This is a genomic window from Pannonibacter phragmitetus DSM 14782 (assembly GCF_000382365.1).
Taxonomy (GTDB): domain Bacteria; phylum Pseudomonadota; class Alphaproteobacteria; order Rhizobiales; family Stappiaceae; genus Pannonibacter; species Pannonibacter phragmitetus.
This window is the reverse complement of sequence record NZ_KB908224.1, coordinates 56,607-145,946: the sequence shown is the minus strand read 5'-3', so window position 1 is coordinate 145,946 and position 89,340 is coordinate 56,607. Positions and strand designations below refer to the sequence as shown.

At 63.5% G+C, this 89,340-nt stretch carries 85 protein-coding genes, 3 tRNA genes and 1 other RNA gene (1 of these 89 cut by a window edge); 50 read left to right on the top strand and 39 right to left on the bottom strand.

All coding sequences use genetic code 11. From position 1 onward, the window contains the following. Together H163_RS0114960 and H163_RS0114955 are read right to left on the bottom strand one after the other, a co-directional pair. On the bottom strand, positions 1–202 hold a 202-nt coding region (locus H163_RS0114960), incomplete at its 3' end, for a transposase (protein ID WP_019965412.1). Positions 203–453: 251 nt separating this feature from the next. After that, a complete protein-coding gene (locus H163_RS0114955; RefSeq protein ID WP_019965411.1) occupies positions 454–1,674 on the bottom strand; it encodes an argininosuccinate synthase in 1,221 nt (406 codons plus the stop codon). Between the two features lie 284 nt (positions 1,675–1,958). On the opposite strand from H163_RS0114955, the gene H163_RS0114950 reads away from it, so the two are divergent. After that, a complete protein-coding gene (locus H163_RS0114950; RefSeq protein WP_019965410.1) occupies positions 1,959–3,515 on the top strand; it encodes an OpgD/OpgG family glucan biosynthesis protein in 1,557 nt (518 codons plus the stop codon). Between the two features lie 195 nt (positions 3,516–3,710). On the opposite strand, the gene H163_RS0114945 is transcribed toward H163_RS0114950, so the two are convergent. Beyond that, the gene (locus H163_RS0114945; RefSeq protein ID WP_040679023.1) at positions 3,711–4,331 is read right to left on the bottom strand and encodes a TetR/AcrR family transcriptional regulator; all 621 of its coding nucleotides are present in this window, start codon (positions 4,329–4,331) and stop codon (positions 3,711–3,713) included. A gap of 124 nt (positions 4,332–4,455) precedes the next feature. Here H163_RS0114945 and H163_RS0114940 point away from each other — a divergent pair, with 124 nt between their 5' ends. Next, positions 4,456–4,917, top strand: coding sequence for a (2Fe-2S)-binding protein (locus H163_RS0114940; protein ID WP_019965408.1), 462 nt, complete (start codon positions 4,456–4,458; stop codon positions 4,915–4,917). Positions 4,918–4,921: 4 nt separating this feature from the next. Then, positions 4,922–7,117 (top strand): xanthine dehydrogenase family protein molybdopterin-binding subunit, encoded by a 2,196-nt coding sequence (locus H163_RS0114935; RefSeq protein ID WP_019965407.1) that lies wholly within the window; start codon positions 4,922–4,924, stop codon positions 7,115–7,117. 170 nt (positions 7,118–7,287) lie between these two features. Here the strand turns inward: H163_RS0114935 and rlmN are convergent, their stop codons facing one another. Both rlmN and H163_RS0114925 read right to left on the bottom strand, forming a co-directional pair. After that, a complete protein-coding gene (gene rlmN, locus H163_RS0114930; RefSeq protein WP_019965406.1) occupies positions 7,288–8,526 on the bottom strand; it encodes a dual-specificity RNA methyltransferase RlmN in 1,239 nt (412 codons plus the stop codon). A gap of 283 nt (positions 8,527–8,809) precedes the next feature. Then, entirely contained in the window at positions 8,810–9,316 is a 507-nt protein-coding gene (locus tag H163_RS0114925) for an invasion associated locus B family protein (RefSeq protein WP_026355891.1), read from the bottom strand. A gap of 229 nt (positions 9,317–9,545) precedes the next feature. Between H163_RS0114925 and H163_RS0114920 the strand changes: the two genes are divergently transcribed. Next, entirely contained in the window at positions 9,546–10,154 is a 609-nt protein-coding gene (locus H163_RS0114920; RefSeq protein WP_051105400.1) for a sigma-70 family RNA polymerase sigma factor, read from the top strand. 3 nt (positions 10,155–10,157) lie between these two features. On the opposite strand, the gene H163_RS0114915 is transcribed toward H163_RS0114920, so the two are convergent. Next, positions 10,158–10,709, bottom strand: coding sequence for an RNA methyltransferase (locus tag H163_RS0114915; RefSeq protein WP_019965403.1), 552 nt, complete (start codon positions 10,707–10,709; stop codon positions 10,158–10,160). A gap of 194 nt (positions 10,710–10,903) precedes the next feature. Here H163_RS0114915 and H163_RS0114910 point away from each other — a divergent pair, with 194 nt between their 5' ends. Further along, the gene (locus H163_RS0114910) at positions 10,904–11,878 is read left to right on the top strand and encodes an NADPH:quinone oxidoreductase family protein (RefSeq protein ID WP_026355889.1); all 975 of its coding nucleotides are present in this window, start codon (positions 10,904–10,906) and stop codon (positions 11,876–11,878) included. A 94-nt stretch (positions 11,879–11,972) separates the two neighbouring features. Here the strand turns inward: H163_RS0114910 and H163_RS0114905 are convergent, their stop codons facing one another. After that, complete coding sequence (locus H163_RS0114905) at positions 11,973–14,186, bottom strand: esterase-like activity of phytase family protein (RefSeq protein WP_019965401.1); 2,214 nt, start codon at positions 14,184–14,186, stop codon at positions 11,973–11,975. 285 nt (positions 14,187–14,471) lie between these two features. On the opposite strand from H163_RS0114905, the gene H163_RS0114900 reads away from it, so the two are divergent. The 4 genes from H163_RS0114900 to H163_RS0114880 all read left to right on the top strand — a co-directional run bounded on the left by H163_RS0114900 (position 14,472) and on the right by H163_RS0114880 (position 18,794). Then, complete coding sequence (locus H163_RS0114900; protein ID WP_019965400.1) at positions 14,472–15,671, top strand: multidrug effflux MFS transporter; 1,200 nt, start codon at positions 14,472–14,474, stop codon at positions 15,669–15,671. A 333-nt stretch (positions 15,672–16,004) separates the two neighbouring features. Further along, positions 16,005–17,039, top strand: a complete 1,035-nt coding sequence (locus H163_RS0114890) for an aspartate-semialdehyde dehydrogenase (RefSeq protein ID WP_019965398.1) — start codon at positions 16,005–16,007, stop codon at positions 17,037–17,039. A gap of 136 nt (positions 17,040–17,175) precedes the next feature. Then, the gene (locus H163_RS0114885; protein ID WP_019965397.1) at positions 17,176–17,889 is read left to right on the top strand and encodes a TenA family protein; all 714 of its coding nucleotides are present in this window, start codon (positions 17,176–17,178) and stop codon (positions 17,887–17,889) included. A gap of 11 nt (positions 17,890–17,900) precedes the next feature. After that, a complete protein-coding gene (locus H163_RS0114880; protein ID WP_019965396.1) occupies positions 17,901–18,794 on the top strand; it encodes a DMT family transporter in 894 nt (297 codons plus the stop codon). Positions 18,795–18,799: 5 nt separating this feature from the next. Here H163_RS0114880 and H163_RS0114875 read toward each other — a convergent pair whose 3' ends face one another. Continuing rightward, positions 18,800–20,806, bottom strand: a complete 2,007-nt coding sequence (locus H163_RS0114875; RefSeq protein WP_174234538.1) for a protein meaA — start codon at positions 20,804–20,806, stop codon at positions 18,800–18,802. 373 nt (positions 20,807–21,179) lie between these two features. Between H163_RS0114875 and H163_RS0114870 the strand changes: the two genes are divergently transcribed. From H163_RS0114870 to ccrA, 5 genes are all read left to right on the top strand, one after another. Continuing rightward, positions 21,180–23,132 (top strand): methyl-accepting chemotaxis protein, encoded by a 1,953-nt coding sequence (locus tag H163_RS0114870; RefSeq protein ID WP_019965394.1) that lies wholly within the window; start codon positions 21,180–21,182, stop codon positions 23,130–23,132. Positions 23,133–23,311: 179 nt separating this feature from the next. Next, entirely contained in the window at positions 23,312–23,743 is a 432-nt protein-coding gene (locus tag H163_RS0114865) for a hypothetical protein (RefSeq protein ID WP_026355886.1), read from the top strand. 152 nt (positions 23,744–23,895) lie between these two features. Further along, entirely contained in the window at positions 23,896–26,439 is a 2,544-nt protein-coding gene (gene secD, locus H163_RS0114860) for a protein translocase subunit SecD (RefSeq protein ID WP_026355885.1), read from the top strand. Between the two features lie 101 nt (positions 26,440–26,540). Then, complete coding sequence (gene ybaL / locus H163_RS0114855; RefSeq protein WP_019965391.1) at positions 26,541–28,256, top strand: YbaL family putative K(+) efflux transporter; 1,716 nt, start codon at positions 26,541–26,543, stop codon at positions 28,254–28,256. Between the two features lie 232 nt (positions 28,257–28,488). Continuing rightward, on the top strand, positions 28,489–29,808 hold the full coding sequence (ccrA, locus tag H163_RS0114850; protein WP_019965390.1) for a crotonyl-CoA carboxylase/reductase: 1,320 nt from the start codon (positions 28,489–28,491) through the stop codon (positions 29,806–29,808). 41 nt (positions 29,809–29,849) lie between these two features. Here ccrA and H163_RS0114845 read toward each other — a convergent pair whose 3' ends face one another. Further along, positions 29,850–30,650 (bottom strand): response regulator, encoded by an 801-nt coding sequence (locus H163_RS0114845; RefSeq protein ID WP_040679022.1) that lies wholly within the window; start codon positions 30,648–30,650, stop codon positions 29,850–29,852. 285 nt (positions 30,651–30,935) lie between these two features. Between H163_RS0114845 and H163_RS0114840 the strand changes: the two genes are divergently transcribed. Continuing rightward, positions 30,936–31,481: a CAP domain-containing protein gene (locus H163_RS0114840; RefSeq protein WP_019965388.1), complete on the top strand. Its 546-nt coding sequence runs from the start codon at positions 30,936–30,938 to the stop codon at positions 31,479–31,481. Positions 31,482–31,559: 78 nt separating this feature from the next. On the opposite strand, the gene H163_RS22930 is transcribed toward H163_RS0114840, so the two are convergent. Beyond that, positions 31,560–32,240, bottom strand: coding sequence for a carbonic anhydrase (locus H163_RS22930; RefSeq protein ID WP_040678993.1), 681 nt, complete (start codon positions 32,238–32,240; stop codon positions 31,560–31,562). Positions 32,241–32,449: 209 nt separating this feature from the next. Here H163_RS22930 and H163_RS0114830 point away from each other — a divergent pair, with 209 nt between their 5' ends. Beyond that, positions 32,450–33,502 (top strand): MaoC family dehydratase, encoded by a 1,053-nt coding sequence (locus H163_RS0114830; RefSeq protein WP_019965386.1) that lies wholly within the window; start codon positions 32,450–32,452, stop codon positions 33,500–33,502. A 9-nt stretch (positions 33,503–33,511) separates the two neighbouring features. Here the strand turns inward: H163_RS0114830 and H163_RS0114825 are convergent, their stop codons facing one another. Next, entirely contained in the window at positions 33,512–34,453 is a 942-nt protein-coding gene (locus H163_RS0114825) for a site-specific tyrosine recombinase XerD (RefSeq protein ID WP_019965385.1), read from the bottom strand. A 26-nt stretch (positions 34,454–34,479) separates the two neighbouring features. After that, complete coding sequence (locus H163_RS24585) at positions 34,480–34,623, bottom strand: hypothetical protein (RefSeq protein ID WP_019965384.1); 144 nt, start codon at positions 34,621–34,623, stop codon at positions 34,480–34,482. Positions 34,624–34,767: 144 nt separating this feature from the next. On the opposite strand from H163_RS24585, the gene H163_RS0114815 reads away from it, so the two are divergent. The 3 genes from H163_RS0114815 to H163_RS0114805 are packed head-to-tail and all read left to right on the top strand — an operon-like array spanning position 34,768 to position 37,851. Further along, entirely contained in the window at positions 34,768–35,391 is a 624-nt protein-coding gene (locus tag H163_RS0114815; RefSeq protein ID WP_244296168.1) for a shikimate kinase, read from the top strand. After that, entirely contained in the window at positions 35,384–36,520 is a 1,137-nt protein-coding gene (gene aroB / locus H163_RS0114810) for a 3-dehydroquinate synthase (RefSeq protein ID WP_019965382.1), read from the top strand. The genes H163_RS0114815 and aroB overlap by 8 nt, the downstream gene beginning before the upstream one ends. Beyond that, a complete protein-coding gene (locus H163_RS0114805; protein WP_019965381.1) occupies positions 36,517–37,851 on the top strand; it encodes an HlyC/CorC family transporter in 1,335 nt (444 codons plus the stop codon). The genes aroB and H163_RS0114805 overlap by 4 nt, the downstream gene beginning before the upstream one ends. A 3-nt stretch (positions 37,852–37,854) precedes the next feature. Here the strand turns inward: H163_RS0114805 and H163_RS22925 are convergent, their stop codons facing one another. After that, the gene (locus H163_RS22925) at positions 37,855–38,160 is read right to left on the bottom strand and encodes a BolA family protein (RefSeq protein WP_019965380.1); all 306 of its coding nucleotides are present in this window, start codon (positions 38,158–38,160) and stop codon (positions 37,855–37,857) included. Between the two features lie 144 nt (positions 38,161–38,304). On the opposite strand from H163_RS22925, the gene H163_RS0114795 reads away from it, so the two are divergent. The 4 genes from H163_RS0114795 to H163_RS0114780 all read left to right on the top strand — a co-directional run bounded on the left by H163_RS0114795 (position 38,305) and on the right by H163_RS0114780 (position 42,891). Further along, on the top strand, positions 38,305–38,895 hold the full coding sequence (locus tag H163_RS0114795) for a J domain-containing protein (protein ID WP_019965379.1): 591 nt from the start codon (positions 38,305–38,307) through the stop codon (positions 38,893–38,895). 66 nt (positions 38,896–38,961) lie between these two features. Next, complete coding sequence (gene cobS / locus H163_RS0114790; RefSeq protein WP_019965378.1) at positions 38,962–39,948, top strand: cobaltochelatase subunit CobS; 987 nt, start codon at positions 38,962–38,964, stop codon at positions 39,946–39,948. Between the two features lie 4 nt (positions 39,949–39,952). Next, positions 39,953–41,854 carry a cobaltochelatase subunit CobT gene (gene cobT, locus H163_RS0114785; RefSeq protein WP_019965377.1) on the top strand — a complete coding sequence of 634 codons (1,902 nt, stop codon included), beginning with the start codon at positions 39,953–39,955 and terminating at the stop codon, positions 41,852–41,854. Continuing rightward, the gene (locus H163_RS0114780; protein WP_019965376.1) at positions 41,851–42,891 is read left to right on the top strand and encodes an esterase-like activity of phytase family protein; all 1,041 of its coding nucleotides are present in this window, start codon (positions 41,851–41,853) and stop codon (positions 42,889–42,891) included. The genes cobT and H163_RS0114780 overlap by 4 nt, the downstream gene beginning before the upstream one ends. A gap of 9 nt (positions 42,892–42,900) precedes the next feature. Here the strand turns inward: H163_RS0114780 and H163_RS0114775 are convergent, their stop codons facing one another. Beyond that, entirely contained in the window at positions 42,901–43,566 is a 666-nt protein-coding gene (locus H163_RS0114775; RefSeq protein WP_019965375.1) for a VUT family protein, read from the bottom strand. Between the two features lie 16 nt (positions 43,567–43,582). Further along, positions 43,583–43,879, bottom strand: a complete 297-nt coding sequence (gene rpmB / locus H163_RS0114770; protein WP_019965374.1) for a 50S ribosomal protein L28 — start codon at positions 43,877–43,879, stop codon at positions 43,583–43,585. 376 nt (positions 43,880–44,255) lie between these two features. On the opposite strand from rpmB, the gene H163_RS0114765 reads away from it, so the two are divergent. From H163_RS0114765 to H163_RS22920, 3 genes are all read left to right on the top strand, one after another. Next, positions 44,256–45,122 (top strand): DUF3108 domain-containing protein, encoded by an 867-nt coding sequence (locus H163_RS0114765; RefSeq protein WP_208975404.1) that lies wholly within the window; start codon positions 44,256–44,258, stop codon positions 45,120–45,122. Positions 45,123–45,331: 209 nt separating this feature from the next. Then, entirely contained in the window at positions 45,332–46,285 is a 954-nt protein-coding gene (locus H163_RS0114760; RefSeq protein ID WP_019965372.1) for an acetyl-CoA carboxylase carboxyltransferase subunit alpha, read from the top strand. A gap of 236 nt (positions 46,286–46,521) precedes the next feature. Beyond that, positions 46,522–47,868, top strand: a complete 1,347-nt coding sequence (locus H163_RS22920) for a L,D-transpeptidase family protein (protein ID WP_147290462.1) — start codon at positions 46,522–46,524, stop codon at positions 47,866–47,868. Between the two features lie 12 nt (positions 47,869–47,880). Here H163_RS22920 and H163_RS0114750 read toward each other — a convergent pair whose 3' ends face one another. The 3 genes from H163_RS0114750 to ispG are packed head-to-tail and all read right to left on the bottom strand — an operon-like array spanning position 47,881 to position 50,822. Next, a complete protein-coding gene (locus H163_RS0114750) occupies positions 47,881–48,612 on the bottom strand; it encodes a DUF429 domain-containing protein (protein WP_026355881.1) in 732 nt (243 codons plus the stop codon). A gap of 14 nt (positions 48,613–48,626) precedes the next feature. Then, positions 48,627–49,511, bottom strand: a complete 885-nt coding sequence (gene pdxY / locus H163_RS0114745) for a pyridoxal kinase (RefSeq protein WP_019965369.1) — start codon at positions 49,509–49,511, stop codon at positions 48,627–48,629. A 42-nt stretch (positions 49,512–49,553) separates the two neighbouring features. Continuing rightward, positions 49,554–50,822 carry a flavodoxin-dependent (E)-4-hydroxy-3-methylbut-2-enyl-diphosphate synthase gene (ispG, locus tag H163_RS0114740; protein ID WP_026355879.1) on the bottom strand — a complete coding sequence of 423 codons (1,269 nt, stop codon included), beginning with the start codon at positions 50,820–50,822 and terminating at the stop codon, positions 49,554–49,556. 237 nt (positions 50,823–51,059) lie between these two features. On the opposite strand from ispG, the gene H163_RS0114735 reads away from it, so the two are divergent. The 4 genes from H163_RS0114735 to H163_RS0114720 all read left to right on the top strand — a co-directional run bounded on the left by H163_RS0114735 (position 51,060) and on the right by H163_RS0114720 (position 55,015). Next, complete coding sequence (locus H163_RS0114735; RefSeq protein WP_019965367.1) at positions 51,060–51,830, top strand: hypothetical protein; 771 nt, start codon at positions 51,060–51,062, stop codon at positions 51,828–51,830. Positions 51,831–51,985: 155 nt separating this feature from the next. Then, on the top strand, positions 51,986–52,768 hold the full coding sequence (locus H163_RS0114730) for a 3-hydroxybutyrate dehydrogenase (protein WP_019965366.1): 783 nt from the start codon (positions 51,986–51,988) through the stop codon (positions 52,766–52,768). Further along, positions 52,768–53,823 carry a patatin-like phospholipase family protein gene (locus H163_RS0114725; RefSeq protein ID WP_019965365.1) on the top strand — a complete coding sequence of 352 codons (1,056 nt, stop codon included), beginning with the start codon at positions 52,768–52,770 and terminating at the stop codon, positions 53,821–53,823. The genes H163_RS0114730 and H163_RS0114725 overlap by 1 nt, the downstream gene beginning before the upstream one ends. 352 nt (positions 53,824–54,175) lie before the next feature. Next, complete coding sequence (locus H163_RS0114720; protein WP_026355877.1) at positions 54,176–55,015, top strand: pentapeptide repeat-containing protein; 840 nt, start codon at positions 54,176–54,178, stop codon at positions 55,013–55,015. A gap of 71 nt (positions 55,016–55,086) precedes the next feature. On the opposite strand, the gene H163_RS0114715 is transcribed toward H163_RS0114720, so the two are convergent. The 3 genes from H163_RS0114715 to H163_RS0114705 all read right to left on the bottom strand — a co-directional run bounded on the left by H163_RS0114715 (position 55,087) and on the right by H163_RS0114705 (position 56,281). Further along, a complete protein-coding gene (locus H163_RS0114715) occupies positions 55,087–55,890 on the bottom strand; it encodes a MipA/OmpV family protein (protein WP_019965363.1) in 804 nt (267 codons plus the stop codon). Positions 55,891–56,065: 175 nt separating this feature from the next. Continuing rightward, positions 56,066–56,140 (bottom strand) — tRNA-Gly (locus H163_RS0114710). A gap of 66 nt (positions 56,141–56,206) precedes the next feature. Then, positions 56,207–56,281, bottom strand: a tRNA-Gly gene (locus tag H163_RS0114705). A 259-nt stretch (positions 56,282–56,540) separates the two neighbouring features. On the opposite strand from H163_RS0114705, the gene H163_RS0114700 reads away from it, so the two are divergent. The 4 genes from H163_RS0114700 (at position 56,541) to H163_RS0114685 (ending at position 59,118) form a co-directional block, all read left to right on the top strand. Then, positions 56,541–57,062, top strand: a complete 522-nt coding sequence (locus H163_RS0114700) for a prolyl-tRNA synthetase associated domain-containing protein (protein ID WP_019965362.1) — start codon at positions 56,541–56,543, stop codon at positions 57,060–57,062. Positions 57,063–57,160: 98 nt separating this feature from the next. Continuing rightward, entirely contained in the window at positions 57,161–58,153 is a 993-nt protein-coding gene (gene trxA, locus H163_RS0114695) for a thioredoxin (protein ID WP_019965361.1), read from the top strand. A gap of 59 nt (positions 58,154–58,212) precedes the next feature. Beyond that, complete coding sequence (locus H163_RS0114690) at positions 58,213–58,890, top strand: LON peptidase substrate-binding domain-containing protein (RefSeq protein WP_019965360.1); 678 nt, start codon at positions 58,213–58,215, stop codon at positions 58,888–58,890. A 24-nt stretch (positions 58,891–58,914) separates the two neighbouring features. Further along, the gene (locus H163_RS0114685) at positions 58,915–59,118 is read left to right on the top strand and encodes a Trm112 family protein (protein ID WP_019965359.1); all 204 of its coding nucleotides are present in this window, start codon (positions 58,915–58,917) and stop codon (positions 59,116–59,118) included. 21 nt (positions 59,119–59,139) lie between these two features. Here H163_RS0114685 and H163_RS0114680 read toward each other — a convergent pair whose 3' ends face one another. Further along, positions 59,140–59,463, bottom strand: coding sequence for a DUF167 family protein (locus H163_RS0114680; RefSeq protein ID WP_019965358.1), 324 nt, complete (start codon positions 59,461–59,463; stop codon positions 59,140–59,142). After that, entirely contained in the window at positions 59,463–59,753 is a 291-nt protein-coding gene (locus H163_RS0114675) for a YggT family protein (protein ID WP_019965357.1), read from the bottom strand. Before H163_RS0114675 ends, H163_RS0114680 begins: the two co-directional genes overlap by 1 nt. 243 nt (positions 59,754–59,996) lie before the next feature. On the opposite strand from H163_RS0114675, the gene H163_RS0114670 reads away from it, so the two are divergent. The 6 genes from H163_RS0114670 to H163_RS0114645 all read left to right on the top strand — a co-directional run bounded on the left by H163_RS0114670 (position 59,997) and on the right by H163_RS0114645 (position 64,239). Further along, positions 59,997–60,072 (top strand) — tRNA-Ala (locus H163_RS0114670). A gap of 236 nt (positions 60,073–60,308) precedes the next feature. Further along, entirely contained in the window at positions 60,309–60,776 is a 468-nt protein-coding gene (locus tag H163_RS0114665; protein WP_040679011.1) for a mobile mystery protein A, read from the top strand. Between the two features lie 156 nt (positions 60,777–60,932). Then, positions 60,933–61,433, top strand: coding sequence for a hypothetical protein (locus H163_RS0114660; protein ID WP_026355876.1), 501 nt, complete (start codon positions 60,933–60,935; stop codon positions 61,431–61,433). A 119-nt stretch (positions 61,434–61,552) separates the two neighbouring features. Continuing rightward, positions 61,553–61,957 (top strand): YchJ family protein, encoded by a 405-nt coding sequence (locus H163_RS0114655; protein ID WP_019965354.1) that lies wholly within the window; start codon positions 61,553–61,555, stop codon positions 61,955–61,957. A 91-nt stretch (positions 61,958–62,048) separates the two neighbouring features. Further along, positions 62,049–62,510 carry a TspO/MBR family protein gene (locus H163_RS0114650; protein WP_019965353.1) on the top strand — a complete coding sequence of 154 codons (462 nt, stop codon included), beginning with the start codon at positions 62,049–62,051 and terminating at the stop codon, positions 62,508–62,510. Between the two features lie 100 nt (positions 62,511–62,610). Then, positions 62,611–64,239, top strand: a complete 1,629-nt coding sequence (locus tag H163_RS0114645) for an AMP-binding protein (RefSeq protein ID WP_019965352.1) — start codon at positions 62,611–62,613, stop codon at positions 64,237–64,239. A 3-nt stretch (positions 64,240–64,242) separates the two neighbouring features. On the opposite strand, the gene H163_RS22915 is transcribed toward H163_RS0114645, so the two are convergent. From H163_RS22915 to xth, 3 genes are read right to left on the bottom strand one after another with little or no spacing between them, the layout of a single operon-like run. Next, complete coding sequence (locus H163_RS22915) at positions 64,243–65,352, bottom strand: GNAT family N-acetyltransferase (protein WP_019965351.1); 1,110 nt, start codon at positions 65,350–65,352, stop codon at positions 64,243–64,245. Continuing rightward, on the bottom strand, positions 65,345–66,775 hold the full coding sequence (locus H163_RS0114635; RefSeq protein WP_208975403.1) for a lipopolysaccharide biosynthesis protein: 1,431 nt from the start codon (positions 66,773–66,775) through the stop codon (positions 65,345–65,347). Before H163_RS0114635 ends, H163_RS22915 begins: the two co-directional genes overlap by 8 nt. A gap of 59 nt (positions 66,776–66,834) precedes the next feature. Then, entirely contained in the window at positions 66,835–67,644 is an 810-nt protein-coding gene (gene xth / locus H163_RS0114630; RefSeq protein WP_019965349.1) for an exodeoxyribonuclease III, read from the bottom strand. A gap of 235 nt (positions 67,645–67,879) precedes the next feature. Here xth and H163_RS0114625 point away from each other — a divergent pair, with 235 nt between their 5' ends. From H163_RS0114625 to H163_RS0114615, 3 genes are read left to right on the top strand one after another with little or no spacing between them, the layout of a single operon-like run. Then, positions 67,880–68,614: a glycoside hydrolase family 25 protein gene (locus H163_RS0114625; protein WP_019965348.1), complete on the top strand. Its 735-nt coding sequence runs from the start codon at positions 67,880–67,882 to the stop codon at positions 68,612–68,614. 54 nt (positions 68,615–68,668) lie between these two features. After that, positions 68,669–68,953, top strand: coding sequence for a type II toxin-antitoxin system RelE/ParE family toxin (locus H163_RS0114620; RefSeq protein ID WP_019965347.1), 285 nt, complete (start codon positions 68,669–68,671; stop codon positions 68,951–68,953). Continuing rightward, positions 68,925–69,239 carry a HigA family addiction module antitoxin gene (locus H163_RS0114615; RefSeq protein WP_026355875.1) on the top strand — a complete coding sequence of 105 codons (315 nt, stop codon included), beginning with the start codon at positions 68,925–68,927 and terminating at the stop codon, positions 69,237–69,239. Before H163_RS0114620 ends, H163_RS0114615 begins: the two co-directional genes overlap by 29 nt. A gap of 2 nt (positions 69,240–69,241) precedes the next feature. On the opposite strand, the gene folK is transcribed toward H163_RS0114615, so the two are convergent. From folK to H163_RS0114595, 4 genes are all read right to left on the bottom strand, one after another. After that, positions 69,242–69,745, bottom strand: coding sequence for a 2-amino-4-hydroxy-6-hydroxymethyldihydropteridine diphosphokinase (gene folK, locus H163_RS0114610; RefSeq protein WP_019965345.1), 504 nt, complete (start codon positions 69,743–69,745; stop codon positions 69,242–69,244). Further along, the gene (folP, locus tag H163_RS22910; RefSeq protein WP_019965344.1) at positions 69,746–70,567 is read right to left on the bottom strand and encodes a dihydropteroate synthase; all 822 of its coding nucleotides are present in this window, start codon (positions 70,565–70,567) and stop codon (positions 69,746–69,748) included. It abuts the gene before it with no gap. 101 nt (positions 70,568–70,668) lie between these two features. Further along, positions 70,669–71,865 carry a multidrug effflux MFS transporter gene (locus H163_RS0114600; RefSeq protein ID WP_244296170.1) on the bottom strand — a complete coding sequence of 399 codons (1,197 nt, stop codon included), beginning with the start codon at positions 71,863–71,865 and terminating at the stop codon, positions 70,669–70,671. A 107-nt stretch (positions 71,866–71,972) separates the two neighbouring features. Continuing rightward, entirely contained in the window at positions 71,973–72,413 is a 441-nt protein-coding gene (locus tag H163_RS0114595; protein WP_019965342.1) for a MarR family winged helix-turn-helix transcriptional regulator, read from the bottom strand. Between the two features lie 221 nt (positions 72,414–72,634). Between H163_RS0114595 and typA the strand changes: the two genes are divergently transcribed. Beyond that, positions 72,635–74,455 carry a translational GTPase TypA gene (gene typA / locus H163_RS0114590; protein ID WP_019965341.1) on the top strand — a complete coding sequence of 607 codons (1,821 nt, stop codon included), beginning with the start codon at positions 72,635–72,637 and terminating at the stop codon, positions 74,453–74,455. A gap of 82 nt (positions 74,456–74,537) precedes the next feature. Here the strand turns inward: typA and H163_RS0114585 are convergent, their stop codons facing one another. The 5 genes from H163_RS0114585 to H163_RS0114570 form a co-directional block, all read right to left on the bottom strand. After that, positions 74,538–75,086, bottom strand: coding sequence for a YbhB/YbcL family Raf kinase inhibitor-like protein (locus H163_RS0114585; RefSeq protein WP_019965340.1), 549 nt, complete (start codon positions 75,084–75,086; stop codon positions 74,538–74,540). A gap of 99 nt (positions 75,087–75,185) precedes the next feature. Continuing rightward, a complete protein-coding gene (locus H163_RS0114580; protein WP_019965339.1) occupies positions 75,186–76,022 on the bottom strand; it encodes a helix-turn-helix transcriptional regulator in 837 nt (278 codons plus the stop codon). Next, positions 76,019–77,926, bottom strand: a complete 1,908-nt coding sequence (locus tag H163_RS0114575) for a DNA polymerase III subunit gamma/tau (RefSeq protein WP_115336643.1) — start codon at positions 77,924–77,926, stop codon at positions 76,019–76,021. Before H163_RS0114575 ends, H163_RS0114580 begins: the two co-directional genes overlap by 4 nt. A 205-nt stretch (positions 77,927–78,131) precedes the next feature. Next, positions 78,132–78,229: signal recognition particle sRNA small type (gene ffs, locus H163_RS24005), an RNA gene on the bottom strand. A gap of 121 nt (positions 78,230–78,350) precedes the next feature. Then, a complete protein-coding gene (locus H163_RS0114570; protein ID WP_019965337.1) occupies positions 78,351–79,541 on the bottom strand; it encodes a pyridoxal-phosphate-dependent aminotransferase family protein in 1,191 nt (396 codons plus the stop codon). A 286-nt stretch (positions 79,542–79,827) separates the two neighbouring features. Here H163_RS0114570 and H163_RS0114565 point away from each other — a divergent pair, with 286 nt between their 5' ends. Further along, positions 79,828–80,673 (top strand): N-formylglutamate amidohydrolase, encoded by an 846-nt coding sequence (locus H163_RS0114565; RefSeq protein WP_019965335.1) that lies wholly within the window; start codon positions 79,828–79,830, stop codon positions 80,671–80,673. Positions 80,674–80,828: 155 nt separating this feature from the next. Here the strand turns inward: H163_RS0114565 and H163_RS0114560 are convergent, their stop codons facing one another. Further along, entirely contained in the window at positions 80,829–82,037 is a 1,209-nt protein-coding gene (locus tag H163_RS0114560) for an acyl-CoA dehydrogenase (protein ID WP_019965334.1), read from the bottom strand. A 135-nt stretch (positions 82,038–82,172) separates the two neighbouring features. Here H163_RS0114560 and H163_RS0114555 point away from each other — a divergent pair, with 135 nt between their 5' ends. Continuing rightward, positions 82,173–83,108: a LysR substrate-binding domain-containing protein gene (locus H163_RS0114555; RefSeq protein WP_019965333.1), complete on the top strand. Its 936-nt coding sequence runs from the start codon at positions 82,173–82,175 to the stop codon at positions 83,106–83,108. Between the two features lie 3 nt (positions 83,109–83,111). On the opposite strand, the gene H163_RS0114550 is transcribed toward H163_RS0114555, so the two are convergent. Both H163_RS0114550 and H163_RS0114545 read right to left on the bottom strand, forming a co-directional pair. Further along, positions 83,112–84,017, bottom strand: a complete 906-nt coding sequence (locus tag H163_RS0114550) for a DMT family transporter (protein ID WP_019965332.1) — start codon at positions 84,015–84,017, stop codon at positions 83,112–83,114. Between the two features lie 16 nt (positions 84,018–84,033). Next, positions 84,034–84,660 carry a nitroreductase family protein gene (locus tag H163_RS0114545; RefSeq protein WP_019965331.1) on the bottom strand — a complete coding sequence of 209 codons (627 nt, stop codon included), beginning with the start codon at positions 84,658–84,660 and terminating at the stop codon, positions 84,034–84,036. A 126-nt stretch (positions 84,661–84,786) separates the two neighbouring features. Here H163_RS0114545 and H163_RS0114540 point away from each other — a divergent pair, with 126 nt between their 5' ends. The 4 genes from H163_RS0114540 to recQ all read left to right on the top strand — a co-directional run bounded on the left by H163_RS0114540 (position 84,787) and on the right by recQ (position 89,256). After that, positions 84,787–85,752 carry a LysR family transcriptional regulator gene (locus H163_RS0114540; RefSeq protein WP_019965330.1) on the top strand — a complete coding sequence of 322 codons (966 nt, stop codon included), beginning with the start codon at positions 84,787–84,789 and terminating at the stop codon, positions 85,750–85,752. 65 nt (positions 85,753–85,817) lie between these two features. After that, positions 85,818–86,195 (top strand): MAPEG family protein, encoded by a 378-nt coding sequence (locus tag H163_RS0114535; protein ID WP_019965329.1) that lies wholly within the window; start codon positions 85,818–85,820, stop codon positions 86,193–86,195. Between the two features lie 166 nt (positions 86,196–86,361). Then, the gene (locus H163_RS0114530) at positions 86,362–87,258 is read left to right on the top strand and encodes a GNAT family N-acetyltransferase (protein ID WP_019965328.1); all 897 of its coding nucleotides are present in this window, start codon (positions 86,362–86,364) and stop codon (positions 87,256–87,258) included. A 111-nt stretch (positions 87,259–87,369) separates the two neighbouring features. After that, a complete protein-coding gene (gene recQ / locus H163_RS22905; RefSeq protein ID WP_081626032.1) occupies positions 87,370–89,256 on the top strand; it encodes a DNA helicase RecQ in 1,887 nt (628 codons plus the stop codon). Positions 89,257–89,283: 27 nt separating this feature from the next. On the opposite strand, the gene H163_RS0114520 is transcribed toward recQ, so the two are convergent. After that, positions 89,284–89,340, bottom strand: partial view of a cupin domain-containing protein gene (locus tag H163_RS0114520; protein ID WP_019965326.1) — the 3' portion only. 381 nt of this gene lie beyond the right edge of the window; 57 of the gene's 438 nt are visible here — the last part of the coding sequence; its start codon lies beyond the right edge, outside the window; its stop codon occupies positions 89,284–89,286.

The window sequence follows — 89,340 nt, the reverse complement described above, 5'->3', positions numbered from 1 at the left end:
CCAGCGTGCGGCTGTAATGGCCCGAGCGATAGCCCAGACGCTCCGGCGTCCGCTCGCTCTTCGCCGCTCCCAGCGCCTCGTCCATCTCTGCTTCCAGAACCTCCTGCATGACGGCGCGGATCACATCGCGCAGGCCGTCTGGGTGCGAAAGCAGAATCTCTTTGACGCTGGCGCTGGCGGTCTTAACTTCGGTCTTGGTCATGGCGGCGTTCCTTCCACGGGAAACGGTGAACTTGAACAACACCAGTCTGCCATGACCGCCATCTCTCAGCGAATTTGCAGAACTCTCAGCACACTACCTGATAACGGCGGGTCCCGTGACAACGGAGGGTCCAGTGATAACGGCGCCTGCTGGTGCTGGCTGCAGGGGCCCTTCCCCGCCTGTCTGCACAAAAACATTCGGGGCGCCGATTGCGCGGCGCCCCGGTCTGAACTTATCGCCCTGAGAAATGCTCAGCGGCTCTGGTTGCGCTTGGCGAGGGTGCGCAGGCGCAGGGCGTTGAGCTTGATGAAGCCGGCAGCGTCCTTCTGGTCGTAGGCGCCCTGGTCGTCCTCGAAGGTAACCAGCTTGTCGGAATAGAGCGACTTCGGGCTTTCACGGCCGGTTACCATGACGTTGCCCTTGTAGAGTTTCAGCGTCACTTCGCCTTCCACATGCTCCTGGCTCTTGTCGATCAGGGCCTGCAGCATTTCGCGCTCGGGCGAGAACCAGAAGCCGTAATAGATCAGCTCGGCATAGCGCGGCATGATCTCGTCCTTCAGGTGCGCCGCGCCGCGGTCCAGCGTGATGGATTCCATCGCGCGGTGTGCGGTGAGCAGGATGGTGCCGCCCGGCGTTTCGTAGACGCCGCGGCTCTTCATGCCGACGAAGCGGTTCTCGACGAGGTCCAGACGGCCGATGCCGTTGTCGCGGCCATAGTCGTTGAGCTTGGCCAGCAGGGTTGCCGGGGAAAGGCGCTCGCCGTTGATGGAGACCGCGTCACCACGCTCGAAGCCGATCTTGATGACGGTCGGGGTGTCGGGCGCCGATTCCGGGGAAATGGTGCGCATATGCACATATTCGGGAGCCTCGACCGCCGGGTCTTCCAGCACCTTGCCCTCGGAGGAAGAGTGCAGCAGGTTGGCATCCACGGAGAACGGAGCCTCGCCCTTCTTGTCCTTGGCAACCGGGATCTGGTGCTTCTCGGCGAACTCCAAGAGGTCGGTGCGGCTCTTGAAGGTCCAGTCACGCCAGGGGGCGATGATCTTGATGTCCGGGTTCAGCGCATAGGCGGACAGCTCGAAGCGGACCTGGTCGTTGCCCTTGCCGGTGGCGCCATGGGCAATGGCGTCAGCGCCGGTCTTCTTCGCAATCTCGATGAGGTGCTTGGAGATCAGCGGACGGGCGATGGAGGTGCCCAGCAGATAGACGCCTTCGTAGACGGCATTGGCGCGGAACATCGGGAAGACGAAATCGCGGACGAATTCCTCGCGCACGTCTTCGATGAAGATTTCCTTGATGCCCAGCATCTCGGCCTTCTTGCGGGCCGGCTCCAGCTCCTCGCCCTGGCCGAGGTCAGCGGTGAAGGTCACCACTTCGGCGCCCAGTTCGGTCTGGAGCCACTTCAGGATGATGGAGGTGTCGAGGCCGCCGGAATAGGCAAGCACGACCTTCTTGATGTCGCCATGGGCCATGGAGATATGTCCGTTCGCTGTTCTTTTTTGACGTCACGTTTGGCGTGTAAGGCACCCCGGCTGCGCCGCCGGAGGCCTTGGAAAACCGCGCGCACTCTAGTTGCGGCAAAGCTGACTGCAAAGCCTTTTTCTGCGCCATGCGCCTGCAGGCCCAAAAGGCCGCAAGCCAAGCAAATACGCCGCTTGCAGGTATTACGCTGCAGATGTATTTTCCGCCGCCGCCCTGAAATGGGCAGAATTGCCGGGCCTGTTCCCAGCTGGCGGTTTTTGATCAGGGATGACTCATGCGTTTCTTCGCTTCCTGTCTGCTTCTTCTCGGACTGATTTCGGCATCTGCCGGTTCAGCGCTCGCCGGCGACCTGTCGGCCCGGCGCGGCCCGGCGGCCCCCTTCAGCTTCGACACAGTGATTGGCCAGGCCAAGGCTCTTGCGGCCAAACCCTATGCAGAGCCCAAGACCCGCTCTGCCGACACGCTCGAAAAGATTGATTTCGACGCTCACTGGAAGATCCGGTTCGACCCGAAGGAAACGGTGTCTATCAGCCCGGATGCACCGGTCCAGTTTTTCCATCTCGGCCGCTATTTCAAGAACCCGGTTAAGATCTATCAGGTCGAAAGCGGCATCAGCCGGGAAATCCTCTACGATCCGGCCTATTTCGACAGCCCGGATGACAGCCCGGCACGCAAGCTGCCCGCAGACATCGGCTTCGCCGGTTTCCGCATCATGCGCCCGGACCTGAAGACCGACTGGATCTCCTTCCTCGGCGCGTCCTATTTCCGCACCGATGGCCAGTCGCATCAGTATGGCCAGTCGGCCCGCGGTCTTGCGATCAATTCGGGCATGTCCGAACCGGAAGAGTTCCCGCGCTTCACGTCCTTCTGGCTGGCAAAGGGTGAGGCCGAGGGCGAGACGATGGTGCTCTATGCGCTGATGGACAGCCCCAGCGTTGCCGGCGCCTACAAGATGACCATGCGCAACAAGGATGGCGCGGGCCAGACCATCGACGTGGAAAGCCGCCTGTTCTTCCGCAAGCCGGTGGAGCGCCTCGGCATCGCGCCGCTGACCAGCATGTACTGGTATTCGGAGACGAACCGCTCCACGGGCCTCGACTGGCGCCCGGAAGTGCATGACACGGACGGCCTCGCCATCGTCATGGAAAACGGCGAGCAGATCTGGCGTCCGCTGAACAACCCGAAGAGCGTGCGCACCTCCACCTTCCAGACCGCCAACCTGAAGGGCTTCGGCCTTGCCCAGCGTGACCGCGCCTACACCAACTATGAAGATGACGGCGTGTTCTATGAAAAACGCCCGTCCGTCTGGCTGGAGCCGCTGGCGCCCTTCGGTGAAGGCGCGGTGCAGCTGATCGAAATCCCGACCGATGACGAGATCTACGACAACATCGTCGCCTATTTCATCCCCAGCAATCTGCCGGCCGCCGGCGAGGAGCGCAGCTTCTCTTACCGGATGCACTGGAAGGACGCCCATCCGCTGCCCGGCGTTGGCGCCCGCACCGTGGCAACCCGCGCCGGTCAGGGCGGCGTCCCCGGCCAGCCCCGCCCGGCTGACCAGATCAAGCTGTCCATCGACTTCGAAGGCCCGGCCCTCAAGGGTCTCGGCCAGCAGGATGGTGTGACGGCCGTGGTGGAACTGTCGCGCGGCGAGCCGATCAACCCTTACATCCTGCCGGTCGTCGGCACGGACCGCTGGCGCCTGATCTTCGACGCCAAGGTGGAGGATCACGACCCGATCGAGGCTCGCGCCTTCCTCAAGCACGGCGATGACGTGGTGACCGAAACCTGGCTCGGCCAGATCAGCCACGAACTGGTCGCCCGCCCGCAGTAATACCAATGCTCGATGAGCTTGACTCATCGAGCATTGGTTAAGCCCGTGCGGCGTTTGAGCATTTTCAAGGCGTGATGCGTCAGCATCGAAAGCCTTGGTATAAGGCACGGTGATTCCAACAGAAAAGGCCCGGACGGCATCCCCGTCCGGGCCTTTTTTCGCTCTTGCATGGCCAGCCGTGTATCAGGCAGCCTTTCAGGCACCGGGAACCGGGCCATAGGCCCGCAATATCAAGTCCACGGTCTCGGAGATGATCGCGCCCATTGCCTCGCGGCCGACCGCGCTGCCCGAGAAGAAATAGGGATAGAAACCGCGCGACTTCAGCAGCCCGAGGAACTGGGCGGCAGCCACCTCCGGCGCTCCCCTTTGCAGGGCACCTGCTGCGAAAGCATCCTGCATGAAGCTTTCAAAAACACGGAACTTGTCCATGCGCGCGGCAACTTCGGCAGACAGGGCCGGATCACGGAACGCCTCACCGAAGATCATGCGTGCCATCCTCAGGAAGCAGGGATTGACCAGAAGCTCGCCCTCGGCCCAGCCAAGGGCTTCAAGCTGCGCGGCAACCGGCAGCTCCGGACGGAAGGTCACATTGAGAGCGGCGGTCATCCAGGAAACGAGGCAATCCGTGATGGCACGGAACAGCGCTTCCTTGCTGTCGAAGTGGTTATAGACCGTACGTTTGGAAACACCTGCGCGGCCGGAGATGCGGTCCATGCTGGCACCGGCAAATCCGCGCTCCTGAAACTCGGCCACGGCGGCTTCGATGATCTGTTTGCGCTTCTGCTCGCTGAGCGAAAGCTCTCTGTCGTCGGTCATGGCCCTTTCTTTCCAGAAACCGGCTCCCATGTAAACTCGGGAGTTTACATAACGCCGCTCCTGAATGTAAACTGCACCGTGTAGTTTACCCCTAGCCAACACAAGCTAGCCACGGGAGCCCTTCATGCCAGTTACCCTGATACTCAACGGCAAGGAACAGGTGATCGACGCCGACCCGGACACGCCGCTGCTCTGGGTCCTTCGCGACACGCTCGGCCTCACGGGCACCAAGTTCGGTTGCGGCGTTGCCCAGTGCGGCGCCTGCACGGTGCATCTGGACGGCACCCCGGTCCGCTCCTGCCAGACCTATCTGAGTGATGTGGAAGGAACCAGCATCACCACGATCGAAGGGCTTGAAAGCCCGGCCGCCAAGGCCATTCAGGCGGCCTGGACGGAACTTGACGTGCCGCAGTGCGGCTATTGCCAGTCCGGGCAGATCATGGCCGCAACGGCCCTGCTGATGGAAACACCGAAACCCACCGGCGCCGATATCGAGGCGGCCATGGATGGCAACGTCTGCCGCTGTGCCACCTATGCCCGCATCAAGACAGCCATTCATGCGGCTGCAGACAAGCTGGAGGGCTGACAGAATGCTGCACAGGATCGTCTCTCCCCTCACCGCTGCAGCGCCCAGCAGGCGCGGCTTCCTCAAGCTTTCCGCAGGCGCTGCCGGCGGGCTGCTGATCGGCCTCACCCTGCCGGGCAGCACAAGAACTGCGGCTGCCACGGCGTCTGAAGGCATGTTCCAGCCCTTCGTGCATGTGCTGCCGGACAACACCATCGTTGTCCTGTCCAAGCATCTCGACAAGGGACAGGGCGTTGCCACGGGTCTTGCGACACTGGTTGCAGACGAAATGGACGCAGACTGGGCTCAGGTCCGCGCCGATTTCGCTCCGGCCGATGCCGCGCTCTACAAGAACCTGTTCTTCGGCGCACAGGGCACGGGCGGTTCCACAGCCATTGCCAATTCCTTCATGCAATACCGCACGGCCGGTGCTGCCGCGCGCAGCATGCTGGTTCAGGCGGCCGCAAAGGCCTGGTCGGTTCCCGCAGCTGAGGTCACGGTCAGCGCCGGCCGGATTTCTCATCCTTCCGGCAAATCAGCGAGCTTCGGCGAGATGGCAGGGCTTGCGGCGGCAGAGGCTGTTCCGGCCGAGCCACGGCTGAAAACTCCGCAGGAATGGGTCTATATCGGCAAGTCGTTCAAGCGGGTCGACACGGCGCGCAAATCCGCCGGGGCTGCCGGCGTCTATGGCATGGACCAGCGGTTCGACAACATGCTGACCGCCGTTCTCGCCCGCCCTCCGCGCTTCGGCAGCACGGTTGCCAGCGTCGATGACAGCGCCGCCCGGGCCATTGCGGGCGTGGTGGATGTGATCACCGTGCCCAGTGGTGTTGCGGTTCTGGCAAGCGGCACCTGGCAGGCCATGCAGGGGCGCGATGCCCTCTCCGTCACCTGGGACGACAGCGCCGCCGAAATGCGCTCGACTGCGGAGATGGAAGCCGAGCTGAGAGACCTCACCGGCACACCGGGCGCAGCGGCGGAAGGCAATGCCGATGCAGAGCCGCTGCTGGCCGGGGCGTCGCGGGTCATCGAAGCGGATTACATGTTCCCCTTCCTCGCGCATGCACCGATGGAGCCGCTGGACATCACCGTGCTTTACGACGGCAGCAGCGCCACCTTCTGGACCGGCTCGCAATTCCAGACGACGGATCAGGCCGTCAGCGCCGCCATCCTTGGGCTGACGCCGGACAAGGTGGCAATCAACACGCTCTGGGCCGGCGGCTCCTTCGGCCGGCGCGCCCAGCCCGACAGCCACTATTTCGCCGAAGCGGCACTGATCGCCAAGGCACGGCATGAGGCAGGCCATGCCCCCCAGCCGCTGAAGATTGTCTGGACCCGTGAGGACGACATTCGCGGCGGCTATTACCGCCCCATGACAGCCCACAAGGTGAAGGTGGGACTGGACGAGGCAGGCCGGATCACCGGCTGGCTGCATCGCATCGCGGGCAAGTCCATCATGAAGGGCACGGGGTTCGAAGCCTTCATGATCAAGAACGGCATCGATGACACCATGGTGGAAGGCGTGCATGGCACGACCTACGGCATCCCCGGTTTCCAGCTGGAAGCGCACATGACCGAGACGCCAGTGCCGGTGCTGTGGTGGCGGTCGGTCGGGCACACCCACACGGCCTATGTGATGGAGACCATGATCGACCGCATCGCCCGGGAGACCGGCGCCGATCCGGTGGCCTTCCGTGAAAGCCTGATCAAGGAAGATCCGCGCAAGCTGGGCGTTCTGCGGCTGGCCGCTGAAAAGGCAGGCTGGGATACCCCGCTTCCCGAGGGCCGTTACCGCGGCGTTGCGGTTCACACCTCCTTCAGCAGTTATGTGGCCGAAGTTGCGGAAATCTCCTTCCGCGAAGACGGCACGGTGAAGGTGGAAAAGGTCGTCTGCGCCGTGGACTGCGGCATCCCGGTCAATCCGGACAATATCCGGGCTCAGGTCGAAGGTGCCATTGGCTATGGGCTCGGCGCCGTGCTGCGCAACGAAATCACGTTCACGGACGGCGAGGTGGACCAGTCGAACTTCGACACCTACCTGCCCCTGCGCATGTCCGACATGCCGGTCATCGAGGTGCATATCGTCCCATCGGAAGAAGCACCGACCGGCATCGGCGAGCCCGGTACGCCGCCGATCGGACCGGCAGTGGCCAATGCGATTGCTGCGGCACGGGGCGACTATGTGACGGTGCTGCCCTTCAGCAAGCACGGACTGGCCTGATTCCAAAGGCCGGCGCAGCGGCCAGTCACAGGCTCGCCTGACAGACATATGACTGTATCAGGGGCCCGGATGGACAACCCGTTCGGGCCCTTTTTCCTTGACTGAACGGAGCTGGCACCGGCCCTCAAGCTCCGCGCAGGCAACACGCCTGTGCGGACCATTCTAAGGTGTCAGGCTGCGCCTTCCAGCGCGTCCCGGTCCTTCTTGCGCATGCGCTCGGAGGCGGACTTGAGCTGGCCGCAGGCGGCGAAGATGTCGCGGCCGCGCGGGGTGCGGATCGGCGAGGCATAGCCGGCGCGGTTGACGATATCGGCGAATTCCTCGATCCGCTCCCAGTCGGAGCACTCGTACTCCGAGCCCGGCCAGGGATTGAACGGGATGAGATTGATCTTCGCCGGGATGCCCGCGAGCAGGCGCACCAGCTCGCGCGCATCCGCATCGCTGTCGTTCACGCCCTTCAGCATCACATATTCAAAGGTGATGCGCTTGGCATTGGACAGGCCCGGATAGCGGCGGCAGGCCTCCAGAAGCTCCTCGATCGGCCACTTCTTGTTGATCGGCACCAGCACGTCGCGCAGATCATCGCGCACCGCATGCAGCGAAATCGCCAGCATGCAGCCGATCTCGTCGCCCGTGCGGGCGATTTCCGGTACCACGCCGGAGGTGGACAGGGTGATGCGGCGCTTGGACAGCGACAGGCCGTCGCCATCGGAGGCAATCAGCAGCGCCTGCTTCACATTGTCGAAATTGTAGAGCGGCTCGCCCATGCCCATCATCACCACATTGGTGACGAGGCGGCCTTCGGACGGCACGATGGCACCCTGCGGGGTAGCGGCGTCAGGAAAATCGCCCAGCCGGTCGCGCGCGATCAGGATCTGGGAGAGAATTTCCTCCGAGGTGAGGTTGCGCACCATCTTCTGAGTGCCGGTGTGGCAGAAGGTGCAGGTCAGCGTGCAGCCCACCTGCGAGGAAACGCAAAGCGTGCCGCGCCCTTCTTCCGGGATATAAACGGTCTCGATTTCCACCGGACGCCCTGCCCCGCGCGGCGGGAAGCGGAACAGCCACTTGCGCGTGCCGTCGACGGAGATCTGCTCCGAGACGATTTCAGGCCGGGCAATGGAGAAATGATCCTGCAGGGTGTAGCGCAAATCCTTGGCGATGTTGCTCATCTGGCCAAAGTCAGACACGCCGCGCACATAGAGCCAGTGCCACAGCTGCTGGGCGCGCATCTTGCGCTGGCGCTCGGGGATATCGATAGAGGCCATGGCTTCGGCGAGCCCGGCCCTGTCGAGGCCGATCAGCGTGGGCTTTTCCGCCGCAGCAACAAGCGCCGGGGCCGGAGCGGCCGGCTGTGCAGCTGCAGGTGTCTGCGCGGCGGAACGATGCGCAAGGTCAAGCGAGATCGCCATGGCGTCCAGTATCCAGATCCGAGGGTCAAAACCCGAAGGTTGAGAGGCCGCAAAGGCCATGCGCCGGAACGGACCAGTCCGCTGCTTCAGCGCCTTGAAAACAGAAAAGGCGCAGTCTCCCTCAGGAGCCGCGTCCATTGGCGCCAGAAAAACCACAGGAGCGCCGGAAAATCAACTGCCGATGCATGAAAGCGCCGCAGAGAGAGGCGCGGCCTGACGGCCGCACCCTCCCGGATTGCGTATCCCGCAGGCTCCCCAGGGGCACCTGCGCAGCCGGCCCGCCTTACTTGCAGGCCTGATTGGCCGTATCTATGGCCGCTGTCACGCCAGCAAGCGAAAAGCTGTAGGACGTTTCAGTGCCGCGGCCGGAAACAGCTTTCACATTCATCTTGCTGCCGCCCTTCATGGCTGCAACGAGCTGCTGTTCAGCGGCTGCGTTTTCCACCCATGCACCATCGTTCTTGGTGAACATGGTGAAGGGCTTGCCATCGATATCGACCGTGACCTGCGACCCTTCCCGCATCGGATACCCGACCTGGAAGCTTGGCTCGCTGTTCACGCCTTCCGACGGACGGGTCGACACGAAGAAGAACACATCTCCGTGATTACGGTCCGTCGGCAGCATCTGCGTGGGCTTGGTCAGGGCAAAGCAGACCTTGCCGCCACCGCTCGCGTGGGTATAGGCCGCCCAATCCCTCTGCTGCTTCAGCAGCGTCGGAGCCTGGGCGACGGCGGCAGCTCCGGACAGAGCGAGGAACAGACCGGCGGTTACCAGGGTTCGTGCTTGCATCATCTCCACACCGTTTTGCTTGCGCGTCAAACGCTTCAGATTTTACTCAAGTGTCGTCCGGCATATAAACCTTGGATTAAGGCTACCTTAAAGCCGGTTACGAAAGGGTTGAAAGCCAATCAATCGCGTGGCGCTTGCCACCAATCCCGCTATTATCGGCTCGCGTCATGCGCACGCTGGCTGGATAAATCGGGCGAGAGTGTGACATACGTTCCGGGATTACCGGATTATGACCGGGTTAAAACCCGGCGCATTGGGAGTGAAGTCTGCGGTGAGTCAGGCGCAGTATTTTTCAGAACTGATCGAGAAGGTCGCCGCAACGCAGGATAAAGCTGCGTTCATCGAATTATTCGATCACTTCGCGCCGCGCATCAAAGGCTACCTGATGCAGCAGGGCACCGACAGCGCCAGCGCCGAGGAACTGGCGCAGGAGGTGATGGTCATCCTGTGGCGCAAGGCCGGCCTCTTCGACAAGAGCAAGGCCTCTGCCAGCACCTGGCTTTTCCGCATCGCCCGCAACCGGCGCATCGACTCTCTGCGCCGCCTGAAGAACGGCGATCTGGATGCGGAAGATCCCGCCCTGCAACCGTCCGCGCCGGAGGATCCCGGCACGCTCCTCGACACAGGCCTCAGGGAAGAGCGCATCCGCGCCGCTCTCGAGGAGCTTCCCGAAGCCCAGCGCGAGGTGGTGCGCCAGGCCTTTTTCCTCGGGCTGTCACATAACGAGATTGCCGAGAGCACCGGCCTGCCGCTCGGAACCGTCAAATCCCGCATCCGCCTTGCCTTTGCCCGTCTGCGGCAGGTGCTGGAGGCAGATGCCGCGGTCGACATCGACTGAAACTCAGTCTTCCCAGCCCGGAATCTGCCGCCCCTGCCGCATGATGGGCCCGCCATGGCGGTGCGGGGTCTTGTCCTGCTTCGGCCCGCCCGCTGTGACCGGACGATCAGCATAGCGGCCCAGCGCCCGGTGCCGGTCATAGAGCACGATGGCCCCGGCGGTGGCGACGTTGATGCAGAACTTGGCCGGGATCTTCACCACATGGTCGCAGCGCGCCAGCATGGCGGAGGACAGGGAGCCGCGCTCCGGCCCCAGCACATAGGCAGCGCGCAGCGGGTGCATGAAGCTGGGCAGGTCAATGGCCTCGTCCGTCAGCTCGATGCCGACAAGCTGGCAGCCGGCAGGCAGATCCATCGTGTCCACCGTGTCCCATTCGAACAGCGGCAGATGATCCGGGCTCTTGGAAGTGTCGGAGCGCGGCGCCCGGCGGATGGCAGGCCCGGCATCCACGGTGAAGAAGAAGCTCGCCCCGAAGGCATGCGCCGAGCGCATCAGGTTGCCAAGGTTCATCCGCTTGGACAGGCCCTCCGCCCCGACCCCGAAATAGCCGCGCATCTTCCACTTCCTTCTTCCGTCATTCCTGCAGAGGCTCATAGACGCTGGGGCTGCACGCCTCAACCCGCCAACGCCTTCTGATGTCTGGCGCGCCAGCCGCACGGCACTTTCCGTAACGAGATTTTCCTTGCAGTGCAGCAGCGCCGGCCACAGATTAACCATGGTTCACAACATGTGTGGAGCGGGGGCCCTGCGTGAAAGCCATCCTTTGTCATACCTACGGTCCAGCTTCATCGCTGACCGTTGAAAATCTGCCTGTGCCGCCGGTTGGGCCGGGTGAAGTGCTGGTCCGCGTCAAAGCCTGCGCGCTGAACTTCTTCGACACGCTGATCATTCAGGGCAAATACCAGCTGCGGCCGGAGATGCCCTTCTCCCCCAGCGCCGAATTTGCAGGCATCGTGGAGCGCACCGGTGAGGGTGTGGAACGCCTGCGGCCCGGCGACAAGGTCATCGGCTACATCCGCTTCGGCGCGGCGCGGGAATTGGTGGTGGCCAGCGAGGATGACCTCATCCCCATGCCCGAAGGGATTTCCTTCGAGGAAGCTGCCGGAGTGTCCGTCACCTATGGCACCACGCTGCACGCCTTCCGCGACAGGGCAAGGCTCCAGGAAGGCGAAACCGTGGTGGTGCTGGGCGCTTCCGGCGGCGTTGGGCAGGCAGCGGTGGAGATCGCCTCCCTGATGGGTGCGCGCGTCATCGCCTGCGCTTCCTCGGAAGAAAAGCTCAGCCGCGCCCGCAAGCTCGGCGCAGTGCTGACCATCAATTACGAGAAAGAGAACCTGAAGGCGCGGATCAAGGAGCTGACGGACGGCGCCGGGGCCGATGTGGTCTATGATCCTGTGGGCGGAGACCTTGCCGAACAGGCGCTGCGGGCCACCGGCTGGGAAGGCCGTTATCTGGTCATCGGCTTTGCGGCCGGCGAAATACCGAAGATCCCGCTCAATCTGGTGATGCTGAAGGGCTGTGATGTCCTCGGCGTCTTCTGGGGCGAATCGATCATCCGCGACCCTGAAGGCCACTGGGCCAACATGAGCCAGATTCTCGACTGGGTGCGCCAGGGCCGGCTGAAGCCGCAGATCCACGCAGTCTACCCATTGGAAGAGGCTGCAAAGGCCATTCAGGAGATCGCAGACCGCAAGGTCATGGGCAAGGTGATCCTGACGCCCTGACCGGGCTGCCAAGGCTCTTCGCCCGCCTGCCGTTTGAAACGAAAAGAGCCCGGGCGTGAGGCCCGGGCTCCGGTGATGGCATCTGCGGAAGAGATCAGTTCAGCTTGTCCACCGAACCAAGGGTGAAGATCTGGGTTTCACCCGGCGCATCGTCGACGCCGTCGTTGTCGGTGACGAGGATCATCCGGCCATCGGCGGTGACGGCGAAACCTTCCGGCTTGTCGAGCAGCCAGCCCTTGGTCGAGGCCAGCGCCGGGATCAGATCCAGCTTCACGGTCTTCTCCACCACCGGCAGGGTGCCGCCGAGGGCAACCGGCTCGATGCCGGCAAGATCGATCACGGTGACCTGCTTGATGGCAGCAAATTCGCCGCCCTGATTGTCACGCTCCAGCACGGCAAAACGCTCGCCGCCCAGATGGGTGATTTCGGAAAGGCCCATCCAGCCGCCGGCAGAGCTCTTCGGCTTGTCGAGCGGATAGTGGACGAAGCCCCAGGACTTGTCCGCAGGGTTGTAGATGCCAAGCTTGACGAGGCCCTTGGCATCATCGCCCCACTCGCGCTGGATCGCCGTCACGACCAGCGTCTTGCCGCCACGCTCGAACTCGGCAACGCCTTCGAAGCTGAAACGCTTGGACTGGGCAACGAGAGCTTCAGGCAGGCTGATTTCTTCCGTCACCTTGCCATCGGCGTCAGCCTTGACCAGGAGATGCGGCACGCCTTCCTTCTCCGGATTGCCTTCGCTGACGAGCCAGAAACCGCCATCCTTAGCCAGCGAAATACCTTCCATGTCAAACTTCTTCGGCGAGCCGCCGGTGATGTTCACGTAGGAAGCGATCTCCACCGGGCTCTTCGACAGGTTCAGCGTGTAGATGCGGGCCTTGTCATAGAAGCTGTCCGAAACCGCATAGAGCTTGTTCGGGTCGGTCTTGTCAGCCGCAAGACCCGAGAGCGCACCCCAGCCGATCGGAGCACGGGTCTCCGGATCGATGGCGGAGGTCAGCACCGGATAGGCCGGCTTGTCCGCGCCGAATTCATAGATGCCGACCTGCGAGCGCAGGCCATCTTCGGCGCTGTCCGCTTCGTTGGCGACAACGAACAGATTGCGGGACGGGATCGCCAGCACGCCTTCCGGAGCCACGTGGGTGGGCAGCATCTGCAGGAACTGCGGCTCGCCGCCCGTGTCCTTGAACACCGACACCATATTGGCGCGCTCGGAGTTCACGAAGATCAGCGACTGGCCGCCGAACTCGCCGATGGCGACGCCCTCCGGCTCGTTGCCCTTCTTGGACGCGCGCTTGGCCGGATAGTGGCCGGTCATCATGGCGATGTGCTCAAGCTTGTTGCCGCTGTCGTAGAGCACTTCACCCTTGGTGTTCCAGATGGTGAAGCCGCGCGAGCCGCCTTCATAGTCGCCTTCGTTGGCGGTGATGAAGCGGTCATTGCCGAGCCAGGCCACGGCATCGGGCTCACGCTTGACGTTCTCGGTGTTGCCCGAGGCGTCGGAGCTGGCACCCTTGGCGACCGGAACAGCTTCCGCACTGGCGGTGCCGGCTGAGAAATGTGCCGTCACCTTGCCGGAAGCAAGGTCGATGAGGGCCAGATGGTTGTTTTCCTGCAGCGTCAGGACCGCGACGTTGTCTTCGTTGATCGAGACAAATTCCGGCTCCGGATCTTCCGGTGCGATTTCGGCAAGGCCGGTGACATCGACGATGCGGGCTGCATCGCAGTTGACGGGCATGCCATCGGCATCCAGATCGAAGATGGCGACATGGCCAGCCGGCATCTGCGGCAGCTTGCCTTCGTTCAGCTCTTCATCGCGCTCGTTCTCGATGGCGACCGCCAGGAACTTGCCGTCCGGCGAAATACCAACCGAATCCGGCTGGCCCTTCACGTCGCAGGTCGCAGCGATGGACTTGTCCGCAAGGCTGATGACAGCCAGATGGCCCGACGGCTCGGTGTAGTTCGGGCTGGTGTTGACACCGGCGAGGATGAACTTCTGCGCCGCCGTTACCGAAGTGGGCTCACCGCCCATGGCGATGCGGCCGGCCGGCTTCGGCTCAGCCGGATTGGCGATGTCAACGAACACCACGGCTTCACCGGGGCTGTCGGAAAAGACCAGCGTCTGGCCATCCTTCGTCGCGGTGATGATCTCGGCAGAAGTCTGCGTCGCAGGATCAACGCCTTCGGCCAGCGTCTTGTAGACCGGCATGGTGGCGATGCGGGTGAAATAGGTGTCGGCGGCAGATGCGTGTGAAACCGCAGCCAAAACGGAAAAACCAGCCAGAAGCTGGCTGCGCAGAGAAATCATGATGCTCCCCCGAAGCGAGATGTTTGGTTGAAAGACGGGGCACGCTAGGCAGCGCAGACGAAGCTGTGGTGACAGAGCCATGAAGCTTTTGTGACGCAGAGCCCGGAACTGCGGCAGTTGCGCAACAGCCCGCAAGGCTCGGGGTGTCAGACTGCAGATAAATTCTGGACAGAAGCCCCCGCCGGGTTTTTACTCAGGCATCTAGTGCGGATGGCCCAACATCCGCCGGCTGGCCACTTGAGTGCCGCCGGCCATTCCCACGCTCTCCTTCTGCGGACACCCAGCATGACACGCGGCTTCTCGCGCCTTGCCCTTGTGCTTGGCCTGCTTTCCTGCATTGGCCCCTTTGCGGTCGATCTTTATCTGCCGGCCCTGCCGCAGATCACGGCTGGCCTTGGCACGACCGCCAGCGCTGCTCAGATGACGTTTACCGCCTATTTCCTTGCCTTTGGCCTTGCCCAGCTGATCTATGGGCCGATGGCCGACTGGCTGGGCCGCAAGCGTCCTGTTTACGCAGGGCTTGCCGTGTTCATTGCCGGATCGGCCATCTGTGCGCTGGCCCCGGATATCAACTGGCTGGTCTTCGGCCGTTTCGTACAGGCCCTGGGCGCCGCGGCTGCCATGGTCATCCCGCGCGCCATCGTGCGCGACATGCACACCGGCACGGAAGCCACCCAGCTGATGGCGCTCGTGATGCTGGTGATCAGCATCTCGCCGATGCTGGCACCGCTCACCGGCTCGGCCATCATTGCGGTGGGAAGCTGGCGGTTCCTGTTCGTGGCCCTTGGCCTCGCCGCAGCACTGGCCATGGCCCTCACTGCCTGGCAGCTGCCCGAAACCCTGCCGCAGGAGCGGCGCATGCCGCTGCGGCCGAAAGCCATTTTCGGAGGCTGCCTTGACCTGATGCGCGATGCCCGCTTCCTCGGGCTGACGATGACGGGCGGCTTCGGCATGGCGAGCTTCTTCGTCTTCATCGGCGCGGCCTCGTTTGTCTATACCGGCCACTACGGCATGAGCCCGGTGGGCTTCAGCCTTGCCTTCGCGCTGAATGCCATCGGCTTTTTCGGCACGTCGCAGCTCGCGGCCGGGCTCGGGCGCAAGCATGGCATGGCGCGCGTCGCCTTTCTGGCCGTCGCCGGCTTTGCCCTGTGCAACGGGGTGCTGGTGACGCTGGTGGCCTTCGGCTTCGATGCTCTGGCCCTGGTGATGGTGCTGCTCTTCCTCGGCAATGCCTGCCTTGGTCTCGTCATTGCGCCCACCATGGTGATGGCGCTGGACGATCACGGCGAGAACGCAGGCCTTGCCTCGTCTCTCGGCGGCACGCTGCAGATGCTGGCTGGCGCCCTGATGCTGGTGCTGGCCAGCCCGTTCTTCGACGGAAGTGTGCTGCCCATGGTGGGCGCCATCGCCGCCTGTGCGGCCTGCGCCTTCATCGTCGCCGTCCCCACGCTGGGGCGGAACCGGACCGCACCGCTCAACCCCTGAGGTGGAGCGGCCTCCAGCCAATCAAACATTGACAACAGCCGCAATTCCCGCCAAAAGCGTGGCCGGTCCTGCCGTTAGAGAGTGTGGATTGAGACGATGATGTTCCGGCTTGCTGCCGCAGACATGGGCATTGAGGCGATGGCTCCGGCCAGCGCTGCTGCCGCTCGTCTTATGACCACCGCGACCAAACTCACTAAAACCACCGCTAAAACCACCGTTTGACGGTGCCTCTCGTCCCGCGCTCCCCCGGGATGGGCGGGCGCCGGAGAGCCGGGCAGGTGCCGCGTGTGCGGGCCCGCCGGGCAAGCGGGGAGACGGATGAGAGAGGAATTCATGGGCTACAAGATCGCCATTGTTGGTGCCACGGGCAATGTGGGCCGCGAAATGCTGGACATTCTGGCCGAGCGCGGCTTCCCGGCAGCTGAAGTCGTGCCGCTGGCCTCGCGCCGGTCGCAGGGCACCGAAGTCTCCTTCGGCGACAAGACGCTGAAGGTGCAGGCGCTGGAAAACTATGATTTCTCCGACACCGATATCTGCCTGATGTCCGCCGGCGGCAGCGTTGCCAAGGAATGGGCACCGAAGATCGGCGCACAGGGCTGCGTCGTCATCGATAACTCTTCCGCCTGGCGCTACGACGCGGAAGTGCCGCTGATCGTGCCGGAAGTGAATGCGGACGCAGTTGCCGGCTTCACCAAGAAGAACATCATCGCCAACCCGAACTGCTCCACCGCGCAGCTCGTCGTGGCGCTGAAGCCGCTGCATGACGCGGCCACCATCAAGCGCGTCGTCATCTCCACCTACCAGTCCGTTTCGGGCGCCGGCAAGGAGGCGATGGAAGAGCTGTTCAACCAGACCCGCGCCATCTTCGTGAATGATCCGGTCGAGAACCAGAAGTTCACCAAGCGCATCGCCTTCAACGTCATCCCGCACATCGACGTGTTCATGGAAGACGGCTACACGAAGGAAGAGTGGAAGGTTCTGGCCGAGACCAAGAAGATCCTCGATCCGAAGATCAAGGTCACCTGCACCGCCGTGCGCGTTCCGGTGTTCATCAGCCACTCGGAAAGCGTCAACATCGAGTTCGAGAAGCCGATCTCGGCCGATGAAGCGCGCGACATCCTGCGCGAGGCGCCGGGCTGCCTCGTCATCGACAAGCGCGAGGACGGCGGCTACATCACGCCTTACGAGACCGCCGGTGAAGACGCCACCTACATCTCGCGCATCCGCGAGGATGCCACGGTGGAGAACGGCCTCAACATCTGGGTCGTAGCCGACAACCTGCGCAAGGGTGCTGCCCTCAACGCCGTGCAGATCGCCGAGGTTCTGGTGAACCGCGGCCTGATCAAGCCGAAGAAGCAGGCCGCCTGATCCCGCAGCACTGAACAGATCCTGTCAGGAAAAGCCCCGGATTGAACATCCGGGGCTTTTCAGCTTTATGTTGCCGCCAAAGACAAACGCCGCACTCACCCCGCAGGGGCACACTGACGGCAAATGGAGGAAACGGATGACAGGCACTGAAGACGCCCGAGCCGCCGGGCAGGCCGGCACACGCTTTTCGGACCAGCTGGTGCAGGCAGCGGGGCAGAACTGGATTGCCGCCACGGAGCATCACTTCACTCATGCCATCGGCAGCGGCACCATGCCGCGCGAGGCCTATGTGCGCTATCTCATCGAGGACTACACCTTCATCACGGATCTGGCCTCCGTCATCGGCTATCTGGTGGCCAAGGCGCCGGACATGGAGGCCAAGCGGCCGTTTGCGGCGTTCCTGGCGCTGCTGACTTCAAATGAAAACGACTATTTCATCCGCTCCTTCGCCGCACTCGATGTGGCGCCGGAGGTCTATCTTGAGGCCGCACAGGGGCCTGTCACCCGCGCCTTCGCCAGCCTGCTGCTGGAGGCCGCCGAGGCGAGCTACGAGGAAGGGCTTGCCTGCCTGCTCTGCGCCGAATGGGTCTATCTGACCTGGGGCGAGCGTGAGGCCAGAAAGCCGCGCCCGGCCGAATTCTGGCTGGCCGAGTGGATCGATCTGCACGCCGGCCCCGGCTTCGAAGGCTTCGTCACCTTCCTGCGGGACGAGATGAACCGGACCGCCGCCCGCCTCACGGAAACTGAGAGAAACCGGGCCATGGAGCGATTTGTGCACATGTGCGCACTAGAGAAGTCCTTCTTCGACGCGGCCTGGAACGGCCCAGCAGGAGCGGCCCAACCGGCCTGACCCCCATCATCATGCCCATCTATGAAATCGCCGCGCTCGCGGCGGCGGCCCTCTGGGCTTACGGCGGCATCATCTCCGCCACACCGTCCTCCCATCTGGGTGCAATTGCCTTCAACCGGCTGCGCATGCTGATGGTCTTTGCCATGCTGGCCGCTGCGGTGACCGTTGGGCCCGGCTGGGGCTCGCTCGGCTATGAGCACATGGGCGCGCTGGTGCTCTCCGGCCTCATCGGCATCTTCATCGGCGATACGGCCCTGTTCCTGACGCTGAACCGCATGGGCCCGCGCCGCACCGCCATGCTGTTCTCGCTGAACGCACCCATGTCTGCCGTTCTGGGGTGGCTGGTGCTGGGCGAGGCGCTGAGCGGGCAGGTGCTGGCCGGTGTCATCATCTGCTTTGCCGGGGTGATGCTGTCCATCGCCTTCGGCAAGCGCCGGTCGCAGTTGCACACATGGGAAAGCATCAAGGGGCCTTTGTGGATCGGCCTTCTGCTCGGGCTGGCGGCCGCACTCTCCCAGTCCATCGGCTCGCTCATTGCCCGTCCGGTGATGGAAACGGGCGTAGATCCGGTTGTGGCCTCGGCCGTGCGCATCGGCATCGCCGCGCTTGGCCTTGTCTGCCTCGGCGCCCTGCCCTTTGCCTATCTTAAACCGGCGAACCCGCTCACGCTCAGGATTGCCGGCTGGACGGCCCTGTCCGGCTTCATCGGCATGGGCGTGGGCATGACGCTGGTGCTGTTTGCGCTGTCCGGCGGCAAGGTGGGCATCATTTCCACCCTGTCGGCCACGACGCCTGCGCTTCAGCTGCCGCTCCTGTGGTGGCGCACCGGCGAAATGCCCGCCCCCGGCGCCTGGATCGGCGCCGGGCTGGTCGTGTTCGGCTGCGGGCTGATGTTCGGGGTGTAGCCGCTTCAGGCCGCCCGCTCTCCCTGCTCGCCGGCAATGCGCACCACATCGGCCATGATGCCGGTGAGCTGGAAGTCCTTCGGCGTATAGACGGCAGCAACGCCCATGGCCTTCAGCGTCCGGGCATCCTCGTCCGGAATGATGCCGCCAACGACGACGGGAACGTCAGCAATGCCTGCCGCCCGGAGCCGCTCCAGCACATCGCGCACCAGCGCCAGATGGGAGCCGGAGAGGATCGACAGGCCAATGACATGCACGCTCTCCTCCAGCGCCGCATTGACGATCTGCGCCGGAGTAAGGCGGATGCCCTCGTAAACCACTTCCATGCCGCAGTCGCGGGCGCGCACGGCAATCTGCTCCGCGCCATTGGAATGGCCATCAAGGCCCGGCTTGCCGACAAGGAACTTCAACCTGCGGCCCAGCTTGCGCGAGACGGCTTCCACGCTTTCGCGCACCGCCGCCACATCGCCTGCATCATCCCGTGCGGCACGGCCAACGCCGGTGGGGGCGCGGTACTCGCCGAAGACCTCGCGCAGCGCTGCGCCCCACTCACCGGTGGTGACACCCGCCTTTGCCGCAGCAATCGAAGGCTCCATGATGTTGCGCCCTTCGCGCGCCGCCGCCTTCAGCTCCGCAATCGCGGCCTCCGCAGCGGCCCCGTCACGGGCGGAACGCCAGGCCTTGATGCGCTCGATGGCTTCATCTTCCACATGCGCCGAAACGGTCAGGATACCGCCATCTTCCCCGGCCGCCAGCGGCGAAGGCTCGCTTTCGGTCCACCGGTTGACGCCGACGACGATCTGCTCGCCGCTCTCGATGCCTGCAAGGCGGCGGCTGTTCGCCTCCACCAGTTGCTGCTTCATGTAGCTGGTTTCGACGGCAGCGACTGCCCCGCCCATGGCATCGATCCGCGCAAGCTCCGCCCGCGCTTCGGCCTTCAGCTCTTCCACCCTGGCGGTGATGACGGAGGAGCCATCAAAAATATCGTCATAATCGAGCAGGTCCGTCTCATAGGCGAGGATCTGCTGCATGCGCAGCGACCATTGCTGATCGAAAGGCCGGGGCAGGCCCAGCGCCTCGTTCCAGGCAGGAAGCTGCACGGCGCGGGCACGGGCGTCCTTCGACAGCACCACCGCCAGCATCTCGATCAGAATGCGGTAGACATTATTCTCCGGCTGCGGCTCGGTCAGCCCCAGCGAGTTGACCTGCACCCCATAGCGGAAGCGGCGGTAGCGCGGATCGGCGATGCCGTAGCGGTCGCGGCAGATCTCGTCCCAGAGTTCGGTGAAGGCGCGCATCTTGCACATCTCGGTGATGAAGCGCATGCCTGCATTGACGAAAAAGGAAATGCGGCCCACCGCCTGCGGAAACTCCGCCTCCGGAATGGCCCCGCTCGCCTTCATGCCATCCAGAATGGCGATGGCCGTCGCCAGCGCGAAGGACAACTCCTGCACCGGCGTCGCCCCCGCTTCCTGCAGATGGTAGGAGCAGACATTCATCGGATTCCACTTCGGCATCTCGCTGTAGGTCCAGGCGATCACATCCGTGGTCAGCCGCAGCGAGGGCGCGGGCGGGAAGACATAGGTGCCGCGCGAGAGATATTCCTTGATGATGTCGTTCTGGGTGGTGCCGGCCAGCCGCTTGCGGTCCGCCCCCTGCTCATCGGCTGCAGCCACGTAAAGCGCCAGCAGCCAGGGGGCGGTGGCGTTGATCGTCATGGACGTATTCATCCGCTCCAGCGGAATGTCCTGAAACAGGGTGCGCATGTCGCCCAGATGCGCCACCGGCACGCCCACCTTGCCAACCTCGCCGCGCGACAGCAGGTCATCCGGATCATAGCCGGTCTGCGTCGGCAGATCGAATGCGATGGAAAGACCCGTCTGACCCTTGGCCAGATTGGCGCGGTAGAGCCTGTTGGAATCGGCCGCCGTGGAATGGCCCGCATAGGTGCGGAAGATCCAGGGCTCATCCCGCCTCCGGCCACCCTCGCCCATCATCCTGTCATCACTCATGCGGACACCCTCCACCCGGCTCTGCAAGCCGTCATCCATCCCGGCACGATAAGGCCTGAACGGCAGCGGATAAATTCGCCAAAAGTCGCCCTGTTGCGGCGCAATATAATTTCACCAAATGAAATAATTTTCATAAGAAAAATACCGTACCCATCAAATTTGCCGTTACGTCAAATAATAGAAAATTAACACGCAATTACCTCTAGTATATTCAGGTTGAAATCAGGAAGTCAGTCACATGAGATTGTCATTAATCCTTAGGGCCGTTGTCGGAACACTTGCTGCGACGGCATGTCTGATCACAGGATGGATAAGTATTGAATCGAACTCGAGGCTTCAGAAATATAGCCTTGCCAACGCCCGCGTTAAGACGATGCAGGCCCTGTCTGACATCCCCGCGAATGCGAACGCGGAGCGGGGCCTGATCACTCTTCTTCTGGATTCCGAAACTGCGGCCGAACGCTCGCGCGAGGCCGACATCACCAAGAGCCGCCAGCCGACGGACGCAGCCTTTACGAAGGCACTGGACGCAGCAGCAGAGCTTGCCGCGCTCGAGCCGGCAAGTGCCGCCGCCGCAGACATCGTGAAGAAGAGCCAGGCTGACTGGCTTCAGATGCGGGCCGCGAACGACCGTCTGGTCTATTCCTCCCCGCTGGAGCAGCGCCGCAAAGCCTCGCAGGAGACCTTCTCGGCCTCTGCGAACATGAACAGGACGATCCTCGACACCATTGACCGCGAGATGGAAATTCTCGCCGAAGTCGATGGCGTTGCACTCGATTACAGCAAGCTGGCCCGCACCGTCTGGCAGCTGCGTGATACGGGCGGCCGTCAGGCCGGCATGATGCAGGGCTTCGTCGTGGGCGGAAAGGCGCTCACCCCGGAACAGCTTGAGACCTTCACCCGCCTCGATGGCGAAGTCCGGCAGATCTGGAGCGAGATCATCAAGGAGGCAGACAAGCCCGGCGCAAATCCGGCCGTGAAGGCTGCGATTGCGGGGGCCAAGGCCAACTATGTGGATGCCTTCGCTTCCCTGAAGGCGGATGTGCAGCCAGGCTTTGCCACGGGCCAGTTCAGCATCGACGGCAACGCCTACCGCCAGCGCGGTGTCGCGCTGTGGCCCGCCGTTCTGGCTGTCCGCGACGCTGCCTTCGAAGCAGCCCTGCAACGCATCGAAACCCTGCGGGCGGAGGCTGCCAGCAGCCTTTATTCAACGCTGGCCCTGATGGCCTTCGTGCTGCTGACCGCAGCTGCTGCCTTCTGGATCATTGCGGCCAAGGTCATCCGCCCGATGAATGCCATGACCGGCGCCATGAGCCAGATTGCCCATGGCAACCTCGACATTCCGATCCCCAGCTCCGGGCGTGACGACGAGATCGGCGAAATGGCCAAGGCCGTGACCGTCTTCCGCGACAATGCCATCCAGATCCGCAGCGCGGAGCAGGAAAAGGAAGAGATGAAAGCCCGGGCCGAAGCCATGCGGCGCCAGGAGCTCGACGCACTGGCCTCCGGCTTTGAAGCCGATGTCATGGGCGTGGCTCAGGCGCTGGCAGAGGCCGCCCTCAATCTGGAGCGCAATGCCGGGCAGATGGGCACTCAGGCCGAGCGCACCTCCAGCCGCGCCGGAGCCGTGGCCGCTGCGTCCGAACAGGCTTCAGCCAACGTGCGCACCGTAGCCGCCGCGACTGAGGAAATGTCGAACTCGACCCGCGAGATCAGCCGTCAGGTGCAGGTATCTGCCGAGATCACCGTCAAGGCCAACACCGAGGCAGCACGCGCCGGAAACATGGCCGAGGGTCTGGCTCAGGCGGCCCAGAAGATTGGCGAGATCGTGAACCTCATCAACCAGATCGCCTCCCAGACCAACCTTCTCGCCCTCAACGCCACCATCGAGGCAGCCCGTGCAGGAGAAGCCGGGCGTGGCTTCGCCGTTGTGGCGACGGAAGTGAAGGACCTTGCAGCCCAGACGGCCAAGGCCACGGAAGAAATCGCCTCGCTGGTTTCCGACGTGCAGTCGGGCACCTCGAATGTGGTGGGCGCCATTCAGGGCATACGCTCGGTCGTGGGCGAAATTTCCGACATTGCCGGCATGATCTCCGGCTCCATCGACGAGCAGTACAAGGCCACCACCGAAATCCTGCACAATGTCGAGGAAGCGGCGACCGGCACCGTGGAAGTCTCCCGCAACATCACCGACGTGAACGAGGCCGCAGAACTGACCGGCCACATCGCCCGCGACGTGGTGAGTGCGTCCAACGGCATCTCCGGCCAGGCCGAAGAGCTGAAGGGCAAGGTGGAGGGCTTCGTCCGCCGCGTCCGCGCCGGCTGAAACCCGCTGCCACCGCCGCAAGACAAGGACAGCCCCCGCGCGGGGCTGTCTTCATGTGAGGGCACCGGCAAAATACCGGTTTTCCGGCCGCAATGGCTGGCAAAGGGCAGCACGAGCCCCTATGTTGGGCCCATCGGCCGGGTGAATGTCCCGGAATGGCGGCCCGCTCCGGACATGGCATGACACCGGCACACAGCAGACAGGATGTAAAAGACAGGACCGCAGGCGCATCCCGCCTCGCGCCGGTTCTGTTCAAATTCCTGCTGCTGACTTTTCTGGCCGCCCTGCAATGGACGGCCCTGCCGGAGCAAATCTCCCGGCCGGATCTGCAAAGGGCCGAGGCCGGGCTTGCCAGCGCCGGACAGGCCGCGCAAGCGGCCCAGCGCGCCAGAGACGCCTGGCGCAATGCCACGGCAGAATGGCGCAAGTCCGGGCCGGACCGTCACCTCTCCCCGCCTCCGCAAGGGTCTGATCCGGCTGGCCTAGCCCCCTCAGGCACAGAGAACCTTCCGCAGGCCGGACGGCTGGCACAGGCAGCGGTTTCCCCTGCCCTGCCCGCACTGGCACTGCCGCGCGATTTTGATGCCCGCGCACCTCCGGCTGCGGCCTGACGGACTTGAGCATCTTCAAGGCGTGATGCGTCAGCATCTCAGCGCCTTGGCACGATGCCCATTTTGACCTGAGTTCCCCTGTTTTCCTCCACGGCTGACGCTTGCGCAGGACTGGTTCCGCGCGGGCGTGCCGTTCCATGGATCATCACACCATGCGCAAATCACGCTGGGTGCTTGCAGCCTATCTGGCTGTCATCATCTTCGGGCTGCTGGCGGCATTGCCCAATTTCCTGTCCCCCTCACAACTGGCCAGCCTGCCCGGCTGGCTGCCGAAACAGCCCGTCACCCTGGGCCTCGATCTTCGCGGCGGATCGCATCTCGTTCTGGAAACGGACACGAAGGCCCTGCTGAAGGACCGGATCGACGATCTGCAGCGGCAGGCCCGTCAGAGCCTGACCAGCGCCGGCATTGCCACAACGTCCCTGCGCGCCGGGGACGGCACCGTCACCATCGCCCTCAAGGATGATGGGCAGACGGACGCCGCCGTGGAAGCGCTGCGCCCGCTGATCAACGCCGCTGGCGGACTGATGCCCGGCATGGCCGGAGCGCCGGACATGACCATCACCCGCACCAGCCCCGGCACGCTGGAGATGAAGCTGACGGAAGAAGGCATCCGCGACCGCATCAGTGCGGCCGTGGCCCAGAGCCTCGAGATCATCCGCATGCGCATCGATCAGGCCGGTGTCGCCGAGCCCGTGATCCAGCGGGCGGGCGGGGACCGCATCATGGTGCAATTGCCCGGCGTGCAGGACCCGGCCCGCATCCGCGAGCTTCTCGGCAGCACCGCCAAGCTCTCCTTCCACATGCTGGCCGATGCCGCACCGGGCGCACGCCTGCCAGCCGGCGTCAGCCTGCTCCCCGCCGTCAAAGGCGGCACGCAATATCCGGTCGAAAACCGTGCCGCCCTGTCCGGCGAGCGGCTGGCCGATGCAAGGGCAGGCTTTGATCCGCAGACCCGCGCCCCGCTGGTGCTGTTCCGCTTTGACAGCAGCGGCGCACGGCAGTTTGCCGAAATCACGAAGACCAACACCGGCAAGCCCTTCGCCATCGTGCTGGATGGCAAGGTCTTGAGCGCACCGGTCATCCAGCAGCCGATCACCGGCGGCTCGGGCCAGATCAGCGGCAACTTCACCATTGCGGAAGCTGCTGACCTTGCCGCCCTGCTGCGTGCAGGCGCCCTGCCTGCCCCGCTCACCGTCATCGAGGAGCGGACCGTCGGTGCGGATCTGGGGGCCGATGCCATTGCAAGGGGCGTTGAAACCGGCATCGCCGGCTTCGGCCTGGTGTTTGCCTTCATGATGGTGCTCTACGGCCGCTGGGGCCTTGTCGCCAATTTCGCACTGGCGCTGAACGTGCTGCTGACGCTGGGCGCCCTCAGCCTGATGGGCGCGACGCTGACGCTGCCCGGCATAGCGGGCATCGTGCTCGGCATCGGCCTTGCAGTGGATGCCAACGTGCTGATCAACGAGCGCATCCGCGAGGAAACACGCAAGGGGCTCAGTGCCCATGCGGCGCTCGATGCCGGCTTCAGGCGCGCCTATGCGACGATTGTGGATTCCAACGTCACGGCACTGATTGCCACGGTCCTGCTGTTCTGGTTCGGCACCGGCCCGGTGCGCGGCTTTGCCGTCACCATGGGCCTCGGCATTGCGATTTCCATGTTCACCGCCGTGTCGATCGTCCGGGTCATCATGACGGCCAGCGTGCGCAGGTGGCGGTTGAAGAAGCTGGTCATCGAACCGCCCTTCGGCTTCCGCCTGATCCCCGACGGCACCAGCATTCGCTTCATGCGCGGGCGCTTCATCGGCATCGGCATGTCCATCTTCCTGTCGCTTGCCTCGGTGGCCCTGCTGATCAAGCCGGGCCTCAACCTCGGCGTGGACTTCCGGGGTGGCATCCAGATGGAGGTGACAACGCAAGGGCCCGCCGATCTTGCCAGCCTGCGCAGCGGACTGGGCGGGCTGGGCCTTGGCGAAATCGCCCTGCAGCAATTCGGCGATCCCACCCACGTTCTGCTGCGGGCCGAGCGTCAGCCGGGCAGCGAGGAAGCGCAGACGGCAGCCGTCAACACCATCCGCAGCAGCCTTGGGCAGATCGCCCCCGGTTCTCAGATCGAGCGTACGGAAGTGGTGGGGCCGAAGGTGAGTGGCGAACTGGCGGCAGCCGGCATCCTTGCCGTCATTCTGGCAAGCCTTGCCATGCTGCTCTACATCTGGGCCCGTTTCGAATGGCCATTTGCGGTCGGCGCCATCGCCACACTGGTGCTGGACGTGACCAAGACGGCGGGCTTCTTCGCGCTCACCGGCATCGACTTCAACCTCACGGCCATTGCCGCGCTGCTGACGCTCGTCGGCTACTCGGTCAATGACAAGGTGGTGGTCTATGACCGGATGCGCGAGAACATGCGCCTCTACAAGCAGATGCCGCTGCGGGAGATGATCGACAAATCGATCAACGAAACCCTCGGCCGCAGCCTCTACACCTCGATCACCGCCTTCCTGGCCATGCTGCCCATGGCCATCTGGGGCGGCAGCGCGGTGGAGAGCTTCGCCGTGCCGATGGTGTTCGGCATCGTGGTGGCAGCCAGTTCATCGGTGTTCATCGCCGCACCGATCCTGCTGTTCCTCGGTGACTGGCGCAAACGCCGCCAGAAAAAGGCGGAAACACCGGCTGCCGAACCGGCGGCGCAAGCCTGAGCCTATAAAAACAACCTGCCCCGCCGCTTTTTGCCGGCGGGGCACTTGCACCGCACGGACGAACTCAATCAAAAAGAAAGTTCCAGAAGGATAACAGCCATATGCCCCATGACACGCCGCTGATTGCCACCATCGTTGCCGGACTTGGCATCGCATTCATTCTGGGGGCAATTGCGAACCGGCTGAAGCTGCCGCCTCTGGCGGGCTACCTGATCGCGGGCGTGCTGGTGGGTCCGCACACCCCGGGGTTCGTGGCCGACCAGAATCTCGCGCCCGAACTTGCAGAGATCGGCGTCATCCTGCTGATGTTCGGCGTCGGGCTGCATTTCTCGCTGAAGGACCTTTTGTCGGTGCGGGCGATTGCCGTGCCGGGCGCATTGGTGCAGATCCTCGCCGCGACGCTGATGGGGGCAGGCCTTGCCTGGATGATGGACTGGCCGCTGCGCTCCGGGCTCGTCTTCGGCCTTGCCCTGTCTGTCGCCAGCACCGTGGTGCTGCTGCGCGCCCTGCAGGAGCGCCGCCTCGTTGCGACGGAACAAGGGCGCATCGCGGTCGGCTGGCTGATCGTCGAAGATCTGGCCATGGTGCTGGCGCTTGTCATCCTGCCCGCGATTGCCAGCGTCATCGGCGGGGAAAGTACCATCGCGCCCGATCCGCTGGCCGCCCGTTTTGGCCTTGGCATCTGGGGCGTCCTGGGTCTGACGCTGGTCAAGGTTGCGGCCTTTGTGGCGCTGATGCTGATCATCGGGCGGCGGGTGATCCCCTGGATCCTGCATTACATTGCCCACACCGGCTCGCGCGAACTGTTCCGCCTTGCGGTGCTGTCCATCGCCCTGGGCGTCGCCTTTGGCGCGGCCAAGCTTTTCGGCGTGTCGCTGGCCCTGGGGGCCTTCTTCGCCGGCATGATCCTGAGCGAATCCCAGCTCAGCCACCGGGCCGCCGAGGAATCCCTGCCCCTGCGCGATGCCTTCGCCGTGCTGTTCTTCGTCTCGGTCGGCATGCTGTTCGACCCGGCCAGCATCATCGAGGAGCCGCTGCCCGTCATGGCAACGGTCTTCATCATCGTCGCCGGCAAGTCCGTTGCGGCCTTTGTCATTGTCCGGCTCTTCGGGCATTCGCGGGAGACCGCGCTGACCATTGCCGCGAGTCTTGCCCAGATCGGCGAGTTCTCCTTCATTCTCGCCGAGCTTGGAGGCAAGCTGAACCTGTTGCCGGATCAGGGGCGAGATCTCATTCTTGCCGGTGCCATCCTGTCCATCCTGCTCAACCCGCTGTTCTTCGCCGCAATCGACTGGCTGAAGCCCAGGACGGAAGCACAGGAGGAAGGTGCTGCCGCTGCACCGGCGGCCCAACCTGCGGAAAAGCAGGCGAAGACGCCGGTCGTGCAGGCCACCAGCCAGACCGGGCATACCATTCTCGTCGGCTTCGGCCGGGTCGGCAGCCTCACCGGGCGGGAGCTGCAGGCTGCAGGCGAACCACTGCTGGTGATCGAGGATGCGGACAAGTCCCTGACCGCGCTGAAGGAAGCCGGCATCGAGGTGATCGTTGGCAATGGCGCGCGTCAGGACGTGCTGCAGGCGGCCAACATCGCAGAAGCCCGGCGGCTGATCATTGCCATTCCCAACGCTTTCGAGGCCGGGCAGATCGTCCTTCAGGCCAAGGCCGCCAATCCGGAGATCGAGATCATCGCCCGCGCGCATTTCGATGCGGAGGTGGACCATCTCGCAGGCCTTGGTGTGGGCACCATCATCATGGGCGAGCATGAGATTGCCCGTGCCATCGTGGAGAAGGTGACCGGAACGCGTCCGCTTACCTGATCCCGCCCTGCGCACCCGGCGCCCTGACCTTCTGTGCACCGCAAAACGGGGCAAGCTGACGCAACGCAAGTTAAGCAATAGTCGTATAGATCAAACGCCATTTTAGACGGATAGTTGCGCGATAGCGGGTCTTTCGCACCCAACCGCTGCTGCGCTGCAATAGTCCTGCGCCGCAGGGAGGCGTGCAAGAGCCGGGGCTGGCAGTTTCATGCCGGAGTGGAGGAGGACACCCATGGCGACCGTGGCACAGGCAGCATCGCAGGCCGCATCCGAGGCAAATGACAATCTGACGAAGGGGGACACACCCTTGAAGGATCTTTACGAAATCGGCGAAATCCCGCCCCTCGGCCATGTGCCGGAGAAGATGTATGCCTGGGCAATCCGGCAGGACCGGCACGGCCCGCCGGAAGAGGCCATGAAGCTGGAAGTGGTGCCGACCTGGACGCTCGACAGCCACGAGGTTCTGGTTCTCGTGATGGCGGCGGGCGTCAATTACAACGGCATCTGGGCCGCGCTTGGCGAGCCCATCTCCGTTTTCGGCAGCCACAAGAGCGCCTATCATATCGCCGGCTCCGATGCCTCGGGCATTGTCTGGGCCGTCGGCTCCAAGGTGAAGCGCTGGAAGGTGGGCGACGAAGTCGTCATCCATTGCAATCAGGATGACGGCGACGACGAGGAGTGCAATGGCGGCGACCCGATGTTCTCGCCCACCCAGCGGATCTGGGGTTACGAGACGCCGGATGGCTCCTTCGCCCAGTTCGCCCGCGTCCAGTCGCAGCAGCTGATGCCGCGCCCCAGGCACCTGACCTGGGAAGAGGCGGCCTGCTACACGCTGACGCTGGCGACTGCCTACCGCATGCTGTTCGGCCATGCACCGCACCAGCTGCGGCCGGGCCAGAATGTGCTGGTCTGGGGCGCCTCGGGCGGCCTGGGCGTCTTCGGCGTGCAGCTGGCTGCCGCTGCCGGGGCCAATGCCATCGGCGTCATCTCGGACGAGGACAAGCGCGACTATGTCATGTCGCTGGGTGCCAAGGGCGTGATCAACCGCAAGGATTTCAACTGCTGGGGCCAGCTGCCCAAGGTCAATTCGCCCGAGTTCAACACCTGGACGCAGGAAGCGCGCAAGTTCGGCAAGGCCATCTGGGACATCACCGGCAAGGGCAATGACGTGGACATGGTGTTCGAGCATCCGGGCGAGCAGACCTTCCCGGTCTCGGCTCTGGTGGTCAAGCGCGGCGGCATGGTGGTTTTCTGCGCGGGCACGACAGGCTTCAACATCACTTTCGATGCCCGTTACGTCTGGATGCGGCAGAAGCGCATTCAGGGCTCGCATTTCGCCCACCTGAAGCAGGCGTCCGAAGCGAACAAGTTCGTCATCGACCGGCGTATTGATCCCTGCATGTCGGAAGTCTTCGGCTGGGACCAGATCCCGAAGGCCCACACCAAGATGTGGAAGAACCAGCATGCGCCGGGCAACATGGCCGTTCTGGTCAATTCGCCAGTGCCGGGTCTGCGGACCTTTGAAGATGTGCTGGAGGCGGGCAAGCGCTGAAGGGGCTTGTCAGTGAGCGGGCGGCCCTCAGGCGGCCCGCATCACGTCATGGCGAACATGCGTACCTGTTTGGAGAAGCGCGAATGGCGCAGGCCGAAGAGGTGGTGCAGGATGCTGTCCACGTCCGCCGGATAGAAGGGCTTGCGCAGGAAAGCACGGGCCCGCACCTTCTCGGCGGCTGAATCCAGCGTGTCGTTGTATTCGGTCGACATCAGGATCACATCCGAGCCGCGCGCCACGCTCGACAACCGCTCGGCCAGTTCCAGACCCGTCATGTTCGGCATGTTGAAATCGGTGAAGATCACCCGGTAGGGCTTTTCGCTGACCAGCTTGATGGCAGCCGCACCGTCCCCGGCTTCGACGATGTTCAGCTTGAAGATCGACCGCTCCAGCACCTTGCGCACGATCTTGCGTACCGTGGTCGAGTCGTCGACGATCAGAACGTCAAAGGGCGTGCTGATGGCCTGAAAGACATCGAGGATATGCTTGACCTGAGCAGCGGTAAAAGGCTTGGCCAGAAAGTCGTAGGCACCGAAGTTCTTGAGCTTGGACTCTGCCGCCTCATCCAGACCGTCGGACATTGAAACGGCGAAAGTCTTGGAGCCCATCACCTGAATGGCCGCCATGACTTCAACGCCGTTGAGCTGCGGCATGTTGATGTCAAGGAAGGCAATCTGGAATGCGTTCTTGCTCAGAAGGTCAACGGCTTCCTTTCCGTCTGCCGCTGCAGTGATCGAAACGTCATACCCCGAATACTGCAGCGCACGCTCGATGAATTTGCGCACCGTTGCGCTGTCATCGGCAACAAGTACCTTGATTGGTTCTTCAGCTGGCGATCCCAAGTAGCTGCCCCGCAATTGCCTTGAGTTGTCTTTTTCCGGCCGCTCATTCCGGGTGGCGGTCTTGGCGGCAATATGAAACATGATTTGCTTAATTTTCCAGAAGCATCCAGCGGAAAACCCGTTCTTTGGCGAGGCTGATTGGAAAAAATTACAGGTATGCAACCAGAAATATATTAAGTGTTGAGCATTCCACGCGCCGTCTATCGCCCGGCGCCGGAATTCCGGCCTAATGTGCGCATACGATTCGGCGGGTTGCGGGGCGACCGGACAAGAGGCGGCGAAGACATGCATTTTGATGAGGAAGCCATTGCTTCCAGGCGCGAGATCCTGACAGGTTCCATGATGCTGGGCGGCGCGCTGCTGCTGGCTGGCTGCCAGAGCAAGACACCGGCTGACGTCCCGCCCTATTACCGGGATCTGGCACGTGTGAACGCCGTTATCGATCAGGCGACGGCCCAGCAGATGATTTCCCAGTACCGGGAAAACAACGGACGCGGCCGCGTTGTCGCGGACCCGGTCCTGATTTCCCTTGCCCAGCAGCAGGCAAGGGTCATCGCGGCAGCGGATGATATCCGCGCCTCGCTCTACCCGCAGAACCAGCTGAAGAACCGGCTGGATGCCATCGGCGAGAGCAAGTCCTATGGCGTCGAGAACGTCAGCGCCGGTTACCGCACGCTGGCTGAGGCCTTCTCCGGCTGGCGCGAATCGCCCACCCATAACAAGGTGATGCTGGATGAGCGCGTGACCCGCATGGGCATTGCCACCGCATACAGCCCCTCCTCCAAGTACAAGGTATTCTGGAGCCTCGTACTGGTTTCGCCCAGGGGCTGACCTCAGGACGGTGCAAAGACAGAAGGGCAGGCGGCGGCTTCTCCACCCCTGCCCCTTCCCGTTCTTTTTCCAGCCGCCTCAGCCTTGTGCGGCTTCAATTATCTCGTAGCCGGCGCATGTCTCGAACCGCTCGGTTTCCGGGTCCATCACCCGCAACTCTCCGCTGCCGATATCGAACCAGGCGCCGTGAACCTTGAGAGAACCGCTGGTGCAGGCCTGATCGATGAAAGGGAAGGTGCGCAGGTTCTTCAACGACTGGCGCACACCGGCATATTCCATCGCCAGCTGCGGATCATCCAGCCGGTCCACCGGCATGCAGGCCATGGCGATAGCAGCAGGCTCCAGCAGCTTGATCCAGCGGCCGATGAATTCGCCCGTCGCCAGCGGCGCATTGGCGTTCTGACGGAAGGCCTGCACACCGCCGCACTTGGCATGGCCCATGATGACGATATGCTTCACCTTGAGAACGCGCACGGCATATTCCAGCGCGGCACTGGTGCCGTGCTGGCCTTCGGTCTGCTCAAATGGCGGCACCAGATTGGCAACGTTGCGCACCACGAAAAGCTCACCGGGACCTGCATGGAACACACCTTCCGGCGCGACGCGGCTGTCGCAGCAGGAAATGACCAGCACCTCGGGCTTCTGGCCATAAATCGCCAGCTTTTCCTGCTGCTCGCGGAAGCGGACATAGCCCTTCTGGAGATAGCGGCCATAACCGTCGATCAGGTCCTGCGGAAACTCGTTTGCCATGTCAGTCATGCTCCTTGCCATCCGGCAGGCCCCAGTATGCGGCGCGGAAGGCGGTTATAAAGGCAGGGGACGCTGCCGCCAACCCCGCGCCTGCCCTCCCCCGCGCCTGTCCTGCCCTGCGCCAGCTTGTCCCAAAGCCTTCAACCAAGGTTCCCCTTGCCCCGGAGCCGGGCAGCGGTCTTAATCATCTGCAGATGCAACGATTTGGGAGGCGGGACGTGAGCAAGACCAGCGCGGGCAATTTCTTCGAGGACTTCCGGATCGGCCAGGTGATCCGGCATGCAACCCCGCGCACGGTGACCGCCGGTGACGTGGCGCTCTACACCGCCATCTACGGCCCGCGTTTTGCGGTGCAAAGTTCGAATGCCTTTGCGCAGGAACTGGGCTATCCGGCCGCGCCCATCGACGACCTGCTGACATTCCACATTGTCTTCGGCAAGACGGTGCCGGACATTTCCCTCAATGCCGTGGCCAACCTCGGCTATGCGGGCGGGCGCTTCCTTGCCCCCGTCTATCCCGGCGACACCCTGTCTGCCGTGTCGGAAGTGATCGGCCTCAAGGAAAACTCCAACGGCAAGACCGGCGTCGTCTATGTCCGCTCCACCGGCTACAAATCCGATGGCACCGAGGTTCTGGATTACGTGCGCTGGGTCATGGTCAACAAGCGGGACCCCGGCAATCCGGCGCCTGCGCCCGTTGTCCCGACCCTGCCCGAGAGCATTGCGCCGGATGCTCTTGGCGATGCAGTGCCGCTGCTCGACACGGCCAATTGGGACAGTGATCTGGCCGGCAGCCGCTTCCGCTTTGGGGACTATGTGCCCGGCGAACGCATCGACCACGTGGACGGCATGACGGTGGAAGAGGCCGAGCACCAGCTCGCCACCCGGCTTTACCAGAACACGGCCAAGGTGCATTTCAACCAGCACACCGAAGGCAAGGGCCGGTTCGGCAAGCGGCTGATCTATGGCGGCCACGTGATTTCACTGGCCCGCGCCCTTTCCTTCAACGGACTGGGCGCCGCCTTCCACATCGCCGCCATCAATGCCGGGCGCCACGTAGCTCCGCTGTTTGCAGGCGATACGGTCTATGCCTGGTCGGAAGTCATCGATGCGGCAGCGATCGACGGCCGCGAGGATGTGGGCGCGCTGCGCCTGCGGCTCGTCGCCACCAGAAACACCCCTTGCGCGGACTTCCCCTATGCCACGGCAGATGGCGTCTATGCGGACAATGTGGTGCTGGACTTCGACTATTGGGCCTTGATGCCGAAGTGACTCGAAACCCTACCGCTTCGCCAGCGGATGATGGGCTTCGACGAGGGCCTGCAGGCGCTCGTCGAGGACGTGGGTGTAGATCTGCGTTGTGGAAATATCCGCATGGCCCAGCAGCTGCTGCACCACGCGCAGGTCCGCACCGTTCTGCAGGAGATGCGAAGCGAAGGCATGGCGCAGCACGTGGGGCGAGACCTTCTGCACATCAAGACCGATAGAGGCGGCCAGCGCCTTCAGGTCGCGGGCAAAAGCCTGCCGGGTGAAATGGCCGCTTTCACCATAGGAGGGAAACAGCCAGGGGCTGGCAATGAAGGCGCCTGCCCCTGTGCGCAGGGCCACATAATCCTTCATCGCCGTCTGCGCCCTTGAGCTCAGCGGCACGAGCCGTTCCTTGCCGCCCTTGCCCTTGATTTCGATGAGCCGCGCATCGCGCAGCGCCGCCTTCACCGGCAGGGCCACCAGTTCGGACACACGCAGGCCCGTGGCATAAAGCACTTCGAGCAGCGTGTAGAGCCGGGCTGCCCTGAGGCGGCGGCTGGCGGCAGTCTGCGCATCCTCATCGTCCCCTGCCTGTACCGTATCTGCAGAGCTGCGCGCGGCCTCGATCAGCCGGTCCACCTCGTCTTCGGAGAGAACCTTGGGCAGGGACTGGCGGCGCTTCGGCGCCCCTTGCGTGCGGGTCGGATCGTCCGTGCGCATGCCTTCGGCATACAGAAACTTGAAATACTGGCGCAGGGCAGAAAGCCGCCGCGCCTGCGAGGACGGCGCAAAGCCGCGCCCTGCCAGATCGCCGAGATAGGCGGAGATATCGTCCTGGCCCGCCGACTGCGGCGCGGTGGAGCCCAGAAAGTCTGAAAAATCCTCCAGATCGCGCCGGTAGCTTTCCAGCGTGTTGAGCGCCGCACCCCGCTCGGCTGCGATCATTTCCAGAAAGGCTTCGATGCTGCTGTTCATGCTGGCTGCACCCTTGTGGCCGCCCGTCAGCGGGCAAAGCCATCCTTCTGCACCCGCACGGTGATCTCCCGCTCGCTCGGATGGACAAAATTCGCCAGTGAAAAGACGATGCCATAGCCCGTTGCCCCCAGAAGGGCCAGAACCAGGATCAGGCGGGTCAAGGTCGGCACGGCAAAATTCCCGGAGAAACAGCAAGGAGAATCGGCAGTCTGCGCAGCTTTCTTTGTGCGGCAGACACGAGCCCCGAGCAAGCCGCTTGTTTTTTGCCGGAATATGTTAAAAGGCGCTTCATGAACCGTTCAGGGAGGGCCAAGGTGAACGCAGCCGCATCGGGCACACAGGTGAAGGACGCACGTGCGGCCCGGATCGTCACCGCCCTTGGAAACCGCTCAATCGTGCTTGTCGGCATCATGGGCTGCGGCAAATCCAGCGTCGGGCGCCGCCTTGCCCAACGCCTGGGCCTTGATTTCGTTGATGCCGATACCGAGATCGAAACGGCAGCCAACATGACGATCTCCGAAATTTTCGCCCTGCACGGCGAGCCGGAATTCCGCCGCGGCGAGGAAAAGGTGATCGCCCGCCTGCTGCAGCAGGGTCCGCAGGTGCTTGCCACCGGTGGCGGCGCCTTCATGAGCGAGGCGACCCGCAACGCGATCAAGGCCCATGGCCTGTCCGTGTGGCTGCGCGCCGACCTTGCCACCGTGATGGTGAGGGTCCGCAAGCGCCCGACGCGGCCGCTGCTGCAAAATGCCGATCCGGAAGGCACCATGCGCCAGCTTCTGGAAAAGCGCGAGCCCGTCTATGCCCTCGCCGACAGCACCGTCTGGTCCCGGGAAGTGCCGCATGAAGTGGTGATGGAAGACGTGATTTCGGCTGTCGAAAGCCATCTGAACCTGCGCACAGGCGGGACGAACAGCGAAGAGGGCCAAAATGGCTGACAGACTTGAGACTGCGGCAGAGCCGGTAACCGTGCCGGTGAACCTGGGCGAGCGCTCCTACGGCATCGTCATCGGCCGCGATGTGCTGACGAGCGCCGGTGCGCGCATTGCAGCCCTCATGCCAGGCGCAAGGCTCGCCGTCATCACCGACGAAACCGTCGCCCGCACCCATCTGCCTGCCCTGTCGGCCAGCCTGAAGACTGCCGGGCTGAAGCACACGGTCATCACCGTGCCGCCGGGCGAGCAGACCAAATGCTATGCCCAGTTCGAGCGCCTGTGCGACGAGGTTCTGGCCGCGCGGCTGGAGCGCGGCGACGCGGTTCTCGCCTTTGGCGGCGGCGTCGTGGGGGATCTGGCAGGTTTCGTTTCGGCTTCCGTGCGCCGGGGCATGACCTTCATCCAGATGCCGACCACTCTGCTGTCCCAGGTGGATTCCTCCGTCGGCGGCAAGACGGGCATCAACTCCCGCCATGGCAAGAACCTGATCGGCGCCTTCCACCAGCCGGCCCTTGTGCTGGCGGATACGGCCATTCTCGACACGCTTTCGGACCGCGAATTCCGTGCCGGCTATGCCGAAGTGGTGAAATACGGCCTTCTGGGCGACGCGGACTTCTTCGAATGGCTCGACCTCAACTGGAAAGGCATCTTCGACGGCACCTCCGCCCGTGAGGAAGCGGTGGCGCGCTCCTGCGCAGCCAAGGCAGCCGTTGTCGGCGCCGACGAGCGGGAAAGCGGCCAGCGGGCGCTGCTGAACCTTGGCCATACCTTCGGCCATGCGCTGGAATCAGCGGTCGAATATGACGGCACCCGGCTCGTCCACGGCGAAGGCGTGTCCATCGGCATGATGCTGGCACATGAATTCTCCGCCCGCCTCGGCCTGCTGCCGCAAGCGGATGTGGAGCGGGTCGAAGCCCACCTGGTCAAGGTGGGCCTGCCCGTCCGCATGCATCAGATCCCCGGCCAGCTGCCACCGGCCGAAACCCTCCTTGACAGCATCGCTCAGGACAAGAAGGTCAGCCGCGGCGCGCTCACCTTCATCCTGACCCGGGGCATCGGACAGGCCTTCGTGGAAAAGGGCGTAGACACGGCCGCCGTGCTTGAATTCCTGAAGGAGAAACTAACCCGATGAACGACACCACCCTCTGGTTCACCGGCGGCGCGATCCTGTGCCTGCTCGTTCTGTCCGGCTTTTTCTCCGGCTCCGAAACGGCTCTGACGGCTGCCTCCCGCGCCCGCATTCACCAGATGGAAAAGGCGGGCGACAGCCGCGCTGGCATCGTTGGCAAGCTGATCGCCGCACGGGAACGCCTCATCGGCGCCCTGCTGCTGGGCAACAACATCGTCAACATTCTGGCGTCGTCGCTCGCCACAAGCCTGTTCCTCAGCCTTTTCGGCGAGGCGGGTGTGGCGCTGGCGACACTGGTGATGACCGTGCTCGTGGTCGTGCTGTCCGAGGTGATGCCCAAGACCTGGGCCATCTCCAACCCGGACCGTTTCGCTCTGGCCGTAGCCCGGCCGGTGCGGATCATCGTTGCCATCTTCGGCCCGGTCGTCATGGGCATCGAAGTCATCGTCCGGCTGCTGATGCGGGCCATCGGCATCCGGGTGGATGACAATGCCTCGATCCTCTCCGCTCATGAGGAACTGCGTGGTGCCGTGGACCTGCAGCACCTGGAGGGCGGGCTGGTGAAGGCCGACCGCGACCGGCTGGGCGGCCTTCTCGACCTTGCCGAGCTGGAAGTCTCCGACGTCATGGTCCACCGCACGAGCATGATGGCCCTGAATGTCGACGAGGATGTATCCAAGATCGTCGATGCGGCACTGGCCGCGCCCTACACCCGCATGCCGCTGTGGCGCGGAGAGAGCGACAACTTCGTCGGCGTGCTGCATGCCAAGGATCTGCTGCGCGCCCTGAAAGCTGCCGACGGCGATTTCTCCAAAATGGACGTGATGAAAATCGCCACGCCGCCCTGGTTCGTGCCGGACACAACAAGCCTGCAGGACCAGCTCAACGCCTTCCTGAAGCGGAAATCCCACTTCGCCTTCGTTATCGACGAGTATGGCGAGGTGATGGGTATCGTCACGCTGGAAGACATCATCGAGGAAATCGTCGGAGAAATTGCCGATGAGCACGATGTCGAGCTGAGCGGCGTGCGCCCGCAGGCGGACGGTTCTGTCATCGTCGACGGCTCGGTGCCGATCCGCGACCTCAACCGCGCCAACGACTGGGCCCTGCCCGATGACGAGGCGACAACCATCGCCGGGCTTGTCATCCATGAAGCGCGGATGATCCCGGAAGAGCGCCAGATCTTCACCTTCCACGGCTTCCGCTTCACGGTGCTGCGGCGGGAAAAGAACCGCATCACCCGTCTGCGCGTCATGCCGCTGTCAGCCAAGGACCAGCGCCCCGCGCCGCAGAAGCGGGAAGCGCAGCCCTCCTCCGACAGCGGAACACGCTAGACGTCAGCCGGCCGGCTGGCTGACCTGACGGGCGCGCGGGTCCGGTTCATCCGGCGTGCGCGCCTCGATGGCGAGCGCATGCAGCCCTTCGGCGAAGAACTCCGCAGCCGCATCGTTTATGGCGCGGTGACGGGCCACGCGGCTCATCCCGAAGAAAGCCTCGGCCACGATACGGATGCGGAAATGGGTCTCTCCGCCCTCCCGCCATCCGCCGTGCCCCTTGTGCCGGTCCGATTCGTCCAGAACCTCCAGCGCAGCGGGGGAAAAGATCGAAGTCAGCCTTTCGGCCATGCGGGTCTTGATACTCATGGCATCCCGTGTGAGTTATGGGCTTCATGCCCTGTGGCACCGGCACCACGTGCCGGACCGCAAGGCCTGTCCCGATACTCATTCCTCCCCTTTATTGTCCGGGTCAACCTTGTTCCGGGCACAAGCCCTGTCCATAATCGCCGCATGAAACTGGATTCCAAAATCTTCGACCGCATACGCGTGAAGCCGGACAGGGACCGGCTCGAAGAGGACACCTATCCCACTTGCCAGTTCCCGGGGTGCAACCGCCCCGGAACCCACCGCGCGCCGCAAGGCCGCGACAGGGAAGGCATGTTCTTCAATTTCTGCGTCGACCATGTGCGCGAGTACAACAAGTCCTACAATTATTTCTCCGGCATGAGCGACGATGCGGTGCGCGCCTATCAGAAGGATTCGCTCACCGGCCACCGTCCCACGTGGAAAATGGGCGTCAACCGGCAGGCGGCGGACGGACCGGACGGGTTCGATCCGAGGGCCACGGGCCGCCAGCGCGCCCATGCGCGGCAAAATGCCGAACATGTGTCGCGCGCAAGAAAGCTACTGGCCCTTGAAAAGCGGTCCTTTGATGTGCTCAATCTTCCCGGAGAGGCACGCGGAGACGAAATCAAGGCGCGCTACAAGGAATTGGTGAAGTTGCATCATCCGGATGCCAATGGCGGGGATCGTTCTTCCGAGGACCGCCTGCGGGAAATCATTCAGGCCTACAACGTCCTGAAGAAAGCCGGTTTCTGTTAGCCCGCCATTCCGCGGGCATCCCCCCAACGACCCTGACCCCGGCCCGGCCGTGGCAGCGGAGGACCGATGACTGATACGAAGACTGTGGCTGACAACAAGCCTGACACCGAAATCTCCGTCGAGGAAGTCTTCGGCTTCCAGAGCAGCCTGCGCGTGCCGGCCTACAAGACGGCCAACGAATATGTGCCGGAAGCTGATCCGGACTACCTGTTCGACCGCGTGACAACCCTTGCGATCCTCGCCGGCTTTGCCCGCAACCGCCGCGTGATGGTGACCGGCTACCACGGCACCGGCAAGTCGACCCACATCGAGCAGGTCGCTGCCCGCCTCAACTGGCCTTGCGTGCGCGTCAACCTCGACAGCCACATCAGCCGTATCGACCTCATCGGCAAGGACGCCATCGTGCTGCGTGACGGCAAGCAGGTGACCGAATTCCGCGATGGCATCCTGCCCTGGGCCTACCAGAACAACGTCGCCCTCGTGTTCGACGAATATGACGCCGGCCGCCCGGACGTGATGTTCGTGATCCAGCGCGTGCTGGAATCCTCCGGCCGCCTGACGCTGCTCGACCAGAACCGCGTCCTGCGCCCGCACCCCTATTTCCGCCTCTTCGCCACTGCCAACACCATCGGCCTTGGCGATACCTCCGGCCTCTACCACGGCACGCAGCAGCTCAATCAGGCACAGATGGACCGCTGGTCCATCGTGACGACCCTGAACTATCTGCCGCATGACAACGAGGTGGAGATCGTTCTGGCCAAGGCCAAGCACTTCCAGGGCGCGGAAGGCCGCAACACCGTGTCGCGCATGGTCCGCCTTGCCGACATGACCCGCAGCGCCTTCGTCAACGGCGACCTGTCCACCGTGATGAGCCCGCGTACGGTCATCACCTGGGCCGAGAACTGCGAGATCTTCGGCGACGTCGGCTTCTCCTTCCGCCTGACCTTCCTCAACAAGTGCGACGAGACCGAGCGCACGCTGGTGAGCGAGTTCTATCAGCGCTGCTTCGGCGAAGAGCTGCCGGAATCCTCCATCAACATGGTCATGAGCTGAGGCAATGGCAGGTCCGGGCAGCAACAGCGGAGCCGGGGGCAAGGGGCAGTCGCCCACCGAGCCCTTCAAGCAGGCCCTCACCGGCACCATGCGTGCCATTGCGGGCAATCCGGAACTGGAGGTCATCTTCTCCGGTGACCGCCCGGGCCTTGCCCCCAATGCGGCGCGCCTGCCCGAACCGGCCCGCAAGCCGGGCTTGCGGGAGCTGACGATCACCCGCGGACTGGGTGATTCCATGGCCCTGCGCATGGCCTGCCACGACGTGAAGGTGCATCAGCGCCACGCGCCGAAGGCCCCCGATGCGCGGCAGATCTATGATGCGGTCGAGCAGGCCCGCTGCGAGGCGGTGGGCGCGGCCCGCATGCCCGGCGTTGCCAGCAACCTCGCTGCCATGCTGGACGACAAATACGTCCGCCTTGGCTCTGCCGATGTCACCAGCCGTGAGGAAGCGCCGCTGGTCGATGCCCTTTCGCTGATGATCCGAGAGCGCCTGACCGGCGCCCCGCCGCCGCCAAGCGCCGGCAAGCTTGTCGACATGTGGCGCAGCTGGATCGAGCAAAAGGCCGGAAACGATCTCGACCGGCTCGTCACCCGGCTTGAGGATCAGGCTGCCTTTGCAGGCCAGATGCGCAACGTGCTGAAGGCGCTCGACATGGCCGATGAGGCCGGAAACGAGAACGACGATCACGACGACCCCGAAGAAAGCGACGATCAGGGCAACAGTGACAACGCGGAAACCGGCGGCGAGGCGGAAGAAGACACCGGCGGCGACGAAAGCATGCCGCAGGAAACGGAGATGACCGGCGAGGAAATGGAGGCTGGCGACACCGAAGCCTCCGAATCCGATTCCATGGAAATGGATCAGGAAGACCTCGATGCGGATGCGGAGGAGCCGGGCGAGAACCAGCGCCGCGAAGCCCCGCTGAGCAACCGCCCGGTCTCCGATTACCGGGTCTATACGCCCCGCTTCGACGAGGTGGTGACGGCGGAAGATCTTTGCGATGCGGCCGAGCTCGACCGCCTGCGCGCCTTCCTCGACAAGCAGCTCGTCAACCTGCAGAGCGCCGTGGCCCGGCTTGCCAACCGCCTGCAGCGCAAGCTGATGGCCCAGCAGAACCGCTCCTGGGATTTCGATCTTGAGGAAGGCATCCTCGACACCGCCCGCCTGACACGCGCGGTGACGGATCCGATGCAGCCGCTCGCCTTCAAGCAGGAGCGCGACACCAATTTCCGCGACACGGTGGTGACGCTGCTTCTCGACAATTCCGGCTCCATGCGCGGCCGCCCGATCACCGTGGCTGCCGCCTGTGCCGATATTCTCGCCCGCACGCTGGAGCGCTGCGGCGTGAAGGTGGAAATCCTTGGCTTCACCACCAAGGCCTGGAAGGGCGGCCAGTCCCGCGAGGCCTGGCTTGCCGCCGGAAAGCCCGCCCAGCCCGGCCGCCTCAACGATCTGCGCCACATCATCTACAAGTCGGCTGACGCGCCCTGGCGGCGTGCACGGCGCAATCTCGGCCTGATGATGCGCGAGGGCCTGCTCAAGGAAAACATCGACGGCGAGGCTCTGGACTGGGCGCACCGCCGCCTGCTGGCGCGGACCGAAAACCGCCGCATCCTGATGATGATTTCCGATGGCGCGCCCGTGGACGACTGCACCCTGTCGGTCAATCCGGGCAACTATCTGGAGCGGCACCTGCGGTTTGTCATTGATGAAATCGAGAACCGGTCGCCCGTGGAACTGATCGCCATCGGCATCGGCCATGACGTGACCCGCTATTATTCGCGCGCGGTGACCATCATCGATGCGGAGGAACTGGCCGGCGCCATGACCGATCAACTCGCCGACCTGTTCCAGGACACCAATGTGGGCGCAGTGCCCCAGCGCGGGCGGCGCAAGCGCGCATGAAGAAGACCTGGCTGGCGGCAGCAGCCGCCATCCTGCTGGCCTTCACGGGTGCGGCAGGCCTTCCGGAGGCCCATGCCGCACCACTGCTGCAGGACGGGGAAAGCCTCTCCATCCGCACGCGGCCAATCACCCAGTTTCAGCGCGGCAGCGATGCAACGCGCTTTGGCAAGCTTACCTTTCTGGGCGGGCTGGATCTCTCCTTGCCTGCCAAGAAATATGGCGGCATCTCTGCCCTGATCACGCTGGAGGGTGGCGCGTCCCATCTGGCGGTGACCGACGACGCCCGCTGGATCGCCTTCGAACTGCAGCAGGACGCCAACGGGCGCCCGCTGGGCATCACATCTGCCCGCACTGCCCTTGCGCACGACCCGAAGGGCGCCGTCCTGCAAAACAGCAAGGCCTGGGACACGGAAGGCATGACGCTTGGCATCAACGGCAAGCGGACGGAGCTCTTCGTCAGCGTGGAGCGGGTCAACCGCATCTACCGTTTTGCCTGGCCGCTGACGTCAGGCAAGGCCAAGGCCCTGTCGCAGGTGGAAACGCCGGAAGGCTTCCGCAAGCTGCGCGGCAACAAGGGGCCGGAGGCGCTGGCAGGCTCGGCCCTGTCCAGCCCGCTGAAGGGCGGTCTCGTTGCCATCGGTGAACGCCACCCGGATGCGGCGAAGAACGCCCTGCCCGGCTTCATCATCGGCGGGCCATTGGCGGGCAGTTTCGAGATAGAGCGTTCCGGCGAGTTCGACGCCACGGAGGCTGAGTTCCTGCCAAATGGCGATCTGCTGCTGCTGGAGCGGCGCTTCAACATGCAGGACTGGATCGGCATGCGCCTGCGCCGCTTCAAGGGCAGCGAGATCCGCCCCGGCGCAAAACTGAAGGGCGAAATCCTGCTGGAGGCAGGCCCGTCGCACGAAATCGACAATATGGAAGCGCTGGCCGTCCACAAGGACGCGGGCGGGCGCGTGATCCTGACACTGATGTCGGACAACAACCGCTCGCTGCTGCAGCGCACGCTGCTGCTGCGGTTCAGGCTTGATGATTGAAACAGAAGATCAGCGGGAGAGCGGCGCGGAACCTGCGTCCTGCATCGGCCGGATGAACGCAAAGAGAATGCGGTAGGGCGCCAGCAGGAACAGCGCCACCGCCAGCTTCACCGTCAGATCACCCAGCGCCCAGGAAATCCAGCGCGGCAGTTCCGCGGCGAAGATGCCGAAAAGCGGCGCGTTTTCGACGGCGAAGTCATCATGATAGCCGAGCAGGCCGGTGAAGAGCGGCGAAAAGGCAATCGAGAAGAAGATCAGCGTATCGACCACCGAGCCGATAACCGAAGAGACGAGCGGCGCTTTCCACCAAGCGGCGCGGCGCAGCCGGTTGAACAGCGTCACATCAAGAAGCTGGGCAATCAGGAAAGCCGAGCCGGAAGCCACCGCAAGGCGCGGCGTTGCCAGAACCACCGAAAGGGCAACTGCCAGCACAAAACCGGCATAGACCACCCGGCGCGCAGCGGCAGGGCCGAAGCGCCGGTTGGTGAGATCGGTGACAAGGAAGGCAGCCGGATAGGTGAAGGCACCCCAGGTCAGCAGGTCGGCCAGCACAAGGCCGCTCACCGTTCCCTCAACCGGGAACTGGACCAGAAAATTGGAGGCCACAACGACAATCGCCATCGCAAGGACTGCGATGGCGATATCACCATTGGAAATGGCGTTTGCCTTGCTCATCCGGCAGCGGGCCGTATCAGGCCGCAGCAGCAGCGGTCTGACGGCGCTTGACTTCTGCCTTGATCAGCCGTGCCTTGGTGGACAGCTCGCAGTCAGCCGCCTTCAGGAGGAAGGCATCCAGGCCGCCGCGGTGCTCGACCGAGCGCAGGGCATGGGCGCTGATGCGCAGCTTGAAAGTCTCACCCAGCGTGTCGCTGATCAGCGAAACGTTGCACAGGTTCGGCAGGAACCGGCGACGGGTCCTGTTGTTGGCGTGGGAAACATTGTTCCCGGACATGACGTCCTTGCCGGAAAGCTCGCAACGGCGTGCCATTGGATCACCCTTTTTCTACTGGCCGGGGCCGCTGGGACCCGGTACGGTTACAGCCGGTATGGAGCGGACCGCGAGGTCCGGCAACATCAAAACCGGCTCATTTCGGAAAAATCTGGCTCCCTATACTGGCCTTGGCGGCCAGCGTCAAGGCTTCACCGCCTCAGGAAAGCGAAAGCTGCAAAATCCGATGCAGGATGCCGGAAATTAACCAAGCGGTTACCATACCACCGAACAATTGGCATGATGATGCCATCCGCTGCGCGCCAGCCGCGCCGGAAGCACCGATAGAATTCGCCAGGCAGGCAGCAACGGGGCGGCGGCTCCTGCCGGGAAAGGTTGTCACCGGGCACCGGACGAGGTGCCGAGGAGGTTCGACGTGTCGAGATATGTACTGAGCAGAAAGGCCGGAACCTTGCCCGCCACCCTTCGTGCGCTCGCCCTCACCTGCGCCGCCGCCCTGCCCGTTTCGATGGCTTCCGCAGACGCTGACGCCAAAACCGCCCGCATCGGCGGGCTCTACGACATCACGGTCGCCGGCCTTGTCATCGGCAAGGGCAGCATGTCCATCGTGCTGCAGGGCAATGCCTATTCCGCCAAGGTCGGACTTGAGCCTGCCGGCATCGGCAGCCTGTTCTCCACCGGACGCGGCGGGGCGGAAGCCACCGGCTGGCTGGTGGGGGGCAAGGTGGTGCCATCCAAATATTCCATGGCCTCGCAGGCAGCCAACCGCGATTTCTACGTGCTGATGACGCAAGGCTCCGGCAACATCCGCGAGGCAGAGGCCGCGCCCCCCTTCAAGCCGGTGCCGGACCGCATCGAGATCACCAGGAAGCACCAGCAAAACGCCATGGACCCGCTGAGCGCCGCCGTAATGCCGGTTGCCACGGGCAAGGACGCACTGGGGCCTGCCGCCTGCAAGCGCAAGCTCCCCGTGTTCGATGGCTGGACCCGCTTCGACATCCAGATGGAATACAAGGAAATCAAGGAAGTCTCCGGCCGTGGCTATGACGGTCCTGTCGTCGTCTGCGGCGCGCGCTGGAAGGCGATTGCAGGCCACCGCCCGGGCAAGGAATCCGTCAAGCAGATGGAAGAGGCCCAGATGGAAGCCTGGCTGGCGCCAATGGGCCGCAATGACGTGCTCATTCCCTACCGGATCGTCATGCCCACGGCGAGCGGCCAGATGATCGTGGAAGCCACGAAGCTGAACATCGACGGCCCAGGACAGGATCAGGCCGCCCGTTGAAAGCCCGGACTTCCGGTCTTTTCAGGACAGACCCCGGCGGTTTTGCCGGGGATCGCTTGCACCATCCTTAACCTCCTGATACAGCCGCGCTTGACTCATGGGATCTTGCTCTCCAGTGTCGCGCCACAACATTAGACCCGGGACACACGGCACGCGAAGGGTCCAGCCTCCTCCGGGCAGGACTGCAGCGGCCATCAGGTAAACGGTTCATGCACAGCTATCTGGAATTTGAAAAACCCGTCGCCGACATCATCGGCAAGGCCCAGGAACTGCGTGCGCTGGCAGCGACCGGCGAAGCGGTGAACGTGGACGAGGAAGTCGGCCGCCTTGAGGCCAAGGCCAGCCAGACCCTCAATGACCTCTATTCCAAGCTGACCCCCTGGCAGAAGACGCTGGTGGCCCGCCATCCGGACCGCCCGCATGCGGCCCATTACATCCAGGGCCTCATCGAGGACTTCACGCCGCTGGCCGGTGACCGCAAGTTCTCCGACGATCAGGCGATCATTGCCGGCTTCGGCCGCTTCCGGGGCCAGTCCGTCGCCATTCTGGCGCAGGAAAAGGGCTCGGACACGGAAACCCGCCTCAAGCACAATTTCGGCATGGCCCGCCCCGAAGGCTACCGCAAGTCGGTGCGCATCATGGATCTCGCCGACCAGTTCGGCATTCCGGTGCTGTCTTTCGTCGATACGGCCGGCGCCTATCCGGGCCTTGGCGCGGAAGAGCGCGGCCAGGCGGAAGCCATCGCCCGCTCCACCGACCGCTGCCTCAGCCTTGGTGTGCCGAACATCGCCACCGTCATCGGTGAAGGCGGTTCGGGCGGCGCCATCGCCATTGCCGCCACCAGCAAGGTGCTGATGCTGGAACACGCGATCTACAGCGTGATTTCGCCGGAAGGCGCAGCCTCGATCCTGTGGCGCGACAGCGCAAGGGCGCAGGAAGCAGCGACCAACATGAAGATCACTGCGCAGGATCTTCTGAAACTCGGCATCATCGACGGCATCATCGAGGAACCGGCGGGCGGCGCCCACCGTGCCCGCGAGACGGCCATCGACCGCGCCGGCAAGGCGATTGACGAGGCGCTTAAGTCTTTCGAGGGCCTGTCTGCTGATCAGGTGCGCAAGCTGCGCCGCGACAAGTTCCTCGCCATCGGCCGCAGCCTCTGAAAGCTGCGCGGATGTGACCTTCAAAAACCGGCGCAGGACAACCTGTGCCGGTTTTTTTGCATGAGAAGGCCTCATCCGCTGCATCCCCCTGTTTTCTCTACGCTGATTTATGATCCCGCATGGTCCTGCCATCTTGCGGAAGACAAGGCGGCACCTTACCCTTGTGCGAATGATGGCTTTGTCCGCTCCTGACGGCGGCAAGGCAGCTTTTCTTTCAGGTGTGACTGCAGATGGGCATGATTGCCTTTCCGAAACCTACAGCCCGCAAGGTCATCCGCCTGGCTGGCGCTCTGGCTTTGGCCGCGCTTCTTGCAGGCTGCCAGTCGGGGGATGAATACGTTGCCTTCGGCCCCAAGCATCTGCGCGAGGTGCGCCCAGCCATCAAGGCGAAGTTCACCGAACTGAAGATGGATGCGCGCTCGCCCATTCTGATCCGCATCTTCAAGGAAGAAAGCACGCTTGAAGTCTGGAAGCAGAACCGGGAGGGCCGCTTTGCCCTGCTCGAAACTTTCGAGATCTGCAAGTGGTCCGGTGAGCTCGGTCCCAAGGTCAAGGAAGGCGACCGGCAGGCACCGGAGGGGTTCTACGAGATCACACCGGGACTGATGAACCCCAACTCCAGCTACCACCTTGCCTTCAACATGGGCTTTCCAAATGCCTATGACCGGTCGCACAACCGCACCGGCACGCATCTGATGGTGCATGGCGCCTGCTCGTCGCGCGGCTGCTATGCCATGACCGATCCGCAGATCGAGGACATCTATGCGCTGGCCCGGGACAGCTTCAAGGGCGGGCAGCGGTCGTTCCAGGTGCAGGCGTTCCCCTTCCGCATGACGGCGGAGAACATGGCGCGGCACAATGACAGCCCGCACATGGACTTCTGGCGCATGCTGAAGGTGGGCTATGACCACTTCGAAGTGACGAAACAGACACCGAAGATCGATGTCTGCGAAAAGCAGTATGTGTTCAACGCCACGCCGCTGATGGCCAATGTGCCCTTCCGCGCAACGGCCCAATGCCCGGCCTATGAAGTACCGCAGGCCATCCGTGTTGCCGTGGAAGCCAAGCAGAAGAAGGACGCCGAGGCCTTCCAAGTGGCGATGGCCAATATCCGGGAAGAGGCGGAACGCGAACAGCGGGCCAAGGAACGGGCGGCCATGATCGCCGCCATCGTCAATCCGAAGTTCGGCAGCGACGACAAGCCGGAAGAGGCGGCGCAAGACGCACCGGCAGAGCCCGCAACGGCAGAAGCTCCCGCCGGTGCACCTGCGGCCCCGGGCTCCACCGGTGGCGTCTTTGCCAGCCTGTTTGCTTCAAAGCCTGCCCAGACGCCGGTTGCGGCAGAGCAGGCGCCCGGCCAGCCCGCAGAGACGGTTGCCAGCACGGCAGCAGCCACTCCTCCGGCATCACCAGCGGCAGCAGACGTGACCGCAACGGCCTTTGCCCCGGAGGCTCAGGCTGCCGAGCAGAAGCCAGGCTTCTTCAAGCGCTGGCTCAGCTTCGGCAGCTCCGAAGAAGAAGATGCCACCCCGCCTCAGGTGGACCTGACCACCGTCGCCACGGCGCCGAAGGTGAAGCCTTAGGCCCGCAGCATCTCACGCCCAGATGGCAATGCGGTGGCCGCAGCTGTCGCGGGAGAAATCCTTCGGGAATGGCTCTGCATGACCTGCCAGAATGCGCAGGGCCATGACGGCATTGACGCTGGCATCGAGAAAATCATCCGCCCCTGCCCCGCACGGCGGCTTCTGTGACAGGAACGCAGGCTCAAGCCCGTGAGCGGCCAGACAGGCGCGGCGCTCGTCCATGCCGTCCGGATTGATGCGGCTCTTGATCTTTTTCGGCAGGCTCATGGGCGCGCCGCCATTGAGCCGCCAGAAGGCCACTTCCGGGTGCACCTCGAACACGCGCTCTTGCCGCTCACCGGCCAGAGCCTTGTCCAGTTCCCGGATTTTCGGGAAGAGATGGAAGGCCTGTTTTGACACCTTGCGCGGCGGCTCGGAGGTTTCCTGCGCGATCCGGCAGGCTTCCCGGTAGTCTTCGCAATAGACCGCGGCACGGGAAGGCACGGAAAACACCGAGGACTGGCGCATGCCCAGAAGCGGGCGCACATGCCGTTCCGGCCCCCGCCCCTCGGGGCCGATCCGGTCCGGCAGGCCGATGGGCATGTCCACCGCCACAACCTCAAGCCGGGGCTGAAGCGCCAGAAGATCCGCAAAGCGGGGCGTCACCAGCACCTGCGGCTGCGCTGTCAGGCTTTCGTCAAGAATCACCGCGATCCAGCCTGCCGGACAGCCATCAACCCCGGCTACCCGTCTGGCCTGAGACATGGAGCCCGGCCCGGTCATCGCGCGCCGGCGCTCTCCATCACCCGGCGGGTGCTGACGAGTGCCATGGGGCGGCAGAGTGTCTGCTGTTCGGCGGCGTAAAGCAGCTCGTTGGCACCCTGCTTCACCGTGCGGGCAACCAGCTCGAACACGGAAGCGGCAGCGCGCACCAGCGCCTCGTCCTCATCCATGCCTTCCAGCAGACGGGCCATGAACAGGGCGGAGAAGAAGTCCCCCGTGCCATGGGGCGGATTGTCGATGGCCGCGTGTTCGGCCGCAACGGCGCCGCGCTTGCCCACCAGCAGGTTGGAGATGGAATTGCGCCGCATCGCCGGGGCCGAGGTGACAACCACCCGTTCCGGACCCAGATGCCGCGCGGCGGACAGGGCCTGCAGCTCCGAATCGGTTGGCCGCCCGGTCAGCCAGGCCAGCTCGTAACGGTTGGGCGTCGAGATATCGGCCAGCGGCACCAGCTCGTCGCGGATGGCGGCAGCAGTTGCCTCCGGCACATAGAGGCCTTCCAGATCACCGATCACCGGATCACACAGATAGGTCACTTCGGGGCGCACCTTCCGCAGCGCCTTGATGAGGCGGGCGACGGCAGAGGCCTGTTCGGGCGAGCCTAGATAGCCGGTGATGACCGCGCCGATCTCCGGCAGGAAGGGGGACGCGGCCAGATCCGCCGTGATGGCATCGAAATCCGTCATCGGCGCAACGATGCGCTGACCACGCCCAACCAGCGGCTGCCAGGGCAGCAGGATGGTCGGCAGATACCACACCGGGAAGCCCAGACGCTCCAGTGCAAAGACCGCACCGCGACCGCCGACACTGCCGCGCACCACCTGTGACGTGATCACCAGAATGGCCGGCTTTGTGCCGCCGTCCTTCACCGCATTCAGCATTCCGGCAACTCCTGTTTCAGCACTGCAGCCGGGAGGGCGAACTCACTCCTGCACAGCGGAGGGCAATTCCAGCGGCTTGCCCGAGCCGTATTTCTGCTCGATATAGCCCAGCACCATGGCCTTGAAGTCGTCCGCGATTGAGGGGCCGCGCAGGGTCATGACCTTCTCGCCGTCGATGAACACAGGCGCAGAAGGCGATTCGCCCGTGCCCGGCAGCGAGATGCCGATGTCGGCGAACTTCGATTCACCCGGCCCGTTGACGATGCAGCCCATCACCGCGACGTTGAGGTTCTCCACCCCAGGATACTGCTCGCGCCACACAGGCATCGACACGCGGATATGCTCCTGAATGTCGCTGGCCAGCTCCTGGAAGACGGTGGACGTTGTCCGCCCGCAGCCGGGGCAAGCCGCCACCACCGGCACGAAGGCGCGGAAGCCCATCACCTGCAGCAGTTCCTGCGCCACCTGCACTTCGCGCGAGCGGTCACCGCCCGGCTCCGGCGTCAGCGACACGCGGATGGTATCGCCAATGCCCTGCTGCAGCAGAATGCCCATGGACGCCGCCGAGGCGACGATGCCCTTGGTGCCCATGCCCGCTTCGGTGAGGCCCAGATGCAGCGCATAGTCGCAGCGCGCCGCCAGATCCGCATAGACGGCGATCAGGTCCTGCACATTGCTGACCTTGGCCGACAGGATGATCTTGTTGCGTGCCATGCCGAGGCCTTCGGCGCGCTCGGCCGAAAGAAGCCCGGACTGGATGATCGCCTCGCGCATGACGGCGGAAGCGGCAATCGGATTGGCGCTGGCGGCATTCTCGTCCATCAGCTTCGTCAGAAGCTCCTGATCGAGCGAGCCCCAGTTGACGCCGATGCGTACCGGCTTGTCATATTTCTGGGCGATATCGATGATCTGCGAGAACTGGGTATCGCGCTTGGCCTTGAAACCCACGTTGCCCGGATTGATGCGGTACTTGGCCAAAGCCTCGGCACAAGCCGGATGGTCCGCCAGCAGCTTGTGGCCGATATAATGGAAGTCGCCGATCAGCGGCACATTGATGCCGATGCGCTCCAGCCGCTCGCGGATGCGCGGAACGGCCGCAGCAGACTCGTCCCTGTCCACCGTGATGCGCACCAGCTCGGACCCGGCCCGCGCCAGTGCGGCGACCTGCGCCACGGTGGCATCGGCATCTGCCGTGTCCGTATTGGTCATGGATTGCACGACGACGGGCGCATCGCCGCCCACCATCACGGAACCCACCTGCACGGCAACCGACCGGCGCCTGGGCAGGCGCATCGGGACATACTCGCTCATCGGATCAGCCAACCTCGTATTCACCCTCCGCCCGCACCGGGGACGGGCGCTGTTCATGGCCTGATTAAATTGGCTCTCACATAAGGGCAATCAAGAACCGCACGCAAGGCGCGATGCAGCGCATCAGCGCCGCAAACTGTGATGCGCAGCACTTGCGCCGCCCCGCCGGACCGGCCTATAGACCTGATGATTGCACTTGGCATTTCCTGCAAGTGACAAGACCAGCCTGGAGCCCCCATGTATTCGGATATCCTGCATCAGTCAGCGACCCTGATCCGCCAGAACATCAACATCGCCTTCCGCATTGCCGGCGCGTGGATGGTGATCATGCTTGTGGCCGGTGCTCTGGAAGGTGCAAGCGAAGACGTCCCCGGCCTGAATATCATTCTTGCCCTGGCCAGTTTAGTGCTGACGCTGGTCAGCGGCGCCTCCATCGCCAGCGGCTGGCACCGGTTTGGCCTGCTGCGGGAACAGCCCGATCTCATCTACTTACGCTTCGGCATCTATGAGCTAAGGGTGCTGGGCCGCATGCTACAGACCTTTTTGATCGTGCTGACGCCAATCCTGGGCTTCATTCTGGTGTCGATGCAGCTTGGTGAAGTCTTCCAGGACCAAACCATGATGGTCATAACTGTAGTATTTTTCTTTCTGATTGCTGTTCTGATGTACCGCATCAGCTTCATTGTGCCGGCCTCGGCCGTTGGTCACCGCCTGCCGGTGATGGAAGCCTTCCGCATCAGCAGAGGGTATGCGGGACCGATGCTCGTGGCATCGTTTCTGCTGAGCATCCCTGTATTCCTGCTGCTAGGCCTTGCCTTGGCTGGCGGATATCAGATCCTTGCTGGAGGCTCGGTCATTCTCGGGACTGTCATACTGTCTGTCTTCGGTGCACTGCTGCAGATCACCACCACCACCATCGGTCTTGCCGTGGTCACTGTCGCCTACAAGGATGTGGCCGAGCGGCTGTGGGCCGAAAACCCCGGCAATCCGATGTTCGCCCAGCACTGACGGACAGCTGCAAGCAGGCAGGGCAGCGCCCTGCAAAAGCTCAGGCTTTCATTACCGATTTGTCACGCAACCCCATCAGCGCAACTGCGTTGTTGCAGTGCAAGGCAGCTTCATGTGAAGCTGCCGCCGGAATGAGGTCAGGGAGCCTGAAAGACATGCTGAAGAACAGAAACGCCGTCATCACCGGATCCACCTCCGGCATCGGCCTTGCCTATGCGCGGGCGCTGGCAGCCGAAGGCGCCAATGTGATGATCAACGGCTTTGGCGACAAGGACAAGATCGAGGCCGAGCGCTCCGGCATCGAAAAGGACTTCGGCGTCCGCTGCATCTATTCGCCCGCCGACATGACCAAGGGCGACGAAATCGCCGCCATGATCGCAACGGCAGAGAAGGAATTCGGCAGCGTCGACATCCTGATCAACAACGCCGGTATCCAGCACGTGTCGCCGATCGAAGAGTTCCCGGTCGACAAGTGGAACGCGATCATCGCCATCAATCTGTCGTCCGCCTTCCACACCATCCGCGCCGCCCTGCCGGGCATGAAGGCGCGTGGCTGGGGCCGTATCATCAACACCGCCTCCGCCCATGCGCTAGTCGCCTCGCCCTTCAAGTCCGCCTATGTGGCCGCCAAGCACGGCATTGCCGGGCTGACCAAGACGGTTGCGCTGGAAGCTGCCGAAAAGGGCGTCACCGTCAACGCCATCTGCCCGGGCTATGTCTGGACGCCCCTCGTCGAGGCCCAGATTCCCGACACGATGAAGGCGCGCAACATGACCGAGGACGAGGTCAAGCGCGAGGTGCTGCTGAAGGCCCAGCCGACCAAGGAATTCGTCACCGTGGAAGAGGTCGCGGCAGTTGCCGTCTTCCTGTGTTCGGATGCAGCAAAGTCCATCACGGGCACGCTGCTGCCCGTCGATGGCGGCTGGACGGCCCAGTAATGACAGAGGCCAGAAAGCGGAAAGTCCCGCCGCGCAAATCCGCGCCGGGGCGCAAGGTCATCAATCTGGCCCTTCAGGGGGGCGGCGCCCATGGCGCCTTCACCTGGGGGGTGCTGGATTATCTTCTGGAAGATGACCGCTTCGAGATTGACGGTATCAGCGGCACTTCAGCAGGCGCCATGAATGCGGTGGCCCTGGCTTGCGGCCTGCACGAGGGGGGCGTGGAGGGTGCCCGGGAGCGCCTGCGGACCTTCTGGAAGAAGGTGAGCCAGCACGCCTATCTCAGCCCGATCCGCCGCTCGCCGCTGGACATGGCCCTTGGCCAGTGGAGCCTCGACTTCTCGCCGAGCTACATTGCCATGGATCTCATCTCCCGCTTTGCCTCGCCCTACGAGTTCAATCCGCTCAACATCAATCCGCTGCATGAGGTGCTGAAGGAGATCATCGACTTTGACTCCGTCCGCGCCTGCGGGCGTGTGCGGGTGTTTGTGTCGGCCACCAATGTGCACACCGGCAAGATCAAGGTCTTCAGCGGAGACGAGCTGACAGCCGATGCCGTGATGGCCTCGGCCTGCCTGCCGCAGGTGTTCCAGGCGGTGGAGATCGACGGCGTGCCCTACTGGGACGGCGGCTACATGGGCAACCCGCCGCTCTATCCGCTGTTCTACGAGACCGGCACGCAGGACCTGCTGCTGGTGCAGATCAACCCGATCGAGCGCAAGGAAACCCCGAAGACGGCCCGCGAAATCCAGAACCGGATGAACGAGATCACCTTCAATTCCACGCTGTTGCGCGAAATGCGGTCCATCGAATTCGTGCTGCGCCTTCTGAACGAAGGCAAGCTGAATGAAGAGGACTACAAGAAGGTCAATTTCCACCGCATCGACGGAGAAGCCCTGAAGCCGCTGCAGGCCTCCTCCAAGTCCAATGCGGAATGGGCGTTTATCGAGGAGCTGTTCTCCATCGGCCGCAAGACCGCAGCAGACTGGGTGGAGCGCAATTACGATGCCGTAGGCGAACGCTCGACTGTCGATCTGCGCTCGGAGTTCCAGTGATTAATAGAAATTAACTGGAATTCGCATTTTGCCATGCATAATAAAATCAATAACAAAGATAAACATCATTAAACCAAATAAAACGCACGAAGATCAGTTTTATCGACAAAGAAAACCTTTTGGAAACCACTCCAATCCTAATGTCGGGAAGCTGATTGTCAGGTTGTGCGTCGTCAGCGATTGCGGACGGAAGGAAGTGGCACTGCGACCCGCTACTTCCTTCCGGCCCGCAGCACTCTCCCCCTCCATCCTTGAAATGCAGACCGGGACAAGATGTCTTGGTGTGCAACTCTGTGCTTTGCGCCCGGCCCGGTGAGGGCTAAAAGAGGCCCGGGGGCGCAGGAGGTTGGACATGGCACTGCGATTGACATCGAAACTTGCAGGAGCGCTCATCCTGCCGGCCCTCGCCTTGCTGCCTCAGGGCTCTGACAGCGCCTTTGCACAGGCTGCAGCCCCGCAGTTCGATCAGATTACCGCACAAAATGGCTGCCCCGGCTGCGACCTCAAGCTTGAAAGCCTGCGCGCATTGAAGCTGGACATGCCGGATTTCACCGGCGTCAACCTGCGCGAGGCCGATCTGAAGGAGGCCATTCTCACCGGTGCAAGGCTTGCCGGTGCTGACCTGCGCCGGGCGGAGCTGGAGCGCGCCAACCTCGATGGGGCCGACATGACCCGCAGTTCCATGCGCGGCGTGGATCTGGAGAAAGCATCCCTGATCAAGGCAAGGCTGTCCGGCTCAGACATGCGGGACGCGGATCTGAATGATGCGGTGCTGACCAGCGCCAAGCTGGACAACACGGATCTGCGCAGCGCCACACTGACCCGCAGCATAGCCATCGGCGCCAATTTCACCGGCAGCAAGATGGATGGCGCGGATCTGGAGCGCGCCGACCTCAGCAGCGCCATGCTGGACAATGCCCGCCTGCCCTATGCCGATCTTGACCGGATCATCGCGGTGGATGCCAGTTTCCGCAATGCGGATCTGAGCGGCACGCGCATCACCAGTGGCGATCTGACCGGTGCAGATCTCTCGAACGCCAATCTGACGGGCGCCCTGCTGCGCAACACGAGGCTTCCGGGTGCAAAGCTGCAGAATGTGCGCGGGCTTGACCCCAAGCGCATGATCAACCTGTGCGGTGACGCACGCACTGAACTGCCTGACGGAATGCCCCCGCTCAAACCCTGTTCGTGAGCCGCCGGAAAACAAACAAAAGGGCCGCCACCGGACGGCCCTTTTTCATTTCTGCCGGCACATGAGCCAGCTCAGAATGCGTCGAACGAGAACCGGTAGGTGACGCCGGTGCCGATGGTGTACTGGTTGCGGCTGCCGCGGTTGCGGACAATCGGGCTGCGGGCCGCATCACCGATCAGCCGGTCATAACCGCCTTCCACATGCAGCTTCACCTGATCCGTCAGATCATAGCTGGCGCGGGAGGCAACGCCGATGCTCTTGAAGCCGCCGCTGGCGCGGAACTCGTTCAGGCCGCTGGCGCGGGCCTCTGACTGCGAAACGCTGAAGTAGGTGTCCATGTAGCGGCTGGAGGCAAAGCCAAGGCGGGGGCCGGCGCTGAGCTCCAGCTTCGGCATCGGCTTCATGATCAGGTCAGCGCCGATCTGACCGGCCTGCCCCTTGTGACCGTTGAATCCCTGGCGCAGCTCGCCGAACACCCGGAACCCTTCGCCCTGGAAACCGGCACCCAGGCCTGCTTCCAGTGCCCAGTCCACCTTGCGGGTGCCGCTGAGCTTGGATGTATCGGTCGGACGGCGCTGTCCGATGAAGTTGAAGGATGGATAGAAATAGATGCCCGTGCGCGCCTGCCCGTCTGCCACCTGCCCCAAAATCGGCAGATAGAAGCGGCTGACATAAATCAGCGGCACCGGCGAAACGAGATAGGTGTCTGCGCCATCATAACGCGGCTTGACCAGGGCGCCGACGCCAAGGTCGAGGACATACTGATGACCGGAACCACCGCCGGACGAGCCGTAGGAATAATCCTGGGCAACAGCCGGAAGAGCGCTGCCGGCAAGGGCGGAAGTCAGGGCGAGAAGAGCGAACTTGCGCATCATGGGCGGGGTCTGTCCTGAACGAACTACTGATTGGGACCGATTATAGGGCAAATTGCGATAAAGAGATTACCAAAAAGGTAATTTTAACGAGCTGTTGCCAATGCGCACCGCACGGACTTGCGGACGCCTGTGCGGACAATAAAAAAGGCCGCCTTGCGGCAGCCCTTTTCGAAACTGGAGCGGGCGATGGGATTCGAACCCACGACCCCAACCTTGGCAAGGTTGTGCTCTACCCCTGAGCTACGCCCGCACAAATCCGGCAAGCCGGATGGGTATCCTCAATGACGCTGGACCAGATTACCGATTGACCGGAAACTGGAGCGGGCGATGGGATTCGAACCCACGACCCCAACCTTGGCAAGGTTGTGCTCTACCCCTGAGCTACGCCCGCTTAAGCGCCGCAGAAAGCCGCCTTGCGAAGGCCCGCCGCTGAGGTGGGCTGTATATGAACCAAGCCGCCTGCGAATGCAACAGGCTTTTTTGACCCGGCTACGGCTTTTTCCGCCGTGTGGACGAGCTGTGGACAGAAGGCCGCGGCGCGCCATTTGCCTGCTCCCCGGAAGCCTTGCCGCGCAAGACCCTGATCAGCTAGAAGCATGGAAAGAGAGCGATTTTGCGGCCCCAGCGGCGGCCGGAGAGCGGGAGACGGCATGATGGCAACACGCAGCGAGCTGCTGGCATTTCTGGATGATCTTGGGCTTGAAACCAGCACCACGGATCACCGGCCGGTGTTCACGGTGGCGGAATCCGAAGACGTGCATGCCATGATCCCCGGCGCCCACACGCGCAACCTCTTCCTGAAGGACAAGAAGGGCCGCATCTTTCTGGTGGTGGTGCTGCATGATGCCACGGTGGATCTGAAGCAGATCCACACGCTGATCGGCGGACAGGGCCGCGTCTCCTTCGGCAATGCTGACCAGCTGATGGAATGCCTTGGTGTGGTGCCGGGCTCCGTCACGCCCTTTGGCCTCTACAACGACCGGGAAGCGCAGCGCGTGACGCCCATTTTTGACGCGGCGATGATGCAGCACGAGGTGCTGAACTTCCACCCGCTGTCGAACGACGCCACCACCACCATTTCCCGCGACGGCCTGCTGGCCTTTGCCCGCGCCTGCGGGCATGAGCCGCAGGTGCTGGCGGTCACGGAAGAGGCGAAGGCGCAGGGTTTGTAATTCCCCCGCCGCCGCGCCATGTTAAAGACAAAGCGAACTCCTGACGGCTCACGCGCCATGCTGTTGAGCCGTCCTTGTGACGACAAGGGAAAACGACGATGAGCGGTGGAAACTTCAGCATGGGCGGTCAGGCCGGCGGCTCCTTTGGCGGCAGCTACGGCGGCTCCGGCTATGGCAGCCAGCAGGGCCAGTCTCAGGCGCCAGCTCAGGCGGCAGGCGCAGACAATCTGATCTTCGACGTCACCACCCCCACCTTTGCAAAGGCTGTTCTGGAAGCCTCGCGCAGCCAGACAGTGCTGGTGGATTTCTGGGCCCCCTGGTGCGGCCCCTGCCGCCAGCTGACCCCTGCACTGGAAACCGCCGTCAAGGCCGCCAAGGGCGCCGTGCTGCTGGCCAAGATGAACATTGACGATCATCCGGAAGTGGCGGGGCAGCTCGGCATCCAGTCGATCCCGGCCGTCATTGCCTTCAAGAACGGCCAGCCGGTTGATGGCTTCATGGGCGCCCAGCCGGAAGGCCAGATCAAGGCCTTCATCGAGCGTGTGGCGGGCCCTGCCCCTGCCTCGCCGGTGGACACCTATCTGGCCGAGGGCGAGGCCCTGCTGGAGGCCAAGGATTACGGTCAGGCCGCCCAGATGTTCGGCGGCGTGCTGCAGATGGACGGCGCCAACACCCGCGCCCTTGCCGGTCTTGCCCGCTGCTATCTGGGCGCCGGGGATCTGGCCCGCGCCCGGCAGGCGCTGGAGATGATCCCGGAAGAGGCCCGCAAGGACGCCGCTGTCATCGCCGCCTTTGCCGCACTGGATCTGGCCGAACAGGCCGAACAGCTGGGCGACCTTGCCGGACTGCAGGCAAAGGTGGAAGCCAATCCGGATGACCATCAGGCCCGATTCGATCTGGCGCTGGCGCTGAACGGGCGCGGCGACCATCAGGGTGCCGTCGATCAGCTGATTGGCATCATCCGCCGCGACCGCAGCTGGAACGAGGATGGCGCACGCAAGCAGCTGCTGCAGTTCTTCGAGGCCTGGGGCCCGAAGGAGCCGGCCACCAATTATGGCCGCCGCAAGCTGTCGTCAGTGCTGTTCTCCTGACCTATATGTCCCTTGGCGGGCGTTTGTCCGCCAAGGGACAATCCATGCGAGGTGACACGATGAAGGCGGGAAACGCGAGCTACACGAGTATCAAGGACCTGCCCGCGACGCTGCCCGTCTTTCCGCTGCCCGGCGCCTTGCTGCTGCCGCGCACCCAGCTGCCGCTGAACATCTTCGAGCCGCGCTATCTGGCCATGGTGGATGCGGCGCTCGCCGGCCAGCGGCTCATCGGCATGGTGCAGCCATCTATCACTGACGTGCAGGACGGATCAAAGCCTGCGCTGTCCCGCGTCGGCTGCGCCGGGCGGATCACCTCGTTTCAGGAAAGCGGCGACGGCCGCTATCTGATCTCGCTTCAGGGGATCGCCCGCTTCCGCATCGCCGAAGAGCTTCCGGCCATGACGCCCTTCCGGCAGGTGGCCTGTGACTTCCTGCCCTATCTGCCCGATCTGGAGACCGGCCGCGGCGAAGGCGAGGTGGACCGGGAAGGCCTCCTGCGCGCCTTCCGCGCCTATCTCGACGCCCATGACATGGAAGCGGACTGGGACAGTGTGGAGCGGGCCGAGACGGAAGTGCTCGTCAATGCCCTGTGCATGATGAGTCCCTACGGCCCGGCGGAAAAGCAGGCCATGCTGGAAGCCGCCGACCTCAAGACCCGCGCCGAAACACTTGTCGCCATCACCGAGATTGACCTGGCGCGCAGCGCAGGCCATGAGGGTGGCCCGACCCTTCAATAAGCCTCGAAAGACTGGAACGCCCAGATGACGGAAACCGCCGCTTCACACAGTGCCAGACAGATCGACCGCAAGATGCTGGAGCTTCTCGTCTGCCCGCTGACCAAGACCACGCTGGAATATGATGCCAATGCACAGGAACTAATCTCCCGCGCCGCCAAGCTGGCCTATCCGATCAAGGACGGCATCCCGATCATGCTGCCGGACGAAGCGCGCAAGATCGAAGACTGATCGCCGCTCTGCGCGAACGCCTCACCCGCCGCACACCGCCTCAAGCGCTGCCATCAGCGCTTCGGGCTCGCCGGAGACGTGCAGCGTCTTGATGCGGGCGGTGGAGCCCGCCTGCAGCGCCACGGCGGACTTCGGCAAGCCGAGGGTCTTGGCCATCAGCACTTCAAGCGCGGCATTGGCCGCGCCCTTTTCCGGCACGGCCCGCACCCGCGCCGCCAGCACCTGGCGGCCATCTGAGAGCGCCGACAGGCCATCGACCCGGTCGTGACCGGAGCGCGGCGTCAGGCGCACATCGACGCTGACCCCGCCCTTGACCGGACGCCAGGGCCGTTCCGGCCCCGCCATCACGAAAAAAGACGATAGAGATAAATTGAAATCACGTTCTGAAGCAGGAAGATCAGCAGCAGCAGCACGATGGCCGAAAGATCCAGCCCGCCGACGGAAGGCACCACACGGCGGATCGGGCGCAGCAGCGGCTCGGTGAGAGCATAGAGCGTCTGTCCAATCGTAGCCACGAACTGATTGTTCGTGTTCACCACATTGAAGGCATAGAGCCACGAGAAGATCGCGCTGGCGATGATCACGTAGGTATAAAGCTGCAAGACCAGCATGACCACATTCAGAATGGCGAGCATGATTAAGTTCCGCTTTGCAATGACGTTCCGTTCTGCATGATGTAGCGGCGCACAGGTGCCGCCGCAAGGCATCATCTTGAACAGGATTAAGTGACGGGCCTTTGCAGTCCCCCTGACCTGCACGCAGCGTCTCCGGGACGGGCCTGAACACGCGCCCGAACCGCACCAGCAGGAAACGGCAGGGCGTAGAACCACGTGCTTGACAGATCTTCGGAGCCCCTCCTAAATTCCGCCACCTGCTCAGGGGCCGTAGCTCAGATGGGAGAGCGCTGCAATCGCACTGCAGAGGTCAGGGGTTCGATTCCCCTCGGCTCCACCAGCAGGTTCTTTATTTTGATTTTCCATTCAGTTTCAAATCTGTGACGCGGCAGGTCCAGCCACCTGCGCGCCCATTCTGCGCGGCCTGCCATAAGCACGCATGGGCAAATCTGATTGCCTTCTGACGCCCAAGCACGGCGCCATCACCGTTCATATATCGATGCATATCCCTTTTGACACATAATGGATATCAATCCATACTCTTTCACTATCAGAAAGAATATGGATGAATATACCATGCCAAGCGTCAAAGACACCGCAATGCGCCAGTATGCAAGGCTTCTGGACCGGGCCGGAGAGCAACTCGGGCAGGTGCCCCCTCCTGCCGGAGGCTGGATTGCGGCCATGCGCAAGGCTCTCGGCATGTCCGCTCCAGCGCTGGCGCGGCGGCTGGGCGTGACAAAGGCGGCGGTCTATCAGGCAGAACGCAAGGAACTGGAGGGCGGCGTAACCCTGCAGCACATGGAGAAACTGGCCAGGGCTCTGGGCGGGCGCTTCGTCTACGCCATCGTGCCGGAGGGCAGCGTGGAAGAGATGCTCGAAGCCCAGGCCCGCAGCAAGGCAGAAAGCATCATCCGCCGCGCCAGTGCACATATGGCACTGGAACAGCAATCCCTCACCCAAGACCAGATTCAGGCCGAGATCGGCCGGCTGAGCAGCGAGATATTGCGTGAGAGGCCTTCGGACTTCTGGGAGAAACCCTGATGTTTACGGAGCCTGAAGGCGCAACACCTCTCGACCCGGACGAAATGGAAGGGTTCCTGTTCAGGCAAAACAAAATATATCACGTAGACACAAATCAAGGTTGAGTTTCATCAAGAAAAATCACAAAATAGCACAAAAAATAGCAGGCCACCAAATATGAACAAATACATCCTATCTGATGCCATAAAATACATTGAGATTTATTACGACAAAGCAGAAAGAGTGTTGGCAAGAATTATTTTTTCAATTTTACTATCTCGAATTACGGAAAATCGACTCGAATTGATCAAAAAAGCAAGAGCATCAATTAAAATTTCCATACTAGTATCTATAGTAATGATTATTTACTCTATAATATACCTAAATGCAAAGACTCTAATCATAAGCGGAATGCTAATTGATGTGGCTGGATTAGCCCGAATATTCATTGATGACGAGTGGTCAGATATACTTACGCTTTACACAGACGAAGAAAAATATCCCTACGGGCCACCCTCCCACATAATGAGAGAACTAACCGAAGACAACGATATAGATTTATTCGATGAAAACGAAAAAGAAACAGAAACAATGGCAAGATTTATGTATTGGAAGAGGGGACTGGTTATGATCTTTATCGGATTTCTCATTCAGATGACCGGAACAATTCTTCAATAAAAATATCGATTTTAAAATACTCGCTTTTACAAAAGATCGTCAGCTTTGCCCACCTCGACGCCCCCTCCCATCCGCGCTAGATATCAGCCCCTGATCCTTTCCATTGCGGGCCTCCCCTCATGACTGATGCATCCCCCTGCCCCTGCGGTTCCGGCCAGGCCCTTGCGCTGTGCTGCGGGCCGGTGCTGGCGCGCAAGGCTGTGGCGGGGACGGCGGAGGCACTGATGCGCTCGCGCTATAGCGCCTATGTGATGCAGGACATCGCCTATCTGAAGGACACGCTCTGGCCGAAATATCAGCCGGGCTTTGACGAGGCGGCCACCGCCCGCTGGGCATCGGAGAGCCGGTGGACGGGGCTCAAGGTGCTGCAGACCACCGGCGGCGGAGCGGATGACCGGGATGGAACGGTGCTGTTCGAGGCGCGTTATCTGTCTTGTGCACAATTGCACATACACCGGGAACTCAGCCGTTTCCGCAAGAAATCCGGCCGCTGGTACTATGTCGAGGCCATGGAGGAGACATGAGCGCGGCAGCCCGCCACGCCGGTGCTGACTGATCTGAGGGAACAGACGGAACGGGACGCGAACCCCATTTCCAAACCTCTGGAGACACGTAATGACACGCAAGCCACCGCTCCCCCTTCTCGCCGTCTTCCTTCTCATCAGCGTCGGCGGCGGGCTGCTGATCGGCGCCACGAACCTGCCCGGCGACTGGTATGCCAGTCTCGCCAAACCCTCCTTCACCCCGCCCAACTGGCTCTTCGGCCCAGCCTGGACCGTGCTCTACATCCTCATCGGCATTGCCGGCTGGCGCAGCTTTGGGGGCGGCGCAGGCTCCACCCTGTTCCGGCTGTGGGTGCTGCAGATGGTGCTCAACTTCGCCTGGAGCCCCACCGTCTTCACCCTGCACCGGCTGGATGCGGGGCTCGGCATCATTCTGGCGCTATTGGCCGCGATCCTCGCCTTCATCGGGGTGGGCTTGGGTCGTGACAGGCTGGCCGCCCTGCTCTTCGTGCCCTATGCCGCATGGGTCAGCTTTGCCACGGCGCTCAACCTTGCACTGGTGCAGCTGAACTGACCCAACCTTTGGCCCGGTGGGCTGTCAGCTTTACCAAGGTTATTGCACCGCAGCACGGAGGGGGATAGGCTCCGCCTCCGGTTTGTGACGGGACAAGGCCATGCTTCAGCGGGCAGAAGATTTCGGCAGCTTGCGGCGCCAGTTCACCTGGCAGCTGCCCGAGCGCTACAACATTGCATCTTCCACCTGCGAGGCATGGGCCGCCGCCGAAGCAGACCGGCTGGCCATCCGCGAGATCGGCGAGGACGGCAAGGCCACGGACTGGAGCTACTCGGCGCTTGAGCGCGCCTCTGCACAGCTTGCCAACGCTCTGTCTGCAAAAGGCATATCGCAAGGCGACCGGGTGGCGCTGCTGCTGCCGCAATGCGCCTGGACGGCGATTGCCCATCTCGCCATCTACCGCATGGGCGCCATTGCCGTGCCGCTGGCGGCCCTGTTCGGCCCCGAGGCCCTGCGCTACCGGCTGGGCGATTCCGGTGCGCGGGCGCTGATCACCAATGATCAGGGCCTTGCCAAGGTGCTGCCGCTCAAGGCGGATCTGCCGGGGCTGGAGCTGCTGATCACCACCGGTGCGCCGGAAAGCGGCAGCGAGAGCCTTTCTGCCTTGTGTGCAAAGGCGCGGGACAGCTTCACCACCGTAGCATCAAGCCTCCATGATCCGGCACTGATGATCTACACCTCCGGCACCACCGGCCAGCCCAAGGGCGTGCTGCATGGCCACCGGGTGCTCTTGGGCCATCTGCCGGGCATCGAGCTGTCGCAGGAATTTCTCGGCCAGCCGGGCGACCTGCTGTGGACGCCGGCCGACTGGGCCTGGGCGGGCGGGCTGCTGAATGCGCTGTTCCCGGCCCTGCATCTGGGCGTGCCGGTGATTGCCAATGCGGCCCGCAAGTTTGACCCGGAGGCCGCCTTTGCGCTGATGCAGCGGGAAGGCGTGCGCAATGCCTTCATCCCGCCCACGGCGCTGAAGATGCTGCGGGCGGTGGACAGCCCCGGCAGGCGCTTCCGCCTTGCCCTGCGCAGCATCGGGTCTGCGGGCGAGTCGCTGGGCCGTGAGGCCTATGACTGGGCGAAGGCTGAGCTGGGCCTGCCCGTGAATGAGTTCTACGGCCAGACCGAATGCAACGCGGTGCTCGGCTCCTGCGCGGGGCTCGGCATCAGCCGGGCGGGCGCCATCGGCGTTGCCATTCCCGGCCATGAGGTGGCGGTGATCGATGAGGGGGGCAATCCCCTGCCGCCCGGCACGCTGGGACAGATCGCCATCCGCCGCCCCGATCCGGTGATGTTCCTCAGCTACTGGAACAAGCCGGAGGCCACGGCGGAAAAATTCATCGGTGACTGGATGACGACCGGCGATCAGGGCGAGATGGACGCCGATGGCTATGTCTATTTCACCGGGCGCGATGACGACCTCATCACCTCTGCCAGCTACCGCATTGGCCCCGGCGAGATCGAGGATTGCCTGTTGACCCATCCGGCGGTGGCGCTGGCCGCCGTCATCGGCAAGCCGGACCCGCTGCGCACGGAAATCGTCAAGGCCTATGTGGTGCTGGCCGAGGGGCACAAGCCCTCTCCGGAGCTGGAAGAGGCGATCCGCGACCATGTGCGCCAGCGCCTGTCGGCGCATGAATATCCGCGCGAGATCGCCTTCATCAAGGAACTGCCGATGACCACCACCGGCAAGATCATCCGCCGCACCCTGCGGGATCTGGCGCGGGAAGAGGGCTGAAGATCACCTTCGCCGCAAGATCCGCCGCGCCAGCGCCTTGGCGGCGCGGAAGGCGAAGGCATCCAGCCTGTGCAGCCGGTGCAGCAGAGCGCCCGCCGCACCGCGCAGCAGCACGGGATGGGCATAGGCCATGCGCCCGCGCCACAGGGGCTCGATCATCGGGTGGCCGGGCACCGCAAGGGAATCGCCGCCGAGCGGCAGCAATGGGTCGGCGAGCGTCTGCCGCATGGCATGCAGGGCCAAATGCTGGCCGGGCGAAAAGCGGGCGAAGCCCTCGTCAAAGGCAATCTTCCAGGCAAAGGCACGGCCGCCTGACTTGATAACCGCGAGCAGGGCCAGCGGCCTGCCATCAAGCCGCATCCGGTCCAGCCGCAATCCATCCTGCCCTGCAAGCCGGGCAGCGAATCCTTCCGCAAAGCGATGCGTTGCCTCGCGGCTAGCGAGCGCCGTTGCGCCCCTGCCCTTCCAGCCGGAACGCTCCAGCGCCAGAAACTCTGCCATGGCGGCCAAGGCTTCGGCACCTCGCAGGCTGTCGAAGACCAGTTCACCGTCTTCCGAGAGACGGCGCTTCAGTCGCTCCATCTCCTTGCGGCGTTTGGTGGTCAGGGCAGCGGCAAACTGTGCCTCGCCGTCTGCCCCGCCATCATGAGACGCGCGCTCTTCCACCTGCCCTTCCAGCCAGTGCCAGTTCCTTGCAGCCGCCTTCAGCCGCTCCGTCACGGCACCGGCCACGGGCAGGAACGGCAGGCGCAGAAGGAGCGAGCTATTAGCAGCTGTCTCCAGCAGCAAGGCCAGCGCTTCATCCGGCGCCTGCGGATGCACCAGAAGAACACCAAGCGGGCCATATTCTGCCGCCCAGAACGTCCGCTCCCGGAAGAGGAAACCGCAGCGCCGTAGCGCAACGGGAGCCGCTGCCAGCCAGCGCCCGCCACCCCTTTCGCGCACCACGGCAAGCCTCAGGTCAGACGGCCCGAGATGGGCGGCATAAGGCACAAGAAAGGCCGGAGAGAAGAAGGGGTTGGGGCTCAACGCCTCCCCCACGAGCACATCCCACTCCGGTGCATCGGCCACCGGCAGCAGCAGGCCTTCCAGTGATGCCTTTGTCTCAGCCATGCCGCCCCTCCCGGCTCAGAGCGAGGGAGAAGGCGAAAGGGGCAAAGGGCAGCACGCCCAAACGGCGGCGGGCGACGAAGATGAGCGCCAGCGCCTCCCCGGTGATGGCAAGGGATGTCGCAACAGCCGCGCCCATCAGCCCGAAAGGCGGGATCAGCAGCAGGTTCAGCCCTACATTGAGCACGAAGACGCCGGAATAGATCGCCGCACAGGCCTTCTGCAGGCCGCACATGGTGAGAAGCGCATCGGCAGGCCCGGCGCTGGCCCGCGCCAGTACGCCGATGAGCAGCACGGCAATCAGCGCTGTGCCCGCCTCGAACCCCGGCCCGAACAGCGCCAGCAGAAAGGGCGCAGCGGCGATGAGCACGGCAGCGGCCGCCACCGAGGGCCAGAAGGTCCAGAACCCGGCCCGGCGCACATAGGCCTCGAAGGCTGCGCGTCCGGCAGCATCATGGGAAGCCACGTGCAGGGCAGCAAAGCGGTGGGCGGAGGCGGCGCGCACGGCGAAATAGATGAAATGCACCAGCGCCAGTGTTTTTGAGGCGGCAAAATAAACCGCCACCTCGTCCGGGCTCTGCCAGAAGCTGACCATGATCACATCGGCGCTGGTGACGAGTTGCAGAAAGCCCTCCACCAGCAGCATCGGGAGGGAAACCGCCAGCCACAGGCGCGGCGCATGGGCACCCGGGCCGCGCGGCAGCTGCAAGCCGGTCACCCGGTTCAGCCGCCACAGCTGATCCAGTGCCACAAGCGCACTGGCAATGGCCCCGGCAAGCACGGCGGTGGCTGCATCCGGGACAACACCGGCCTGCATGGCCAGAAACAGCAGCAGCAGGATCAGCAGAGGCCGCCAGATAAAGCTTGGCATCAGGCCGAGATCCGGCCGGTCATGCGCTCTGGCAATGCCATCTTGCACGCCCGCGAGCGCAAAGAACGGCAGGGCCAGCATCGCCAGCATGAGGGGCTGCACATAGGCCGGATCAAGAAGGGGACGCAGCACCAGCACCAGCAGCGCCACACCGGCGCCAATGACACAGGCCGTTCCAAAAACAAGGATCCGGCTGGTGAAGAGATAGCCGCGCAGCAGCGCGAGCGCCCCTTCGCTGCTGTAAAGCGGGATGAAGCGGCCCGCCGAAGAGGAAAAGCCGAGGCAGGCGAAGACCGACAGGATCATCACCATGGTCCAGACGACCGAGTAGATGCCGTAGTCAAATGCGCCCATCCAGCGGGCCATCAGCACCTGCGCCACATAGGCGAGCGCAGCACCGGCAACGCGGATGGCCAGCGTCACCAGTGCAGCCTTGCGGGCACCTGCGCCCGCAAGCCGCAGCCAGAGCCGCCGAAGACCCGTCGCCTGTTGCCCGGCCTTTCCGCCGCCGTCTTGCGCCTGCACCAGCTCCAGCCCCACTGCACATCCATCCACCGCGCGATCCTGCCACGGCGGACTTAAGATTATGCCAAGGCCGGATCTTCTATTCGGGCTCAGACCTCCAGCCGCGCAATCACCGGAACGTGGTCGGAGGGCTTTTCCCAGCCTCTCGCCGCCCGCAGCACTTCGATGCCGCGGGCGTGCGGGGCAAGGCTCTGGGTCATCCAGATGTGATCGAGACGGCGGCCCTTGTCGGCAGCATCCCAGTCCTTCGCCCGGTAGCTCCACCAGGTGTAGAGCTTTTCGGACATGGGCACGTGCTGGCGCATCACATCCACCCAGTTGCCGCCGGTGCGGATGGCTTCCAGAAGCTCCGTTTCGACCGGCGTATGGCTGACGATCTTCAGCAATGCCTTGTGCGACCACACGTCATGCTCATAGGGCGCGACGTTGAGATCACCCACGACAACGCCCGGGCGCGACGCCTCGTCCCCGCCCAGCATCGCCTTCATCTCGGCCATGAAATCCAGCTTGTGGCCGAATTTCTCATTGATCGTCCGGTCCGGCTCGTCGCCGCCCGCCGGCACATAAAAGTTATGCAGGCGGAACGAGCCGCCATTGAACTGCACGCTGACGGCAATGTGCCGGGCATCGCCCTTGCCGCAGAAATCCCGCCGCTCGACAGCCTCCAGGGGGCGGCGCGAGACGATGGCGACGCCGTGGTAGCCCTTCTGGCCACTGATCTCCACATGCTCATAGCCCAGCTTGCGGAAGGCACCGAACGGAAAGTTGGCATCCGGGCACTTGGTTTCCTGCAGGCACAGCACATCCGGCGCATGGGTGATGAGGAAGGTCTCGACAATCGGCATGCGCAGCCGGACGGAATTGATGTTCCAGGTGGCAAGGGTCAGGCGGTCAGTCATGAAGAGGTCCGTAGCTATGAGCCGGATAGGCGATGCGGCGGGCGTGACAAGTCAGGACAAGCACGTGACCCGGTGTTGCCCCGCCCGTCAAGCCGGTTTCAGACCGCAAAGACGGTGCACCACAGGCGGGGTAACCGCAAATGCCCCATTCCCGCCACGATTTTTCTACGATCCGTTAGGACTTTTCGCGCAATTTGACGCTAGGTGTTTGTAATTCGTTAACCCGGAGGAACACGTGTTCCGGCGCCCGCGCTTCCTTGCCATGCTTGCCCTTACCGCGCTTCTGTCCTCCTGTTCGGGGGTGGAGTACCGCGATCCCATGCCGCAGGACTTCCCCGTCCACGGCATCGACGTGTCCCGCTGGCAGGCGGATATCAACTGGCACGAGGTCAAGCGCGCCGGCGTCGAGTTTGCCTTCATCAAGGCAACCGAGGGCGGCGATTTTCTCGATCCGATGTTCGTGACCAACTGGCAAGCGGCCAAGGAGGCCGGCGTGCCGCGCGGTGCCTATCACTTCTATTATTTCTGCCGCCCTGTTGAGGAACAGATTGCCTGGTTCATCCAGAATGTTCCGCGCGATCCGCAGGCCCTGCCGCCAGTTCTCGACATGGAATGGAACCATATCTCGAAGAACTGCCCCAAGCCGCCTCCGGCAGACAAGATCGTCGCGGATGTAGGCGTGTTCCTCAATGCCGTTGAGGCCTATTACGGCAAACGCCCGATCGTCTACACCACCATCGACTTCCACCGGGACATTCTGGTCGGAAAATACACAGCCCATGACTTCTGGCTGCGGTCGGTCGCCAGCCATCCGAGCTACAAATACGACAAGCGCGACGATTGGGTCTTCTGGCAGTACACCGCGCAAGGCACCATCAGGGGCATCAAGGGGCCCGTCGACCGGAACGCCTTCTTCGGCACCAGGGCCCAATGGCAGCAGTGGCTGCGGGGCGAGCTCCCGAACCGGTGAACGCAGCATGATGTAACGCATGGCACTACATAACGCCATGCGTTATAGTTGCTCATGATCCAGAGCTTTGCCGATCCTGAAACGGAACTCATCTGGTCGGGCCGCGTGAGTCGGCGCCTGCCGCCAGCCATACAGTCCGTGGCATTGCGCAAGCTCCGCATGCTGAATCAGGCAAGGGTCATCAATGACCTGCGCGTGCCACCGGGCAATCGTCTGGAGGCCCTGAAGGGCGATAGAACCGGCCAGTTCAGCATCCGCGTCAATGATCAGTGGCGCATCTGTTTTGTCTGGCAGGAAGGAGGTCCGGCACATGTCACCATCACCGACTACCACAGCTGATCTTTTGCCGAACCCGCATCCGGGCGAAGTCCTGCTGGAAGAGTTTCTCAAGCCGATGCACCTCAGCCAGAATGCGCTTGCGCGCGCGCTGGATGTGCCGCCGCGGCGCATCAATGAAATCGTGCTCGGCAAACGGTCCATCAGCGCTGACACGGATCTGCGGCTTGCGCGCTATTTCGGCGTCTCGGAAGGCTTTTTCCTTGGCCTTCAGGCAGATTATGACCTGATGCAGCGGCGCCGTGAAATCGCAGACGATCTGGCTCAGATCAGTCCCCGCGCCGCATAGGCTCACTCTGGCAGCAGGACGATTTCCTCGCGGCCTTCGCAGGTTGCGAGGGCTTCAGCCGCCGTGCGGCCGCCGCCGATGGGGGCATCGGGCCAGATTTCGGCCAGAGGCACCAGCACGAATGCCCTTTCGCCCATGCGCGGATGGGGGATGGAGAGATGCTCCTCCTCCACCTGTTCACCGCCATAGATCAGCACGTCGATGTCGATGATGCGCGGGCCCCAGCGCACATCCCGCACCCGGCCCAGTTCCCGTTCGATCTCAAGGCACCGGCCCAGCAGGTCACGCGGGCTCAGCACCGTTTCGATGACGAGGCAGATGTTGCGGTAGTCATCCTGCGGGATCGGCCCCCAGGGTGGTGTGCGGTAGGCAGAAGAAACGGCGCGGACGGAGATGCCCTCGCTCGCATCAAGCCGGGCGATGGCTGCGGCCAGATTGGCCTTCGGGTCGCCCATGTTGGAGCCGAGGCCCAGCGCCGCGCGCACCGCGTTGTCAGCAAGGCTCATTCAGACGGCTTCCCTTTTCATGGCAGCAAAGATCTTCGCCGCCTCCACATGCGGGCGGACATCGTGGGCGCGCAGGATTGCCGCGCCCCGTTCCAGCGACAGAAGATGCACCGCCAGCGAGCCGCAAAGCCGCTCCTGCGGCTCCACATCCAGCACCGCGCCGATCATGCGCTTGCGCGAGGCGCCGCTCAGCAGCGGCAGGCCATGCTTGCGCAGGCTTGCGAAGCGGTTGAGGACGAGGAAATTCTGGTCCACCGTCTTGCCGAAGCCGAAGCCCGGATCGAGGATCATCTTTTCCCTCGCAATGCCGGCGCGCTCTGCCAGTTCCATCGAGCGTTCGAAGAACCGGTCGATGTCGGCGAGAATGTCGATGGCCGGATCTGCGGCTTCGCGGTTGTGCATCATCACCACATGAACGCCCGCTTCAGCCACGGCATCTGCCATGGCCGGATCTTTCTGCAGGCCCCAGACGTCATTGACGATCGCCACTCCGGCGCGGCAGGCCCGGCGGGCGGTTTCCGCCTTGTAGGTGTCGATGGAGACCGGGCAGCCCAGCGCCACGACCGGCTCCAGCACCGGGGCAAGGCGGGCCCACTCGTCGTCCAGAGATACAGGCGCAGCGCCGGGCCGCGTGCTTTCACCGCCGATGTCAATGATATCCGCACCTTCAGCAATCATCTGCCGGGCATGGGCGATGGCAGCTTCCGTGGCAGCATGACGGCCGCCGTCTGAAAAGCTGTCCGGCGTGACATTGAGGATGCCCATCACATGCGGGCGGGCAGGACCGGCAAGGTCCGGCAGCTGATAGGCAGCCTGTGTCATTGAGGAAGCTCCCGCGAGATCGAAGCGCTATGTCGCGCTTTGACGGGGAGAGGTCAAGCCGAAGGACGGTTGCGGCACAGAAAACGCCGCAAGGACGCCGGTCAACTGCCGCCGCCTCCCTCCTTCGCCCTCGCAAGCGGCGTCAGAGCCAGGTAGAGCCCCGCCCCCAGCAGCATCATGCCCGGCGCAACGATGATCAGCGCCAGCACCGGATCGCCGAGCCACGCCGCCACCAAACTGCCGAGAATGCCGGTGCCGAATTGCAGAAACCCGGTCAGCGAGGAGGCAGAGCCTGCAAGCTGCGGAAAGCCCTGCAGCGCCGCCGTGGTGGCAGCGGGCAAAAGACAGGCCAGCGAGAAAGAGAACAGCCCCACCGGCAGCATCACGCTGAGGAAACCGGGTTCGAACAACGCATGCGAGACGATGATCGCCGCTGCCGCCAGCGCCATGCCACACAGCGCGGGCGGCACCAGCTTGCCCGCATCATGCCGCCGCAGCACCCGCGAGGCGACGATGGTAGCTGCCATGAAGGAGCCGGACTGCACGATCATGCCGAGGCCGAACTGGCTGGGCGTCAGACCCACGTGATCGATCAGCACGAAGGGCAGGATGGTCGCCAGAGTGTAGATGGTGCCGATGCCAAAGCCCACCAGCAGACTGGGCTGCAGGAAGGAGGGCGTTTTCAGCAGCGTCAGATAGTTGATGACAAGCCGCGCGGGCTGAAGATTGGCCCGGTCGATGTAGCGGTTGGTCTCCACCATGAAGATCCACACCGCCGCCAGCAGGACCGCGCCATAAACGATCATGAAATAGAAGATCTCGCGCCAGCCGAAGAACTCCAGCGTCAACCCGCCGATGGTGGGCGAGATCGCCGGGCCAATAGCCAGCATCATCGCCACCGTATTCATGATCCGCGCCGAGGTCTGCCCGGTGAACTGGTCGCGCACGATGGCGCGGGACACGGACACGCCGATGGCAGCGCCAATCCCTTGCAGCGCGCGGGCGGCAATCATGCCCTCGACACTTGGCGCAAAGGCCGCCAGCAGAGTGGAGGCGAGATACAGCAGCAGGAAGGCAATCGTCACCGGACGGCGGCCGAAAGCATCGGTCAGCGGTCCGCAGATCAGCTGCGTCAGGGCAAAGCCGGTGAAATAGGCCGTCAGCGTCAGCTTGATCATCGAACGCGTCGTCTCGAAAGCATCCGCCAGCACCGGCATGGCCGGCGTATAAAGCGCCATGGAAATCGGCCCGATCGCCACCAGCGCCGCGCCGATCAGGGCGGTGCGCCTTTCGCTCATGGGAGGTGTCACACTGTCCCGCATCTGATCCATCCGTTGTGCGGGCTCCTCCCTGCCCGGGAAATCCGAATTCCATCTTTCTGGCTTCTGGCAGCATGCCTCTGGCCTCAGGCCCGGTCTGCGGCCTCCGCCAGATTGCTGCGCACCTGAAGCAGGACCCGCACCGCGGCTGCGGTTTCCTCCGGGGTCATGCCGTGGCTGATTTCCGCGCGCACCTGCAAAAGCGCCTCGTCAATCTTGGCCAGCACACTCTGCGCCGCTTCGCCCAAAACGACGATCTTGGCGCGCCTGTCCTGCGGGTCGGCCTCACGGCAGATCAGGCCCGCCTGTTCCAGCCGGTCGAGGTGCCCCACCAGCGTCATCGGCTCGATGCCGAGGATCGCCGCCAGCACGCTCTGGCGCTGATCCGGCAATTGCCGCACCATGTTAAGCGTCCTCGCCTCCGCCGCCGTCAGACCGCAGTCCACGCCGCTCAGCGCCGCCTCGAAGCGCTGGCGGATCAGCCGGCCGACATCGGCGACAAGAAAACCAAGGGTCGGATCAGCCACGCAAGGCACCACGCAGATTTCATAAGAAAGACATATAGTAAGGCTACCTTACAATTAGAGCGGCAGCTGATTTGCGTCAAGATGCGCTGCCGCGTTGCACAAATGGCCGCCGCAGACTATACAGGGCGCGAATTTCCGCCCGTGAGCACCAGCGGGCGTCAGCCACAATTTGAAGACAAGCACTGCGGGCACCCTGCCCGCAGTGTCTTTTGGAGCCCTTAATGAAGCTGCGCAATATCGCCATCATCGCCCACGTCGACCATGGCAAGACAACCCTAATCGACGTCCTTCTGAAGAAGTCGGGCTCCTTCCGCGAGAACCAGCGCACGGAAGAGCGCATGATGGACTCCAACGACCTGGAGCGTGAGCGTGGCATCACCATTCTGGCGAAGGTGACTTCGCTGGTATGGGGCGACACCCGCATCAACATCGTGGATACCCCGGGCCACGCCGACTTCGGCGGTGAAGTCGAGCGCATCCTGCACATGGTGGACGGTGTGGTTCTGCTGGTGGACGCCGCCGAAGGCCCGATGCCGCAGACCAAGTTCGTGCTCGGCAAGGCCCTGAAGCTCGGCCTCAAGCCGATCGTTGCCATCAACAAGATCGACAAGCCCGAGCAGCGCGCCGAGGAAGTGCTGGACGAAGTGTTCGACCTCTTCGCCGCCCTCGACGCCAACGAAGAGCAGCTCGACTTCCCGGTCGTCTATGGCTCTGCCAAGCAGGAATGGATGGCCAACGACCCGACCGGTCCGGCTGAATCCATGGGCCCGCTGTTCGACCTGATCATCAGCCACGTTCCGGCACCAACGGCAGAGGAAGGCTCCTTCCGCATGCTGGCGACCACCATCGAGAGCAACCCGTTCCTGGGCCGCATCCTGACGGGCCGCATCGTCGCCGGTGAAGCCATTCCGAACATGCCCATCAAGGCCCTGTCGCGTGAAGGCAAGGTTGTTGAAAGCGGCCGCATCTCCAAGGTACTCGCCTTCCGTGGCCTCGAGCGTCAGCCCATCGAGAAGGGCGAGGCCGGTGACATCGTCTCCATCGCAGGCCTGCAGGAAGCAACCGTCGCCGACACGCTCTGCTCCATGGACGTGAACGCCCCGATCATGGCCCAGCCGATTGATCCGCCAACCCTGTCCATGACCTTCTTCGTCAACGACAGCCCGCTGGCCGGCACCGAAGGCGACAAGGTGCAGTCGCGCGTCATCCGCAAGCGTCTGATGGACGAGGCGGAAGGCAACGTTGCGCTGAAGATCGAGGACACCCCGGAAGGCGACGCCTTCATCGTGTCCGGCCGTGGTGAACTTCAGCTCGCCATCCTGATCGAAAACATGCGCCGCGAAGGCTTCGAGATCTGCGTCGGCCGTCCGCGCGTGGTCTTCCAGTTCGACGAGAAGGGCAACCGCCTGGAGCCGATCGAGGAAGTCACCATCGACGTGGATGAAGAGCATTCCGGCGTCGTGGTGCAGAAGCTGTCCGAGCGCAAGGCCGAGCTGCGCGAAATGCGCCCCTCCGGCGGCGGCCGCACCCGTCTGCAGTTCCTCGCCCCCACCCGTGGCCTCATCGGCTATCAGGGCGAGCTGCTGTCCGACACCCGCGGCACGGCGATCTTCAACCGCGTGTTCCACGAATACGCCCCCTACAAGGGCGACATTCCGACCCGTCACACCGGCGTGCTGATCTCCAACGGCGACGGTGAGGCCGTGGCTTATGCCATGTTCAACCTGGAAGACCGTGGCCCGATGATGATCGACCCGGGCGTCAAGGTGTATCAGGGCATGATCATCGGCGAGCACACCCGTGGCAACGACCTGGAAGTGAACGTGCTGAAGGGCAAGCAGCTGACCAACATCCGCGCCGCCGGCAAGGATGAAGCCGTCAAGCTGACCACCCCGATCCGCCTGTCCCTCGAAGCGGCGCTGTCCTACATCGCTGACGACGAGTTGGTGGAAGTGACGCCGAAGAACATCCGCCTGCGCAAGGCCCTGCTGGACCCGAACGACCGCAAGCGCGCCGAGCGCGCTGCATCCAAGGGCAGCTGAGCCTTTCGGCCGTTAAAATAGCAAAGGGCAGCCTTCACCGGCTGCCCTTTTCGTTTTCATCACCGGGCAGATGCTCTTCGCATCAACGGTTATAAACCGCCGTGATCTTTGCCGAGGCAATCGCGTTGGCGTGGATCATGAAGCCGGCCAGTGCGTTGCTGGCGTTTTCCGGCAGATCAAGCCGGTCCACCGGGAGCGCATGAACGGTGAAGATATAGCGGTGCACTTCGCCGGGAGGCGGGCAGGCTCCGCCAAATCCCGCCGCGCCGTAGTCATTGGCAAGCTCGGAGACTTCCGCAGGCATCTTGCCGGCGCCACTTGCCCCAGCCTCAAGCGAGGTGACGGAGGCGGGAATGTTCACCGCAGTCCAGTGCCACCAGCCCGATCCGGTCGGTGCGTCCGGATCATAGGCGGTGATGGCAAAGCTCTTCGTGCCGGCCGGCGCACCGGTCCAGGACAGTTGCGGGGAGGTGTTGCCGCCTTCGCAGCCGAAACCGGCAAAGACATGTGCGGACGCCAGTTGCGCGCCTTCGGCAATCGACGTGCTCGTGAGCCTGAAATCCTGCGCGCTGGCGGGAGTCACCATGGCGGCGGCCAGCATCAGGCCGGAAAGAGAAAGCTTGGCAAACATGATCCGGTGTCCTTTCTTGACGGTTGATCATGTGCACAGGAGTAGCCCTGCAAAGCCCTGCCAGCTTCCGGCTCACGCTCAAAAACTATCGAAAAACGATCAATCCTCGCGCTGACGGATCTGTCTAGGCTTGATTGCGAATCTTTTCCGAAAGGCATCGGAAAAATGCGAGGGCGTCTGGAAGCCGCAGTCGAGCGCGATGCGCGATACCGGAAGATCCGTTCCCTGCAACAGGGAGAGACCTCTCTCCAGCCGCGTGTGCAGAAGCAGCTGCGCGAAGCCGGGACCGGACCTTGCCAGCCAGCGCCGGAACGTTGCCTCGCTCATGGCGAAATGCCGGGCCACCTCGGGCAGGCGCCAAGGGTAACTGATATCGCTCTCGATCAGGCGGCGCACCTTACTCCAAGGCAGCTCCTCATCCCTTGCCGGAAGCTCCACGCCACTGTGGCGCAGCCAGAGCAGCGGTTCGAGAAGCCTGTGCGCACGCAGCGGCTCCGGCAGGTCATCGCGGGAGAGCGTATCCTTGATCAGAGCAAGCATGTCCGAGGGATGGTGAGGAACCGCCCGCAGCACCTGAATGCCGGGCGCAGCACTGCGCGCAGGATGCTCCCCGAAAACCGTGTCCACCAGATCGCGGGCGATGCTGACGCCCTCGGCCCGGTAGTCTGCATCCGGAACCGGCCGGTTTTCCATGTTGACCACGGAACCTGCCGGAAAGATCATCACGTCTCCCGCCTCGCCGGTCAGCTCGCCGTTCCGGGGACAGATGACCCGTTTCGAGCCGGCCTGAATGAAGAAGAGAAATGTCAGCCTGAAATACAGGCCGGTGAAGGTCGCCCGTGTCGCCTGTGTAACGGGGAAGACCGACAGCCCGGCTTCGTCAATACCCGGCAGAGCTTGGGTCTGCTGCGGCACCGGCGTGATGTCCTCTATCACAGATCGTCGTCATCCGTGCCGAGGGCTTCGGCGAGAAGCGGATCGTCGATGCTTTCCTCTTCCTCGTTGACACGCACGTCCACGACGCGGGCGCCGGGGAATTCGGCCAGAAGCGCGGCGACGGTCGGATGCGAGCGGGCATCGGAGAGAAGCTGGGCCTGCGTTGCCTCGCGCTCCTCGTGGATCGTCGGGCGCCCCTGCTCGCGGCTGACAGACACGATCCAGCGCATGCCGGTCCATTCGGTCAGCTTGCGGCCAAATTCACCGGCCAGATCCGCGCCAGCGTCTTTCGTCGGCTGGATTTCGATCCGCCCCGGCTCGAACTTCACCAGCCGCATCTGCCGCTCGATGGAGACCTTCAGCGGAATGTCACGCCGCTCGGAGGCAAGTGCCGCACAGTCGGCCAGCGAGCGCAACTGGACGGCCGGCGCCTGCTGCACGGCTGGCTGGGGGGCAGCTTGAGCGGCAGACTGGGCAGCGCCGCCAGCAATCGCTGCAAGGCGCGGACCGCCGCCGCTCATCGTGGGGCCGGAATAGCCACCCTGACCATTCTGGCCACCCTGCCCCATCGGGGAACCTGCGGCCTGCGGCTGCATGCCGCCGCCTTGCATTCCCCCGCCCTGGCCAGAGCCCTGCTGGCCGGAACCTTGCGGCGCGCCGCCTGCAGGCAGAGACGGAAAGCCGCCGCTCTTCAGCAGCTTCAGTGCCTCTTCCGGGTCCGGCAGGTCCGCCGCATAGGCAAGGCGCACCAGAACCATGTCGGCAGCCGCCAGCGGCTTGGGCGCGGCCTGGACCTCGGAAATGCCCTTCAGCAGGATCTGCCAAGCCCGCGAGAGGGCGCGCATCGACAGCTTTTCGGCAAACTCCCGGCCGCGCAGACGCTCGGTCTCGGTGACGGAGACTTCCTCACCCGCCTTGGGCACGATCTTGAGCCGGGTCACCAGATGGGTGAAATCGGCCAGATCTGTCAGCACGACGGCGGGGTCTGCGCCAATCGCATATTGCCCGGCCAGTTCTTCCATCGCCTCGGCAATGCGGCCAGACATGAGATGGCCGAAAAGGTCGATCACCCGCGCCCGGTCAGCAAGGCCCAGCATCTGCCGCACCTGCCCTGCATCAATGTGACCGCCGCCATGGGCAATCGCCTGATCCAGCAAGGACAGGCTGTCACGCGCCGAGCCCTCGCCCGCGCGGGCGATCAACGTCAGAGCCTCGTCGGAAATGTCGATGGATTCGGCGTTGGAAATGCGCCGCAGCAGGCCAACGAGCTTGGGCTGCTCGATGCGGCGCAGGTCAAAGCGCTGGCAGCGGGAGAGCACCGTCACCGGAACCTTGCGGATTTCCGTGGTGGCGAAAATGAACTTCACATGCTCCGGCGGCTCTTCCAGCGTCTTCAGCAGCCCGTTGAAGGCCGCGTTGGAGAGCATGTGCACTTCGTCGATGATGTAGACCTTGTAGCGCGCCGAAGCGGGGCGGTAACGCGCTGCGTCCGTGATCTCGCGGATATCGTTGATGCCGGTGTGCGAGGCGGCGTCCATCTCGATCACATCGACATGGCGGCCTTCCATGATGGCGCGGCAATGGGTGCCCTCGCGGGTGAGCTGCACCGTCGGGCGCTCCACCTCGCCGGGGATTTCATAATTGAGGCCGCGTGCCAGAATGCGGGCTGTCGTCGTCTTGCCGACACCGCGCACGCCGGTCAGCATCCAGGCCTGCGCAATGCGCCCCGTTGCAAAGGCGTTTTCCAGCGTCTGGACCATCGGCTCCTGGCCGACGAGATCGTCAAAGGTCTGGGGGCGGTACTTGCGGGCCAGCACCCGGTAGGCGCCGGACTGCTTCCCTTCGCCGGCAGGCGCAGGTGCGGGAGCAGAAGGGGCAGGCTCAGCCGGAGCATCCCCGAACATGGAGATCGTCAGGTCGTCCCGCTCATGCTCAGCGGTCTGATCAAGGCCGTTGCCTCCGGGGCTGTCACCGTCCATGCCGCTCATCCAGCCCGCCTGTCCCCGTCTTGAATTCATGGAACCGGAGCCTTCGAAAAGACAGCCGGAAGCCCCGCCGCGCCTGAGGCACGCGACGCGACGCCGTGGTGCATCTGCGCGGGGGAAAAGGGTGGGAGGCTGGCACGGCGACCCGTGCCGGAACTCGTTGGGGCTGCTTCCTTCCGGACCTGACCCGGTTGGCGAGTGGCTCGTCCACCACCAACCTCCCGAGCCCCTTATATCAGAAGCACACGCCCCTTTGGCAAGGCCTCATATGCCAAAGGGGCAAACTTCGTGACTGGAAAGAAATATATCCTTTCCAGACAATGACATAGCTTCTTGAAACAGGTCAGTTTCCGCCCAGTGCCCTGTCCATCACGGCAATGGCCGCCTCCACACCGCCGCTTTCATGCGGGATGCCGAGGCGCCGCAGCCCCAGTTCCATGGCGGAAAGCGTGCCCAGAACCATCGCCGCATTCACATGACCCATGTGGCCGATGCGAATGCCCTTGCCGGCGAGATCGCCGATGGCGATGCCGATGGTGATGCCGCACACGTCCTTGACGAAGCTGCGCAGCGGCGCCGGATCAACGCCGTTGAAGCAGATCACCGACACGCTGTCCGAGCGGTCTTCAGGCTTGAGAATATTCATCTCGAGCACGCCCTTGCGGCCCCAGACTTCGACAGCGGCGCGCACTGCTTCGGCGAGGATCGCATGGCGGCGCCAGACGCCTTCCAGCGTTTCTTCCTCGATCAGCTCCAGCGACTTCTGGAAGGCGAAGAGCAGATGCTCCGGCGGCGTGCCGCAGTATTTCATGTAATGTTCCGGACCGTCCCGGAAGGTCCAGTCCATGTAGGCATTGCGCAGCCCTGCCGTCTTGTGGGCGGCCAGCGCCTTCTGTCCAGCCACCACGAAGGCAAGGCCCGGAGGCGACATCAGGCCCTTCTGCGAACCGGCCATGGCGACATCCACGCCCCAAGCCTCCATTTCGAACGGCACGCAGCCGAGCGAAGCCATGCAGTCCACCATCAGCAGAGCGCCGTGGCCGCTGGCGTCCATGGCACGGCGCAGAGCCGGAATGTCGTTGAGCACTCCGGAGGCCGTGTCCACCTGCACCACCAGAACGGCCTTGATCGCGCCTTCCGTATCAGCCCGCAGCCGCGCTTCCAGCGCCGCCGGATCAACCGCCTTGCGCCAATGGCCGGGCAGGATTTCCACGTCGATGCCGATCAGCTCTGCCGCCTCACCCCAGCCGATGGCAAAGCGGCCCGATTCGAGCACCAGCACCTTGTCACCCCGAGACAGGGTGTTGGACAGCGCTGCATCCCAGGTGCCGTGGCCATTGGCGATGTAGATATAGGGTTTGCCCGTGGCGCTCCGGAACACGCGGGAGATGCCCTTCAGGCAGTCATCCGTCGTCTGCAACAGCGGGCCTTCATAGATATCGACAGCCGGGCGGTGCATGGCCCTCAGAACTTCGTCCGGCACGTTTGTCGGACCCGGGATCATGAGGAATTCCTTGCCATACCGCAGCGTCATTTTTCTTTGCCCTGGAATTGTTGTCCGGAAGGTGGGAAAGCCAGCATAGCTGCCCGCAGAACGAACTCAAGCAGCAACTCTGCCGCAGATTTAGGCGGGCAAACATTCTTATCAGGCCGGAAAAATTGAAGTTTCTGGGGATTACCCTGCGCAGCGAGAAGCTCCTCTGCGACGGGTCGCGGCAGACGTGGCAAAAGTTTAGGAAAGATTAAAATAAACGCCCCCGACCGTGATGTGCCTCGCATCACGCCGCTGAGGCGTACCCATCCCGGCAGGCCCATCATCCATGATTGCCGTTAAGGAACGTTCCGCACCGCTGATCCTCTGCATCGGCCATTCCGGCCTGCGGATTCCGCCGGCTATCGACAAGCGCCTTTCGGCAACGGGACGGCTGCAGGCCGATGCCTCCTGGCACATGGACCAGTTGGTGGATTTTGCCGAAGACATTCAGGCAACGGTGATCTCGACCCCCATTTCCCGGCTTGTTGCGGACGTGGACGGTGACCCGGCGAGCTTCGGCCGCCCGTTCGAGGATGGCGCACTGTCCATCTGCCCGGTGCTGACACTGGACGGCAAGCGCGTCTATCTGCCTGACGAAGATCCGGGCCGGTTCGAGATGGACGAGCGGCGGCGGCTCTATCATGCGCCGTTCCACGATGCGCTGAGTGCCCAGATCCGGCGGTTGCGCGCCATCCATGGCCGCATCACGGTGATCAGCCTGCAATCCATGCGCAGCCGCATCAAGGGGCGTTATCCGGGCGATCTGCCCCTGGTCAACATCGGCACGCTACATGGCCGCAGCTGCCACGAGGATGTAGCCAGCCTCAGCATGACCATGCTGCATGACTTCACCGACAAGACATTCTCGGAAAACGACGCCGTGGGCGGCGGCTATATTGCCCAGACCTATGGCAACCCCTCAGGCGGCGTGCATGTGCTGACGCTGGCGCTGGCGCTCAGGTCCTATATCCGCCACGAAAACCCGCCCTTCGAGATGGACAGGGAACGGGTGCGCCAGAGCCGCCTTGCCCTGCGCAATTTCTGCCAAAAGCTGATCGAATGGGCCAATGGCAAGCGCAAGGCTCCGGCCCGCGTGCTGCTGGACCATCTGCCGGACCTGCTCGAAGACTGAAAGCCTGCCACGGCGCACTGCGGCGGCGAAACGGCTTCCGGCCGGAGCAGCCGGGTCTCAGGTGGTGGGGACCTGAACACCGGGCCGTCCGGCCGGAAAGTGGAACGCGGCGGGGGCCTTGCCGCAATCCTTGTCTGAAACTGAGCTGACAGGTCTCAGAAGAATGCCTGAAGACCGGTCTGGGCGCGGCCCAGGATGAGGGCATGCACATCATGCGTGCCTTCATAGGTATTGACGGTTTCAAGGTTCTGCGCGTGACGCATCACGTGGTATTCTTCCTGAATGCCGTTGCCGCCGTGCATGTCGCGGGCCTGACGGGCGATATCCAGCGCCTTGCCGCAGTTGTTGCGCTTGACGATGGAGATCATCTCCGGCGCCACCTTGCCCTCGTCGAACAGGCGGCCGACGCGCAGCGAACCCTGCAGGCCAAGCGCGATTTCCGTCTGCATGTCGGCCAGCTTCTTCTGGAACAGCTGCGTCTGGGCCAGCGGGCGGCCGAACTGCTTGCGGTCGAGACCATACTGGCGGGCACGGTGCCAGCAATCTTCGGCGGCACCCATGGCACCCCAGGAAATGCCGTAGCGGGCGCGGTTGAGGCAACCGAACGGCCCCTTGAGGCCGGAAACATTCGGCAGCAGCGCGTCTTCCGAGACTTCCACGCCGTCCATGACGATTTCGCCAGTGATCGAGGCGCGCAGGGACAGCTTGCCGCCGATCTTCGGCGCAGACAGCCCCTTCATGCCCTTCTCCAGCACGAAGCCGCGAATGGCCCCGTCATGGGCTTCGGACTTGGCCCAGACCACGAAGACATCGGCGATCGGCGAATTGGAGATCCACATCTTGGATCCCTTGAGCCGGTAGCCGCCGTCGATCTTTTCGGCGCGGGTGCGCATGCCGGCCGGATCGGAGCCTGCATCCGGCTCGGTCAGGCCGAAGCAGCCGACGAACTCGCCCGACGCGAGCTTGGGCAGGTATTTCTTGCGCTGCTCCTCGGAGCCATAGGCATAGATCGGATACATCACCAGCGAGGACTGCACCGAGTTCATCGAGCGGTAGCCGCTGTCGACGCGCTCGATCTCGCGGGCAACGAGACCGTAGGAAACGTAGGATGCACCGGCGCAGCCGTATTCTTCCGGAAGGGTGACACCGAGCAGGCCAAGCTCACCCATCTCGTTGAAGATCTCGCGGTCCGTCTTCTCGTGGGCATAGGCTTCCAGCACGCGCGGCTGCAGCTTGTCCTGCGCATAGGCGCGGGCGGTTTCCATGATGAGGATTTCGTCCTCGCTCAGCTGCTCGCGCAGCAGGAAGGGATCTTCCCAGGCAAATGTGCCACCACCGGTGGGATCAGACTTGAGAGTCACCATCACATTCCTCCGTCTCATGTATCAGCCATCAGCGCCGCACCTCCATGTGAGGCAAACGCCGGAATTGCGCGGACTATGCCTGCTGACAGGAGACACGGGAAGAGATAAGTTCTCCGCAAGTCATGAGCCAGTGGAATGAACCTGATGGTCAAACGCGCCTTTCTGCCGCCCGCCGATGCCCTCATCGCCTTCGAATGCGCCGCCCGGCATGAAAGCTTCACCCGCGCGGCGGAGGAGCTGCACCTGACGCAGGGCGCGATTTCCAAGCAGATCCGCCATCTGGAACAGCGGCTGGGCGTGCCGCTGTTTGCCCGTGTTCGCCAGCGCGTGGTGCTGACCGATGCAGGGCGGCTCTATCTTCATGAAGTCCGGGGCGCACTGGACCAGCTGGGGGATGCCACACGGCAGGTGATGTCCTTTGCCGGGAGTGCCGATGTGCTCAATCTGGCGGTTCTGCCCACCTTCGGCACCCGCTGGCTGGCGCCGCGCCTGGCCGAATTCCTGCGCCGGACGCCGAAAGCTGCCCTCAACATCTCCATCCGCCTGCGGCCCTTCGACTTTGCCGAAGAGCCCTTTGACGGCGCGATCCACCACGGCGATCCGATCTGGGCAGGGGCCATTGTCGAGCCGCTGTTCCCGGAGGAATCTGTGGTCGTGGCCTCGCGCACGTTCCGCGACCGCCACATGATCAGCGAGCCGCGTGACCTGCTGAAGGTGCCGCGCCTGCAGCTCTCCACGCGCCCGATGGCCTGGCGCGACTGGTTCGCAGCCATGGGGGTGGAGACGGACAGCGCCTATCAGGGGCCCCGCTTCGAGCAATTCGGCATGATCGCGGAGGCCGCAGCCCATCATCTGGGCGTGGCGCTGATGCCCCGGCTTTTCATCGACGAGGAACTGGCAAGCGGCCGTCTGGTGCGCCTGTTCGGCCAGCCGCTGGACCAGAAGACCGCCTATCACTTCGTCTATCCGCAGGACCGGACCCTGCGCCCGGTCGTCGCCGCCTTCCGCGCCTGGCTGCATGAGGAAGCCCGAACCTCCCGCACCAGCCGCGAGAGCCAGCTTCCGGGTTGACCCTCAGCCTGGCTTGCCTGCAGGCGTACCCTCAGGACGGGAAACCGGACGCCGCTGGGCAAGCTGCCCGGCGTGCTGGCCAACGAGAACGCTGCCCAGCACCAGCACCATGCCGGCGATCTGCACCGCACTCAGCGTCTGGTCCAGAATGGCCCAGCCGAGGATCACCGCCATCAGCGGGCTGAGCAGGCCCAGCGGCGCGATTGCCGAAGGGCCAAGGAGGCCGATACCCCGAAACCACAGAAGATAGGTCAGGCCTGCGCCAATGAAGGTCATGTAGGCAAAGCCCGCAATGTTCCAGCCCGTCAGCGGCGGCAGGGCCGGTTCCGTCAGGAGTGCCGCAGGGGCAAGCAGGAGGGCACCGGCAGCCAGCTGCCAGGCAGTCAGGGTGAGCGGGCTCACTTCCGGCTTCCAGTAGCGGGTCATCACCGTGCCCAGCGCCATGGAGACAGCGCCCGCCCCTGCCGCCAGAAGGCCGATGGGATCAAGCGCCGCCGCAGGCTTCAGCATTAGCATGCCGACGCCGATAACCCCGGCCACTCCTGCCAGTACGGCCAGCCAGGTCAGCCGCCCGTTGAGCAGGAAGCGCGCCAGAACCAGCACGATGAGCGGCTGCATCGCCCCAAGCGTTGCCGCCACACCGCCCGGCAAGCGGTAGGCCCCCACATTCATCAGCGCCCAGAAGATGGAGAAGTTGAGCGCCCCCAGCACCAGCACCCGGAAGATCCAGCGCCCGCGCGGCAGCTGCCGCACGATCAGCAGCAGAAGAAGAGCCGCGGGCAGCGCCCTGAGCAGCGCCAGCATCAGGGGCCGGTCCGGCGGCAGCATCTCGGTAATGACGATATAGCTGCTGCCCCAGATGGCCGGGGCAAGCGCGGTGAGGAGCAGAGTAAGCCTCGGCATGAGCATTTCCGGTTCCCGGCGATCAAAAGAGCACTGTGATGGCGTCAGGTGAAAGACGCGGCTTCTGCGGCCAGTTTCCGTCAACGGGAAGACCAACCGTCACGAGCATGACTGGAACTTCGTCCGGAGCCAGCCCGAAAGCTTCCGCCACCCCGGCTGCATCAAAGCCGATCATCGGGCAGGATGCCAGCCCATGCGCCTGCGCCGCCATCATCAGGAAAGCTGCGGCAAGGCTTCCCGAGCGGACAGCCTCATCGCGCGCAAGCTGGGTGCTGTCTGCGTAGAAGGCCGATGCAGCACCGGCAAGACTTGCAGCCAGCGCCGCCGGCATGTAACCGGCCTCGACGCTGGGCTCAAGCAGTTGCGGCAGGGTATCCAGCCGCGGATGCTGGCCACAGAGAATGAAAGTCACTGCAGCCTCGTCAACCTTTGCCTGGCCCGAGGCGAGTGCCCTCAGGCGTGCCTTGGCCTCAGGCGAGCGAACGGCAATGAAACGCCAGTTCTGGAGATTGAAAGCCGTAGGCGCCCGTGACGCCAGATCAACCAGACGCAGGATCGCCTCATCCTCAAGGGCCGTACCAGCCTGGAAGAAATTGACGGACGAACGGATTTCCATGGCCTCGACAATGGCCGGAATATGGAGCTGCATGATGCGTTCCTTGTGCCTGCACCGGAAGGGTGCCCTGTGAGAGGCATCTATAAAGCCCGTACCCGTGAGAGATAATTCCTGCAAAATTCGCTTCACTCATTACCAAAAGTGCATAATAATAGGTGCATGGAAAGCCTGCCTGCACTCCGCCTGTTCCGGGCCATAGCCGATCTTGGCAGCTTTGCTGCGGCAGCGCGTAGCGTCGGCCTGTCTCCCGCTGGCGCAAGCAAGGCGATTGCCGAACTTGAAGCGGATCTCGGCACGCGCCTTTTCAACCGGACAACCCGGCGCCTCAATCTGACGGAGGCTGGCAGTCTTTATCTTGAACAGGTCCGGCGCGCGCTTGGCGAACTCGAGGAAGCCCGGGATCAACTGGCCAATCTCAATGCTGAGCCCACCGGTCTTCTCCGGGTCAGTGCGCCCATGACATCCAGTCTCGTGCTGCTGACCGAGCGCATTCCGGAGTTTCTGTGCCAGTATCCGAAGGTCAGCCTTGATCTTGACCTCAACGACCGGCGGGTGGATCTGGTTCGTGACGGTTTTGATCTGGCTCTGCGCGGCGGGCTCAGGCTGGAGGATGGCAATCTGATGAGCAGGAAGATCGGGGCGCTTTGTCATGTGCTCTGCGCAGCCCCTGCCTATCTTGAGCGTTGCGGCGTGCCGCAGGCACCGGAAGACCTGACGCGGCATGAGTGCATCCGTTTCTCCCTCTCCGGACATGCCCATGAATGGACGTTTCTGCGCAACGGCCAGACGGTCCGCCAGCGAATCACCGGCCGTTATCAGGTGGCCTCAAGCCTCGCCGTGCGTGATGCGCTGCGCGCCGGTTTCGGCCTCAGCCTCATTCCGCGCGCCTATGTGGCTCAGGATCTTGCAAGCGGCCGTCTCGTGAGGCTGCTTGATGGCTGGACCACGCCGGATGTCACTGTCTATGCCCTTTATCCATCCCGCAGGCATCTTCCGCCCAAGGTGCGCGCCTTCATCGAGTTTGCAACAGGCGTGCTGCGAGGCCATACGGGAACAGCGGTTCCGCAAGGCCCAGCGCCTGATCACCAATTGCAATCCCTTCAATTGACGTATCAGCAAGACTGAACAACATGCCCGCAGGATGCAGGCCGCCAGGGCGCATCCGGTAAGCCAAACAAAGGATCATCCCCATGCCCGTCGCAATCTGGTGCGTGCTCGTTGCCGCATTCCTGCCCATCCTGTCGGTGGTCCCCGCCAAACTCACCCGGGACTTCAGCAACGCCCGCCCGCGCGATCCGGCCTTCTGGGCCGAAGGCTTCAGGGCACGGGCGCAAGGGGCACAAGCCAATGGCTTCGAGGCCTTTCCGCTGTTTGCCGTGGCCGTGCTCGTGGCCTATCAGCAGGGCGGCGACCCATTCTGGATCGATGTTCTGGCGGCGGCCTTCATCGGGCTGCGCGTCCTTTATGTGCTTTGCTACTGGATGGACAAGGCCACCCTGCGCTCGTTCGTCTGGCTGGCTGCAACGGCCTGCTCAGCCGCCATCTTCACCTGCCCGCTCTGGAGCTGATCGCAGGACATACGCAGACCCAGGCGGAAAATTGCCTGCCTTGTGACAGAATGCTGTCACAAGGCTCTGCAAGGCTGAAGGTTCATGGCCATTGCAGGTTGCCGTCTGGAGCTGTAACCATCAGGCCTTCAAAGGGCATATTTCGCCCGCCTTGAGGATTGTCCCCGTGCCGCGTTTCCAGCACCCTGATTCGGCCCTCCTGACACAGAGCCACACAGATGAGACCAGCGGCTCCGCCCGCCATATCGTCGATGTGCTGATTGCCGAACGGGGCAAGCACGTGATGGCCGCCCCCTGGTGGCCGCTGTTCCGGCCCCTCGCCTACCGCATGCTGCGCTATTTCGATGCTCTGGAAATGGCAAACGCCATCTCCAACCTGCCGGCGGAAGAGGTCTTCGTTTATCTGTCCAATCTGCTGCAGCTGAAGCTGACCGTGGAAGGACTGGAGCGCATTCCGGCTGACGGGCCCTGCATCCTCGTCTCCAACCACCCGACAGGCATCGCCGATGGTGTGGCGCTCTATGACGCAGTGAAAAGCCGCCGCCGGGACATTTCCATTTTCGCCAACCGGGATGCGGTACGCATCAACCCGCGCCTTGCCGGCATGATCGTGCCGGTGGAATGGCGGGCCGATTTCAAGACCCGCGAAAAGACCCGCGAGACCCTCAGAAACGCGGCTTCAGCCTTTGAACGCAACCGGGCCGTGGTGCTGTTTCCCTCCGGCAGGCTTGCCTACATGAACGAGGGCAAGCTTACAGAACGGCCATGGATGACCTCGGCACTGGCGCTAGCCCGCCGCCATCAAGTGCCGGTCATCCCCATTCACATGGGCGCGCGCAATTCGCGCCTGTTCTATTTCCTCGCGAAGGTCTCGATCGAACTGCGCGACATGACCGTCTTCAACGAACTCCTGAACAAGAAGCACGCCCACTTCCGCTTCCACGTGGGCGAACCACTGGCACCCGGCCAGCTGGACGGCGACCTTGCCGAAGTCACCAACAAACTCCGCACCCACTGCGCCGAGACGCTCGCGCAGGACCCGGATGCGCGGTTTGGTGATTGAAGCCCCTCCGGCGGCAAAAAACCTCGCGGTCTTGCACAGGTCATCCACAGGCTGTCATTGCCCGGGGCGGGCGAATAGGGGATGGTGCGGCGACGAAGGAATCACCTGTTCATGCCGCAAGCACAGCCTCGTCTCGCCGGGACAGAGTACACAGCACCGCCTGAGGGCACTGCCACGCCCGCAGCGAAGGATCCTGCGCAGGTTCTGGCGGATGTGTTCGGCTATCCGAGCTTCCGCGGCCGCCAGCGCGAGGTGGTGGACACGCTGATCGCCGGGGACGATGCAGTGGTCCTGTTCCCCACAGGCGCGGGCAAATCCATGTGCTTCCAGATCCCCGCGCTCTGCCGTCCCGGAACGGGCGTGGTGATCTCGCCGCTGATTGCGCTGATGAAGGATCAGGTGGGTGCGCTGACGGGTGCGGGCGTGCGCGCTGCCGCGCTCAATTCCTCCGTTCCTGCGGAAGAGCAGGCGCGCATTGCCGCAGAGCTGCGCAACGGCACGCTGGATTTTCTCTATGTGACGCCTGAACGGGTGGCGACGGCCGGATTCTCCCGCCTGCTGGATGGAGCGGCCATCTCGCTCTTTGCCATCGACGAGGCCCATTGCGTCAGCCAGTGGGGACATGATTTCCGGCCAGAGTATCTGCAACTGGCGAGCCTTGCGGACCGCTATCCCGGTGTGCCGCGTGTGGCGCTGACCGCCACCGCCGATCCGCATACGCAGGAGGACATCCGCGTCCGGCTGAAGCTGGAGACGGCGCAGGTCTTCACCACCTCCTTCGACCGGCCCAACATCCGCTACGAGATTGTCGAGCGGGTGAACCAGCGCCAGCAGCTTCTGGATTTCCTCAAGCGCCACAAGGGCGAGAGCGGCATCGTCTATTGCCTGTCCCGCGCCAAGGTGGAAGATATCGCAGGCTGGCTGAACGAAAAGGGCATCCGCGCCCTGCCCTATCACGCGGGGCTCGACAGGGAGATCCGCGAGGCCAATCAGGATGCTTTCCTGCTGGAGGAAAACCTCGTTCTGGTGGCGACCGTCGCTTTCGGCATGGGCATCGACAAGCCGGACGTGCGTTTCGTCGCCCACCTCGACCTGCCGTCTTCCGTCGAGGCCTATTATCAGGAAACCGGCCGTGCGGGCCGCGATGGCGCACCGGCCGAGGCGTGGATGGCCTATGGCATGGCCGACATGGTGCAGCGCCGCCGTATGATTGCCGAAGGCGAAGCGCCGGAAGAGGTGAAGCGGGCGGAAACCGCCAAGCTCAACGCCCTTGTCGGCATTTGCGAAACCGCCGGATGCCGCCGTCAGGCGCTGCTCGCCCATTTCGGCGAGACCTATCCCAAGCCTTGCGGCAACTGCGACACCTGCCTGTCTCCGGTGGAAACCTGGGATGGAACGGAAGCTGCCGCCAAGTTCCTGTCCGCCATCTACCGCACCGGTCAGCGCTTTGGCGCGGGCCATGTGATCGACGTGCTGCTGGGCAAGGAAAACGACAAAATCGCCCGTTTCGGCCACGACAAGCTGTCGGTTTATGGCATCGGCAAGGAGCTTTCGCCCAAAACCTGGCAGTCGGTGGCGCGCCAGCTTGTTGCCATGGGCCTTGTTGGTGTCGATCATGCCAACTACGGCGCGCTGGTACTGACGGACGAATGCCGCGCCGTGTTCCGCAACGAGCGCAAGGTGCTGCTGCGCCGTGACCGCGCCGCCGCCAGCCTCAAGGCCTCGCGCGGGGAACGGTCAGCGAGCCTTGCCGACGATCTTGACCCGGAAGACCGGCTGCTGTTCGAGCGCCTCCGCCGCCTGCGCACCCAGATCGCCCGGGAAAACGAAGTGCCGCCCTATGTGGTGTTCCCGGACGCGACCCTTGCCGGCATTGCCATCGCACGGCCCGTGACCTCCCACGCCCTGCTCGCCGTCTCCGGCGTCGGCCAGTCGAAACTCGACCGCTACGGATCGCAGATCATCGATCTGGTCGAGGCCTTCGAAGCGGGCGTGTGAGCCGGGCAACACCTGATTTTCCACCCCTCACGGCTGCCAGCCTTCCGGCGCCATTTCAAAGCCGTCGAAGGTGAAACCGGGGGC

Coding starts and splice junctions, on each gene's coding strand:
- H163_RS0114955 (WP_019965411.1), bottom strand. CDS start 1,674: ATGGCCCATGGCGACATCAAGAAGGTCGTGCTTGCCTATTCCGGCGGC.
- H163_RS0114950 (WP_019965410.1), top strand. CDS start 1,959: ATGCGTTTCTTCGCTTCCTGTCTGCTTCTTCTCGGACTGATTTCGGCA.
- H163_RS0114945 (WP_040679023.1), bottom strand. CDS start 4,331: ATGACCGACGACAGAGAGCTTTCGCTCAGCGAGCAGAAGCGCAAACAG.
- H163_RS0114940 (WP_019965408.1), top strand. CDS start 4,456: ATGCCAGTTACCCTGATACTCAACGGCAAGGAACAGGTGATCGACGCC.
- H163_RS0114935 (WP_019965407.1), top strand. CDS start 4,922: ATGCTGCACAGGATCGTCTCTCCCCTCACCGCTGCAGCGCCCAGCAGG.
- rlmN (WP_019965406.1), bottom strand. CDS start 8,526: ATGGCGATCTCGCTTGACCTTGCGCATCGTTCCGCCGCGCAGACACCT.
- H163_RS0114925 (WP_026355891.1), bottom strand. CDS start 9,316: ATGCAAGCACGAACCCTGGTAACCGCCGGTCTGTTCCTCGCTCTGTCC.
- H163_RS0114920 (WP_051105400.1), top strand. CDS start 9,546: ATGACCGGGTTAAAACCCGGCGCATTGGGAGTGAAGTCTGCGGTGAGT.
- H163_RS0114915 (WP_019965403.1), bottom strand. CDS start 10,709: ATGCGCGGCTATTTCGGGGTCGGGGCGGAGGGCCTGTCCAAGCGGATG.
- H163_RS0114905 (WP_019965401.1), bottom strand. CDS start 14,186: ATGATTTCTCTGCGCAGCCAGCTTCTGGCTGGTTTTTCCGTTTTGGCT.
- H163_RS0114900 (WP_019965400.1), top strand. CDS start 14,472: ATGACACGCGGCTTCTCGCGCCTTGCCCTTGTGCTTGGCCTGCTTTCC.
- H163_RS0114890 (WP_019965398.1), top strand. CDS start 16,005: ATGGGCTACAAGATCGCCATTGTTGGTGCCACGGGCAATGTGGGCCGC.
- H163_RS0114885 (WP_019965397.1), top strand. CDS start 17,176: ATGACAGGCACTGAAGACGCCCGAGCCGCCGGGCAGGCCGGCACACGC.
- H163_RS0114880 (WP_019965396.1), top strand. CDS start 17,901: ATGCCCATCTATGAAATCGCCGCGCTCGCGGCGGCGGCCCTCTGGGCT.
- H163_RS0114875 (WP_174234538.1), bottom strand. CDS start 20,806: ATGAGTGATGACAGGATGATGGGCGAGGGTGGCCGGAGGCGGGATGAG.
- H163_RS0114870 (WP_019965394.1), top strand. CDS start 21,180: ATGCAGGCCCTGTCTGACATCCCCGCGAATGCGAACGCGGAGCGGGGC.
- H163_RS0114865 (WP_026355886.1), top strand. CDS start 23,312: ATGACACCGGCACACAGCAGACAGGATGTAAAAGACAGGACCGCAGGC.
- secD (WP_026355885.1), top strand. CDS start 23,896: ATGCGCAAATCACGCTGGGTGCTTGCAGCCTATCTGGCTGTCATCATC.
- ybaL (WP_019965391.1), top strand. CDS start 26,541: ATGCCCCATGACACGCCGCTGATTGCCACCATCGTTGCCGGACTTGGC.
- ccrA (WP_019965390.1), top strand. CDS start 28,489: ATGGCGACCGTGGCACAGGCAGCATCGCAGGCCGCATCCGAGGCAAAT.
- H163_RS0114840 (WP_019965388.1), top strand. CDS start 30,936: ATGCATTTTGATGAGGAAGCCATTGCTTCCAGGCGCGAGATCCTGACA.
- H163_RS22930 (WP_040678993.1), bottom strand. CDS start 32,240: ATGACTGACATGGCAAACGAGTTTCCGCAGGACCTGATCGACGGTTAT.
- H163_RS0114825 (WP_019965385.1), bottom strand. CDS start 34,453: ATGAACAGCAGCATCGAAGCCTTTCTGGAAATGATCGCAGCCGAGCGG.
- aroB (WP_019965382.1), top strand. CDS start 35,384: ATGGCTGACAGACTTGAGACTGCGGCAGAGCCGGTAACCGTGCCGGTG.
- H163_RS0114805 (WP_019965381.1), top strand. CDS start 36,517: ATGAACGACACCACCCTCTGGTTCACCGGCGGCGCGATCCTGTGCCTG.
- H163_RS22925 (WP_019965380.1), bottom strand. CDS start 38,160: ATGAGTATCAAGACCCGCATGGCCGAAAGGCTGACTTCGATCTTTTCC.
- H163_RS0114795 (WP_019965379.1), top strand. CDS start 38,305: ATGAAACTGGATTCCAAAATCTTCGACCGCATACGCGTGAAGCCGGAC.
- cobS (WP_019965378.1), top strand. CDS start 38,962: ATGACTGATACGAAGACTGTGGCTGACAACAAGCCTGACACCGAAATC.
- cobT (WP_019965377.1), top strand. CDS start 39,953: ATGGCAGGTCCGGGCAGCAACAGCGGAGCCGGGGGCAAGGGGCAGTCG.
- H163_RS0114780 (WP_019965376.1), top strand. CDS start 41,851: ATGAAGAAGACCTGGCTGGCGGCAGCAGCCGCCATCCTGCTGGCCTTC.
- H163_RS0114775 (WP_019965375.1), bottom strand. CDS start 43,566: ATGAGCAAGGCAAACGCCATTTCCAATGGTGATATCGCCATCGCAGTC.
- rpmB (WP_019965374.1), bottom strand. CDS start 43,879: ATGGCACGCCGTTGCGAGCTTTCCGGCAAGGACGTCATGTCCGGGAAC.
- H163_RS0114760 (WP_019965372.1), top strand. CDS start 45,332: ATGCACAGCTATCTGGAATTTGAAAAACCCGTCGCCGACATCATCGGC.
- H163_RS22920 (WP_147290462.1), top strand. CDS start 46,522: ATGATTGCCTTTCCGAAACCTACAGCCCGCAAGGTCATCCGCCTGGCT.
- H163_RS0114750 (WP_026355881.1), bottom strand. CDS start 48,612: ATGTCTCAGGCCAGACGGGTAGCCGGGGTTGATGGCTGTCCGGCAGGC.
- pdxY (WP_019965369.1), bottom strand. CDS start 49,511: ATGCTGAATGCGGTGAAGGACGGCGGCACAAAGCCGGCCATTCTGGTG.
- ispG (WP_026355879.1), bottom strand. CDS start 50,822: ATGAGCGAGTATGTCCCGATGCGCCTGCCCAGGCGCCGGTCGGTTGCC.
- H163_RS0114735 (WP_019965367.1), top strand. CDS start 51,060: ATGTATTCGGATATCCTGCATCAGTCAGCGACCCTGATCCGCCAGAAC.
- H163_RS0114730 (WP_019965366.1), top strand. CDS start 51,986: ATGCTGAAGAACAGAAACGCCGTCATCACCGGATCCACCTCCGGCATC.
- H163_RS0114725 (WP_019965365.1), top strand. CDS start 52,768: ATGACAGAGGCCAGAAAGCGGAAAGTCCCGCCGCGCAAATCCGCGCCG.
- H163_RS0114720 (WP_026355877.1), top strand. CDS start 54,176: ATGGCACTGCGATTGACATCGAAACTTGCAGGAGCGCTCATCCTGCCG.
- H163_RS0114715 (WP_019965363.1), bottom strand. CDS start 55,890: ATGATGCGCAAGTTCGCTCTTCTCGCCCTGACTTCCGCCCTTGCCGGC.
- H163_RS0114700 (WP_019965362.1), top strand. CDS start 56,541: ATGATGGCAACACGCAGCGAGCTGCTGGCATTTCTGGATGATCTTGGG.
- trxA (WP_019965361.1), top strand. CDS start 57,161: ATGAGCGGTGGAAACTTCAGCATGGGCGGTCAGGCCGGCGGCTCCTTT.
- H163_RS0114690 (WP_019965360.1), top strand. CDS start 58,213: ATGAAGGCGGGAAACGCGAGCTACACGAGTATCAAGGACCTGCCCGCG.
- H163_RS0114685 (WP_019965359.1), top strand. CDS start 58,915: ATGACGGAAACCGCCGCTTCACACAGTGCCAGACAGATCGACCGCAAG.
- H163_RS0114680 (WP_019965358.1), bottom strand. CDS start 59,463: ATGGCGGGGCCGGAACGGCCCTGGCGTCCGGTCAAGGGCGGGGTCAGC.
- H163_RS0114675 (WP_019965357.1), bottom strand. CDS start 59,753: ATGCTCGCCATTCTGAATGTGGTCATGCTGGTCTTGCAGCTTTATACC.
- H163_RS0114665 (WP_040679011.1), top strand. CDS start 60,309: ATGCCAAGCGTCAAAGACACCGCAATGCGCCAGTATGCAAGGCTTCTG.
- H163_RS0114660 (WP_026355876.1), top strand. CDS start 60,933: ATGAACAAATACATCCTATCTGATGCCATAAAATACATTGAGATTTAT.
- H163_RS0114655 (WP_019965354.1), top strand. CDS start 61,553: ATGACTGATGCATCCCCCTGCCCCTGCGGTTCCGGCCAGGCCCTTGCG.
- H163_RS0114650 (WP_019965353.1), top strand. CDS start 62,049: ATGACACGCAAGCCACCGCTCCCCCTTCTCGCCGTCTTCCTTCTCATC.
- H163_RS0114645 (WP_019965352.1), top strand. CDS start 62,611: ATGCTTCAGCGGGCAGAAGATTTCGGCAGCTTGCGGCGCCAGTTCACC.
- H163_RS22915 (WP_019965351.1), bottom strand. CDS start 65,352: ATGGCTGAGACAAAGGCATCACTGGAAGGCCTGCTGCTGCCGGTGGCC.
- xth (WP_019965349.1), bottom strand. CDS start 67,644: ATGACTGACCGCCTGACCCTTGCCACCTGGAACATCAATTCCGTCCGG.
- H163_RS0114620 (WP_019965347.1), top strand. CDS start 68,669: ATGATCCAGAGCTTTGCCGATCCTGAAACGGAACTCATCTGGTCGGGC.
- H163_RS0114615 (WP_026355875.1), top strand. CDS start 68,925: ATGTCACCATCACCGACTACCACAGCTGATCTTTTGCCGAACCCGCAT.
- folK (WP_019965345.1), bottom strand. CDS start 69,745: ATGAGCCTTGCTGACAACGCGGTGCGCGCGGCGCTGGGCCTCGGCTCC.
- folP (WP_019965344.1), bottom strand. CDS start 70,567: ATGACACAGGCTGCCTATCAGCTGCCGGACCTTGCCGGTCCTGCCCGC.
- H163_RS0114600 (WP_244296170.1), bottom strand. CDS start 71,865: ATGAGCGAAAGGCGCACCGCCCTGATCGGCGCGGCGCTGGTGGCGATC.
- typA (WP_019965341.1), top strand. CDS start 72,635: ATGAAGCTGCGCAATATCGCCATCATCGCCCACGTCGACCATGGCAAG.
- H163_RS0114585 (WP_019965340.1), bottom strand. CDS start 75,086: ATGTTTGCCAAGCTTTCTCTTTCCGGCCTGATGCTGGCCGCCGCCATG.
- H163_RS0114575 (WP_115336643.1), bottom strand. CDS start 77,926: ATGTTCGGGGATGCTCCGGCTGAGCCTGCCCCTTCTGCTCCCGCACCT.
- H163_RS0114570 (WP_019965337.1), bottom strand. CDS start 79,541: ATGACGCTGCGGTATGGCAAGGAATTCCTCATGATCCCGGGTCCGACA.
- H163_RS0114565 (WP_019965335.1), top strand. CDS start 79,828: ATGATTGCCGTTAAGGAACGTTCCGCACCGCTGATCCTCTGCATCGGC.
- H163_RS0114560 (WP_019965334.1), bottom strand. CDS start 82,037: ATGGTGACTCTCAAGTCTGATCCCACCGGTGGTGGCACATTTGCCTGG.
- H163_RS0114555 (WP_019965333.1), top strand. CDS start 82,173: ATGAACCTGATGGTCAAACGCGCCTTTCTGCCGCCCGCCGATGCCCTC.
- H163_RS0114550 (WP_019965332.1), bottom strand. CDS start 84,017: ATGCTCATGCCGAGGCTTACTCTGCTCCTCACCGCGCTTGCCCCGGCC.
- H163_RS0114545 (WP_019965331.1), bottom strand. CDS start 84,660: ATGCAGCTCCATATTCCGGCCATTGTCGAGGCCATGGAAATCCGTTCG.
- H163_RS0114540 (WP_019965330.1), top strand. CDS start 84,787: ATGGAAAGCCTGCCTGCACTCCGCCTGTTCCGGGCCATAGCCGATCTT.
- H163_RS0114535 (WP_019965329.1), top strand. CDS start 85,818: ATGCCCGTCGCAATCTGGTGCGTGCTCGTTGCCGCATTCCTGCCCATC.
- recQ (WP_081626032.1), top strand. CDS start 87,370: ATGCCGCAAGCACAGCCTCGTCTCGCCGGGACAGAGTACACAGCACCG.